Genomic DNA, 97832 nt, shown 5'->3' on the forward strand with positions numbered 1-97832 from the left:
GATGTTTGCGATGGCATCGGGAAATTCTGATCCGAATGCGGAATGGAAAATGCTGGAGCAATGGTGTGCTTCTGAACAAGCATGAGTGTTGACGGGGGAATGATGTCCGGAACTGATGACACCATTGAGGATGTGGAGGCTCTGCGTCAGGCGCTGAATGAAGCGCGGAGCGAGGTTGAGGCGGTCCGTCAGGAAATGACGGATGTTGTGACACGGCAGGAGACGCTTCAGCGCAGTCATGAGGAAGCGCTGGCCCGGGTGCGGCAGGACAGTGACCGGGAGGTTATCGTGGCGGCGCTTCGGGCGGAGGCGATCCGCAATGGTGCGCATAATCCTGATGATGTCGTGCGGCTGATTGATCTGGAAGGGATCAATCGGGGCGAGGATGGTTCTGTGCTCGGTGTGGCCGAGGCTTTGCAGCAGGCCCGTCAGGAGCGGGCCTATCTGTTCGGCGAGGTGCTGCGGCCCGGATATTCGAGCGGGACCACGGTCGGGCAGGCAGCGCCGCGCCCGGGTGGGATCGAACCGTTCAATGCGCGCGCCGTCAGTGAGGCGGATTACGAAGCGCGCAAATGGCAGTTTCTGGCCCAGGGCTGAGGTCCGGGACGATATTTGACCGGGTCTGATGGCAGGCCGGGTTCAGAAAACACATTTACGGAAAAAACACATGAGCATTGATAATTTTCCTGTTCAGCTTCAGGCCGCCATTCAGCAGGGTTTTCTGGCCCGCGAGTTCGAGAATGGTCTGAAATCCCGGCTGGGGTTCCGGCAGGTTGCCGATCGTGAGGTTTTCCCGAATGCCATCGGTGAGACGCTGACGAAAACCCGCAAGAGCCTCAAGGCTCCGGTGACGACGCCGCTGAATCCGACGGGCAATACAAATTTCGACAATGGTCTGAGCCCGTCCGGCTGGTCGATCGAGCAGTATACGCTCTCCATCAACCAGTATGGCGATACGATCGATCTGAACATGGTCACCAGTGGCGTGGGTATTGCGTCGCAGTTCCTGGCCAATGCCAACACCAATGGCGTGCAGGCCATGCAGTCCCTGGACCGTCTGGCGCGCAATACGCTGTTTGGTGGTGCGCAGAATGGTGTGGGTGGTTACCTGGGCGGCAATACGCGTGTGACGGCGACGCTGGGCAGTGATGACAATACCATTGCTGTTGATGATATCCGCGGTTTCCAGTCCGTGATCGTGAACGGTCAGGTGACGCCGATCAGCGCGACGCATGGCATGACCGTGACGGTAGGTGGGGATGTTTACACGCTTGTCAGCGTGACGGCGGACGGGACGAATGTCTCCACGGCGCCGGGCGGTGTTTCGGGTCAGATGACGTTCTCGGCGTCTGTCTCGGTTGCGGATGGGACGGAAGGCCAGGCGGTTGTGGCGTCCACGGCGCCGATGGTGATCCGTCCGAACGGCCGTCTGACCACGGCGGCGTTGCAGACGGCCAGCACGAGCGGTCTGGCGGATACGCTGGGTATCCAGCAGGTTCTGGCCGGTGTGGCGACGCTGCGGCGCAACAACGTGCCGATGATCAATGGTGCGTATCACTGTTATCTTGATGACCTGCAGCTTCTGTCGCTGTTCCGCGATCCGGATTTCAAGCATCTGTATCGTGGCGCTTATGGTTCGGAAGAGTATCGTTCCGGGCAGGTGATCGAGCTTCTGGGTGTGCGGTTCATCCCGACGACGGAAGCGCCGCAGCAGGCGTCTCTGGGGGCTGGTTCCATTCACCGTGCGCTGCTGCTGGGTCAGGGTGCGCTGATTGAGGGGGACTGTGCGCTGACGGGTCATTCCGACATTCCGGATGCGGAGCGGGCGCTGATCGAGATGGTGGACAGCGTGGCGATGGTGACGCGTGAGCCGCTGGATCGTCTGCGCCAGATCATTGCGCAGTCCTGGTACTGGATTGGCGGTTTTGCACTGCCGACCGATGTGACGGCAGACATGACGGTCATTCCGACGGCCACGAACAGCTACCTCAAGCGTGGCGTCGTGATCGAGAGCCTTGGGACGGATGCGCTTGGTCTGACGTTCTGATTTTTCCGGCCCCTGTCTGTTTGGCGGGGGCCTCTCTTGCGGGGAGAATGACATGTCCGGAACGGTTGGTTTATCGACGGATATTCTCTCGGAAGGAGAGAAAATGGATATTCGCCGGTTCTGTGGTTATCCCGCGATCGGGTCGCGGGAAGGCAATCAGGAATCCTGGCGTTTCTTTCAGGTGGAAGGGGCGCTGGAATGGCGGATGAACTGTCTGTCCGGAGCTGAGCTTCAGCAGATCCGGCTTTATCTGGCGCAGCTTTATCCGCTGGAAACTGCGATTACGGCGTCGTCGGACAATCTGGATACGGCGCGGGCGGCGGGCTGGTATCACAATGGTCGGGAAGTGCAGGACCGGGTGATGCTGTTCACGCTGTGGCGGCGGCGTCTGTGTGCATTTCTGGGCGTGACGGGTGGTCTGGAATTGCAGGACGGCCGGGCGATCGTGGTTTGAGGAGAGCAATGTGCAGCAGGCAATGATCGCGGCCAGGCTCTCCCGGGGATATGCAAAAGCCGCGGGAGTGCTTGGGGCCTCGGGGGAGCAGTATCGTCCTGTGGGCGGGCTATTGCCGATGGAGACCCTTCATGCGCAGCCCATGCTGGCTTTTGATGTTGATGCCGGATTTTCGTTTGCGCGGCCGATCGGATGGGGGATTCCGACGGAATATGTTCTTACCGATCGGCGGGATGATACGCAGGTTGCTGATATCCTTGTGGCGAGCGGGCGGACGTATTTTGTGGCGTCCGTGGAGCCTTTGCGGCCGCCTTTGTGTGTTGTGTGCAGCCGGACCGTGTCGGTCAGCGGGGTTACGGGGACAGTGCAGACGCTGGTCTCGGAGTGTCCGGCGGCCATCATCATGCGGGCAAAGGGGGAATCTTCGGGGAGTGGTGTGCCGGGGGCGACCCGGCCGGGCCAGTCCGTGATGTATCTTCCGCTTCTGCCGGGTGTGGTGCTGACGCCTTATATGACGGTCACGTCCGATCTGGGCACGACGTATACGATCAATGCGGTGGAAATTTCCGGGTTCGGTATCCGGTGTACCATGTCGCTTCAGCAGGTCTGAGGAGGAAAGAATGGCGGATGCCTCCAGGGTCGGGCTGGCGCTTGCCTTTAACTGTGCGCAGATCCTGTATCCGGAGGGTCTGTCAGGCGCTTCGGTGACGGGGCGGCAGGCGGTGTTGCGGCGGGGATGGCTGTTACCCAGTGATCTTTTCGCGGCGCAGAACATTCGCAGCAACATCGATTTCGTGACCGTTACCATGGCGCCGCGGAAGATGCCGGAATGGGCGGAACCTCTGGGGCGGCCCTGGCGGGTACAGCAGCAGGTTGTTCCTACGGTCGGGGTCGTTGTGACGGATGGGGTGGTGGAGATCGTCTTTTCCGGTGAGGACGCGCCGGCGGGTGTTGTGGCGGTCTGGCTGGATGACACGCCGCATGGGGGCGCGCCTTCCGCCGCTTATGCAGTGACGGCGCAGGATACGCCTGAGACGGTTGCGGCCGCTCTGGCTGCTGCGCTGTCGGGCGGTGTGTCGAAGGGTGCGAAGGTCAGTGTGTCGGGACGGGTCCTGAACGGTCACGCCGGTGGGTATGGGCAGTCGGTCCGGGTAACGCGGCGGCAGGCGCAGCTTTATCGGGTTTCGATCTGGACTGCGGATGCGACGGCGCGGGAGACGCTGGCGTCCGTTCTGGATACGGCGCTGGCGGAGCAGAGCTGGATCAGCACTCTGGACGGGCGGGAGGCTCAGCTCCGGTTCCAGAGCGTGGAAGACGTCGACACGATGCAGAACGAGGCGTTGTACCGGCGGGATTATTTCTATGAGCTGGTGTTTGACACCCTGCAGGTGCAGTGGGCGTCCGAAATGCTGTGTGGCATCGGGAATCTGTCTGGAGAGGGCGGGCTTGCGGCGTCTTTCGGAGCGCTGGCTCCGGGGGCGGCGAACCAGACGGTGACGGCGGCTCTGGAGGCCATGCAGGCGGTGGTTGCGGCGCAGGCGGCAGCTTCGGCCTATCCGGGCCTGGGTGTTGACAGGTTCGGGACGGTGGTTGCCGCCGCCTGACGCGCGGCTGAGTCAAAGGGCTGAAATTTCATCAGGAAAGCGGGTGGCTTCTGTCTGAGGCGCCCGCTTTCTGCATTTTGGAGAGCGATCCGGGGATGTCTCTGGTCTATCAGGCGGGAACGCTGAATACCACGGCACTGACCGTGCCAAATCTTTATGTGCAGATTGCCCAGCCGCAGACGCTGGCCCTGGCGGGAGCATCGTCTTCGCAGTTGGGCATTGTGGGCACTGCCGGCTGGGGGCCGGTGGGGATGCCGCTGCCGATCGGGGGCATGAGCGACTATGTCGCGGCGTTCGGGGCCAAGCAGAACAGGACGACGGATGCGGGTCTGGCGGTCAATATCGCCGTGATGCAGGGCGCTTCGGCTTTCGTAGTCGTGCGGGTGACGGACGGGACGGATGTGGCGGCTTCCGGAACGCTTGATGGTGTGAACATTCAGGCGGTCTGCACGGGCAGTGCGGGCAACGGGATTGTGGCGGCGGTGACGGCGACGGGTTCCGGATATGCGCTTGCGGTTACGCATGCCGAGCTTGGTTCTGCGACCTATGCGGGGGCGGACTGGTCTGCCATTGCCGCGGCTGTGTCACAGGATCTGGGCGCGCTGGTGAAGGTCGTGTTGCCAGAAACCGTTCCGGCCGTTGAGGCCGCAAGTGTGACGCTTGCGGGGGGCACGGATGGTGGCGTGCCGACGACGGCGCAGTTCCTGGGGCAGGACAGCGCGGTCCGGACCGGCATGTATGCGTTGCGCGGGCAGGGCTGTGCGGTGGCGCTGCTGCATGGTGTGGCGGACAGTACGTCCTATACGGCTCAGGCGGCTTTCGGGACCTCCGAAGGGGTCTATATGATTGCGGTGGGGCCGGCGTCCGATACGGTGACGAATGCGATTGCGGTCAAGGCCGCGAGTGGTCTGGATGCGGCTTCGGTCAAGCTGATGTTCGGTGACTGGCTGTGGTGGAATGATGACAGCAATGGCGTGATGCTGGTCAGTCCGCAGGCGTTTGCAGGCGGGCGGCTGGCGGCGCTTTCGCCGGAGCAGTCCAGTCTGAACAAGGCGCTGTCGGGGATCGTGGGGAGCCAGAAGGCGGGTCTGACGGGTAGCAGTGCGACCTATTCCACGGCTGAACTGTCGGTGCTGTTTACGGCCGGGATTGATGTGATCTGCAATCCGGCGCCGGGTGGAGCCTACTGGGCGGTGCGGTGTGGGCATAATTCGTCCAGCAAGAGCACCATGAACGGTGACAGTTACACGCGCCTGACAAACTACATTGCGTCTTCGCTTGCGGGGGGCATGGGCGGTTATGTCGGTCAGGTCATCAATGACACGCTGTTCAGCGATATCCGTTCGACGCTTCTGGGCTTTCTGTCCTCGCTGCTGTCGCAGGGTATTCTGGGCGTTCAGAATGGTGAGCTGCCTTATAGTGTGGTCTGTGATGCGGGCAACAATCCGCAGGCCCGCACAGCGCTGGGCTATGTGCAGGCGGATGTGGCGGTGCGGTACCAGGGCATCAACGAGAAATTCATCGTCAATCTGCAGGGCGGGGCGTCCGTCACTGTGTCGTCCGCTTCGGGGAGTGTCGGCTAAATGGCAAATCCATACAGCATTGGCCGGGATTGCCGGATTACCGTTCTTTGGAATGGTCAGCGGGTTGATCTGAGGGATGTCACGTCCTTCAGCGCGGCGCAGGAGACGCAGGCTCTGCGCGCCAATCCGTTGAACGGGGTGCCGCTGGAGTTCAATGTGCCGAATGGCTGGCGGGGTGTGTTCCAGATTGCCCGGGCGAATGCGGCGCTGGACAATCTGGTGGCGGCTGTCGAGGCTGCGTACTGGAATGCCGGGACCGTCGGCAGCGGGACGATCTATCAGTACGTGACCGAACCGGATGGGTCGACCAGCACCTGGGAGTTCAGCAATGTGTCCATGCAGCTGAAGAGTGATCCCTGGCAGGCGGATCACATGATCCATCAGACGGTGCAGTTCTTTGCTTCTACGAGGACGAAGATTTCGTGAGTGATTTTCCGCAAGAGATGGTCCTGTCAGACAACCGTCGGCTGACGCTGCGTGAGATTGATCCTGCGGACATGCTGGATCTGATCGAGGCGGCGGGGAGTGCGATCAACGGGGCTTCGGCATCGGCGTGGCTGGGCTATGCCGAAATGATCTGTTCGGTAACGGCTATTGATGGCGTGCCGGTTCAGATGCCGCAGACCAAGGACGATATCCGCGATCTGGCGCGCCGTGTCGGGAAGGCGGGGATTGCGGCCCTGACGCCGCTGTTCGAGCGTGATGCGGATGAAGACCTGAGGGACGTCGCAAAAAACTGAGTCGGCACTCCGGGTTCCAGGAGATGCTTTATCTGCTGGATCACGGGGTGCCGTGGGATGTGTTGCGGGGATGGTCGAGAGCGCGGCGTCTGGCTGCATGTGTCATTACCGGAGAGCGGGAAGGACATTGTTTTGACTGGGGAATGATGCGTTATCGGGGAGAAGGATGATGCGGGAGAGCATCTGGCGGAATATTCTCTCGGTCAGGACGTTTTTTGTCGGATCTTCCAGAGGAATGGCACGAAGGTCTGGTCTGGTTACGGCGGTTCCACGGCTGAAGCGGCCTGCCGGGGTGACGCTGCCCCGGGTACGGGAGCGCTCTGGTTTGGCGATCGGGAACGGGGCTTTCAGGGCAAAGCATAGGGTTGCTGATGCGCCGCAGAGGGGTCGTGTCCGGGAAGCAGGGCATGTGTTTCATTCGCCGTTATGTCCCGGCCGCCGGGCAGGGCGTTCGATGGACGTTATTTCCCGGCCGGTGCGGTCTTCAGTGAGATCTGTTCCTAAGGTGGCGAAAAAAAAAGGTCGGATTGCCGCTATTCCGGGCGTGATGGCTGCCCTGAAGCGGATGTCGCAGACGGGTGAAAAACGGGTTCGGGGTGGGGGGATGCCGCAGCGGACTGCTCCTGCGGTCGGGCGGGGCACGTCATCCGTCAGGTCTCCGGCGCCGGTTGCGGCTGTGGTACGGAAAGCGCGGAGACATGTGCGGGGTGCGGCGTCTTTCGTTGTGCGAAGGGCGGTAACGGCGGAGACTGGAGCGGTGTGTGTGCCGCCGGTTCGGAAGCAGGCTGTCGGCGGCCAATCGTATGCAGGAACCGGGCGGGAGCATGACCGGCGTCAGGTCTTTCTGGAACCGGGCAGTCATCGTGAGCCGGAGGCGCCGCGGGGACGTCTGGATCATGAGGTGAGGAGCGGGGATTTCCCGCTGGACAATCGCCGGTCCCGTCTGGCTGCGCGCCGTTCCGGCGGTGGTGTGGATGAAATCATGCAGCCTCAGTATCCGGGCCGAAGTATCGGATTTTTCTGACAGAGGAGATGTTCCCTGATGGGTATTGGCCTTTCTGACATAGAAAATGCCATTGGCGCGGTAGGACGGCTGGGATCATCGTCACCTGTCATCCTGGGAAGTCTGGTTCTGACGGGAATTGAGGTTCCTGACACGCTTCAGGTTGGCGGCCGGCAGATGCTGGTTGTGCATCGTCTGCCCGGTGGGGGCCGGGTTGTGGATGCGCTGGGGAACGACCCGGGGCGTCTGGAGCTGAAAGGGCGGTTTCTGGGGCCGGATGCGCAGATGCGGGCGCAGGCGGTCGAGCGTATGCGGATGGCAGGGCAGCAGGTCGCTTTTTCGGCGGCGGGTCTGTCCGTGCAGGTCTGGATCGCCCAGTTTGAGTATGTCTATCAGGCCAAGGGGGCTGTCTGTTCCTATACGCTGATCCTTGAGAGGCCGCAGGAGACGACGTTTGCACAGACGTCAGGCAGTCTGTCCGGTTTGCTTGGCGATGATGTGGGGAGCGCGCTGGATGGTTTTTCCAGCGTTGTTTCGGATGTTTCCGAAGGGGTCTTCACGGCGGCGGGGCAGGTGTCCTCGGTTGTGGGACAGGTCATGCCGCTGGCCAGTCTGGTTGGTGCCGGGGGTTTTGCCGCGAAGGTGACGGATGCTCTGGGGACGGTGAATGGTGTGGCGCAGAGTGGCATGAATCTGGCCACCGTTCCTTCCGCACTCTCGTCTGTCGCGGGTGGACTGGAAAATGCGGGCAGTGGTTTGCAGTCCGTGATTACCGGGGCCGGGCAGAATGTTGAAGCCATCCAGCCGGTCAACAGTGTTTCGCTGAATGCTCTGGGTCAGAACGCGGCACTTCTGAGTGCTGCGACGGATGCGGGGAGTCTGGTCAATCGGGCCGCGGCGAATGTTGCCGTGGCGCAGGGGCAGGGGACGTCTGTGCCGCCCGTTTTCGCATGAGGGGATGATGCAGGATATTATTGTCAGTGCTGCGGATATTTCCCTGTTTCATGTGGCGGCGCGTGAACTGGGGAATGCGTCCCAGTGGTGGAGGATTGCGCAGGTCAACGGGATGACGGATCCGGATCTGGGGAGGCTGTCTGAAACGGTCGTGCTGAAGGTTCCGTCGGTTGAGCGCGATCTGGTGTCCGGTCTGCCTGATGGAGTGCAGAAATGAGCGTCAGAAACCTGGAGGTTCAGGTTCTTTTCGACGGGCAGGTCGATCCTGTTCTGGCGCTGGTGCAGTTCGAGGTCGATGCCAGCCGTTATGAAGCGTGTGATGTTGCGTCATTGCGGTTTGCGGTCCGGAATCAGGGGCAGCAGAACCTGTGGTTTGAAGCGGAGCAGCCTGCGCGGAAATGGGTGACGCTCCAGATGCGGGATACGCAGAATGTGGCATCGTCCTGGACGACGCTGTTTGAAGGCCGGCTGGATCATCTCGAATATGCGGCCGAGCATGCCTGTCTGGAAATGGAATGTCGGGATGCGCTCGCGGCTCTGATGGACCTGCGTGTTCAGGATGCGTGGCTCAATCATACCCAGCAGGAGTTGCTGGAAATTATGGCGGAAGCTGCGGGTCTGGAAGCCACGGTCACGCTGCCTCCCGATCAGGCGACGCTTATGGCCGGTCAGTTCTGGCAGATCGAGCATAAGCGGGGTGCCCTGATGGGGCAGCATCGCTTTCAGACGGCGGCGGATCTTGCATTTACGATTTCGCGGGATGCATTTTGCGATCTTTACGCTCATGGAACGTCTCTGGTCTGTCGGCCACTGGGGTCGGCTTCCGATGCAGGTGCGCGGGTTACGGATATGCGTCATGCCGTTCTCGAAACAAGCATTGCGCGCGATCTGCAACTGCTGTCCGGTGTCGTTGTGCATATGGCGTCCTGGGATTCACGGCAGAGAAGTACGACGCAGATCTATTATGATGGCGTTTCGTTTTCCCAGGAGCCTCCGGCAGGGAATGCCAGTCTCCATACATTCCGGGTTCCCGGCCGACGGCTGGACGAGTTGCAGAGGCTGGCTCGGGGGAAACATGCGCGTATTGCGGCGCATGCGTTGTCTGTCCGGGTCAGGATTCCAGGCGTCATCGGGATTGCGCCAAGGGACTTCATGACCGTCGTGGCCGGGAAGGGGGAAAAAACCCTTGGAATTGATCAGGTGATCTCCCGTTTTTCCGTGGAGAAGGGATTTGTGCAGCAGGTTGTCCTGAGGGATCGCGGAGAGAAAACATGAATGATGCCCGTTTTGATGCTGCTGCCCTGCAGGGCAGGATGGCGCATACGATGTTTGGGATCGTTTCGGCCGTTGATCCTGTCAATCATGCCGTAAAGGTCCGGATTCAGCCTGAAAACGTGGAAACGGGCTGGATTCCGGATGCGGGTGGGGTGCATGCGGGCGATCTGCGGATTGCGTGTCCGTCTTCTCCGGGGACGCATGTCGTTCTGCAGCCGGTCGAAGGGGATGGCGAGCATCTGGTTGTGACGGGCTGTGTGTTCGACACGGTGGTGATGGCGCCGGTTTCTCCGTTGACCGGGGCTGTTGCACAGCCGGGAGAACTGCTTGTCAGGGGAGGATGTGGTCTGCCTCCCCTGACCTCGTCCGGAGCTTCTGGGGCGTCCTCTTCAGGGGCTGGCTGGCTGCATGTCGGCCGGTCCGGGATTGCTGTGGGCGCGGGAAATGCGCGGTTTGCCCTGAAAGACGGTGAGATCAGTTTTTCTGTGGGAGGAACCGGGATGACTCTGACGTCGGCCGGACTGAGGGTGTCGGGGGGCGATGTGCGTACGGACCAGCATTCCCTCAATGGACATGTTCATCTGGCAGGAAGTCAGGAAACGGGAGGGCCACTGGGATGATCGCTCTTTCGCATGTTTTCGGGAATGATCTGGTGCTGCAGGCGGGTACGCTCCAGACGGTGTCCGGCACGGAACTGACGCGGCAGGGCGTGTTGAGGCGTCTGCTGACGGTTGCGGGGGATTATGTCTGGCAGCTCGATTATGGCGTGGGACTGCCGCTCATGGTCGGGCAGGTCATTGCGCCTGAAGCGATGGAATCCGTTATCCGGGCGCAGGTCCAGGCGGATGCGGGTGTGGACTCATCGCAGGCGGTGAGTGTCACCGTGACGGATGAGGGGACCGGCGTGTGCAGATGTGACGTGTCCTATGTCGATGCCGGATCCCGCCAGCAGCAGAGCCTGTCTTTTTCCTACTGAAATGATGAGAGCGGCACATGACTGAACCGCTCCAAGAGGATGCGATGTCTCTCTCCTTACGTTCTTTTTCCACGACTGTTTCCGCAGCCGTGACAACGGCGCAGGCCTCGTGTTCCCAGTTGCTGGACGTGTCCGTAGGCTCTCCTGTTCGGGCCCTGATGGAAAGTGTTGGCGGGGTTGGGCTGTGGTTGCAGTACCTGGTGTTGCAGTCGCTGCTGCGGACGCGTCTGGCGACGTCTACGGGCTCCGATTGCGACAGTTTCGTCAATGATTTCGGCATGACCCGGCTGCCGGGCACGCCGGCGACGGGAATTGTGACGTTCACGTCTTTCATGGCCAGCGAGCAGTCAGCGGTTGTTCCACCTGGGGTCATTGTGCGGACGGTGGGAGGGGTCTCTTTTGCCGTGACGCAGGATCAGTCCCTGCCGACATGGTCTGCTTCTGCCGGGGGATATGTGCGGGCCGCCGGGGTTTCGACGCTGTCGGTGCCTGTTTCGTGTCAGTTGGCGGGAGCGGCGGGGAATGTCCCGGTCGGTGCGATCTGTCTGATGGGAACGGCGGTATCGGGTCTGGATACCGTGACGAATACCGCCCCTTTTCTCAATGGTTCCGATCAGGAAACGGACAGTCAGCTGAGGGCGCGTTTTCCCCTCTGGCTGGCGGCCAAGGCCTCTGCCAGCAGGGCGGCGGTGGGGAATGCCATTGCCAATGTCCAGACGGATCTGAGCTACTCCCTGCGGGATGGGATCGATGCGGCGGGAAGGGCACGGAGTGGGTATTTCACGGCCGTGCTCAATGACGGGAGTGGGGTTCCTTCAGATCAGCTCCTGTCGGACGTTTATGACGCCATTGATTCGGTCCGGGCGCTCGGGGTCGGGTTTGGCGTGCAGGCCCCCCAGGTTCTGGGTGTGAATGTTTCCATGGATGTGGTGGTGCCGTCCTCTGTTTTGGTTCAGTCGGCGGTGAGTGCGATTCAGTCCGTCGTATCGAAGGATATTGCCGCCATGTCGGTGGGTGATGGATATCCGTACAGTCGGCTCTCTTACCTGGCCTATGCGGGTGCGGGAATCTCCGTGACGTCGGTTCTCAATGTGCGTCTGAACGGGGGGCAGGCCGATATTCCTGCCAATGGCAATCAGGCTCTCGTGGTCGGAAACATTCAGATCAACGTCACTCAGGGCTGAGGATTCGGAGTCTGAATCTGTCGGTAGGGATGAGGAATTCTCATGGCTGTCTTTAATACATATCCGAAACTCGACTCCCTGACGGGGGAAGAGGTTCTTGTTCTGGCGGATGCCAGTGGAACGCGGACGGTTACGGCCACTGTGGCGCAGGTGATCGAGGCGCCTGTCAGCGTTGAGGCCAGTGGTCAGTTCTATGCGGATAAGGGCGCACAGGTAAAACGGTTTGCGGACCGGCTTCTGGTCGGGGTTGCGGCGGAAAATCCGGCTCTGAGTGACCGGGCCAGTTCTTCGCAGGATGACTGGCTGTCGAAGACCATGGCGGCGACGTCGATCGGTCCATGGGCGTTGCAGGATGCCCAGTGCGCATCGGTTGCGCAGTTTGGCAACAGTGCGTTTGTGGCGGGTTCGCGGACGTCGGATGCGCTGGGCGGCTCTTCGGTGCTGGGCTTTCAGCCGAGTTCCATCGGGGTGGCGTCATGGGGCATCTCCGATGACACCTCCAATCCCACGACCACGACAGCCTATGCCTATTATGGCGAGGCGTGGCGGATGGCCGGGGTGGATTATCAGCCGACTTTCGGAATGGAGCTCGAGGCGGTCAATTTTGGCGGGCTGGCTGTGGGGCAGTCGACGCCTTATGCGCCAAATGTGGGCGGGGGTGTCTACGGGATCCAGCTTGGAGCGGGAGGTGGCCAGACTTCGGGTACTTCGGATGCCGCAGCGGGCATGGTGTTCGTTTCCAACCCGAACTCCTGGCAGACGGGCATTGTCTTTGGGGCCCAGTCTCTGACGGGCACGGACGGGAAGGATTCTGGATACGCCTCGGCTGTTTCCCTGGGACGCAATCAGGCTGTTGAATGGCATACTCCTGAGACCGTTTCCGGTGTGGCGGGTGCCAATGTGGGCGCGTTTGTCCGTTCGACGGTGACGGAGCGGTCCAATGGGACGCGGCAGGAATTTACCGATAACGGAATCCTGTTTGCCAATATCGAGGGAGAAACGCTTTTTTCGATTGCCAGCATGGAGAGCCCGACCAACGCGCTTCAGGTGCAGGCCGGGGCGGGAACGCAGGCGGCGGGTCTGTATGTTCAGGAAGGGTCGGGAGGTTCCGGAAATCTGGGTCTGTTTCCGGCCAGTGGTGGAGAACTGCAGATCACGTCGCCGGTTACGGGGATGGGGGGTACGATGCCGACTGTTGCGGACGGTGGGTTCCTGCATATCAATATCAATGGTGCGGATTATCGTATCCCGCTGATGAGCCCTGCCCAGGCCGGGGGCTGAGGGCATGGGGATTCTCTATGATGAGGACAGGGATATTCTCCGGGCGTCGGATGGCAGCATTCTTTTCGACACGGGGCCGGCTCCGGGGTCGGTGGATGATTTTGCGGGCCGGTTGCGGCGGCTGCTGCCCAAAGGGTGGTTTCCGGCCGAGCCTCAGGGACTGGAGGACGAAGCGGCGCCAGTACTGGCAGCTCTTCTGAAAGGGTTTGGGGCTGTTCTGGCCGGGATCTGGCAGTTGATGCTGGAGTGCTCGCAGCAGATGCGTCTTTCGACGATGAGCGGCGCGTTTCTGGATATGGCCGCTGACGATTATTTTGGTGAAAGTGGTCTGGTGCGGCAGACGTCCGAGCCGGATGTCGTCTATCGGAAACGGATCAGGGCTTCCCTGTTCGCCGAGCGCAATACGCGCCAGGCTGTGACGGATGCAATCGTGGCGGCGACCGGTGTCCAGCCGGTGATTATTGAAACCCTGAATGCTGCGGACTGTCATGCGCTTGCCTGTGCCCCGTCTCCAGCCATGGGCGGTGGATATGGCTATGGGGCAGTCGGTCTGCGTTACGGCAGTCTTCAGGGTGGCCAGTTTTTTGTAGAAACACAGTTGGGAAAAGCTGCGGATCTGGCAGCAGTCTGCCGTGCCGTCGATCAGACGGCGGCCATGGGCGTTACCGGCTGGATCAAGGTGAGAAATTAATGGACCGGGCAATCGTTTATGCGGGATCGATCCCGCTCGATACGGATCTTCTGCGTGCCGGGCGTTATACCAAGGCGGCGTTCGGAAACCTGGCATCAATGCTTTATGGCCCGAATGTCACGGCGGCGTCGGGTCTCGGGTATTCCGCGTCGTCAACCGATCTGAGCCTGACGGTTTATGCAGGCTCGATCGTCGCACCCGGGGTCATGGATGTGTCCACCATTGGTGGAAATGGCGGAGGTCTGGGGGCGGATACGACCGCTCTCACGTGCCAGTACTGCAGCACGGTCTCCCAGACTGTTACCCTTCCCGGGAGCGGAAACACCTATACGGTTTATGCAGTCTGTTCCGAGCAGGATACTGATCCGACCGTGCTGCCGTTTTTCAATGCCAGCAATCCGTCGCAGACACAGGCGGGCATCCAGAACGGTGGTGGCGCGCTGCCGGTGCGGCGGACAGGTAGCATTTCACTTGTGGCGGCGACCTACCCTCCGGCTGCTCCGGCGGGCGGGTGTGTGGTGGCGCTTTATACGATTGCGGTTCCGCAGGGTGCGGGCACTCTGGCGGGTGTGACGGTTCAGCCGGGGCAGGTCTTCTGGCCGACCATTCCCGAGCTGGCAACCCAGGCGCTTCTCAAGGCGTCCACCGAACCCATGACGCTCGTGACCGGGAATGGCTCGGTTCCTGTTCCGGCCTGGGCGTCCAGAGTGGAACTGCGGGTTATCGGCGGCGGCGGCGGGGGTGCGGCATCGCAGGCGACGACCACGGCCAGTTCGTTTTCGGGCGCGGGCGGTGGAGGCGGCGGCGATGCCTGGGGCATCTATGCGGTCAGCCCGACGCAGGGCAATGGTCTGGCCATAACTGTTGGAAACGGTGGTGGGTCCGAGCAGACGGGCGGGACGTCCCTCGTCAGCTACAATGGACAGACGCTTCTGCAGGCGGAAGGCGGTCAGGGGGGAACATTCTATTCCACGACCGGCTCTGCCGGTGGTGTGGGTGGAAATGCTTCCGGCGGGACGGTCTGGAACCAGAGTGGAACCTCCGGCGGTGACGGACAGTGCAACGCCTACACATTTTCCGGCTATGGCGGGGATGGCCCGTGGGGTGGCGCGGGGCGCTGCGGCAATCAGGGAGGCCGCAACGCAACGCGGTATGGTGCCGGGGGTGGTGGCTCCTATTCAGCGACGACTGATGGAGCCCTTTCCAGCGGGGGGGGCGGGTATCAGGGCTGTGTCCTGTACCGTTTTTTGCCCTGAAGAGACTGTCAGTTCAGTGAGAGCGCGTCATCTGCCATATCAGGCGGTGGCATGCTCTGGCTGAGCCGTTTCACGTCTTCTGCCGAAACGGGGGACGCATTGTTGCCCCACGCGTGGCGGATGAAGGTCACGACATCGGCGATCTGCTGATCGGTCAGTTTATGGTTGAAAGCTGGCATCGTGAAGGAGGAGGGCGCCGCTGTCATGGCGGGGAGTGTCGCGCCATCCTGGACGATATGGATGAGTGAAACCGGGTCAGCCTGCATCATGACCGGATTGCCGGCCAGAGGCGGAAAGACGGCAGGGTAGCCTTTTCCGTCCGTCCGGTGGCAGGCCGCACAGCGATCGACATAGATGCGCGCCCCCCGTGATGACAGATCCGCCTTGTGGAGCTGGGCGGTGATCGTGGGATCGTAGGTCCAGGGTGTCTGCGTCCGATCGGCAGGTTGCAAGCTCTTGAGATAATGCGCGATGGCGTGAAGGTCGTCTCTGGTCAGTTTCTGTGTGCCGTGCAGGACGGCAGAGGTCATGGAGCCGAAAACGCTGCCTGTGCTGGCACGTCCGGTCTTCAGGAAGGAAACGATGTCCTCTTCGCTCCAGCGGCCCAGTCCGGTCCGGTCTTCCTGACGGAGCGAAGGGGGTGTCCAGCCATCCACCATGGCCCCGCCAGCCAGATACAGGCTGCCGTCACTGGAAGTGAGGGCTTTTTCCTGCATTGTTACGGCGCGGGGAGAGTGACAGGCGCCGCAATGGGCCGGTCCTTCCACGAGATAGGCGCCACGGGCAAGCCGCGGATCGGTGAACTCCCGGGCGGTCCGGGTGATGGCTTTTTGGGGGGCAGGCGCAAAGACCCACCGCCAGAACGTCAGCGGCCAGCGGATGGAAAGCGGCCAGGGGATTCCATTCTTCGGAGGTGAAACCGGAGCAGCTTGGACGCCTTCCCTGAAATAGACGAACAGGGCGTGGATATCGCTGTCGGTCAGACGGGCATAGGAGGGAAAGGGCATGGCGGGATAGAGTGTCGCACCATCCTGCCGGATACCCTCCCGTAATGCGCGCCCGAACTGGCTTTCCGTATAGCGTCCGATCCCGTGTTCAGGATCCGGAGTGATGTTGGTGGAGTAGATTTTCCCCATGGGAAGGGAAAATGAAACGCCTCCGGAATATTCTGGTTTTCCATGAATGGAATGGCAGGCCGCGCAGTCGGAAGCTGCCGCCAGATAGCGGCCTTTTTCCAGGATGGCTCTGTCAGGGGGCTGTGCTGCGGCAGCCCCTGCAAGACCGGTCCCGAGGATGCATGCTGCGAGCGGAGGCCATTTCATGCCTTCACCATCGGGCCGGGGGATTTCAGGTAGGTCGTGCGGATATGGTGTGCGGCCCAGTAGGCGAGCGCGGCGACCATTCCTGTCGGATTATACCCCATGCCCTGCGGGAACGCGTTTGATCCGATGACAAAGACGTTGGATACATCCCAGCTCTGGAGATAGCGGTTGAGCGCGCTTGTCCGGGGATTGTCGCCCATGACGGCGCCTCCGCCCAGATGGGTGGTCTGGTAATTGCGGGTGTCAAAGGGCTGACCCTGATTGAGATGAACCAGATTCATTTTCGTGGCCCCCATGGCGCGCGCGATGGGCTCGATTCTGCTGACGACATACTGGTTCATGCGGATGTCGTTGTCTTTCCATGTGAAGGTCATGCGGAGCAGAGGCTGTCCGTAAGCGTCTTTCCAGGTGGGATCGAGATCCAGATAGACATCCCGGTACGCCATATTGCTTCCATGGGCGTCAATACCAAGCGAGTGTCTGTAGGTATTGATCAGGGCATCCTTATAGGCGGAGCCCCAGCGGGGTGTTCCCCCCCCTCCGGCGCCAGTAGCCGCGGCGATTGGTTTCAGTCCCGCCTGATTGACCCAGACAGGCGATCCCCCCACAAAACCCAACGGTCCATGGTCGAAATTCATGCTGTTGAAATCATCAATGGCCACTCCGGCCCCACCGGCACCGACGAACTGGTTGGTATAGATTGAGGACGGCAGCCAGACGCGCGAGGACGTAATGGTCTGGTAGACGAAATTACGACCGATCGTCCCGGTATTGCTGACGGGATCGTAAGGTTTGCCGATGCCGGATACCAACATCAGGTGCACGTTGTTAAACTGGAACGCGCCCAGGATGACCAGATCGGCGGAGAGCGAGGTTTCCTTGCGGGTTTTCGTGTCCAGATACGTGACACCGGTCGCCTTTGTTTTCGTGCTGTCGAGATCGACGCGAAGGACATGGGCATTCGGGATGAGAGAAAACCGCGGATCTTGCCTCAGTACGGGCAGGATGTTTACGTTGGGTGACGCCTTGGAATACAGGTAGCAGTCATATCCGCTGCAATAGCCGCAGAAATTGCACGGCCCCATCTGGCAGCCATAAGTGTTGGTGTACGGACGGGATGCGTTGGCGGCGGGCAGAGCATAAGGATGATATCCGGCATTTTTCGCGGCGTCGCGGAAAATCGATGCAGAAAAAGTATCCTTCATCGCTGGAAGAGGAAAATTATCGGAACGATCCGGAGAAAAAACATTTCCGTTTCCGACGATTTTTCCCTGAACCCTGTAGGATTCACCCGATGTGCCGAATACTTTTTCCGCCTTGTCGAAAAAAGGTTCGAGTTCCGCATAAGTGACGCCATAATCCTGAAGGTTCATGCCTTCGGGAATGAATTTTTCCCCATATCGTTCAATCACTGAACTGCGCAGTCTTAGATCTTCGGGCGCCACGCGGAAATGGACACCTGACCAGTGCAGTCCTGCTCCCCCCACCCCTTCGCCGGGGAGGAAAGCCGCGAGTTGCCGGTAAGGCAGGGCTGTCTGGTCCATGGTATTGCGGATCGTCACCGTTGACTGGGACAGGTTCTGGAAAAGGCGTTTGCGCACGGCACCGCGCAGTTCATCAATCGATTTCGGATAGGCGCCTTCGATCTGCGTCGTCCGTTCGGAGCCACGCTCCAGCATGACGACCGACAGCCCGGCTTCTGTCAGCTCCTTGGCCATGATTGAGCCGGCCCATCCTGCGCCCACGATGATCGCATCGACATGTTTTTCGCTCATCTTATGCGGTCTCCCCCGAGATGGAGACCGGCCCGATGGGGTAAGGCGCGCCTTCCTGATTGACCCAGTCCATGAAATCCGCCCTGGCGCCGGGGAAGCCCAGCATGATCCAGCCGCCAAGGCCTCGGTTGCCGCCATAAAGCGGATCGGCGAAGGCCCCTTCGAGCGTATTGGTCCGGAGCTGTTCGAAAAAGACGCGCCCCGATATTTCGCCAAGCTGGACGGATCCTCCTTCCAGCGCGGTCAGGATTTCGTCCTGCTGCAGGGCCGAAAGGGCTGCGAATCCCTTGCCATACTGCTGCTCTGCATAGTGCTCCACGCCGGCAATGCCCTTGCGGTACAGGTCCCGCGGTACGAACGGAAGCTGATAGCCCAGATTGGCGGGCCCCTGTTGGAAGGGGCCGGACATGTACCAGTTTTCCCCGTGGGCATAAGGTGTCTGCATCTGGCGGTCGATGAACTCCGCCACGCCCAGCACCTTTGCGCCCGGCCCGTTATGGTCGGCGGGGAAGAGGCGTTCGCTGGCCGCTTCCAGAAAATGATATTCTGCCGGATTGAAAAAGGTCGGCTGATAGGGCTGAGCTGATTCGGCTGCCAGAGCGTCTGTCCACCGGGTGCTTCCCGAGGTCATCCAGAATGATGTGGTGCCCAGAAGCCCTTTTACGAAACTGCGGCGGAGCGGACGGTTCAGTGTCGGTTCCATGGGTGGCACGGGTCTCTCCGGAAAATAGAACCAGGTCTTACAGAAAATCTGAAAATGGTTGCTTCACAAAATTCGGGTTCCTGTCCCCTAACGAAGACCGGCACAGGCCGCCAGTCATTCGTTCATCACAACATGACCAGAGATGCGAACTCAGTGGGTTGCTGTGGCATCCGTTGAGGGAAGCTTCAGTGTTCCGGGCTGGGGAGAGTGCTGGGTGGTGGGCGCGGCCGTTGTTTCACCCTCTGCGCCCGTCGGGAAAATGGCATCCGGTCCGCTGGGTGCTACAACCGGGGCTACGGTTTTCTCCGGAGTGGCGGAGATCGCAGCAGGCGTAGTCGCAGCCGGTGCCGTGGCTGTCGGGGCAGGTTCGGTTCCGGGTGCCCCGAGGGCCTGCTGCTGGACGCCACCATTGACGAGGGGCGTGCCCGTGGCATCCGTCATCCAGGACAGGAGCTTTTTGCGGATCTGGAACTCCAGCTCCACGTTCATGTCCTGCATCATCTGACTGGTCAGGGCGTAGAGTTCCCTGCGCGAGGTCCGGTCTCCGGTGTCCAGCTTGCGTGTGATGCGGGCATGGACAAAGCCGGTATGCTGGTTTCCGGCGTCCGCGATGTTTAACTGTACATCCATGGCGCCCGTTACCGCATTGTCACCCGCACGGTTCAGATAGGCCTGCTTGATGATGAAGTCGGCCTTGCCTGAACTGCCGCTGGCAATCAGGCGCTGACTGGCCATGGTTTTCAGGGCCTGATCGGGTGCGGTCGGTGCTTTGGCGGAAAGCGAGTCTGGCGTAGCGGGGGCTTCGTCCTGCACGTCGATGGAGGCTACGTTGAGATGGATCTGTGAGAGATAGCTGTAGTCGAGCGGCGGGAACGTCTGATCCGCATTGCCGTCAGAGCATGCGGCCACGCCAAGGAACAGTGCGAGAGCACCCAGACCGGTCCAGTAACGTACACGCATATCCTGTCTCCTGAAGACCTTACAGACGGCTGAAAAGGGATTTGAGCCGGCCTTTCAGCCCCTGTTTAGACGCTTGAGGGGGGGAAGCGGAAGCCGGCTGTTCGTCCGGGGATGGTGAGGGGCTCATCCCGTTCATGCCCGGCGTGAAAGACGACGAGGAGCGCGTGTCCTCTGTCTCGAGCGGGGATGCCTGTCCGGCTTCCTCGGATATTTTCGGGAGGCGGCCCGACGCCTGTCCGACCCCGAAATCCTCTGCCCTGAACGGGCGTGCCTCACGGATCAGGGCTGCATGTTCGGGATGTCGCGCATACCAGCCGAGGATCAGCCCCGGGATCATGGCGGCTCCGGGATCATCGCTGAGCAGGAGCGGAGCATCAGGATAATAGAAAGACGGGCGCAGAGCCGGAAAGTTTTCGTTCCAGATCAGATAGAAAACCGTATCTCCGTCCTGAAAGCGACTGACGTTCAGAGGGCCTGTCTGAAAGGTGATCTGGGCCAGGAGGGGGAGGGCCGTAAAGGGCGAGGAAACGATCAATGGGCCGCTTCCCCGCTGGGTCGCCAGAAGGGCGGTGATCCGGTTTTCGCCGATCTGACGGCCGTTCGGACACGGCAGGGCTTCCCCGCTGTCGGCGTGTCCCGAGGGCAGCAGAAGCGTATGTGGCGCATACCCTTCCAGCCAGGACCCCGACAGTTCATTGACGGCGATTTCGGGCAGGTTCTCGCAAAATGGCCCGGACTGGTCAGGGAGGGGAGACCCCAGAACTCCTGTTGCCAGCGGCCAGAAAACGGGATCCATGGCTGTCAGAAGGCGCCGCCGTACAGGCTGACCGAGCGCCAGAATATGGCTTGCGCTGTAATTTTCGCCCTCGAGCCACCAGCAGGCTTCCCGCCCACTGCTGCTCTCACTGAAAACAACCACGCTGAAGTCGTCCACGACCGGGGTGCGGCTGACAGGAGCCCAGCCGGGGTAGAGATGCTCGACCGGAAAGCCATCGAGCTTCACGTCATCAAGCAGGGGCAGGGTCATTCAGACCGTTCTCCAAGTTCGTCTCGGGTGAAGCTGAAACCCACATTACAGAATTCGCAGTTCATCGTGATGGCGCCGTTCTCGACCATATGGTCGAGATCATCCTCCGGGAATGTCTCAAGAACGGCTGCAAGCCTTGCCCGGTTGCATCGGCAGCCATAGGCCAGCGCACGCGGGGTCCCGAGACGGACATCCAGCGTGCCGAAAAGCCGGTGGATCAGCCTCTCGTTCGACAGGTCCGGATCAAGGACTTCCTGTTCCGTGACCGTTGCGGCCAGCGTACAGGCCGTTTCCCAGTCATCCTCGTCCTGTTCGGAGGCCCCGATCCCGCCTTCGGCTGCAATCCGCTCCAGAACCAGAGCCCCGGCCTTCCAGCCATCCGCCGATTTCGCACAGAACAGCCGGATCCAGCAGTCATGCTGCTCGCTGGTCTGGAAATAGTTCATGGCCATGTCGGCCAGCGTCGTGCCCGTCAGGTCCACGATACCCTGATGCCGGTCCATGTCCGGCCCCTGGTCGATGGTGAAGGCCATATAGCCGTCACCCAGAAGCTCCTTGGCGGTTCCGGGCAGCGCGTTACGGTCGGCATCTTCACGCAGACGCGCGAAAAACCGCAGATCCCCGCTATCCGTTGCATCCGTCACGAGCATGGAGACCGGTCCATCGCCCTTGATCTGAAGGGAAAAGGCCCCCTTGAACTTCAGGGCTGACACCATCCCTGCCACGAGTGCCAGAGCCTCTCCTCCAAGCTGCGAGACCGCATCGGGATTGTCATGGCGCGACAGGATCGCCTCCGCCAGCGGCCCGAGCCGCACCAGACGGCCCCGAACCGGGGAACGTTCCAGATAGAACGGCATGACACCGCCCGAAACGACCATGTTCGGGACGTCAGGACGGTTCGTGTCGAGGAATGGTGGTGTATCCATCACCCGTTTTCTCTCCCCCCGTTTTCTTTTCCAAGGGCCCAGAGCAGCAGGCCCTTCTGCGTATGGAGGCGGTTTTCCGCCTCGTCAAAGACGACGGATGCCGGGCCTTCAAAGACCTCGGACGTCACTTCCTCTCCGATATGGGCAGGCAGGCAGTGCAGGAACAGGGCATCGGGGGCAGCTTTTGCCATCAGCGCCATATCGACCTGATAGGGCTGGAACACCCTGAGCCGTTTCTCGCGGTCCGTATCCCCCATGCTGACCCAGGTATCCGTCAGTATGGCATCGGCTCCCGCAACGGCTTCTGCCGGATCGCGGAAGACCTCGATGGTCGCGCCATGAGCCCGCGCCCACTCCACGGCATCAGGATTGGGCGAAAAGTTTTCCGGCGTGGCCAGACGGACATTGAATCCCAGCAGGGCAGCGCCCTCCATCAGCGAGGTGGCGACGTTGTTGCCATCGCCGATCCAGGCCAGCGTTTTTCCACGGATCGGGCCGCGATGTTCCTCGAATGTCAGGACATCTGCCAGGATCTGGATTGGATGGGAGACGGGCGTCAGACCATTGATGACCGGGACCGAGCTCCATTTCGCCAGTTCGCGCAGATTGGCATCATTCCCGGTCCGCAGAACGATCACGTCCAGAAAACGCGACAGTACCCGGGCAGTATCGGCGACCGTCTCGCCCCGGCCAAGCTGCATGTCTCCGGGCGAAAGAACCGAAACCGATCCGCCAAGCTGTCCCATTCCGACTTCGAATGACACGCGGGTGCGGGTTGAAGGCTGGGCCAGGATCAGACCAAGGCTGCGCCCTTCGAGGGGGCGATCCGGATGCAGCGGCTGACGGCGGCCGTTCTGCATCGCCTTGACCTTCGCGGACAGGTCGATGATCTGCCGGATGACCTCGGGCGTAAAATCGCGCAGGTCGAGAAAATGTCTTGGTGTCTGCGGCGCTTTTGCCGGAGTCCGGGGGGCTGCTGTCGGGCTCACGATGCGTTCTCCTGCAGGGCAGAGGCTTTCAGGGACAGGGCCGCCTTCACGAGCCGTTCGCAGGCTTCGCGGCACTCCGCTTCCGTCACGATCAGGGGCGGGACGAGCCGCAGCACATTGTCGCCGGCACCGACGGTCAGAAGATTCTGGGCCAGAACGGCCTGCATCACGTCCGCAACAGGCGGTATGCAGTGTAGTCCCCGCATCAGCCCAAGCCCGCGGACGTTGTCGAAAACGCCTTCGGACCGTCTGACGACGTCTTCGAGCATCTTTCCGAATGATTCTCCGACGCTGCGGACATGCTCCAGAAAGCCGGGGCTCAGGATTTCCTCCAGAACGGCCAGGCCCGCCGCACAGGCCAGCGGATTGCCACCAAAAGTCGTCCCGTGCGAGCCGGGAGTCAGATGCCGCGCCAGTTCTTCCGTTGCGAGGACGGCACCCAGCGGGAAACCGCCACCGATCCCCTTGGCGACGGAAATCACGTCCGGACGGACATCATACCATTCATGCGCGAACAGTTTGCCCGTCCGGCCGACGCCGGTCTGGACTTCATCGAAGCCCAGATACAGCCCGTATTCATCACAGACGGCACGAAGCCCTGCCATGAACTCACGGGTCGCCGGCTTGATTCCGCTCTCCCCCTGAACGGGTTCGACGACGATGCCTGCCGTCTGCGGGGTAATGGCCTCGCGCAGGGTATTGGTGTTGTTGAACGGCGCATGGTCGAACCCGTCCACCACCGGGCCGAAGCCCTTCTGGTAGGCAGGGTTTCCCGTTGCCGAAATCATGGCCAGCGTCCGGCCGTGGAATGCCCCGTCGAAGCACAGGATATGGGTCCGTTCGGGATGGCCGTTCTCGAACTGGGCACGGCGGATCATCTTGACCATGCCCTCGTTGGCCTCGGCGCCCGAATTGCAGAACAGCACCGAGTCCGCGAATGTATTCTGCACCAGCAGTTCCGCCAGCTTCTCGGCCTGCGGAATCCGGTACAGGTTCGAGACATGCATGACCTTCGCGGCCTGTTCCGCAATGGTCTTCACCAGTTTCGGATGGGCATGTCCCAGCGAGGTCACGGCGATGCCTGCCCCGAAATCCAGATATCGTCGCCCGTTCGTCGCCGTCAGCCAGACGCCTTCGCCCTGCTCGAAAGCAAGGTCGGCACGTTTGTAATTCGGCATCAGCGCGGGGATCATGATGGATCTCTGAATATCTGGTTGAAAACGAAACGGTTTACGCGGAATCGCAAAACCCTGCTCTGGTTGCCCGGAGCAGGGCTTCAAGTTCCGTATGCCCATAGTGAAGGGCAGAAAGGGGTTCCGTCAAACCCCGACGCAACAGAATGTCGCGGTTAACCTGGCAGATCAGACGCGCTGATACACCAGATCCCGCGCCAGCCAGCATCCGACGCGTACGGCCGTCACGCTGCCCCCCTGCCGTTCGAACGCCAGTGTCCAGTCGCCGGGGGCCGTATGATCCAGGGCGCGCGGACAGGGCAGAACCCACACATCCTTTGCCAGACGCTGGAGCATTTCCACCCTGCCGTCTCCGAGAATGCCGGAAAAACCGCCATAAACCACGCCGCCAGCCAGTTCGATGGTTACTTCGGCTTCGTCCAGTTCCTCGCAGCGATAGACGCCTGCCAGTTCGGCAATGTCCTCGCCGGGTGTTTCGTCACAGCGTGTCAGGATGCCGGTCCGGTTTTCTCCTGGCCGTTCCATCCGGACTTCCATGTGCTCCGCTATGTCCTGCCCTGCATCCTGCGCAGCCAGAACCACCGAGGGCGTTTCCGCCCGTTTTGCGGAAACGCCTTCCAGCAGTTCCGGCACCATCAGGTATCGCAGTTTTGCGCCACCGGGTGCGGGTTCGATTCGGGCTGACAGTCCCGTCTCCCGCTCCAGATAGGTGCCATACAGTGCCGTCGGCTGCTGCGTGCTGCGGTCCGGCTCGTAAGGAACGCCAAGGGCCGCCGCCAGAATCTGGGCAGCCGCAACCTGTGCTGCGCTCATGTGATTGAACATCACCACGACTGACAGGCGCTCGGAGGCCACATGCAGACGATGGGAGCGCCAGCCCCGCAGGGCGCCACCATGCATCGTGACATCCCGTCCGAACATCGTGTTCCGCTGCAGGCCGAATCCATAAGGAGCGGCCTGACCGTCACTGAACGTCACCGGGGTGGTCAGGCGCCGGTAAAGACCGTCCGGGTTTTCGCGTGTGGCGTCGATGAAGCGCTCCCAGGCGATCATGTCATCCAGCGAGGCCCCCAGCCCCGCATCCCCCGTCCACCAGATATTGTTGATGGCGGGTCGGAATCCGCTTTCTACGCTGCCTTCATATCCGACCGTCCCATCCGGCATGGCCCGCGTTTCGGCGGCGAGGATTGCCCGTTCCATGCCGACCGGATTGAAGATTGATGTCTGGAGCAGTTCGGCGAAGCTGCGCCCTGTCCGGTCCTGAAGAATGTCGGAAATCAGCCTGAAATTCTGGTTCACATAGGAATAGGATGTGCCGGGCTGGAACTGGAGCGTCCGCGTTCCGTCAATGACGCGCCGGGCCTCGCGATCGCCGAAATATCCCTCGATCGGCGCGCCATGCAGCATGGCTACGGCCCAGTAATCCCGTAGCCCCGACTGGTTGTGCGCCAGATGCAGCATCCCTGGAGCGGGCTCGTCGAGCTGGGGCAGGCGCGCATCGACGTCCGCGTCCAGTTCGGACGGATCATCGTACAGGTCCAGCAGCGTCCCGCAGGTGAACTGCTTGGTGATGGAGCACATGCGAAACAGCGTGGACGGTGTGAACGGAATTCGGCGCTCCACATTCGCATAGCCCCAGCCATGCCGGATCAGAACCTCACCGTCCTTCAGGACGGCCACGGCCCCGCCGGGACCGGGGAAACGGACGGGAAGGGCGGAGACAGCCGCTTCGAGACGGGCAGAGAGGGGTGCGGAAAGTGAGTCGCTCATGGTGGAATGATGGCTCCAGACCGTCTTGCCGTAAATGCCCTTCCCGCCGCATACTCCCTCCATCATGGAGGACAGCCCCGCCACACCCCCTGCGATCCCGGATGCCGCATCCCTGCGGGAAGCTGCACTGGCCCATCTCGCCCGTTTCGCCACAACCGAACAGGGCCTGCGGCAGGTTCTGGACCGCCGCCTGCGCCGCTGGGGCGTGCGCGCCTCCCGGGCCGGCCTGCCGGACGAAGATATCGAATCCGCCATCGCCGTCGTCCGCTCCGCCATCGACGGGATCGTCGCATCCATGACCGATCTCGGAGCGGTGGACGATGCCGGCTTTGCCCGCAACCGCGCCGTCAGCCTGACGCGGACCGGCCGTTCCCGCCGGGCCGTGGAGGCCCATCTTGCCAGCAAGGGTGTCGATCAGGACACGATGCGGGAAGCGCTCGACGACTCGCTGGGGGAACGGTCGGACAGCACCGCGCAGGAGGCGGAACTGGCCGCTGCCCTGGTTCTGGCCCGCAAGCGCCGCCTCGGCCCCTTCCAGCGTCCGGACCGGGAAGAAGAGGACCCGCTCAAGGCTCTGGGCGTCTTCGCGCGCAACGGCTTTTCCCGCGATGTCGCCCAGAGCGTGCTGGATATGGACCCCGATGAGGCGGAAGACCGCATCATCGCCTTCCGGAGTCTCTGAGGCCGTGACGGCGATGAATGTTTTTCCTTTCCGTGGACTGTCCCTTTGCGCCCTGCTGCTCCTTGGCGCCTGTAGTGGCAGCCATGAATACAGCCGCGCCAGCTTCAACGGCCCGCTGCAATGTGCGCCTTACGCCCGGCAGCGCACGGGCCTGAAGCTGAGCGGAGCGGCCGCTTCTTGGTGGAGGCAGTCCGCCGGACGCTATGGCCATACCCACACCCCCCGTCCCGGCGAGGTGCTGGTTTTCCGGGCCACGTCCCGCGTGCCGAGCGGCCATGTTTCCATCGTACGCCGGCAGGTCTCGGACCGGATGATTCTCGTCGATCATGCCAACTGGGAGCCGGGGAGGATCGATCACGCCGTACCCGTCACGGATGTTTCCACCCGTCATGACTGGACGCTCGTGAGGGTCTGGTGGGCCCCGGTTCATGCGCTCGGACGGCGCGCTTACCCGACCTACGGGTTCATTTCATCGCAGGACAGTGACGACGCTTCCTGAGAGGAACGCTTGCACAATCGCCCAAGCCTTGCCACATGATGGGAGCCTTGGCTTTTCGGAGTAATACATTATGGGCAGCATGAGCCCCGTTCACTGGCTGATCCTGGCGGTCGTCCTGCTCGTCGTGTTTGGCGGCGGTGGAAAGATCAGCGGCCTGATGGGAGACTTCGCGAAGGGCATCAAGTCCTTCAAGAAGAACATGGCCGACGATGAATCCATGACCTCGCCGGAAGCCGGTCAGGCTCCGGGTCACATCTCGCCGCCGAACCAGAACCCTGGCTACAGCCAGACGACCAGCAGCGAAACGCACCGCAATCAGGCCTGATGCAGACCCTCAAGGTTGATGAAAGCTGGAGCAATGCCTGCCGTCAGATCGTGCAGGCTGGCCAGCGGATGGACCAGCGCGGCTGGGTTCCGGCTACGGCGGGCAATCTGTCGTGCCGCCTGCCCGATGGCCGGATCGCCATCACGCGCTCGGGTGGTCACAAGGGCTTTCTGACGGACAGTGACGTCATCGGGATCACCCCCGACGGTGTTCCGGTCGACCCCGTCAGCCGTGCCAGCGCGGAAACGCTTCTGCATACGCAGCTTTACGCCCATGATCCCGCGATCGGGGCCGTTCTGCATGGCCATTCCGTCGCCGCGACCATTCTCTCCATGGATGAACCGTCCGACGCGATCACGCTGGCAGGCTACGAGGTCCTCAAGGTGTTCGAGGGCCAGACGACCCACGATACCAGTCTCGAACTGCCCCTGTTTCATAATGATCAGGACATCGCGCGTCTGGCCACGGTCGTCGCACCAAAGCTCGCGGATATGCGCCTCGGCTATCTGATCCGCGGTCATGGCGTGTATGTCTGGGGCAAGGACATGTTCACGGCGCTGGCCCGTCTTGAAGGGCTTGAGTTCCTGCTGGCCTGCGAGCTTGCCCGTCTGCAGAAGAAGGCCTGACCATGAGCCGCCTGACTGTCTATCGTGACGATACCCCCGAGACGATCCTGCTGGACGTGACAACGCCCGGCGAGATCGCGGAAACGCTGCGTCCCCACAACATCCGTTTCGACCGCTGGTCCGCTCCCGTCACACCAGCCCCCGACGCCCCGGCGGAAGAGGTGCTGGACGCCTATCGTCCCTATCTCGATACGCTGATGGGTGAGACGGGGGCCGGCAGCGCGGACGTGGTGCGGATCAATGCCGCCACGCCGAACCTGCCGGAACTGCGCAAGAAGTTCCTGTCCGAGCACACCCACAGTGAAGACGAAGTCCGCTTCTTCGTGCACGGGCAGGGCGCGTTCGTCCTGCATATCCACGGGCGCGTCTATTCCGTCCTGTGCACGGAAGGCGACCTGATCTCCGTCCCCGCAGGCATCCCGCACTGGTTCGACGCCGGGCCGAACCCGGATGTCGTGGCCCTGCGCATCTTCACCGACACGACCGGCTGGATCGCGCAATATACCGGCGATGACATTGCCAGCCGTTTCCCGGCCGAAGTGCCTGCCGAAGCTTTCGGCAACTCCTGAAAGTCCCCCATGATCCGTCTCGTCCTGCTTGATATCGAGGGCACAACCCTGCCGATCTCTTTCGTGCGGGACGTCATGTTCCCCTATGCTGCGAAAGCCCTGCCGGCCCTGATGCAGGACCATACGAACCCGACCGTCGTGGCCGCCCGGGCGGATATCGTCATGGAGCATCCGGGACAGGACCCGCTGAAGGTCTGTCAGGACTGGATGAAGGCGGATGTAAAAGCCGCGCCCCTCAAGACGCTTCAGGGTCTGACCTGGCGTCAGGGTTTCGAGGATGGCACCCTGAGAGCGGATCTTTACGTAGATGTCCCTCCCGCCCTGAAGGCATGGGCGAAAGGCGGTCTGCGTCTGGCTGTCTACTCTTCCGGCTCCATCCCGTCGCAGAAACTGCTCTACGGACACACGGAGCAGGGTGACCTGACGCCTTTGTTCGAGGATTTCTTCGATCTTTCGACCGGCGGGAAAAAAGACGCCGCGTCCTATGAAAAGATCACCGCCGCAGTCGGGCTGCCCCCGGCCGAAATCCTGTTCCTGTCCGATATCGGTGCCGAACTTGATGCGGCCCAGAGGGCGGGCCTGACCGTCTGTCAACTCGTCCGCGAGCAGGACGGCACCGTTCCTCACCCCGGCGTGCCGCAGGCTCCGGACCTGAACGCTGTCTCCACCCAGTTCGGCCTGCCTGTCGCATGATCCTGCATACGGACTGGCGCAATATTCCTGCCTCTGCCCGCAATACGGTGGCCGCGCTGGGCAATTTCGACGGCGTGCATCGCGGGCATGTCCACCTGCTTCAGACGTTGCGGATGGCGCGACCGGACCATCCGCTTTCGGTCATCACGTTCGATCCCCATCCCCGTACACTGTTCCGCCCGCAGGATCCCCCCTTCCGCCTGATGCTGCCGGACGTGCGTGCGGCTGCGCTTGGCGAACAGGGGGTGGAGCATGTGTTCCAGATTCCGTTCGATGCGGAATTTTCCCATCTGGTCGCTGATCAGTTCGTGAACGACGTTCTGGTGAACGGCCTTGGGGTCGCACATGTGGCCTGTGGGGCGGATTTCGCCTTCGGTCACCGCCGCACCGGCAATATCGAACGCCTTGAGGCCCTTCTCGCACCCCACGGAATCGGCCTGACGATTGTGCCGCAGCTTGCCGATGACGGCGGTCCGATCTCCTCCAGCCGGGTCCGTCGCCTGCTGCAGGAAGGCTATCCCGAACGTGCCGCTGCGGAACTCGGACGTCCCTGGTGCATCACCGGACCCGTCATGCACGGAGACCAGCGCGGGCGTCTGCTCGGCTTTCCCACCGCCAATATTCCCCTGACGCAGCATCTCGAACCGGCGCGCGGCGTCTATGCCGCCCGCGTCACGCTGCCCGATGGCCGGGTCATTCCCGGTGTTGCCAATATCGGCCGCCGTCCCACCATCAATGACGGTCAGGAAAGCCGGCTCGAAGTCCATCTCTTCGATTTCAACGAAGACCTGTATGGCCAGATTCTCAGCGTCGCCCTGATCGCCCTGCTGCGCGAAGAGAAGAAGTTCTCCGGCCTGGACGAACTCAAGGCCCAGATCGTCTGCGATGCAGCACAGGCTCGGTCCATTCTGGGGGCCTGAAGCCCGCAAAATCCTTGTGTCTCCGAATCTTTGTACCGTCCGCAGCCCCCTTTTCCGACACCGGGAAAGGGTTTTTTCTTGCATATCGTTCTGTGTCATTTATGCCACGGTTTGACATAGAGAATGAGAATCTTTCGCAATATTGCGAAACAGATATTGAGAATTACTCGCATTAACCCTTTAAGGACAGCATCAGTTTTCGTTTGCAGGATCGTGATCCGATGTCGTCCAGAACGCCCCGTCCTCCGCTAGGCCCTCTTTCCCTTGCCGCTGGCCTGACGCTGGTCTGCTCTGCCGCCCATGCACAGGACGACACCCGGCATCACCACAGGCCCCGTCGCCAGCCTCTGCCCAAAAACGATGCGACCCATCCGCAGACCCCCACACTCACCCCGTCCAGGGCTATCCCGTCGGTGTCCGCTGCTCCGAAAAAAGCGGATGACAGCGTCATCGCAGCACCCGAGGAAGCCGAACATCTGCAGGTTGTCGGTTCGCCCATGAACATCCTGCATGAATCAATGGGGCTGAGCCGGATGCCGCAGGATGCGCTGCATACGCCGCAGACGATCAACATCGTCCCGCAGCTCCTGATGCAGCAGCAGAACGTCAAGTCACTCGACGAGGCCCTGCGCAACGTGCCGGGCATTACCGCCTCGGTCGGGGAAGGGGAGGGCGGCATGGCGGGCGACCAGTTCCTGATCCGCGGCTTCCAGGCCCAGAATGATATCTACGAGAATGGCCTGCGCGATTTCGGCGTCTATACCCGCGACAGCTTCGATTACGACCACGTTTCGGTCATCAAGGGGCCGTCCTCGGAAGTCTTCGGCAACGGCACGACAGGCGGTGCGATCAACATCACCACCAAGGTCGCTCATCTCGGCGACAGCTATAGCGGTGGCTTCTCGGGCGGCTCTGGTGCCTATTATCGTGGTACGCTCGATTTCAACAAACAGATAGGCGAGTCCACGGCTATCCGCATCACGGGCATGGGCAACGAGAACAACGTTGTCGGCCGTGACCAGCTCTATTCCCACCGCTGGGGCATCGCACCATCCATCGCCTTCGGTCTGGGCAAGCGTACCACCTTCACGCTCGAATATTTTCACCAGAGCGACAACCGTATTCCCGATTACGGTGTGCCCGTCGTCAGGAAACCCGGAACTTCATACGGTCTGCCAGTGACGGAGTATGGGGTCAGGCGCACCAACTGGTACGGCACGTCCTACGATCAGGATGCCTCGAACGTGGACATGCTGACCGGCCGCCTGAAATTCACGGTCAACCGGCACATCACACTGTACGATGACCTGCGTGGTGGCATGTACGAGCGGTATTTCTCGTCCTCGCAGGAAGCCTGCGATGCGACCTGTACGAAAAATCTCTTCACCAATCCGTCCGCTGCCATGGTCAGTCGTCGTGGTGGCGTTGGCGGTCCCGAGCCCTACCAGCAGAACGACTGGTCCGTGCAGAACGTCTTCTCCGCTGTGGCGAAGTTCAATACCGGCTCCATCCGGCATGAAATGATCGCCGGCTGGGACGTGTCGCATGTTTATGACCGCCGCACGAACTACGCCTACAATTTCGATGGTCAGAACGGCACGAAGAAAGACACGACCAGTCTGCTCAACCCGAACCCCAACCAGCCGGGCCTGCTTCTGGGTTCCCTGGGCCAGTATGCTCCCAACATCGTCAATATTCCCGGCGTGGGCCATGCCATCTACAAGACGGGTGATGCGACGGATGTCGGCGCATTCTTCTCCGAACAGATGTGGCTGCTGCCGGTCTTTTCCATCAAGGGCGGCTTTCGCTGGGATCACTGGAACAGCCACTATTCGGCCAATGGTGGCGTGGCCGGGTCCGGCATGGCTTTCGGACAGGATCAGGACACGTTCAACCCGACTGTCAGTCTGATGTACACGCCCAATGACAATACGATGGTGTATTTCAACTGGGCCCAGTCCACGACACCGCTTGGCCTGTATGTCACCAACAGTTCCGAGCCGCTGAAATCCAGCACGGAAGGCTTCAAGCCCGAGCGCAGCAGCCTCTATGAACTCGGCGCCAAGTACAATGCCTTCCACGGTCGCATGGGCTTCACGGCCTCCGTCTTCCGGCTTGAGAAGGGCAATTCTCTCCAGACGGACCAGAACGGTGACGTCTCATCCTCAAGCGACCGCCAGCGCAACCAGGGCGTGGAACTGAGCGTGTCGGGCGAGATCCTGAAGAACTGGACCATGATCGGCACCTATGCCTTTTACGATGCCAAGACCGTGGGCGGTGTGGCAGCGGACGTCGGCAAGCGTATCCAGTACGCCCCGAAGAACTCGGCCACGATCTGGTCCACCTACACGATTGCGCCCAACAAGCCGTACAACCTGACCTTCGGTGGTGGCCTGACATGGCGTGAAGGTGTGTGGCTTGATGCTGCCAATACGGCCCGCGTTCCGGCGACGGTGGAATGGGATGCCATGATTTCCCACAACATCACCAAGCGCTGGCGTGTTGCCATGAACGGCTACAACCTCGACAACCGCCTCAACTACGGCAGCCTGTTCAGCAACCGCGCCACGCCCTCGATCGGCCGCTCCTTCCTCTTCAATCTTTCGGCGGCGTACTGACCGCAGCCACCGCGCCTGACGGAGAAATCTTCATCTCCTTCAGGCGCCCGTGTACCCGCTCCAGCAACTCTACATCGCCCTTCGGCCCGAGTGCCGTCAGCTTCTGGTCCATCGCCAGCAGGATGTCGGACGTCGCATCCACGACCGCCTTGCGCCACCAGCCCAGCGCCTCGTCGATCCGCCCGGCATCCACAAGCGCCGTCGCATAATTGTGCTGCCCCCGGTAATCGCCGCCTTCGGCTGATTTGCGATACCAGTCCAGCGCCGCCGCCCGGTCCTGCGGCACGACCCAGCCTTCTTCCAAAAACCGTGCGTAGAGGTTCATGGATTTTGCATGACCCTTGCCTGCGGCCGTCCGGAACAGATCCAGTGCCCGCGCCAGATCCGGCTCCATGCCAATCCCGCGCATGGTGAGAATGCCCAGATTGTACCGGCCCCATTCGTCACCGGCTTCGGCCGCAGCCTCATAACAGCGGGCCGCCTGCTGAAGATCCTTCTCGCAGCCCCAGCCAAACTGGAAACACCGCCCGCGCATGTTGTGCCCCGGTCCGAAGCCGGCATTGCCCGCGATTGTGAACCATTCGAGGGCCGCCACCGGATCGCGCGGGACATAAACACTGTCCAGCAGGACCTGACCCCACTGCACGATCTGAAGATGCTGGCCCTTCAGCGCACCCTGACGGATGTCCTCGATCTGCGGGGGCAGGGCAGGTGTTTCCGACCGGCGCGACACTGGCTTGCGGCCCAGAAACTTATGAACGATCCGTTTCATCAGAGTGCCGGCACGATCTGCTGAACCTCGAACCCGTCCTTGCGGAGCAGGGCAGGGAGTCCCTTCGGCCCGGCCATGTGTAGGGAGCCGACCGCCACGAACAGTGACGTCCCACTCTCATGGATCTGTTCGATCTTCCGCGCCATGCCAACATTCCGCTGATCCAGAAGACGCGACATGAAGCGCCGCTCCTGCGCGGTGTTCAGGCAGTCGCACCAGTCCTGATAATGATCCAGCCGCTTGACGTCACTGGAGCCCCACATCTCCGCGAGCCGCTGGTTTTCGGTCTGCGTCCTGCCGGATGACACGCCCTTGACGATGTCATCAATGAACGCATCCTCATCCCCCTGATCCGGCCCGATCAGCAGTTCCCGCTGCATCTGCACTGTTTCCAGCCCGATCAGCGGCTTTTTCAGACTGCCGGCCATCCCCTGCAGGACGGCATCCACGGCATAATCCGGATAATAGCCGTCCCTGCGCGCCGAAAGCGCCTCGACCCCGGCGGCTTCCACGCCGACCGCCACATGCGCAAATGCCGCGCTGGGCACGCATTGCTGGTCCATGAGCGCATCCACCTGCGCCTTGCGTCCGGACTGCACGAGATGCGCCCAGCGGGCCGCATCTTCCGGCTGACGCAGCGTGGTCGCGGTGTCGGGCGCGTTCAGATCAAGCTCCAGCGCGATCTCGCTGCTCTGCAGGATCGCGGCGCGCGTCAGGGGACCGGGCAGCAGCCAGTCCTGTTTTGCAACATGCAGCGTTCCATACAGCCAGGAGGCGTGTCCGTCTTTCGTCACTTTCCACAGAAAGCCCCGGTCCGGTGCCGTCTGGAACATCTGCGCCATCCGGCTCTTGTCCGGCACGCTCGCTGCTGCGGGGCAACGGGGAGTCTGGGCGTTCGCAGCCATGCTGAACCCTGCGCAGACGCCAAAAACGGCTCCGGCAACAGAGTGAAAGAGACGATGTGACCGCACGGACCTGCCTTCTGAAAAAAGCGCCATATCCCGCATCATCCGCCAGTCCCGCTGTTCCGGCAACCCGCTTTGAGGCGCTCCTGCATTGCTGCCGCCCTCAACCCCGGACTTGACCGGATTGGTTCGCAATCTCCATATGGTCCCCCCTTAGTGTGAATGACCGAAACTGGCCCGTCCCCCATGTCCGACAAGACTCCCGATCCTTCCGTCACCGCCTTCAAGGAACAGCAGGACCGCTACCGCGATACCGTGTTCCTCCCCCGCACCGGTTTTCCGATGCGCGGTGGCCTGCCCAGGCGGGAACCGGACACGCTCGCCCGCTGGGCCGCAACGGGGCTGGACGAAAAGATCCGCGAGGCCGGGAAGGGACGTCCCGTCTTCACGCTGCATGACGGCCCTCCCTATGCCAACGGTCACATTCACATCGGACACGCCCTGAACAAGGTGATGAAGGACGTCATCAACCGCGCCCATCGCATGTCGGGGTATGAGGTCCGCTATCTTCCGGGCTGGGACTGTCATGGCCTGCCGATCGAATGGCGGATCGAGGAACAGTACCGCAAGGCCGGCAAGGACAAGGATCAGGTGCCCCTGCTCCAGTTTCGCGCCGAATGCCGACAGTACGCCGCTGAATGGGTGCAGAAGCAGGCGGACGATTTCAAGCGTATCGGTGTGCAGGCCGAATGGGCCAACCGCTATGTGACGATGGACTTCAGCTCCGAAGCCAAGATCGTCGACGAAATCGGCAAGTTCCTACTCAATGGCAGCCTCTATCGCGGCCTGCGCCCCGTCATGTGGAGCCCGGTCGAGAAGACTGCCCTGGCCGAAGCCGAGATCGAATATCACGACATCGACTCCACCACGATCTTCGTGGCCTTCCCGGTCATCAAGGATCCGACGCCCGCCCACGCCCTGAACGGCGTCTCGGCCGTCATCTGGACGACCACGCCCTGGACCATCCCGGCCAACCGTGCGCTCGCCTACGGTCCGGACATCACTTACGTTGTGCTGCGCGTCGATGAGACGAACGAGAACAGCGTCGTCCCGCAGGGGGCGAAGCTGCTGGTCGCTGAAGATCGCGTGGAAGCGTTCTGCACGGAAACCGGCATCACCGCCCATCACATCCTCTACACCCTGCCGGGCAACGGGCTTGAAGGCGCGGTCTGTGCCCATCCGCTGCGTGGCCGGGGCTATGAGTATGACGTGCCCATGCTGCCGGGTGATTTCGTCACGACCGATGCCGGTACGGGCCTCGTTCACATGGCGCCGTCCCATGGTCAGGACGATTTCATGCTCTGCCGCCAGTACGGCATCGAAGTCCCCGAACTCGTGCAGGACGATGGCCGCTATGCGGCGTGGGTTCCGCATCTGGCAGGCATCCACGTCTTCAAGGCTGCCGATCCGGTCTGTGATCTGCTGACGGAGGCGCGGCAGTCCGCCGAGCATGACGACGCCCCTGCCACCGGCCTGATGGGGCGCGGAACGGTCCGTCATTCCTATCCGCATTCGTGGCGCTCCAAGGCCCCGATCATCTTCCGCGCCACGCCGCAGTGGTTCATCGCGATGGATGGCCAGATGAAGCTGCGCGAAAAATCCCTGAGCGCGCTGGACAACGTCACTTTCGTCCCCGAAGCCGCCCGTCGTCGCCTCACGTCGATGATCGAACAGCGTCCCGACTGGTGCATCTCCCGCCAGCGCGCCTGGGGCGTTCCGATCGCGGTCTTCGTCGAGAAGCGTACGGGCGATGTCCTGCGCGATCCGGCCGTCATGCAGCGCATCGTCGAAGCCTTCCGCGAGAAGGGTGCGGATGTCTGGTACGAAGCCGATCCGGCAATCTTCCTTGGTACAGGCCGTGATCCCTCCGATTACGAACAGGTTTTCGACATCGTGGACGTCTGGTTCGAGAGTGGATCCACGCATCGCTTCGATCTGGGGCAGGAAGGACTGAACTTCCCGGCCGATCTGTATCTCGAAGGTTCTGATCAGCATCGCGGCTGGTTCCAGTCCTCCCTGCTGGAAAGCGTGGGCACGATGGGTGTCGCGCCTTACAAGGCGCTCGTGACCAATGGCTTCGTCATGGACGAGCAGGGCCGCAAGATGTCCAAATCGCTGGGCAATGTCGTGGCCCCGTCGGACGTGACCGACAGCCTCGGCGCAGACATCCTGCGTCTGTGGGTCCTGAACTCCGATACGAATGAAGACCTCCGCATCGGGCAGGAAATTCTCAAGCAGCAGGGCGAGCTCTACCGCCGTCTGCGCAACACGCTGCGCTGGCTCCTCGGGGCGCTCGATGGCTTCACGCCTGAAGAAGCTGTCCCCTACGCCGATCTGCCGCCGCTGGAGCAGTACATCCTGCACCGCCTGTCCGAACTGCGGGGCCTGATCGCCAGCGCGGTCGAGACGCATCAGTGGGTGGGCGTCTATCCGGCGTTGCATGGCTTCTGCACCACCGATCTCTCGGCCTTCTATTTCGACATCCGCAAGGATGCGATCTACTGCGACGCATCTTCCGATCAGACCCGCCGCGCTGCCCGCACGGTGCTGGACGTCCTGCACCGTGCGCTCTGCACCTGGCTCGCGCCCGTTCTGGTCTTCACGGCCGAGGAAGCCTGGCAGGCCCGTTTCGGCGAAGGGGAGAGCGTTCATCTCGCACAGTTCTTCGAGCCGGACGCGGAGTGGAACGATCCGGAACTTGGCAACCGCTGGGAAGACATCCGCGCTTATCGCCGCCTGATCACGACCGAGCTGGAAACGGCCCGTCGTGACGGCACGATTGGCTCCTCTCTCGAAGCCAGCGTCACGCTGCCGCTTTCGCAGGAAGAGGCCGGGATCTTCGGTGGGTTGGACTGGGCCGAGCTGCTCATCACGTCCCATGCCGAAACCGAGCTTCTGCCCGGTGAGACGGCGCATGGTGGCCCGCAGGTCGAGCGTGCGCCGGGCCATAAATGTGCCCGCTGCTGGAAGGTCCTTCCCGAAGTCGGTGACGATGCAGAACATCCGGCCCTGTGCCGTCGCTGCATCAGCGTGGTGAGTGCCTGATGTCCCTGTGGCATGACGGTATGAGCCGCACGGGGCGCATGGTTCTGGGGCTCGCCCTGCTGGTTCTGGTCCTCGTTCTGGATCAGGCCAGCAAGGACTGGATCCTGTACGTCTATCACCTGCCGGATCGCGGATCGGTCGAGATCCTGCCGTTCCTGAATTTCACGATGGTCTGGAACCATGCCGTGACGTTCGGCATGTTCGGCGGTCTCGGCAGCCGGGGGCCGTGGATCTTCTGCGCGGTTTCCCTTATCGCGGTGGGGCTTCTGGTCTGGACCCTGACGCGTACGAAGCGCACCCTCGTGGCGGCATCCTGTGGGGCGATTGCCGGTGGGGCTATCGGCAATGTCATCGACCGGCTGCGCTACGGCGCGGTGGTGGATTTTCTGCACGCCCATGCGTTCGGCTGGTCATGGTATGTCTTCAACGTCGCGGATTCCGGGATTGTCTGCGGCGTCGCCGTCTGGCTGATTGATTCCCTCCTCGCCGACCGTCAGGCCGCTGCAAAGTGATGCGGTCACGGAACTTCTTCCAATGGCTTGCTCCCGCGCCGCGCGGACTGTAGGAGTGTTGCATCATGATCGCGTCCCAGGGGCCCTCCATGCGTCGTAACCGTTATTCCGTTGCCCGTCTCAGTGTCCAGATGGGTGCCATGGCTTCCATCGGCCTGCTGCTTTCGGGCTGCTCGGGTGCGGATGTCTCACGCGCGATCGGTCTCGAACGGGCCATGCCCGACGAGTACACCGTCACCACCCGCGCTCCGCTCTCCATGCCGCCTTCCGAGCAGATGCAGCTCCCCGGCGCGGCGGATGCCCATCGCCCGGACGAAAGCCCGCGGATGCAGGCGCTTGAAACCCTGTCGCCTGACACGGCCCTGCACCCGGATGCCGGACAGGGCAGTTCGGGCCAGAGCGCGCTTGTCGGACAGGTGGACAAGTCTGCCAATGCGCCGAACAATGCCGAACTTGGCACGGCGGATGCAGGGTTCGTGGACAATCTGATGTTCTGGAGGGGGGGCAGCGCCGGTTCCGTCGTTGATGGGGACGCCGAAAACCGCCGCATCCGCGAGAATTCCGCCCTTGGACGCAATCCCGCGACCGGCGCCACGCCGACCGTTCGCAAGAAGAAAGCCTTCCTCGGCGTTCTCTGATCATAACCGTCCCGACCGCCTTCTGACCGGGCGTGTGGGACGGCCCTGTCTGCCGTCCGGACCCGTTCCGGACGATGAGGAGGCATCGTGACCGAGGCCCCGTCCTTTTCCCGCCCCACAATCCGTCGTCTTTCCGGCCACGTCATTGACCTGATCGCGGCTGGCGAGGTCATCGAGCGGCCTGCTGCCGCGCTCAAGGAACTGGTGGAAAACGCCATTGATGCCGGCGCGACCCGCGTCGTGGTCGCCCTGCGCGCTGGCGGAACGGACCGGATCGACGTTACGGACAATGGCTGCGGCATGAGCCCGGGCGAGCTGGAACTCGCGGTCGAACGGCACTGCACCTCCAAGCTTCAGGACGAACGCCTCGTTCAGATCCGCACGCTGGGCTTCCGGGGTGAGGCGCTGCCCTCCATCGGCGCCAGCGCGCGTCTGTCGATCACGTCCCGCACGCCGGAGTCCGACACCGCCTGGTGTATCCGTGTGGATGCGGGCGTCATCACCCCACCGCAGCCTGCTTCCGGCCCGGTTGGTACGCGTATCGTCGTGACCGATCTGTTTTTCGCCACCCCGGCGCGACGCAAGTTTCTCAAGAGCGCCCGCGTCGAAAGCGGCCATGCCGAATCCGTCATGCGGCGGCTCGCCCTGTCCGCGCCGCACTGCGCCATGCGCGTCCTGCTGGACGACAGGGTCCTGTTCGATCTGCCCGAACAGAGCCCCATCGCGCGTACGGCTTCCGTTCTGGACACGACGCCCGACACGCTGATTCCGCTGGATGAACAGCGGGGCTCTGTCCGTCTGTCGGGGTTTGCCTGTGGACCGGCCCGCACCCGCGCTACAGGATCGGGTCAGTTCATTCTGGTCAACAACCGCCCGGTGACGGACCCGATGCTCCGGACCGCCATCCGCGTGGCCTACCGTCCTGTCATTGAGCGTGGCCGCTTCCCGGTTATGGCGCTGCACCTGAAAGTGCCGCTGGAACGGCTGGATGTGAATGTCCATCCTGCCAAGACGGAACTGCGTTTCGCGGATGAAGCCGAAATCCGCTCTCTCGTGATTGGTGGTCTGGGCCGGGCGCTGGGGCATGGTTCGAGTGGCGGCGGCGGTATTCATGCCAGCTTCGGTTCGCGTCCCTCCATCGTCTATCCGCCCCGCCCTCCGGAGCCGCAGGAAAGACCTCTCTCCCTTCCTGTGCAGGGCAGTCTGCCTGCCGTACATGCGGCCCGACTCCCGACTCTTCCCGATGGTCCGGCCTCCGCCCCGCGCCCGGGATTTGCCGAGACGGATCAGGGTTTTGCGCCCGCTGCCAGACCGCCGCGCCAGCCGGACACGCTGGATCCGGCCTTTCCGCTGGGGGCTGCCATCGCGCAGGTTTTCGATACCTACATCCTCGCCCTCGCGCCGGATGGGGATCTCGTCCTCGTGGACCAGCATGCCGCCCATGAGCGCCTGACCCATGAACGCCTGCGCGAACAGTATGCCAGCGGCGGCACGCTGCGCGCGCAGGCCCTGCTTCTGCCGGAAGTGGTGGATCTGCCCCGCCGGGAGGCGGAAGCTCTCATGGCGTGCGCGGAGGATCTCTCGAAACTCGGGATCGACCTCGAATCCTTTGGTCCGGGCAGTGTGCTGCTGCGGTCGGTTCCCGCTCTGCTTGGCGCGCAGGATATCCAGGGTCTCCTGAAGGACATCGCTGATGAACTGGCCAGCGATCCGGATCTGGACGCCGCCAGTACGGGAAGTTTCTCGCATCATCTGGATGCCATTCTGGCGCGCATGGCATGTCATGGCAGCATCCGCGCAGGTCGTCGTCTCAAGCCTGAAGAAATGGATGCCCTGTTGCGTGAGATGGAACAGACACCGCGTGCAAATACTTGCTCTCACGGACGCCCCACATGGCTCAAACTGACCCGTCGTGAACTTGAACGTCTTTTCGGGCGCGTTAAATAACACGCAGGCTTGAAGAGTGGTTTCTTGCAACACCATGTTAGGACCGTCAGCGATCACTTCGTCGCCGGAGAAAGACAGAAAGTATGTCAGCGTCACTTAAAGCCACTTCCGAGGCCAGCAACGCCTCTTTCGTTCATTCTCTCCGCTCGATCGTGGGAGCGCGACATGTTCTGACGAAGCCGAGTGCGACCTTCCGTTTCCGTCGGGGTTTCCGCTTCGGAATGGGGGATGTCGTGGCCGTCGTCCAGCCGGGAAGTCTGGTCGAACTGTGGCGGGCGGCGAAGCTCTGTGCCGAGACGGGCCGGATCATCATCATGCAGGCCGCCAATACCGGCCTGACCGGCGGTTCCACACCCGACGGCAATGATTATGACCGGGACGTCGTCATCATCAGCACGAACCGGCTCGACGGCATTCATCTGATCGGTAGCGGCAGGCAGGTGGTCTGTCTGCCCGGATCGACCCTGCACGATCTGGAAGAGAAACTGGCTGCGATCGGCCGCGAGCCGCATTCCGTGATCGGGTCGTCCTGTATCGGCGCCTCCGTTCTGGGTGGCGTGAGCAACAATTCCGGCGGCGCTCTGGTCCAGCGCGGACCGGCTTTCACCGAGATGGCCCTGTTCGGCCAGATGGGCGAGGACGGCAAACTCCATCTCGTCAATCATCTCGGCATTCGCCTCGAAGGCAATCCCGAACAGATCCTTGCAGCCGTTCAGGCAGGACAGCTCCCGGAGTCCGCCATCGACTGGAAAGCCGGCCGTGGCCATGACGAGAATTACGCAACCCATGTCCGCGATGTGGACGCCGATACCCCGGCCCGTTTCAACGCCGATCCCAACCGCTGGTACGAAGCTGCGGGCTGCGCGGGCAAGCTGGTCGTGTTTGCTGTCCGTCTCGACACGTTCGAAGCCAATAAAAATCCGGGCGTGTTCTATATCGGGACGAACAACACATCCGACCTCGAAGACCTCCGCCGCCATGCCCTGACCCATTTTGACGAACTGCCCATCGCCGGTGAATACCTGCACCGCGATGCGTTCGACATCGCCGAAAAATATGGCAAGGACACGTTCGCCATCATCCGTTATTTCGGCACGAAATACCTGCCGATGTTCTTCGGCATGAAGTCCCGTTTCGATGTTTTCGCACAGCGCCTGCCGTTCCTGTCCAACCATTTCAGCGATCTGGCGATGCAGTTCCTCAGCCGCTTCCTGCCGAAGCAGCTTCCCCAGCGCATGTGCGACTACCGTGACCGTTTCGAGCATCATCTCATGCTCAAGGTCTCTGCCCCGATGACCGCACCTGTCCGGGCCTATCTGGAACAGTGGGCGTCGAGCACGGGTGGCGCTTTCTTTGAATGTACGCCGGACGAGGGCAAGCGTGCCTTTCTGCATCGTTTTGCCGCAGCCGGTGCTGCCGTCCGGTATCGCGCGGTCCATACGAAAACCGCCGAAGACATCGTGGCGCTCGACGTTGCCCTGCGCCGCAACGATCGTGAGTGGTTCGAGGTCCTGCCCAAGGAGATCGAGGACAAGATCATCCTCAAACTCTATTACGGCCATTTCTTCTGCCACGTGATGCACCAGGATTACGTGATCAAGAAGGGCTACAACGCCATGAAGGTGGAGCACGACATGCTCCCCGGACTGGACGCCCGTGGCGCCCGCTACCCGGCCGAACACAATGTCGGGCATCTCTACAAGGCGCCTGAGGAAATGGTTGCCCATTACCGCAGCCTCGATCCCTGCAACTGCTTCAACCCGGGCATTGGTCTGGCGACGAAGAAGCGGAACTGGGTTGCCGAGAGCGTCTGACGCGCTCCCGGTTCTCTTTCAGAATGCGGCGGTCAGGTTCATGTTGAAAGACCGCCCCATTCCCGGCAACGGCCCCAGAATGCCCGTGGCGTCGTAGTCCCCCAGCGAGAGCCCCCCGAGCGGCAGGTAGTATCGCTGGTTCAGCACGTTCGCGAGTTCTGCGTTGAGCGTAAAATATCGCCAGCGATAGCTCCCCCCGAGTCCCAGCAGGGCATAGCCCGGCGTGCGGGGTTCGTTGCGCAGCCAGTCCACGGTGTTCTTGGATTTCACGAGCGTCACCTCGATGCGGCCCGTCCAGTTCTCATAGGTCTCGTGCAGCCCGATCAGGCCGTTCGCGGGCATCTGGTGATACAGCCCCGAATGCGTGACCAGATCCACACCGCGCACCCAGTTGATGTTCCCGACCAGCTCGCCTCGTCCGTAGGCATGCCTGTCCCACAGGCGTACCGAACCTGAGGCGTTGATGCCGTAGCTCTGGGCATTGTGATTGACGAAACCCAGCATCGACAGTCCGTTGGAGAAGCTGCTCAGCCGCCGGACGTTAATGTAGTTGTGCGTGTAGGTATAAAACGGCTGGATCTTCAGGTCCCAGCGCTGGGTCGGGTTCGGATCATGCCAGTCCACCGTCACGCTGGCCGTATTGGCGACTTCAGGTGACAGGTTCAGGTTCCCCACATAGCCGTTGCCGTCACCAAACCAGCCGATCATGCGCGTCGCCATGCTGCCCATCCCCCAGGCATACCGTTCATACAGGTTCGGCGAGCGCGTCTTGCGGGCATAGCCGCCTTCGATGGACAGGCTGTCCAGCGGCTTCCAGCGGCCCGTTGCGGTCACGTCGAAATTGACGTCCGTGCGACCGCGTGACGCCTGATCGAACCGGTCTGCCGCCATCGCATCCGCCATGGACATCATCCCGGTCCAGGAATAGGGCGCGACCTTGCCGGTATTCATCATCACCAGATCATTACGGAATCCGAGCTGTGTGGAAAAGCGGGGCAGCCACTGCGCGTCCCATTCCGCGAAATGACCCAGCCGGTCCCGATGGCCGTTATTGATGTTGTGATAGGTGCCTGGCCCCATCATCATGCTGCCCTGAAGCGGCGGCCACCAGTCGTTCAGCCCGTTATGGTCGAAGGAACTGCCCAGCTTCAGCGTGTGTTTCAGTCCAAGCGGAATCGTCGCCTTGACCGCATAGGCCGCCGTCCGCGCATCCGTGTTCATCGGCATGCCCGTGGTCGCGCTGTGACCGCCCTTGTCCGACAGCATGTCCATGACATGTGTCACCCGCTGCCACGACCCGCGCACATCCAGCGTGCCCCAGTTGAAGTCGCCCTTGTACTTGCCATTCACGAAGGTGGATCGGTTGTTCGTCATGTCCATGTACTGGTTGGGAAAGCCCTCATAGGGAATGTCCTGCTGACCGAAGGTCAGGGCCAGCAGATGGTTGGCCTTCTTCACGCCCAGCGTCACGGCATGGTTGAAGCTCAGATACTCCGTGGACCGCACCCGTTGCCCGCTCCCGCCTGCCTGATAGTCGCTGGCATGGGAATAGGACGCCGTATAGCGCAGGCTGAACATGTCATTGGCGACCGTCAGGGATCCGGAAGCGCCTGAGCCGCCGCCATTGCTGCGATAGTCGCCGCGCACATGTCCCGTTACGAGGATATTGCCCGTTTTGGCAAAGAGCGGGTCTTTGCGCTCGATCTCGACGGTGCCACCGATGCTGTCTCCGCCCAGACTCACGGGCGTAATCCCCGCAATCGCCACGGCGCGCGAGACGCTGTCCGGATCGACATAGGACATGGCCGGGTTCATGTGGTTCGGGCAGGCCGCATCGATCCGCATTCCGTCCACCAGCGTCGCCACCCGGTCATCGGCCATGCCGTTCAGGACGGGCAGGGCAGACACGCCACCCGCGGCATAGGTGCTGTAACCGAGTGCGTGGTCCAGAAGATGCGCCGTATCCGTGTTGGTCGTTTGGGGTTGGTGTACGCCGATGACACGCAACTGTTCGGCCTTGGCGGACTCGACGGATTCCGGCGGGGAGAGGGCATCCTGTGCGGACGCTGCTGAAAAGGTGCTCAGGGTAAAAATCATGGCCGTCAGATAGGGGCGCGCATGATGTGCGCTTCCACCTGTACGGAAGGCGAAAAGGGGGAGCATGATCCGCATCCTCGACTGGTCTGAAATCCAGTCACGGCGGATCACGCCCTGAAGGTCCGCCCCGAAAAAGGCAGACCGCAGAAACCTTTGTCCTCCGCCATGACCACGATGGGGTTCAGACGGCGCAAGGTGGCCCACGCGAGGGGGGAAGCAGACGCCAGACCGCGGGTGGCGCACGTGGCGCGCCGGGCTGCTGCCGGATCTGACGACCTATGCTCCCACAGGCCGGTACGACGGGCAGGCTGGCAAGAATGACCGCCAGAAGCTGCAACAATGGGCAGAGCGGGCAAGTGCCATCATGGGAATGGTGGTGATGGTGATGCCCGGCCATCATGCCCGGCATTGATCCCGCCATTGCCCTCGGAGCTGGCGCAATGTCGATCCCTGTCAGGCGCTCGATCGTCGCCCGCGGGCTTTCCTCGGGATAGGCGCATCCCTGAAGGACAAGCTGCCCCAGAAATCCCAGCAGAATCGCGACGGTGACCGCAAGCGCAGAAGCACGGGACCGTCGGACTGAAGGGAAAGGGCGAACAGACATGACGCTCGCATCTGGCGCGCGTGCCATGGCCCGGTCAAGGGAGCAGAATACGGCCTATCCCTATATTTTTGTCTGTTCTCAGCCGATTACGCTTAGTGCAGCGCTTTCTGCCGGCCTGTCAGCACATTCCCGGCCGACGCGGCTGCAATGCACAGCACACCCATCCAGCGCATGATGGACAGCGCCTCATGCAGGAAAATGAATCCTGAAAGCGCGCCGAGCATCGGCTCCATGCTCAGCAGGATGCCCAGATCGCGCGGGCTCAGGCTCCGCATCGCCATCATGTCCAGAATATACGGCACCGCTGATGACAGGACCGCCACGCTCAGCGCCGCCCCGCCCTGCCAGGGATGGGTCAGGACCGTCGGGATCGTCGGGATCAGACAGGGCAGCAGCAGGATGGCCGCCGTGCTCATGCCCAGAGTGGTGGCGACGGGGGCAGGAAACATCCTGCCCATCCGCGTGCCGGTCAGGATATAGACCACCCAGCCGCATCCGCTCAGAAGGGCTGCCGCCACGCCGAACAGGTTGAGTGACGACAGGCCGGCCGCCACCCCTTCCGGTCTCAGCAGCAGGAAGAGGCCCGCTACGACAAGTCCGGCCCAGCACAGATCCAGCCATCGGCGGGAGCCGACCAGCGCCAGCGTCAGCGGACCCGTGAATTCAAGAGCCACCACCACGCCCAGCGGCAGCCGGACCAGCGCCACATAGAAACAGAAATTCATGACCGCGACAGACGCGCCATAGGGCAGCAGCAGCTTCAGCCGCTCGACCGTCAGCGTGCCGCGTGTCGGGCGCCAGATGCACAGCAGGATCACGGCTGCCAGACACACGCGCAGCCCCACCATGCCGGTTGGGCCGAAGAGCGGAAACAGCCCCTTCGCCAGTGTCGCGCCTACCTGAAAGGAGGAAATCCCCCCGATCAGGCAGCCGACGGCCTTGAGCTGGCTCTGGGACTCCGTGGAACCGGCCGGTGACGACACGCTCAGACGTCGAGCTCGTCAACGGATCGGGCATGTTCCTGAATGAAGCGGAAGCGCAGCTCCGGCTTGCGGCCCATGAGGCTTTCTACCCGCTCGCTGGTCGCAAGACGGTCCTCGGCCGGGGTGATGACCCGTAGCAGCGTGCGCCGGGCCGGATCCATGGTCGTTTCTTTGAGATCCTTCACCGGCATTTCGCCCAGACCCTTGAAGCGGGAGACCTCGACCTTCGCATTGGCCTTGAAATCGGTCTTGATCCGCCGCAGCCGGTCCTGATCGTTCATGGCATAGACCGTCTTTGGTCCATGCGTAATGCGATAGAGCGGAGGCTGGGCCAGATGCAGGTGGCCGTGACGGATCAGGTCCGGCATTTCACGATAGAAGAACGTCATCAGGAGCGAGGCGATATGCGCCCCGTCCACGTCGGCATCCGTCATGATGATGACACGTCCGTAGCGCAGACGGCTGATATCGAACGAGGCCCCGATGCCGCAGCCCAGAGCTTCCGTCAGGTCCCGCAGTTCCTGATTGGCCCGCAGCTTGTCCGTCGTCGCAGACGCCACGTTGAGGATCTTTCCGCGCAGCGGCAGCACGGCCTGCGTCTCGCGGTCCCGTGCCTGACGCGCGGAGCCACCGGCCGATTCGCCCTCCACCAGGAACAGCTCCGTCTCCGCTGCATTCTCGCGCGTGCAGTCCGTCAGCTTGCCGGGAAGGCGCAGCTTGCGCGTGGCGCTCTTGCGGGCCGTGTCCTTGACTTCGCGGCGCCGCAGACGCTCTTCCGCCCGCTCCACCATGAAGGCCAGCAGACTGTCCGCCTGCTGCGGATTGCCGCCCAGCCAGTGATCTACGCGATCACGCAGTGCGCCCTCGACCAGCCGCGATGCTTCCTGCGAGGTCAGTTTGTCCTTGGTCTGGCCCTGGAACTGCGGATCGCGAACGAAGACCGAAAGCTTGGCCGCCACAGAGCCGAGAACGTCCTCGGCGGAGATCGCCGCGGCCCGCTTGACCTTGCGCTGATCGCCCCAGGCCCGGAGTCCCTTGACCAGAGCAGCCCGGAATCCGGCTTCATGCGTGCCACCCTGAGGCGTGGGAATCGTGTTGCAGAACGAGGAGAGCGACGCCGTGCCGCTCTCAAGGAACGCGACCGCCCATTCCACGCGACCGCCCGTACGGCCATCGGCTGCAATCGGCAGTTCGACGTCACCCGCCCAGATCGGCGTCAGCAGGTCTGGCTCAGGGCCGAGTTCCGCCGAAAGCGCATCTTCCAGTCCGTTGGGGAACTGGATAGTGGCCTCGACCGGCGTCTCGTCTCCGGCCTTGATCAGGGACGGTTCGCATTTCCACTGGATCGTGACCCCCCGAAACAGCGCTGCCTTGGAGCAGCACATCCGGTAGAGGCGTGCAGGGGAGAAGTGGTGATTACCGAAGATTTCCGGGTCAGGCGTGAACCGTACCGTCGTGCCGCGACGGTTGGGCGCATTGCCGACTTCCGCCAGCGGTGCCAGCGAAACACCACGTACGAAATCCTGCCGGTACAACGTCCGGTCCCGCGCGACCTCGACTTCCAGCTTCTCGGACAGCGCATTGACGACTGAACTGCCGACACCGTGCAGGCCGCCGGATGTGTCATAGGCCTTGCCCGAGAACTTTCCACCTGCGTGCAGTGTGGTGAAAATCACCTCAAGCGCAGATTTCTCGGGAAATTTCGGGTGGGGATCGGTCGGGATGCCACGGCCGTTGTCGCGCACCATGAGCGTGCGCGGGCCTTCCAGCCGGACGTCGATGGTGGTGGCGTGTCCGGCCACCGCTTCGTCCATCGCATTATCAAGGATCTCGGAGGCCAGATGATGGTACGCGGTATCATCCGTGCCGCCGATATACATGCCCGGACGGCGCCGGACGGGTTCAAGCCCTTCCAGCACCTCGATGTCGTGGGCGCCATATTCCGTGTCGACCGTGCCCTTGCGGGCGCCGCCGGTCCTGGTTTTGCCTGTCTTGCCTGACTCGAACAGATCGCTCATGTCTGCGTTGTCGCCGCCCCGTCACGGAACGTCAAGCAGACGCTTCGGAACGGGGCGACAGACCGGCTCAGGCGCGGTTCGTACGGCGGTTCGTCGTCCGCTTCGTCACGCCCTTGCGGGAGTGGCGGTCCAGGGTGGCCGGGGCCCCGCAGGTTTCGTAGGAGGCGGGCTGCGCCACGTCTTTGGCTTCGGCGTAATGGGCGAGGTCGGAAGACGTTTCCAGCGCGTCGATCTCGTCGAACATCGCTTCGCGCTGCTGGCAGAAGACCGTGCCGGACTTCAGGCCGCCCAGTGACTGGATGTCGGCAAGCTGCGTGATGTAGTCGTCATGCTCGACCTGCGCCCGACGGCCATAGGTCGTGTGGAAATAGCTGTTCAGACGCTCGTCCGCATTCAGCAGGGCCGGGCGGAACTTGCTGACGAAGGCATTGTAACGTTCCTGCGCCTTGCACGACAGGGCCGTCACCATCAGCTCGGATTTCAAGCCAGCCACATCGAAGGCTTCGTGAGCGGGGGAATTGCCGCAGTCCGCAGCGCGGGCAGACAGGGGATGAACGGCAGCGAGCGTAGCGCAGGAAAGCCCGACGGCAAGCAGGCTCTTGAAGGAACGACGGAAGATCGACGGCATTGACAGACTCCACAAGACCGGATCGACCGGCCACAACCACTGGAACAGACTACCCGCGGTCGACCCCCCGCGAAAGCTGATTCTGCGTCTGAGGAACGTGCGGCAAGCCCTTAATCCGAAACATGATTTCGTGGCAGAAAATTGGCGCGGGGAGCTTCAACACCAATTTATCGGTCCTGGGGCATAAAATACCGTCAAAATGGCCGATGCCTTCCCGTGCAGTCTTTCGCCCGGTGCTGTCCTGTTCTACATCCGAACGTCTGTCCGCCGTGAAAACGCGGCATGTCCAGTCACGATGCGTTGGAGTTGACCGTGCGTCTGCGAGGTTCTGCCATTACCGTGGGTTCGGCGCTTGCCGTTTCCCTGCTTCTCTCCGGCTGTGCCCAGCAGCCGATCGTCCAGCGTTCCGTGGCCCCGAATCCCTTCGGCTACCAGCGTACGTCTGCTGTCTGTCACGTCTCTGCCGTCAAAAAGGGCGCCGATGGCGCGATGAGCGTGGACATGACGGTCCGCAGCGATGACGGACTGTGCTCCATCGCCATCCAGAAGCCGATGGGGGGCAACTATGCCTCCTTCGGCGTCAACCCGCCCCCGGCACACGGCAAGGCTTTCCTCTACAACTATGATGGCAAGACCTATGTGGACTACACGCCGGCCACGGCTTACGCCGGAACGGATTCGTTCACGGCCGAGCTGATCCCCGGTGGCGGCCAGAAGCGCGAGCACCTGACAATTCATGCCACAGTGGATGCGACGGGCGTTGTCGTCGCCAAGCCGCCTGCCGCCGTCGCTCCGACGCCGGCCAAGACGACTGCGAAGAAAACGGTCGTCCGTCACACGGTGCGTCGCAAGAAGTAAGCCTTTTCCATCACGTCGATGGGTCTGAAAGGGCGGGGAGGTTTCTCTCCGCCCTTTTTCATGCCTGACCGCCGTGGATACGGCAGGTACGAAAAAGCCGGCAACCTCGTGAGAAGCCGCCGGCTGACCGGGAAGAAGCAGGGCCTGTCAGCAGACCTTACTTGAAGTCGATTTCCACGCGGCGGTTCTGCGGCTCACGCGTGTTGGGTCCCGTCACCACCAGCGGATGGCTTTCGCCAAAGCCCTGCGTCGTGATGAGCCCGGCGGCTACGCCGTCACGGACCAGCTCTTCCTTGACCGTGTTCGCACGACGCTTCGAGAGCGCCATGTTATAGGCCTCGCCGCGACGGCCCGGCTGTGCTGCCGATGTGTCGGTGTAGCCACTGACTTCGATATGCGTGACCTGCACGGAGGTGGAGTTGCGCGCTGCAGCCGCCACGACAGCCTTCGCCCGCGTGCTCAGCTCACCCGAATCCCAGTCGAAGAACACCAGATAGGTGCGGGTGGGAGCCGGCCCCGGGATCGGCATGGGAGCCGCAACGGGCTTTGGCGGCGGGGGCGCCGGATTAAACTCGTAGCGCAGCCCCAGCATCAGCGAGTGGTTGAAGTCCGTGCGGGTATCGCGGTTGCCGCTGGAAACCCCGAACTCCTTGGTTTTGTCCCAGCCGCCATAAATACCGGTCGCCGTGGCATGGTGCCCGTTCGGCCCCATCAGCGTGTAGAAGCGGTATTCTGCCGTGGCCGACAGGCCCACGACCCAGGGAACGGGGAAGGACAGGCCAAAGATGCCCTGATAGGCAAAGTTTCCGCTCGTCCCGCCGACATGCTGGTCAAAGGCGCCGTTCGGGGCATGAACATAGGTGTTCATCGCCTGCCAGCCATAACCGATGCCCGCGCCGAAATACGGGAAGACCCAGGACTTGCCGATATCCATGTCGAACAGGGCGTTGGCCATGACGCCATAACCCTGCTGACGCCCACCGACGGAGGACGGGAAAGTGCTGGAGCGGAACTGCTGCAGACGGTTGTTGCGGTAGTTGCCCTCGACCTCGACTCGGAATCCGTTTCCGAGTCCGTAGCCGAGGCTCCCGATGCCGGTTACGCCGGCCTGATAATGGTCGCGTCCGCTCGGAAAAACAGGAGACAGGCGTGCGGTCTGATCCTGATTGAAGGTCGCTCCGCCTTCACCTGCGATATACAGTCCTTTGACGGGCTGTGCGGCTGCGGTCCCCATGACGAGCATCGAAACGCCTGCAGTGAACCCGGCGCGGGCAAGCCAGGTCCTGACAACGGATCGTTGCGTCATGTGCATTTTTCTCCAACCAGCAAAATCTGCCAACCTTATCTGTCTGTGTTCTTGCCGAAAGCTCGGACGATGGCAACGCATCACACAGCATAATGCCGCATCATGCGGTTTTCTTTATGGCAGGTTCGCCATGTGCTGTGTCTTCACTCCCACAGTTTACGCCTCTTCGTCCAGATCGAGCCTCCGCGAGCCGAGTGTGCGCTCCACGGGCTGAGAGACGTCCAGCATCTCCAGTTCGATGATCCACAGGTCGGGATCGTATTTTTTCTGACGCTCCAGATAGGCGTCCACGCCTGCGGGATCGGTGGCATCCACGCGGGCCCAGCCGGTGCCGTCTTCGCGCAGGACGCCGATTCCTCCCGAGCGGTCCGTCAGGACGATCAGGACCGCACCGGCATCCTCGTCGCCTTTTTTCAGGACCATGGCCGAGGTTCCGTCCGAGGAAATACGGCGCAGGACAGCCCGTACCCACAGTCCCGTTTTCAATCGTGCGCCCATGACAGTTTCCATTCGTCCTGCAAGGTTAGTGGAGGGGCGCGCTGTTCTCGTCAGGAACAGACTCCAGAGCCGCCCTGTAGGCGGCAGGGGAAGAGAGCAGCGCCCTGGCTGCGTCCATGTCGGCATCCGAACCGATGGCGGCCGGACAGTGCTTCCGGATCTCAAGGATTTTCGAAACCGGAACCGGGTAGCGGGCCGCGCGCGCCATCTGCACGGCTTCTCCCTGAAGAGTGCTGCCCTGCTTCAGCGCAGAGATCTGGGCCTGCAGGGAGTCCGCTCCGAGCGACGTACAGACCTGCGGCATGACGCCCAGTCCCTGGATCGGCCAGCCGAGCGGGGCCTGATTGCGACTCCACGTCACGAACAGTTCGCCTCCGTTTGGCATCTGCCCGATCACCTGCACGAGTCCCTTGCCCAGCGTCTCGCTGCCGATCACGACGGCGCGGCGATGATCGGCCAGAGCGGAGGCCAGGATTTCAGCCGCGCTCGCTGTCCGTCCATCCACGAGAATTGCCACCGGCGTTCCATTGGTCATGTCCCCACCCTGAACGGCCCAGATGTGATTGGCCAGAGGGTTGCGGCCGTGCGTAGTTACGGCGACGCCGTGATCCAGCAGCAGGGCCGCCGTCGTGACGGCCTGCTGGAGAACGCCGCCGCGATCTCCGCGCAGATCGATGATGATCCCCGCGGCCTTCTTCCTGTCCGCGGTCTGCGAAGGGGCATCCGGCGTTGGTTCGTCCACGACCTGATCGATGTACTGGCTGATTTCTTCGGCCGTCTGGGTCGAAAAGGACGTAACCCGCAGAACGGTGTACGGTCCGTCCGTCGAGGCAAAGACGGTTTCGGGAGGCACCTGTGCGCGCTCCAGCCTGACCGTCGTCGTCCGATGCCCTCTCGCGGCGATCCCCAGCGTGACGGAGGTATGTTCGTCACCCTCAAGCCAGGCCTGGACCGTGGCAACGTCCTGACCATGCGTCGTCCGTCCGTTGACGGAGACGAGACGCTCGCCCATGTCCACACCGGCTTCCCAGGCGGGGCCGTTGGCATTGACGGCGGTGATCACGATCATCCGTCCGCTCTGTCCAAGACTCAGTCCTACCGTTCCCGTCGTGCTGCCTGTCCGTCGCGTGCGGTCCGAAAGGGCCGGAGACGGGCCGAGATAACGGGAATAGGGGTCGAGATGATTGAAAAGCTCGTCGAAGAACCCCTGCAGAAGCGCGTCTGATCCGGCATCCCGCAGGATAGAGGAATGCTGCCACGCCGCCTGCATGGCGGCGGTGACCAGATCGGCCCAGGCGCCATTGCTGTCTGCGGCAGGCATTACCCGGCTGAATATCACCGTCTGCCCCTGAAGGATGTTCAGCATGGCCGGTGCCTGCGCGGACGTGTCGGGCGTTTTTGCTGCGGCCATGGCCGCGCCGGGAGCATGCGCCGCTGCCGGTCCCGAAGCCGCAGGCTGCGTTTCGGTAACGGACAGCGTCGGGTCGATGGCTGTCAGACCATCCAGTCCCCAGACACAGAAGTCCTGTGCGGAATGGGCTTCAAGGGTACGGGGTTCCAGAAAGCCGAGGGCTGCAACCAGAACCTCTCGTGTGACGGAGGCTGAAAATGTGGGTGGGACAGGCGTGGGCGTGGGAGCGGATGTGGCCTGACCGGAGGCTTCTCCGGCAGCAGGAGCTGGCTGTGCTCTTGGGGATCCTGTTGGGGCCACCAGAAGGAACATGCAGACCACCAGACACAGGGTCGGGCGACATGCCGCCTCGCGGCTGCGCGGCATGAAAAAGGTCATAGGGCGGACGGCATGACGCAAGACGGGGTCCTTGGAGACGGGACGGCAAAAGACGGCTGCTCCCGTAACGCGACCACGCCACAAACTTCAGCCACGGTAAAGACTTGCCAGACCGAATGTGGGGTCGGCAGTGCCATCTGGCAACACTGCCGACCCGATCTGTTCTCAGCCTTCCGACGACGTGTCGGAGACAGTCTTACGCTTCCGCGGCGTTGTGGTTTTCGTCTTTGTGGCGGATTTGGCCGGGCTACGCTTTGTTACCCTCTTCGGAGTCGCCTCATCCCCTTCCGCACTGGCAACGGCTTTTTTCGTCTTTGCAGACTTTGGAGCCGCTTTTTTCGCGGAAGTTTTTTTTGCGGCACCTTTCAGTGGCTTGCCCTTCTCCGCCAGCAACGCCACCGCTTCATCCAGTGTGACCTCGTCCATATCCTGCCCCTTCGGCAGGTTGGCGATCAACTGGCCATGCTGCGCGTACGGGCCAAACCGCCCCTTGCGGATCATGACTGGCTCGCCGTCCTTCGGATGGGGCCCCAGATTGCGGATGGAGGCCAGTTTCTTGGCCAGCGCATCCACGGCCCGGTTCAGCCCGACGGTCAGGACGTCATCGTCCTTGTCGAGCGTCCCATAGATGGCGCCCATCTTCACATAGGGCCCGAAACGCCCCAGCCCAGCTTCGATCTTCTCACCTGTCTCGGGGTGAAGCCCTACCAGACGCGGCAGGGACAGCAGACCCAGCGCCTGTTCCAGCGTCATGGTGTTGCCGTCGAGCCCCTTGGGGATGGTCGTCCGCTTGGGTTTGGCCTTCTTGTCCTCGGGGTTCGGTTCTCCGCGCTGGATATACAGACCGTAGGGACCACGGCGGATCGTGACGTCCTCGCCGGTCTCCGGATCCTGCCCCAGAACCTTCGGGCCGTCGTTTAGCCCCTCGGTATCGCCTTCCTCGGCGACCAGGCGGCGGGTGAACTGGCAGGTCGGGTAGTTCGAACAGCCGATGAAGGCGCCGAACTTGCCAAGCCGCAGGCCCAGTCGTCCGGTTCCGCAGGACGTACAGACGCGCGGGTCGCTGCCATCCGGACGGGGCGGGAAGAAATGCGGTCCGAGATCCTCGTCTAGGGCGTCAATGACGTCCGAGATCTTCAGATCCTTGGTCTGCGCGACCGCCGCCGAGAAATCGTGCCAGAACGCTGCCATGACGTCATGCCAGTCGGCCCGTCCGCCTGAAATATCATCGAGCTGCTCTTCGAGGGAGGCCGTGAAGCCGGTATCGACATAACGCTCGAAAAAGGATGTCAGGAATGCCGTGACCAGCCGCCCGCGATCTTCGGGAACGAAGCGCCGTGCGTCCAGACGCACATAGTTGCGGTCCCGCAGCACACCGAGAATGGAGGCGTATGTCGAAGGGCGGCCAATGCCGATCTCTTCCATTTTCTTGACGAGCGAGGCTTCCGAATAGCGCGGTGGCGGCTGGGTGAAGTGCTGTTCGGCCTCCACCGTTCCCGTCGTCAGGCGGTCGCCTTCCTTCATCGGCGGCAGAAGTTTGCCGTCGTCATCCTCGGCCTTCGTATCGTCCCGGCCCTCGATATAGAGCTTGAGGAAGCCGTCGAATGCGATGGTCGAACCCGTCGCGCGCAGAAGCGTCTGGCCGCTCGCATCCGCCAGCGTCACCGCCACCTGATCCAGTTCGGCTGACTGCATTTGCGAGGCGACGGAACGCTTCCAGATCAGTTCGTAAAGCTTCTTCTGTTCCGGCGTCAGGGCATGGGCGACCTGCTGCGGCGTCAGGAATACATCCGTCGGGCGGATGGCTTCATGGGCTTCCTGCGCGTTTTTGGCCTTTGTCGAATAGGTGCGCGGATAATCCGGCACGTACTCATCGCCAAATGCCTTGCCGATATGCCCGCGGATGGCGCCCACGGCTTCCTTCGCCATCGTCACGCCATCGGTCCGCATATAGGTGATCAGACCGGTGGTCTCACCGCGCAGATCCACACCTTCATAAAGCTGCTGGGCCGTGCGCATCGTGGTTTGCGCGCTCATACCGAGCTTGCGCGAGGCTTCCTGCTGCAGGGTCGAGGTCGTGAACGGCGGCGGCGGGTTGCGCTTGGTGCGCTTGCGTTCGACGGACCGGACCGTGAACTGTCCACCCAGAACGGTATCACGCGCCCCGAAGGCCAGTTGCTCGTTGTTCAGATCGAACTGGTCGAGCTTCTCACCCTTCAGATGCGTCAGACGTGCCTGGAACGCGGCCTTGCCCGGCGTCGTGAAGCCGCCGGTGACGGTCCAGTATTCCTTGGGGCGGAACACCTCGATCTCGGCTTCGCGCTCACAGATCAGACGCAGGGCGACCGACTGCACGCGGCCGGCACTCCGGCTGCCCGGCAGCTTGCGCCACAGGACGGGAGAAAGCGTGAAGCCCACCAGATAGTCCAGCGCGCGGCGGGCCAGATAGGCGTCGATCAGCGGACGGTCCAGCTCACGAGGCGCTGCCATCGCAGCCGTGACGGCCGATTTGGTGATTTCGTTGAAGGTGACGCGATGGACGTCAACGTTCTTCAGAAGCTTTTTTTCTTCCAGAACGCTGCGGACATGCCAGGAAATCGCCTCGCCTTCGCGATCCGGGTCAGTGGCGAGATAAAGGTTCTTCGCCCCCTTCAGCGCTTTGGTGATGGCGGAAATCTGCTTTGCGCCACGCTCGTCCGTCTGCCAGCTCATGGCAAAATTCTCGTCCGGGCGCACGCTGCCGTCCTTGGGCGGCAGATCCCGCACATGGCCGAACGAAGCGAGCACGGTATATCCGCTTCCCAGATACTTGTTGATCGTCTTGGCCTTTGCCGGGCTCTCGACCACCACAACGTCCGTCATCGCCACTCCGGTATTCCGCGTCACTTCAGTTCGGCAGCAACGCCACGCGTCCGCCGGGCACAAACTCCACGACCCCGCCGAGCTCCAGCTCGGCCAGCGTCGCAAGCACTGCCGACACGGAGAACTGGCAGCGGCGCACCACATCGTCAACTGCTACAGGCGTTACCGACAGAAGCGCGCACACCGTTTTCTGGGCCACATCCGGATCGACCCAACCTTCATTTTCAGGAGATCCCCATACGACCGAAGGCTCGGAAAAGCCCGTCAAGGGCGGGTTGTGGCCCGCTGAACGCTGCCAGGGCTCAGCTTCGCGCCGGGGAAGGTCGAGAGGCAGGGCCTGAAGAATATCACCGATATTTTCTGTCAGGGTCGCCTGTCCCGTTTTGAGTAACTGATTCCCGCCGCGTGACCGCGGATCGAGAGGTGAACCGGGGACGACCAGAAGTTCGCGATTGTAGGACTGGGCCAGATCAGCCGTGATCAGCGTGCCGGATCCGAGCGTCGCCTCGATGATGAGGCATCCCAGGGACATCCCCGCAATCAGGCGGTTTCGCCTTGGAAAATGGCGGGCCTGAGGCGCTGTTCCCAGCAGGGCTTCCGTCACCAGACAGCCCCGTTCGGCAATCTGCCGCTGCAGTGTGGCGTTCTCTGGCGGATAGACATGATCCAGCCCGCCCGCGATGGCCGCAACCGTCAGTCCGGGATGAAGAGCCGCGGCATGGGCCGCCGAGTCGATTCCCCGTGCCAGCCCGGAAATCACGCAAAATCCGGCATGTGCCATTTCGGCCGAGAGACTCTCCGCAATCCGGATTCCCGCTGCCGAGGCATTGCGCGCGCCGACAATCCCCACGGACCGCATCGACAGTCTGCGGACGTCGCCGAGCGTGAACAGGACAGGCGGCGCATCATGAATGCAGGACAGGAGCAGCGGATAGTCCGCATCGCCCCGGACGAGCATCCTTCCGCCCAGTTTTTCAAGACGTTCCAACTCTTCCGTCATGCGTGAAACGGACGGGATGGCAGGATCGTCCCGGCGCCCTGCCTTGCGCATCCGGCCGGGCAGAGCGGCAAGAGCCGCTCCCGCACTGCCATACTGTGTCATCAGTCGCGTAAAATTGATCGGACCAACGCCCGGCGTCCGCGTCAGACGCAGTGTATCGATTCGGTCTGTTGCGGACATGACGGGGAAAGCGTGTTCGGGAACTGTCATAAGATCTTTTCCCTTAGGACAGATTCCTTAACAGGAACTTAAAAACTAGCGTCGGGAGGCCTGATCCACGTTCACGCGCGGCTCCCGTCCCGTCAGAAGCCGGGCGATGTTGCCGGAATGTCGGGCCCAGATCAGAAGCGACACGAGAAGGGTCGCAACGGGAAGGGGAGAGTGCAGTGGCCGCCCGGAAAGCAGAACCATCAGCACGGGAGCCAGCAGGAACGCCGCCAGCGCCCCGGCCGAGGAAATCCGGCTCAGACGCGCGACCAGAAGCCAGACCACACAGCAGGCGAGCCCCACCGGCCAGCACAGGACCCAGATTGTCCCCAGTCCCGTCGCAACGCCCTTGCCGCCGCGGAATCCGAGCCAGACCGGAAAACAGTGCCCGATGACGACAGCCACTGCGGCCACGGCCATGGTTGTCTCGCTTGCGCCAGGGAAGAAGAATCTGGCGATCAGGACCGCCACGGCCCCCTTGAGGGCATCGAGCAGCAGCGTCGCTGCCGCCAGCCCCCGGCGTCCCGTGCGCAGGACATTGGTCGCACCGATATTGCCCGACCCGATCTTGCGGATGTCGCCGCCTCCGGCCAGTGCCGTCAGAAGCAGTCCGAACGGAATGCTCCCGATGACATAGGACACGAGAGACAGCAGGATAAGCTGTGCCTGAAAGCCGCTCATGCAGCTGCTCCCGGTTGGTCGTCGGCCGTAAAGACCTCTATGCCGCGTTTGAATGTCCGCAGGACACGGCCTTTCAGGTCCCGTCCATCAAAAGGCGTATTCTGCGCCCGTCCCGGAAGCTCTCCGGCCACCACGGTCCACGACCCTTCCGGATCGAACAGGCAGAGATCGGCATCGCTTCCGACTGCCAGCGTTCCGGCCTCCAGCCCAAGCAGCGTCGCCGGAGCGGATGTGACCAGTCGCAGCGCATCAAGCAGCGGCAGTCCGGCGCCCAGTGTCACGCCCAGCAGCGTGACGAGCCCTGTCCCACCAGCCCGGGCCTGCGCGAAGGGCAGACGTTTGTCATCCGCGTCGGCGGGCGCATGATCCGATGCCACGGCGTCGATCGTGCCATCCGCCAGCGCCGTGCAGACCGCTTTGCGGTCAGTGTCGCTCCGCAGTGGCGGCGACAGCTTCGCATATGTGCGGAAATCGCCGATATCGTCTTCCGTCATCGCGAAATAGGGCGGCGCCGTGTCGCAGGTCACGCGGATGCCGCGGCTTTTGGCATCGCGGATCAGGTCCAGACCTTCCGCCGTTGAGACATGCGCGAAATGCAGCCGCGCGCCCGTCATCTCCGCCAGACGCAGATCCCGTGCGATCATGATGGCTTCCGCCGCCGCCGGAACCTGGGGCAGCCCCATCCGTACGGCCCGCGCTCCGGCCGTGGCGCAGGCGCCTTTGGCCAGCGATGGCTCTTCCGGATGCTGAACCACGATGGCGTCGAGAAAGCGCGAATAGGACAGCAGATTGCGCATCTGCTTGGCGTCCGCGATGGCGCGCGTCCCATCGGTGAAAGCAACTGCTCCGGCTTCCTGAAGCAGGCCCAGCTCGGCCATCTCGCCACCTTCACAGCCGCGCGTCAGGGCGCCGTAAGGATGGATCGAGACCATTCCCGTTTCTTCACCCCGGACCCGCAGAAGATGCACGAGGGCCGGATTGTCGATCGGTGGCGACGTATTGGGCAGGACCGCCATCGTCGTGATGCCGCCCGCTACGGCCGCCCGCGCACCGGAGGAGACGCTCTCACGGTATTCCGAGCCCGGCTCTCCAAGCGCCACGCGCATGTCCACCAGACCGGGACACAGCACGGTTCCCGCGCCATCAATGACCCGCGCTCCTTCGGGAACCGATCCGTCTTCGCAGGCGACGATCTTGCCCTGACGCACCACAAGTCGTCCGGTCTCATCGCGACCCGAGGCCGGGTCGATCAGGCGGACATTTTCAAAAACGATATCGCTCATACTGGCATCCGTGCCCGGGACAGCCGGTCCAGAACCGCCATCCGCACAGCCACGCCCATTTCAACCTGTTCGGAAATCACGCTCTGGTCCGAATCCGCCACATCCGAGGCGATTTCCACCCCGCGGTTCATCGGTCCCGGATGCATGACGAGTGCGCCGGGTTTCGCCAGCGCCAGACGCCGGCGGTCCAGCCCGAAGAAGCGGAAATATTCCCGCGCACTCGGCACCAGACCCGCCCCCATGCGCTCTTTCTGAAGCCGCAGGGACATGACGACATCTGCGCCTTCCAGCGCCTTGTCCATGTCGGAATACAGTTCGACATTGCCGAGTTCGGCCATGGCGCCGGGCAGGAGCGTCGGCGGTCCTGCCAGACGGACCCGGTTTCCGAACGCCGTCAGCAGATGGATGTTGGAGCGCGCCACCCGGCTGTGTCCAACATCACCGCAGATCGCGACCGTGAGGCCCTCAAGTCGACCAAAATGACGGCGGATCGTCAGCGCATCGAGCAGCGCCTGTGTTGGATGTTCATGCGTGCCATCGCCGGCATTGACAACGCTGGCCTCCACCTTCTGCGAGAGCAGGGCAGGGGCGCCTGACTGCGCGTGCCGCACGACCAGAAGGTCGCAGCGCATGGCATTCAGCGTCGCCGCCGTGTCCAGAAGGGTCTCGCCCTTGTTCACCGAACTTGTGGCGACGGACATGTTGATCACGTCCGCACCAAGCCGCTTGCCTGCGAGTTCGAAACTCGTGCGGGTACGGGTGCTGTCTTCGTAGAACAGGTTGATGACCGTCCGTCCCCGCAGCGCATCACGCGGCGCGGAACGCGAACGGCTCAGAAGCGCATAGCTTTCCGCCAGATCGAGGAACGGTACGAGCTGTTCAGCCGACAGCCCCTCGATTCCCAGCAGATGCCGGGGGACGGAAGGCCGCTCAGGCATCGACGGACCCGGAAGCGAGAACGGCCGCGATACGGGCCAGAACCTCGTCCTGTCCCAGCGCCGACAGCGTCAGGTCAATGCCCGGAGACGTCGTGGAGCCCGTCATGGCGGCCCGCAGCGGCTGGGCCACGGAGCCGAGCTTGATTTCATGCTTTTCAGCATAGGCGCGCAGGGTTCCGTCGATCGCTTCGGGCGTGAAATCCTTGAGAGCCGCCAGATCCTTGCCCACGCCTTCGAGAACCCTGCGTCCGTCTTCTCCCAGCAGCTTTTCGGCCTTGGGCGTGAAGGTCAGCGGCAGGGTGAAGCCTGCGAAGGCCGCATTGTCCGCCAGTTCCACCAGCGTCTTGGCGCGTTCCTTGAGGCCCGGCATCATCGCAAGGATGCGTGCGCGGGTCCTGTCATCCGTCACCACGCCCTCGCGGTCCTGAAGCCGCTGCATGACGTCATTCGTCAGGCGCTCGTCATCGGCCTGACGCATCCAGATTCCGTTCAGATGCGCCAGCTTGACGTAATCCATGCGCGACGGGGAGCGGCCCACGCCATCAAGATCGAACAGCTTGATCTGCTCCTCGCGGGAGAGGACCTCGGCATCGCCATGACCCCAGCCCAGACGCAGCAGGTAGTTGCACAGGGCTTCCGGCAGATAGCCTTCCTCGCGGAAATCCACCACGGACTGCGCGCCATGGCGCTTGGACAGCTTGGCGCCATCCGGCCCATGGATCAGCGGCAGATGTGCGAAATGCGGCAGGTCCCAGCCCATGGCGCGATAGATCATGGCCTGACGGAAGGTATTCGTCAGATGATCGTCACCGCGCATGACATGGGTGATCTCCATGTCATGATCGTCAACAACCACGGCATGCAGATAGGTCGGCGTCCCATCGGAGCGCAGCAGGATCAGATCGTCCATCTCCGCATTCGCCACGCGGACTTCGCCCTGCACCAGATCCCTGATGACGGTCTCGCCTTCGCGCGGTGCCTTCAGACGCACCACATAAGGCGCACCCTCTGGCGCTTCGGACGGATCGCGGTCGCGCCAGGTGCCGTCGTAACGGGGCGGCCGCTTTTCGGCCATGGCCTTCTCGCGCATGGCGGTCAGCTCTTCCGGCGTGCAGAAACATTTGTAGGCCTGACCCTTGGCTAGAAGCTCAAGGGCAACTTCCGTGTGCCGGTCCTGACGTGCGGACTGGAAAACCGGCTCCGCATCCGCTTCGATCCCCATCCAGGCCAGACCGTCAAAGATTACGTCCACGGCCTTCTGGGTGGAACGTTCCTTGTCGGTGTCCTCGATCCTCAGAAGGAATTCGCCGCCGTGATGGCGTGCAAAGAGGAAATTGAACAGGGCGGCGCGGGCATTGCCGACATGCAGCAGACCCGTCGGGGAGGGGGCAAATCGCGTACGGATGGTCATGCGGCCGTCATATCACGCTCTGCCGCTCGCTTCCATCCGCGCCGTTCTTCAGAACATCGAGGAACCACCCGTGACGGGGATGACGGCTCCGGTCATGAAACTTCCCTCATCAGACGCCAGAAGCACATAGGCCCCCGCCACTTCCGCCGGCTGTCCCGGTCGGCCAAGCGGGAGGTCCTTTCCCAGGGCTTCGATTTCGTCATCCAGCATCGTGGAGGTGATGAGCGGCGTCCAGACCGGTCCCGGGGCCACGGCATTCACGCGGATGTTCCGCTCGCCCAGCATCTTCGCCAGACCGATCGTGAAATCCGCAATGCCTGCCTTGCTCGCCGCATAGGCCAGCCGGTGTGGACTGCCGGATTTGGCCGCGATGGAAGACGTATTGATGATCGATCCCCCCGACTTCATGTGCGGGAGGGCTGCCTTGGCGAAGTAGAACTGCGAAAACAGGTTGGTCTGGAAGATCATCTGCAGTTCGTCCTCCGTGATCTCGTCGATGCTCCGGTGGGAACGCTGGGTCGCAGCATTGTTGACGAGGATGTCCAGCTTTCCGAAGGTTTCCATCGCCCGGGCCACCACGGCCTGACAGTGGCTTTCGCTGCGGATGTCGCCGGGCATCAGGACAGCCTTCCGGCCGGCCTGCTCGACCAGATGGGCTGTTTCGCGGGCGTCGTCATGTTCGTCCAGATACGAAATCACCAGATCCGCGCCCTCGCGCGCAAAGGCAATCGCCACTGCGCGCCCTATGCCGGAATCCCCGCCGGTGAGGATCGCAACCCGATCCGTCAGCTTTCCGCTGCCCCGGTAGCTGTGCTCTCCGTGATCCGGAGCCGGATCCAGGTCCGCAACCCGCCCCGGAGGAGACTGGTGCTGATGTGGCATGGGGGGAACGGGATAATCCTGGGGCATGATGCTGCTTCCCTGTCGTGGAGGTCAGCAGACACAACAGTCCGGCCCCTGTTTGCGATCCATGAATGATTCCCTACAACCGTCAAAACACCGTGTCTTACAAAAAGCTAAGCCTCTTCAAGCGCGTGTGATTTCCAGCCCTTTCCCGAACCTGCCTATCCTGTACTCCAATAGTCTGGATGGTGCCTTTCGATGAACCGACGCGATTTCAACGCCCTGCTGGCAGGGCTGGGACTGACCTTCGGAGAGGGCAGGATCCATCATGCAAGCGCCACGACGTCGCGCGTGGATGTTTTCAGGCTGCGCGCCAATGACTGGGTGCCGAACAACCCGGATCTTCCCGTCATCGTCTATCGTAATGCGCTGGAAGCGGGACCGGACCGTGAATCGGTCTACGAGGATCTGTTCAGCCAGAACGGCTGGCCACCACAGTGGCGGAACGGTGTCTATCCGTTTCACCACTATCACAGTCTGGGGCACGAGGTTCTGGGCTTTTCAAACGGTTCTGCCCGCCTCATGCTTGGCGGTCCGAACGCCCGGACAGTTGAGGTGCGCGGTGGTGACATTGCCCTGCTTCCGGCCGGAACGGGGCACTGCAACCTCGGCTCGGATACGGATTTCACCGTGATCGGCGCCTATCCGCCCAACCAGTCCTTCGACATCCTCCGTGCAGCACCAACCGCTGAACAGAGTGCCCGAATCCACAATCTGCCGTTCCCGAAAACCGATCCGGTTCAGGGCGGAGCAGGTGTTCTGGCACGGGAGTGGCACCCGTCATGACGGCTTTTCCGCTCAGGCGACGCCCCTTCCTCGCAGCGCTCGCGGGTCTGGCAACGGTCAGCAGTGCCAGTGCAGTCGAGGTCACGGACCAGAAAACCCGGATCGGCATCATCGGCACAGGTCATGTCGGCACGACGCTGTGCGAACTCTGGGTTCATGCGGGCTATCACGTCATGGTCTCGTCCCGTTCCCTGACGGAAGCGCAGTCGCTGGCCACCTCGCTGGGACCACTCGCCACAGCCGGCACCCCGGCCCAGGCGGCGGCCTATGGGGACGTCGTGGTCCTCGCCGTGCCCTATGGCGCCATTCCGACACTCGGCCCCCAACTGAGCCGGACGCTGCTGGACAAGGTTGTGCTCGATCCGTCCAATCCCTATCCGTGGCGGGACGGGGCGATTGCGGAGACGGCGCAGAAGGCTGGGGCGGGGGTGACGACCCAGCAGTACTTCCCTTCGGCTCATGTGGTCCGGGCGTTCAATTCCATCGACATGACCACGCTCCGCTCGGAGTCCCATCGGGCGCCCCCTCTTCTGGCCGTGCCGGTTGCGGGAGATGATGCGGGGGCGGTGTCGCAAGTGGTAGCGCTGGTGAGGGCAGCCGGATTCGATCCTGTCGTGACCGGAAACCTCGCCACGGCAAAACTCTTCCAGCCGGGCAGTTCCGGCTTTGAACTGGAGCAGGATGCTGCCGGGCTGAAAAAGACGCTTCACCTTCCGTAATTCGTAAGGCCGTCGTTCGGGAGGCGCGTACCGCCGGAAAATCCGTTACGGTCCTGTCCGTGAAGACAGAGACCCTTTCCGTCCCGGACCTCGACCCCACCGAACTTCTGGCCGGTGCGGAACCCTGTGATCCGGTTCTGACGCTGCCTCCGGCCCTCATCCGGTCTTTTCTGGATCAGGGACGGCAGATGATCTGCTGGCTGCCGGTGGGCGTCGGGCTCGGGGCCGTGACGTATCTTGTCCTTCCGTTCGAGCCTTCCGTTGCGTTCGTGATCCTCGTCACGCTCCTGCCTGTCCTGACGGGAGTTGGATGTCTTTGGCGGGGCTGGCAGCGGCTGTTTCCGCGGCTGCTCGGGTTTGCGCTTCTGGCCGCGGCGACCGGTTTTGGTGATCTGGCGTTTCAGGCCCGGATGCAGCCGCCCATGCCGGCTTTGCCGACGCATGCCACCGTTCTGAGTGGGCGCGTCCAGTCGCTGGAAATCCTGCCGGCCCGCAATGATGACGAGGATGACGGCCATCGCGTGACTCTCACGGGTGCCGTGTTTGAGACGCCTGTCGATGCCGGAATGGCGCCATTACGCCGGACGCTGCATATCCGTTTGCGCGATGATGATGACCTGCTTCCCGAGCCTGGAAGCACAATCCGCCTGCGCACCATGCTGCGCGCACCGCCGCCGCCCTCCTGGCCCGGCGGGCGGGATCTTCAGCGGGAGGCCTGGTTCTCGGGGCTGGCTGGAAGCGGCTATGCGCTCGGTCCGGCCAGTCTTTCAGGCGCCCCATCCCGCCAGTCGTGGCTTGAATCCCTGCGTGAAACCGTGGCTCTGCGTGCCAGTGCTGCGCTGTCCGACCAGACTGCCGCCATTGCCGCCACGCTTCTGGCTGGCGAAGCGGGGAGCATCGATCAGCATACGCGCGAGACGTTTTCCGCTTCGGGGCTGGCGCATCTCCTTGCTGTTGCCGGGCTGCATCTGGGTCTCGTGATGGCGGCTGTCATCGTGACGCTGCGCTGTGGTCTGGCGGCCATCGAATATATCGCCCTGCGCTGGCCCTGCCGGCAGATTGCCGCTGTTTCCGGACTGCTGGCCGGGGTGGGTTATGTGATGCTGACAGGCGCGCATCTTCCCAGCCTTCGGGCGTTGGGCATGGCCAGTATCGTGACGCTGGCCATCGTGACCGGGCGGCGGGTGCTGTCCATGCGTTCGCTCTCCATCGTGGCGCTCCTGATCCTGCTTGTCTCGCCGGTTTCGGTGGTCGATGTGTCGTTCCAGATGTCCTTTGCTGCTGTGATGGGGCTGATCGCGGGCTATGGCGCCCTGCGCGAACCGCTCATGCGCCTGCGGGGTGAGGGGGAGTGGTATCGTGTTGTCGCGTCTCATTGTGCTGCGCTTGTTCTGACGAGCCTTCTGGCCGGGCTGGCGACGCTGCCGGTCAGCATGGCGCATTTCGGCGCGCTTCAGCCCTGGTTCGTGCTGGCCAATCTCGTGGCTGTGCCTCTGGCCGCCGTGTGGATCATGCCGGTCGGACTTCTGGCGCTCGTGGCCATGCCGTTCCATGCCGAAGCGCCCTTTTTAAAGCTCATGGGGATGGGAATCCGCATCGTGCAGATTCTGGCGGAGCGTGTTGCGGCGTTTCCGATGGCGCATCAGCCCGTTCCTGCCATGCCGGGCTGGGGTCTGCTTCTGGTCATGCTCGGACTGTGTTTCCTGTGCCTGTGGAAGGGCAGGGTGTGTCTTGCCGGTCTGCTCCCCATCGCGGTCGGGGTGGCCGCGATCTGGCTGGCGCCGAAGCCGGATATTCTCGTGTCTCCGGATGCGGGGCTGATAGCCGTGCGCAGTCAGGGCGCGCTTCTGGTCGGCCCACATTCCAGCCTGCAACGCCGTACACTGGAAGACTGGCAGCAGGCTCTTGCACTTCCCACGGCGCCTCTGCCGTCAGGCTGCCTGTCCGGCCCGTGCCGGATCACGCTTGGCGCGCGGACTGTTCTGCTGCGTGTCCGTGATGCGTCGGATGGCACTATCCTTCCGACTGCGGAGCAATGCGAGGGCGTGAGCCTGTTCATCAGTGCGTCTCCCGCACGCAAAGGCTGCCCGGACGTTCCCTCCATTGACCGGTTTTCCGTCTGGCGGGATGGGGCCTACAGCGTGTTTGCAGGTCGTAATCTTGCGGTCGTCTCGGACCGGAGCTGGCGGGGAAACCGCCTGTGGGTTCCACCCGTGGGCTGGCATGGCATGCCCAACCTGCCTCTGGCCCAGTCGGAATGAATGCCCGGGGTGAGGGTCTCTCAACCTTTTGGAAAGCAATCGCCCGGTAGGATCGCCGCACAAGGAGGTCCGCTATCGTGGCTCACAAATCCGCAACGGGCGTTCTGCTCGCGCTTTCACTGACGGCCGCTGTCCCGGCGCAGGCCGCTCCAGTCGTGATCTGGGAAGGGCTGAGTCTGGGCATGAGCGTGCCGGACGCAAAGCTCAGTCACCCGGAAATGATGGCGCTCCCCACGCCGGTGCCGCGTGCCGGTTTTGCGCGTTACGTCATGCAGGGGCCGTCGATCGGGTCCTGTCTGTCGAATGTGGATGTGAACTTTCTCGGCGGCCGTCTGGCTTCGGTGGAGGTGCATGCCCTGACGGATACGGATTCAGGTGATGTCCGGATCTGTGCCGAGGAATGGGGCCGTGCCGTCCGCCAGAAATACGGTCAGCCCCTGTTCGACGTGCGTGCGCCCATGACGGAAAAGATTACCTGGAACGCCAATGGGTTTTCCGTGACGACGCATATGCGCGTCGTCAATACGGTCGTGGTCTATTCCGTCTCCTATCAGGCTCCGCGCCGGACGGCGGCCCAGATCCTGTGAGGCGGATCCTTCAGGTTGCAGCGGCTTTTCGTACAGGCGGGGCCTGCATCCGCTTGTCGGGATAGAGACACCATTTCGTTGCCGGGCAGCGCCAGCATTCGGGCGCGCGGGCTTTGCAGACATAGCGTCCGTGCAGGATCAGCCAGTGATGCGCCGGGCGCAGCATGTCTTTCGGGATCCGCGCGACCAGCCCGTCCTCGACCTGTCGCACGGTTTTTCCGGGCGCCAGTCCGGTCCGGTTGCCGATGCGAAAGATATGCGTATCGACCGCCATCGTATCCGCCCCGAAGGCAACATTCATCACGACATTCGCCGTCTTGCGCCCTACACCGGCCAGCGCTTCGAGCGAGGCGCGGTCGGACGGCACCTGTCCGCCATGACGCTCCAGCAACTGTTCGCATAACAGCGCCACGTTATGCGCCTTTGCCCGCCACAGCCCGATGGTGCGGATATGCCGCGCAATGCCATCCTCGCCGAGGGCTGCCATCGATGCCGGATCGGGCGCTTCCTCGAACAGGCCCTTCGTCGCCTTGTTGACGGATTTGTCCGTGGCCTGCGCCGAGAGCACGACGCTCACCAGAAGTTCGAACGGATTGCGGAACACCAGTTCGCTCTCCGCGTTGGGGTTAGCCTCGGCCAGTGCGGTGATGAAGGCTTTCGCGGCCGCCCTGCTCATGATTTTCGGGGCATCGGTCATGGCAGGTACTCCACTGGGCCGTCTGGCAGGGCTGGACCGTCCGCTGTTGCGTCCGGTCCGGACAGACAGCAAGATACGGCAAAGTTCTGAAAATTCCATGCCATCACACCGTGGCCTGTCCTGCATCACAGCGCAGGCAGACAGACGGCGGAGCGTTCTGTGTCCGATACCACTCTTCCCATGACCACCCAGCAGCAGGAGGGCCGCAAGCAGGACGTCTCCTTTACCGAGGTCCTCTCCTTCGTCTCCAGCCGCTGGCGGGATCATCCCCTTCTGCTGTCAAAGACGCTGGGTGGCGTTGGGCTCGCCACGCTGGCCGATGTCTGCACGCCTATTCTCGCCGGTCGTCTGGTGGACGATATTTCCCGCCATGCCGCTGGCCCCGCCGTTGAGCAGACAGCCGAACTGCTGCATCTGCGGGACGATGCGTTTCTCATGGTCGCGGGACTGATCGTTCTGGGGCTGGTGGGACTGTTCGGACGTCGTTCGTCCTTTATCGGGATCTCACACCTCACGCTTGCCATCATGCACCGCATCGCCAATCAGGCGTTCGATCGCGTGCAGCGCTTCTCGACGGACTGGCACGCCAACAATTTTGCCGGATCCACCGTCCGCAAGCTGACACGTGGCATCTGGGCGATTGACACGCTTGATGACACGCTTCTGCTCCTGATCGCGCCTGAAGTGCTGGTTCTGGGGGGCACGACGGCCGTTCTCATGTTCCGCTCTCCGCTCATGGGTTCGGTTCTGGCAGTCTCGGTCGTGCTGTTCGCATGGCTCTCCATCACCCTGACCCTGCGCTACGTCGCGCCCACGGCCCGTGCCTCCAATGAATGGGACACGAAGATGGGGGCGGCGATGGCCGATGCGGTGACCTGTAACCCTGTCGTCAAGGCATTCGGTGCGGAAGATCGTGAAGACGAGCGGCTCGACAGCATCATTCACGGCTGGCGTCAGCGCACCCTGAAAACCTGGATCCGGGGCACCAACAGCGCCAATCTTCAGGCCCTGTCATCGCTCGCCATGCGAATGCTGCTGATCGGCCTCGCCGTCTGGCTGTGGTGGGATGGCAAGGCAGGACCGGGTGACGTGGCGTATGTCCTGACCATGATGTTCCTCGTGCAGGGCTATCTGCGCGATCTGGGGCAGCAGGTCAGTCAGGTGCAGCGCTCCGTTAATGAAATGGAGGAACTGGTGGCGATTTTCCGCCGTGAGCCCGCCATCCGGGATGCTCCCGATGCCCGGAAGGCCCATTTCGTACACGGTGCCATCCGTTTCGAGCATGTGGATTTTCAGTATCCGGGGCAGGACAAGCCGCTCTATCACGACCTGACGATCGACATCGCGCCGGGCTCCCGCGTGGCCCTCGTCGGGCCGAGCGGATCGGGCAAGACGACCCTGACCAAGCTGCTTCAGCGCCTTTATGACGTGAATGGCGGCCGGATCGTGGTGGACGGGCAGGATATTGCCCATGTCACGCAGGACTCCCTGCGCTCGCACATTGCCATCGTTCCGCAGGAACCGGTCCTGTTCCATCGCACGCTTGCGGAAAATATCGCCTATGCGCGCCCTGACGCCAGTCGTGCCGAGATCGAGGAAGCCGCCGGTTTCGCAAATGCGGCGCCTTTCATCGAGCGTCTGCCGGAAGGCTACGAAACCATGGTTGGGGAGCGTGGCGTGAAGCTCTCGGGCGGGGAGCGTCAGCGTGTCGCCATCGCCCGCGCCTTTCTGGCCGATGCACCGATCCTGATCTTTGATGAAGCCACGTCCAGCCTTGATTCCGAATCAGAATCCCTTGTGCAGGACGCCATGCGCCGGCTGATGCAGAACCGGACCGTCATCGTCGTGGCGCATCGTCTTTCCACCGTCATGGAACTGGACCGCATTCTCGTTTTCAACCGGGGCGAACTGAAGGAAGACGGAACCCATGCAGAGCTGATCGGCCGGGAGGGTGGTATCTATCGCCGCCTGTTCGAGCTTCAGTCGCTGGAGGTCTGAACGGAAGCGGAAAGGGAAGGGTGTTTTTGCATCCTTTTATGTCTGGCTGCGTTTCCCTGTTAATGGATCTCTCCGCCCGGACCACAGGATGCCCGACGGGAGCACACAGGAGACTGCCGTATGACCATCCGTTCCGCCTTTGCCGCCCTGCTGCTCGCCACGCCTGCCGTTTTGTCCGTTGGGAGTGCGCTGGCCGAGCCGGTTGCGTTTGACCATGCGCGGCTGATCGACGGAACGGGTGCCTCGGCACAGCCGGATACAACGGTGGTCATTGAGGACGGAATCATCATGTCGGTCGGGACGCCGGCTCCGATGGAGGCCCGTCATATGGACCTGACGGGCAGGACGCTCATGCCTGCCCTCATCAGCGATCACAGCCATGTCGGCCTTGTGAAGGGCACGGGGGCCAGTCGCGACAACTATACCCGGGCCAACATTCTTGCCGCCATGAAACAGTATTCGGATTATGGTGTCCTGACCGTCACGGCGCTGGGTCTGAACCGCTCTCCGCTTTTCGATACGCTGCGTCAGGAACAGCATGACGGCCGCAATCCTGGTGCGGATCTGTACGGTGTGGATCAGGGCATCGGTGCGCCTGATGGTGTTCCGCCCGCGGCCATGGTCAAGGGGATCGGCCCTGATCAGGTCTTCCGTCCCACCACGCCCGAAGAGGCCCGCAGGGATGTGGACCAGATGATTGCGGAACATACGGATCTGGTGAAGCTCTGGGTGGATGATTTCCGCAATGACGTTCCTGACGGCAAGACCTATCCGATGCTGCCGCCTGCGATCTATCAGGCCGTCATCGACGAGGCGCATCAGCACGGTACGCGGGTTGCGGTCCATATTCATGATCTCGCGGTCGCCAAGGCCATCGTTGCTTCAAAGGCGGACATTCTCGCCCATGGTGTGCGGGATCAGCCCGTCGATCATGACCTGATCGCTGCAATGCTCCGTCAGGGGACGTGGTACATTGCGACGCTGGATCTGGACGAAGCGAACTATCTCTATGCCGAACAGCCCGAGCTGCTTTCCAATCCCTTCGTGCTGGCAGGTATGGGTCCGGCCCTGCGCCGCCAGTTTACGGACCCGAAATGGCGCGCCGAGACGCTTGCCAAGCCTCTGACCAAGGCCTCGCATTACGCACTGTCCGTCAATCAGAAGAATCTCGCCGTACTGTATCGGGCGGGTGTGAAAGTCGGTTTCGGAACGGATTCCGGGGCCGCGCCGACCCGTATTCCCGGCTTTGCCGAGCATCGTGAACTCTACCTGACCGTACAGGCCGGGCTGTCCCCCGTGCAGGCCATCAGTCTGGCGACGGGCAATGCCGCGGCCCTGCTGAACCTCTCCGATCGTGGCGTGATTGCGCCGGGTCGCCGGGCCGATCTGCTGATCGTGAAGGGTAATGCCGATGAAGATATCGGGGCCGTGGACCAGATCGATCAGGTCTGGCAGCGTGGCACGCTCGTCAGCCACGGCCCTGTACGCTCGAAGAACTGAGGCTCGGCTTTACGCGGCCGTTTCGGGGCGCGCCCGCCCCGAGACCAGCCGGAACATCGGGCCTGTCAGTGTGGTGGAAATCACTGCCAGCACCATCAGGGACGCAAAGGCGAATTCCGAAATCATGCCATGCGCATGCAGGATGGTGGCCGCTACGATTTCCATCAGTCCCTTGCACTGCAACAGCGAGCCGATCCCCAAGGCCTGCCGATGTGTCAGGCCGGGAGCGGGCGGGAAAATCCAGACGGCCAGGATTTTCGTGACGATCGCAATGACGACCAGCAGCAGGGAGGCCACGACAGAGGGCCAGGTCAGCGCATCTCCGTCGATCCTCAGCCCGCTATGGCCGAAGAACATCGGGGCCAGCCAGATCAGTGAGAAGGTGCCAATGGTCTCGACTGGCAGACGGCGCACCCAGCGTGGCGGCATGAGCGCGCCTGCGAAATAGGCGCCGATCAGTTCATGCAGCCCCAGTTCATGGCTCGCCCAGGACCCTGCGGCCAGATAGGCCGGAACAGCAGCCCAGATCACCCAGATGGGCGGGTTTTTCAGGTTCCGCGTGGCCCAACTGCTCAGTAGCGCCATTCCCGCCAGAAGAAGAACGGCCAGTCCTTCAAAGCCGGTCCAGCCATGCAGGGCATCCGGACCACGGGCGGCGAACTGCAGGATGGCCAGCCCGATCCAGAGGGCGGCATCGTCCACGACAGCGAGCTTGAGCGCGAGTTGCCCGACGGGGCGGTATACAGGCTCGAGTTCACGCACGATTCCGATCAGGACGGGCAGCGCGCTGACGGAAATGCACAGCCCGATCGACATCGCGCCGATCCAGCCATTGCCCTGCGGCGCCTGCCAGCCATGCAGCGGCAGGAAGAACAGCTTGACCAGAATGGTGCCGACTACAAACGGAATCCCAAGCGCCACCAGGGCCCCGCCCAGCAGACGGCCCAGCGTCGGGGAAGGCAGATTTGCTGCTTCGGGAGAATGGGTCGGGTTCTGCCACATCTCCAGCCCGGCGGTGAACGCCAGAACCAGAACGGCCAGCCAGCCGATGTAATCGCCATAAAGCGAGGGAATGCCGATGGTTGAGGCAGGAAAGTGCAGGACCGCCAGAAGAATGCCGACCAGAATGGGCAGGATGGCAATCGGAATGGAGCGTCTGAGCAGTTGCCATAGTCCCCACGGAATAAGGACAAATATAAATGCATCCGCAAACAGTGCTGTCACATTCCCCATGACGATCCCTTTTTTGTTTCAGGTGCGTTCATGGTAGCATGAAACATGGCTTCAACGAAAATTAATAACAAAACCTCGATAATTATAAAAATACTTCGAAATTAAAACATATTGTTAAAATAATGCTCGTGATCCTGACGGATAGGGCTGTCTGGGTAAATTCCGGCAACCCTATCCTTTCATCATGCTTCGTTAAGCTTCTCGGCTGCGTCGATATAGGACCGCATCGCCAGATGTTTCTCTGCGGTATTCCAGAAATGGATGAATCCACGCGGATGAGCGGGATCCGTGGGATGATCGTAACCGCCTATCTGTGTATGCGCGCTGACGGGCTCGCCATCGAAGTCGCTGAGTTTGTACAGCGTATAGTTCAGTACGCTCTGGTCGTAGAATGGAATTGAGGTGCGGCCATGCCGGGATGTGTATCGGACCAGAGTCTGATAGGCGGCCCTTATGTACTGTCCGTGATCTGCCATGTTCGGCACTAGAAGAAGGCCGCCATTGAAGCCGTGGAGTCCATCGCATGAGAACGGATCAGCCTGCACCAGGCTCGAGCCTGTATGTTCTGACGTTGCGATCTGGTGGAAGGGCTCGATCTGTGCGCTGCACTGGCGGGCTTTGACCGCTGCGACAAGAAAGGGTTCGATCGCACGGTCAAAAACGATATCGACATCCGAGTACAGGATAGGCTGGTACTCATCGAGTAATGACGTGTTGAAAATCGTAAGACGGGCCCCGACGTAGTCGAGCTGGTCCGAACCCTGCATCGGAATGACCTGGATCTGATTGCGTAGGCATTCAGGTGCCAGGCCTTTCAGATGATCTGCGTCAATATTGCTGACGATCAGGATCGTACCGTCATATTTCGCTAGTGATCCAATGCTGCGGATGCATTCAGAATACTGCTGGAGGGCCGCACCATAGCCGAAAACAACGAGCACGACGGCGGGGTTGAGCAAAAACGCTTCGTAGACTTTCCAGTCATCGAAGAACATGAAGCGGGGCAGGTGTTTCGCGGTTGCGGCGCTCTTGAAGAATGCCTCCATCGGAAGCTGTTTTTCGCCGAAAGTGACCTGATCGAAATTCGACTCCCGGAGGTTCAGTTGCACGATGTCATCGCTGCCTCCCAGGACCCAGCGATGGTTCGCAACCCGCACGGCCGCATGGAAGGTCTCGATGTCGAGAAGCTTGAATGTTTCCCAGAGATTCCGGTGCTCGGCTACAAAATCAAGGCCGCCAAGATGGTTGGCCCGGCCAAATCTGCCCTGATACTGAAAACTGTAATGACCGTTGCCATGATATTCGGGTGTGACTGCAACCGTCGGGATGGCGCGCGTGATCGTCAGTGTCTCGAGATCCAGCCATCGGTCTGCGTCTCCCAGCGTACAAAAGCCGCTGAGACCGTTTTTGTCATGAAAACACAGAACATCTTCGAGACGCGTAATATTTGAAAGATCGCGCTGAACAACGCGCTCTCCTTCCACATGGAAGACTTTCAAATTATGGCTGACCAGAATTTTCAGCATTGGTTCGCGCACGCTTTCCCAGTGAATGGCGGTTCTCAACATCGCATGAATCATGTTGAGAAACAAACCGTCATGACTGCCGGTCGTGACCTTCGTGACAGGCAGTCCGTCCGCCAGTCCTGGCCGCATTCTTCAGGGCCGACTCAAACAGCGGGGCGGCCCAGAATTTCAATCTGACGCAAGTTCAGGACACCGTTCTCCAGAAGCCGGATGCGCAGATGACGGGTGGCAAAAGCCTGCTTCGGCTGCCACACGATCTCGTCTGCGGGGGCCGCAGAGGGGCTCTGCCCATCCAGGACCAGGCGCATGACATTCCAGTGCTCGCCATCCGCCGAAGTCTCGAATGCAAAGCGGATAAAGCGGTTACGCCATCCGGGACGAGTCAAGATCCGGATCTGATCGATGACCACCAGCCGATCGAAATCTGCTTTCCACCACGGGCAGGGCTCATTTTCGGAGTGGATGCTGTAGTCGTCCGAGCCAAGGAAGAGTAACGCGGCTTCAGAGCACTTGTCCTGCCCGCGTGAATAAGCGGAAATGGAACTCATTTCTGCTGAAGCATAAATGGCAAGATTCTGTAGGGGCCCCAGCTCAAGGGGTTCCGCCCTGAGAGAGCGCAGATGCAGACATCCCTTTGACAGGCTGGTGATACGGAGAAAACGTCCAAGAGAAGGTACTTTGAAAGTGACGAAATTCACTTTTTTATCGGAGTCGATGGAAAGATCGAAAACCTCGGTTCGCCATGACTCACTGTCGAGGCTTGTCTCGATGGTGAAATGTTCAAAACGCTCGGAATAGGTTTCCCGGTTCCTGATCGTGAGCGATCTGAGAAAGGTCTCTTCAAGAAGATCGATCACGACCCATGGGTGGCTTTCGTAACCCGTATGGAAAGCGAATTCCCCCTCCCAGCGTGGATTGGTGAGGTTGTCCGCTTCCGCCGGAATGTCGGAGCGGGAATAATCACTGAGGGAACTCGTTGCCACGGGTTTGTGTGCAGCAGGGTCCTGCGTGGAATAGATGTCGATTTCGTAAATGCGGGACAGGATGGCGGAGGCCGTATGGTCTGGTTCGCGAAGGGATTTGTCCAGAATGGCTTTCTGTACATCCCGCCTGTTTTCGTAACGGAATGCCGCCTCGTCATCCAGGGGGTTATCGATGAAGGTGCGTGTCGGTCTGGAAGCCAATGCCAGACTGATGATTTTCTTCCCTGACACGACGGAATGGACGAAGGAACCCGGCACATTGACGACCGGATTGTGTTCCGAATACTTTCTTTCGAAATGGAAGTTGTGCAGATCTGCGAAATCCTGAAGATCGGCGATCTTCAGGCCTGCATCTCGTATTGTTGCGGGCACGACGGTTTCGCAAAATGGCCAGTTGGTACGAATGCCGGCAGCATGCTCTGCCGCTAGTTCCAGGCGTCGTTCCGTTATGAGTTCGAGGGCTCTGTGCGAGAAAATAGAGACGCAGAGCAGACATCCCAACGGATCGTCACTGACCGATACGGCATCATTGTACCACATCCATTCGGGTGTCGGCTTGTGGATGAAATCGACGATGAGATCGATGCCCTCTTCCGCCATCTTTTCGCAAAGACGGGAAAACTCCATGTTGGCGGAGACATCTGATTCAGTAACGACATAGTAATCGTACTTCTGTTTTTCCCATGACAAAATAACGGGGCAGATATAATCCCAGTTGTGCCAGAGCGCCCGGTCCCTGGGTATGATCGGAAAACCTAACTCTGCAATTTCAGTCTGTGTATGTCCGATACATTCAAAACCGGGCGTGGGGAAGGCGCCTCCCGTAAAATCGGCAGCAATGACAAAGTCTCCGCCATAGCTGTTTTCCTTCGCCTTGTGGGCCATTCTACCGATACATTCATCCCACGAATAAGTTCTGAATACGGTAAGAAAGCGCATTTTCCACACAGCCTGGTATGATCAGTTGTTCATGATTAACAACGGATACGCCGACCCAGTCAATATTTCAGCGGGTTTCGGTCGCTTGACTTGAAATGTCGTTCAGACAGTCCTTCAGAAATGCCGTCAAAGCCCGTCCGCGGTGGCTCACGGCGTTCTTTTCGGCTTCCGTCATTTCCGCGAAGGTCCGGGTTTCGCCTTCGGGTACGAACATGGGATCGTAGCCGTGGCCATGATCGCCCCGGGGCGGCCAGACGACCGTGCCGTGACATTCGCCCTGCACGGTCCGGGTCTCGCCGTCCGGCCAGGCCAGACACAGGGCCGCCACGAAAAAGGCCCGGTGATCCGGAGTGTCGCCCATCTCCTGATGCACGCGCTCCATCGCAACCTGCATGTCTTTCGTCGGGCCGCCCCAGCGCGCGGAATAGACGCCCGGCCGGTTGTCCAGCGCCGAGACGCAGAACCCGGAATCATCTGCAAGCGCTGGCAGTCCGGACGCCTGAGCCGCTGCCAGCGCCTTGATGGCGGCATTGCCGGCGAAAGTTTCTTCCGTCTCTTCCGGCTCCGGCAGGTCCAGTTCAGCCGCCGAGACAACGGTGATTCCGCTGGCGGCCAGCAGGGTCGAGAACTCGCGCAGCTTACCCGCATTGTGGCTGGCAAGAACGATCTTTGAACCGGGAGAAAGTTTACGCATCATGCAGTCTCCAGCGCCTTGTTCTGGACTTCGAACAGTCGGGCCGTGCCGAGTTTTGCCAGCCGCAGGAGTTCGAAGAATTCGCTTTCCTGAAACGGCTTGTCCTCGGCTGTTCCCTGGATTTCGATGATGCCACCATCTGCCGTCAGGACGAAATTCGTATCGGCCTGCGCGCTGCTATCCTCAATGTAATCCAGATCCAGCACGGCGCCGGCATCCGTCAGTCCGCAGGAGACAGCTGCGACCTGCGCCGTCAGGGCCTGCGAACGCTTCGCCTTTTTCAGCGCCAGAGAGAGCGCCACCCAGGCCCCGGTAATGGAGGCGCAGCGCGTGCCGCCATCCGCATTCAGCACGTCGCAGTCGAGCGTGATGGTTCGCTCGCCGATTTTTTTCAGATCCACGCAGGCGCGCAGCGAACGTGCGATCAGGCGCTGGATTTCCTGCGTGCGGCCGGACTGTTTGCCCTTGGCCGCCTCGCGCTGGCCCCGGCTATGTGTTGCGCGTGGCAGCATTCCATATTCCGCTGTGATCCAGCCCTGTCCCTTGTTGCGCAGGAACGGCGGAACGCGGTCTTCGATCGTCGCCGTGCACAGGACTTCCGTCCCGCCGACGCGGATGAGGGCCGAGCCCTCGGCATGGCGGGCAAAGCCGGTCTCGATGGAAACAGTGCGGATTTCGTCCGGCGCACGCCCTGAAGGACGCTTGCCTGCGGTGTCAGTCATGTAAAAAGATCCTGTGGCAGAATATGTTCCGCCTCTACCGCGTTTGACGTAAAGGCATCCAGCCCCGACAGTTGGTTTACCATGATGCGACCACAGCCTCCCCTGTTCCGCCCCTCCATCCCGATGCCCCATGGACTGGGAGATCGGGAAGCTGCGATCCTGCGGGAAATCGTCGAGGAATATGTCGAAACCGGCGAGCCCATTGGCAGCCAGACCCTGGCCCAGCGTCTGCAACCCAGCCTGTCCCCGGCCACCATCCGCAATGTCATGGCGGAACTGGCCCGCGCTGGTCTGCTGTTCAGCCCGCATGTCTCGGCGGGACGTCTTCCGACCGAGAAGGGCGTGCGCCTGTTCGTGGACGGGCTGCTCCAGTTCGGCAGCGTGACCGAGGAAGACCGTGCCAGCATCGACAGCCGCCTCGATATCCACGGCCGCTCCTATCAGGACATTCTCTCCGAAGCGTCCTCCCTCCTGTCCGGGCTGTCTTCCGCGGCCGGGCTGGTGCTTGCACCGAAATCGGACGCGACGCTCAAGCATATCGAATTCGTGGCCCTCGGCCCGGGGCGTGTGCTGGTCATTCTGGTTGGTTCGGACGGGCAGGTGGAAAACCGCATCATCGAAACGCCACCCGGTGTTCCGCCCTCGGCCCTCGTCGAGGCGGGAAACTACCTGAACTCCCGGCTGGGCGACCTGACGCTGGGCAATCTGCGCGAGCGGGTCCGGACCGAAATGGATGCCAGCCGGCACGAACTGGATGCCCTGACTGCCAGCGTCATTGAAAGCGGGCTGGCGACATGGGACGCCGATGGGGGGACGCTGTTTGTGAAAGGGCAGGGGAAGCTGCTGGCCGACATTACCGAGATCGAGCGCCTGACGACCATCCGCATGCTGTTCGACCATCTGGAGACGCAGGAGACCATGCTCCAGCTCCTGCAACTGGCGGACGCGTCCGAAGGTGTGCGGATCTATATCGGGCGCGAAAGCGGCATGTTCGGCATGTCGGGCGTCTCCATGATCGTCGCTCCGGCCCGCAACGAGGCCCAGAAGATCGTGGGGGCCATCGGTGTGATCGGCCCGACGCGCCTGAATTACGGACGGATCGTCCCGGTCGTGGACTACACCGCGCGGATGGTCGGCAAGCTGCTCGGATAGGGTCGTTCCGGCAACTCTGTGCTTCCAGGGATGTTGAACAGGAACCCAAGACACAGAGGAGCCTGTCCATGCCTGGTCCCGACGCCCGAAAATCCGGCACGTTCCTGATCGGTGGAGACCTGAAGATCCATCGTCTCGGCTTCGGTTCCATGCGCCTGACAGGCAAGGGGATCTGGGGGCCTCCGCCCGACCGTGCCAAGGCCATCCGTACCCTGCAGAGCCTGCGCCAGTACGGGATCGATTTCGTCGATACCGCTGATTCCTATGGCCCTTTTGTCGCGGAAGACCTGATCCATGAAGTCCTGTCTCCCTACAGGGACATGGTCATTGCCACCAAGGGTGGGCTGACGCGCCATGGCCCCGACATCTGGAAACCCGTCGGCAATCCCGACTATCTGCGCCAGTGTGTTCTGATGTCCATGCGGCGTCTGGGCGTGGAGCGGATCGACCTGTGGCAGCTTCATCGCATCGGTCCGGACTGTCCGCCCGAAACGCAGTTCGAGGCCATCGCGAAGTTCCGCGAAGAAGGCCTGATCCGCCATGTCGGCCTGTCGCAGGTCACGGTGGCCGAGATCGAGAAGGCACGGAAATACTTTCCGGTCTCCACCGTGCAGAACCGTTTCAACCTCGTGGACCGCTCCTCCGAGGACGTTCTGGACTATTGCGCGAAGGAAAATATCGGCTTCATCCCCTGGGCGCCCCTTGCGGCTGGCGATCTTGCCCGACCCGGCACCTCGATGGACCGGATCGCAAACCATCATCAGGCCGATGCCGGACAGATCGCGCTGGCATGGCTGCTGAAACGTTCTCCCGTCATGCTGCCCATCCCCGGCACCGGAAGCCCCGAACATCTGGCGTCCAACGTCCGGGCCGCTTCCCTGCATCTCAGTGACGAGGAGTTCGCGGAACTTGATCGTCAGGGCCATGACACATGGAAAGCCTCACAGCGCTGAACATGGCGTTTCGGAGCGGCACTTTGCCACGAAATGACCCTTTCAGACGGGGGCGACGGCGGATACGGAACAATGCTATGCAGGCCTCATGACGCGACGTTCCTTCCGCTCCCGTAATCCCCGGGGCTCTGGCAATCCACAGGGTCCTGGCGCCACGCCGCCCCGTCCTCCACGTTTCCGCCGCTACCGGCAGTCCCTGGCGATCATCGCCGGCGTCGGACTGGTGGGGATCGCCGGGGCAGGGGTTCTGGGCTGGACGACCTATGCCAAGCTGGTGGCGGATCTGCCCAGCGTGGACAGTCTGCGCGCCTATCAGCCGCCGACCGTTAGCCGCATCTATGCCGCCGATGATCGTCTGATGGCGGAACTGGCCAATGAGCGCCGGATCTTCGTGCCGATCAACGCCATTCCCGAGCGCGTGAAGAATGCCTTCATCGCCACGGAAGATCATAATTTCTACACGCATGGCGGCGTGGATTTCATGGCGATCGGCCGTGCCGGCCTGACGGATATTTTCGCGCGTCACGGTCGCCGACCGCTGGGGGCTTCGACCATCACCCAGCAGGTCGCAAAGGTCATGCTGCTCAACAGCAACGTCCTGAGCTTCGACCGCAAGATCAAGGAAGCCCTGCTCGCCATGAAAATGGAGCAGGTGCTGTCCAAGGACAAGATCCTCGAAATCTACCTGAACGGCATCTATCTCGGGAACGGTGCCTATGGTGTTGCCGCTGCCGCCCAGAGCTATTTCAACAAGCCGCTCGATCAGCTTGATGACGCCGAGGCGGCCTCGCTGGCCGCTCTTCCCAAATCACCGACGAACTACAATCCGTTCCTGCATCCGCAGGCTGCGATGGGACGTCGCAACCTCGTGCTGGACCTGATGGTCGAGGCCGGGGTGCTGACCCGTCAGCAGGCCGATCAGGAAAAGCAGGAACCACTGGTTCCGCAGCAGAAGCAGCGTTTCGGGCCACTACCGGACTCCGAATGGTTCGGCGAGGAAGTCCGCCGTCAGCTCATCGCCCAGTACGGGCAGGAGCGTGCGGCTCAGGGCGGTCTGGAAGTCCATACGAGCCTCGACCAGAGCCTTCAGGTCACCGAGACGCGCCTTCTGCATGAAGGTCTGATGAACTATGACCGCGTCCACAGCGGCTGGCGGGGGCCTTTGCGCAACCTGTCGGACATTCAGGATGACGGCTGGGAAAGCGCCCTCGATCACGTCACGCCGCCCGGTGGCATGCTGCGCGAATGGCGTCTGGCCGTGGTGCTGCCCGGCGGTACGCATGTCGGCTGGATCGAGGAAGGCACGGCCCGCAAAGGTACCCTGCTTGCGACCGACATTGCCTGGGCGCGCCGGATGCATCCGCTCCGGGCCGGTGACGTCATCATGATCGAACCGCAGGAAAGCGGTTCCGCTGCCCTGCGCCAGATTCCGCAGGTCGAAGGCGCGGCTGTCACGCTGGACGTTCATACGGGCCGTGTTCTGGCGATGGTCGGCGGCTGGTCGTTCCATGAGAGCCAGTTCAACCGTGTTACGCAGGCGCTGCGTCAACCGGGATCGTCCTTCAAGCCGTTCGTCTATCTGGCGGCCATGGAGAAGGGGATTTCCCCTTCCGAGCGTTTCGATGATTCGCCCATCTCCTATGGCGACTGGCATCCCCAGAATTACGAACACGACAACTGGGGCCCGACGACCCTGCATGATGCGCTGCGCGAAAGCCGCAATCTCGTCACGATCCGTGTGGCCGCCCATCTGGGCATGAAAGCCGTGGCTGATACGGCCATTCGCGCCGGGCTGGTGGCCCAGATGCCGCATGTGCTGCCCGCGGCTCTCGGTGCCGTTGAAACGACCGTCATGCGCGAAGCGGCAGCCTATGCCACGATCGCCAATGGCGGGCATATCGTCACACCGACCCTCGTGGACGATATTCAGGATCGCGCCGGGAGCGTGCTCTGGCAGGCTGGCGGTTTCCGGCTGGGGACGGCCATGCAGGCTCCCCCCAGCGAACAGCCCGCTTCTACGGATGGCGCGACGCCTCCGGTTCCCGCAGCGCCGCCTGTGGCACCGGCTGCTCCCCCGCTGGGCAGTGTGTCTGTTCCCGCCCTGACCGATACGCGCCCGACCCTTGCCAGCGAGCAGAGCACGTTCCAGATCGTCAAGATGATGCAGGACGTGATCGCTCATGGCACCGGCCGGATGGCCGGTGTGGGGATCGACCGTCCCGTCGCGGGCAAGACCGGCACCAGTCAGGATTTTCATGATGCCTGGTTCGCCGGGTTCTCGCCCGATATCGTCACGGTGGTCTGGGTCGGGTTCGACACGCCCCAGACGCTGGGACGGAACTCGGATGGTGGCCGCGTTGCCGGACCGATCTGGAACAGGATCATGAAGGTGGCGCTCGCCAGCCGTCCGAAACTGGATTTCCGGGTGCCGGAGGGCATCACGCTGGCCAGCTATGACACGGGCCGCATCACGGCGGTGGACGGCTTCAAGACCGATCAGGTCCCCGGCGCTTCCGTCGAACTGCATGGCTTCGGCGCGGGAACGGAAGCCCTGACCGCCGCCGATACGGGGGCCGATACGGTGATTTCGGATTCCGAAAGCGACATGGCCCAGACGCCGGGTCAGGCCGGGGGAGCGGTGGGAACCACTCCCGGAACGGCAACGCCCGGGCAGGTCCAGAAACCCGCTCCTTCCGATGGTGACATCGGCGTGGGCGGCCTATACTAAGACCTACCAGAACAGACCAAACGGGACGGCGCAAAACCGTCCCGCCAGTGGAGGACATTATGTCGGCCGAAACCGAGGCCCTTTCAGAGCAGATCAAGCAGTCGGTGGCACTGCTGAGGAGGCATCTTTGACTGGGATGTCGCAACAACACGCCTCGCGGAACTGAATCACCGCGTTGAAGATCCCGACCTGTGGAACGACGCGGATGCTGCCCAGAAGCTGATGCGCGAGCGGACGACGCTGGCGAACCAGATCGAAGGCGTGCAGCAGATCGAAGCCGAGGTCGAAGGCACGCTCGAACTGGTCGAACTGGCAGAAATGGAGGGGGACGACAGTCTTGTTCAGGATGCCGTCCAGACCCTGCGTACCATTGCTGAGGATGTTCGCAAGCGTGAGATCGAAAGCCTGCTCTCGGGCGAGGCGGACAGCAATGACTGCTATGTCGAGGTGAACGCCGGCGCGGGTGGTACGGAAGCTCAGGACTGGGCCGAGATGCTCCTGCGCATGTATACGCGCTGGGCCGAGCAGCATGGCTACAAGGTCACCTTCATCGAAGGAAGCGAAGGCGAGCAGGCCGGCATCAAGTCCGCCACCATTCAGGTGAGTGGTCCCAATGCCTATGGCTGGCTCAAGACCGAGGCTGGCGTGCACCGTCTGGTCCGGATCTCGCCTTTCGATGCCGCGGCCCGTCGGCAGACGTCCTTTGCATCCGTCTGGGTCTATCCGGTCGTCGATGATTCGATCGAGATCGACATCAACGATTCGGATCTGCGCGTTGATACGTTCCGGGCCTCCGGTGCGGGTGGACAGCACGTCAACAAGACGGATTCGGCCATCCGGATCACCCATATCCCCACAGGGATCGTGGTGGCCTGTCAGACGGACCGCTCCCAGCACCGTAACCGCGCCAAGGCGATGGAAATGCTGCGTGCCCGGATGTACGAGGCCGAACTACAGAAGCGCGAAGCGGCGGCGGCACAGACCGAGGCTTCCAAGACCGATATCGGCTGGGGGCATCAGATCCGCTCGTACGTCCTTGCGCCTTACCAGTTGGTCAAGGATCTGCGGACCGGGGTGGAGAAGGGAAATCCGGGCGCCGTGCTCGATGGGGCCCTGGACGACTTCATGTCGGCTTCCCTGGCGCAGAGCGTGGGAGCCACCCGTTCGGAGGCCAGCGCCTCGGCCCAGTAAGTTTCATGCGCCTCCGCCGGGGGGCATGAAGTCATGTACACACGGCGGATTCGCTCAGGCGACGGAACAGGGATCCCTGTTCCGTCGCCTTATTTTTTGAATCTCTCACGCTGTCTGATCGTGAAATTGCGTTACGGTGATTTTGGGCGACATATTCATCTTCGCGGATGCGGAAAAACCGCAGAATCTTTCGTCCATATGAAAAAATCGTTTCGATTAAGGCAATAACTGGCTTGACAGCATGCGGGTTAGACTGCCCAATCAGCATATCGGGTATGTTCTTACGGCATATGACGCATTTCACGTGTCTGCAGTGGGAAAAACCCGATGGAAACACAGAAATCGGGGGCACTGCACCCGGCATATGTGGATCAACGCCGGTGTCAGTGAGGGGTAAGAAGGTTTCGACATGAAGAGCTACGCCGCACAGCAGCGCAAGCCGACAGACTATATTGTCGCGATCGTCGTGGCCGTGCTGGCTATGGGCGCTGTGATTTATGCGCTCATGAGTGGTGCTGTGAGCAAGCTGGTCCAGGAAAAGCCGCCTATCAAGACGGAAGTCATCAAGGAACAGCCCAAGCCGCCGCCGCCACCGCCACCGCCGCCACCGCCGCAGATGGAACAGCCGCCGCCGCCGTACATTCCGCCGCCGAAGATCAGCGTTCCGCCGCCGCCGAAGGCGGTCCAGCGGGTGACGCACGTCAAGCCGCCGCATCCGGTGCCGCCAAGCCCGACCCCGTCGCCAGAGCCCGTTCCGGCTCCGCCGCAGGGTCCGCCAGCTGACGCGGTTCCAGATCATCAGGCTGGTGCGCGGCCTATCAATGGCGCACAGGCAGTCTATCCGGACGAGGCCATGGAAGAAAACCGCGAGGGTCATGTGACCGCATCGTGTGACATTCTTCCGACAGGCAAGACGGCAAACTGTACCATCGTAAGTTCGAACGGCGGTCACGAGTTCGTGGAAAGTGCGCTCGACTTCCTTCGTCGGGCCCGTTATCAGCCCGCCGTCGTCAATGGTGTGCCGGTAACAGAGCATCACCACGTCCTGCACATCGACTTCACGATGGGTGACGACTGATCTCTCGACTACCGTCAAAAAGAATTGCCCTGTCAGGATCCCAGGATCTGACAGGGCTCAGAAAAGGGCCGGTCTCCATATGGCCGACAACCCAGAAAGCTCCGAAAACGGGCATCTCTAACGAGGATATGGAGTTCATGACCAGACTGTTCCGCCTTCCTGCCCTTGCCGTTCCGACGAAGGCGCGTGCCGTCCGGGCCAGCGCACTGGCTCTGACGCTGGCCCTGGCTTCCGGTGCCGTTGCACCGGCCGTCGCTTTCGCCCAGCCGGCTCCGGCCGACCAGAGCGCTCCCGCAGCGGCTCCGGTGGATCCCTCTTCCAACCCGGCTTCCCCGACGACGTCCGCTGATCCGGCTGGCGCACCGGGTGTCGCTGCTCCCAACGATGCCGGAGCTCCCGCAGCCGCTCCGACCGACGGTGCTGCTCCCGCTGACAGCGCTGCGCCGGCTACCGCTCCGGCAGACCAGTCTCCTGCCGCGGCCGCAGCGCCGGGCGAGAGCGCAACTGCAACGCCGGAAGCTCCTGCTCCGCAGGGCAACCCGTATGGCCTTGGCGCCCTTTGGGCCAATGGTGACGCGATTGCCCGTGGCGTTCTGATCATCATGGTCATCATGTCTGCTGGCACCTGGATCATCATGGTCATGAAGTTCCTGGAGCAGGGCCGTCTGTTCGCAGCGTCCAAGGAAGCTGCCCGCGAGTTCTGGACCAAGCCGTCCGTTCACGATGGTGCCGCTGCCCTGAAGCCGTCTTCCCCGTTCCGTTACATCGCCGAGACGGGCATCGTGGCTGCCGAGCATCACGAAGGCTCCATGCGTGACTCGATCGACCTACCGTCCTGGACCGAAATGTCCATCTCGCGCTCGGTCGATACCATCAACACCCGTATGCAGGGCGGCCTCGCCTTCCTCGGTACGGTGGGTTCCACGTCGCCGTTCGTCGGTCTGTTCGGTACGGTCTGGGGTATCTATCACGCCCTGACGGCCATCGGTATCTCCGGTCAGGCCTCCATCGACAAGGTCGCTGGTCCGGTTGGTGAGTCCCTCATCATGACGGCCATCGGTCTCGCCACCGCTGTTCCGGCCGTGCTGGGTTACAACCTGCTCGTCCGCCGTAACAAGGGTGCCATGGATCGTGTCCGCAACTTCGCTGCTGACATCCAGTCCGTCCTGATCGGCGGCTTCCGTCACGGTGTTGCTCCGACTGAAGGCGGCATGGCCGTTCCGACCACCATCACCACCAGCGAGCGGGTCTGATACCATGGGAATGAACGTCGGAGGAGGCGGCGGTGACGACGAGGTGGTGTCGGCAATCAACACCACCCCCCTCGTCGACGTCATGCTGGTGCTGCTGATCATCTTTCTGATCACCATCCCGGTTGCCACACACTCGGTGAAGGTCAAGCTGCCGGTCGATGCGAATACGCCGACGCAGACCAGAAAAGGCAACATTGTCCTGGCAGTGAATTCGAACGGTCAGGTGTTCTGGAATACGACACCGGTCACGAACCACACGGACCTCCTGAACCGCCTCGTCGAGGCGGCAAAGGAAAAGCCTCAGCCGCAGATCCAGATCCGCGGTGACCAGGCTGCCAAGTATCTGGCAGTTGGCCAGGTGGTCGCAACCTGCCAGGAGGCAGGGATCGCCCATGTGGACTTCATTACCGAGCAGCCTCACTCGAACTGAGGTCGTGTCGGGCCGTTTTGAACGAAACGGCCCGTTCCAGCTTTCACGTCACCTTTTTGGAGAACCGCCGTCATGGGCATGAGCGTCGGATCTGACAGCACGCACGAAGACGAAGGCATTGTCGATATCAACACCACGCCGTTGATCGACGTGATGCTGGTGCTGCTGATCATGCTGATCATCACCATCCCGCTTCAGACACACTCGGTGGCGATCGATCTGCCTCAGGGCAATCCTCCCCCATCGACCGAACAACCCAAGCTCGTGACCGTCAGCATCGGCTACGACAACAGCATTTCCTGGAACAACGAGCCGATCACGTCCGAGGCCGCTCTTCAGGCCCATTTCGAAGCTGCCGCAGCAATGCCGGACCAGCCTGAGATGCATATCCACCCCGATCGTCTTGCCGACTACAAGACGGTGGCCCATGTTATGGCAGATGCACAGCGTCTCGGCATGACCAAGCTGGGGATTGTCGGTCTGGATCAGTTCATGGAAGGACAGTAATTCGTGTCTTTGTCCCTTTACCGCCGTCTGAGCGCCCGTAATCTCCTGCTGGCCGGTGTCTTTGGTATCGCCGCTTTTGCCGGTTCGGCCCATGCTGACGATGTCCTCGGACAGGCCGTTGGCAAGGATCTGCAGCAGGCCCAGAGTGCCCTGGCCTCCAAGAACTATGCCAAGGCGATGGAAGCCGTCGACGCCGCAGATGCGGTCAAGGGCAAGACCGATTACGAAGCCTACACCACGGCCCAGATGCGCGCGGCCATCGCCGCGCAGTCCGGTAATACGGATGCTGCCATCAAGGCTTATGATGTCCTGATCAACAGCTCCCGCACGCCGAAGGCGGCCAAGGGCCAGATGCTGATGGCGCAGGCCACGATGGCCTACAGCGCCAAGCAGTACGCCCGCGCCATTCCGGCCACCGAGCGTTACCTGCATGAATATGGCGCCGATCCGCGCATGCAGACGATGCTGATCCAGTGCTACTATCTGCAGCAGGACTGGAAAGGCACCGCCAAGGCTGCGCAGGAACAGGTGGATGCCACGATCAAGGCTGGCAAGGTTCCGGCCGAGAACCAGCTCCAGATGCTGGCAACGGCCTATACGAACCTGAAGGACGCGGATGCGAAGACGCATGCCTATGTCCTTCTGGCGAAATATTATTCCAAGCCTGATTACTGGTCGATGCTGATCCACGATCTGGTTGCGAACCCGAACCTCTCGCCGCCGCTCATCTTCTATGTTGAGCGTCTGCGTCTGGCGACGGGTGTGCTGAAGGATCCGTCCGACTATCAGGACATGGCTGAACGCGCCGTTCAGATGGGTCTGCCCCAGTTGGCACTCAACCTGCTCAACCAGGGCTATGCCAATCATTCCCTTGGAAACGGCGCGACCGCAGCAGCGGATGCGAAATTCCACGCTTTTGTGGCCCAGCAGGCTGCAACGAGCCGAGGACAGCTTGCCTCGGCTGTCACGCAGGCGGCTTCCGCACCGAATGCCGGCCCGGCTCTGACCGCTGGTTACAATCAGGTTCTGAATGGGCAGGTTGATGCCGGTCTGGCGCTGATGAAGACGGGTCTGGGCAAGAATCCGCGCTATCCGGATCTGGCGCAGATTGAATATGGTATGGCCCAGATGGATGGTGGCCAGAAAGCCGAAGCCATCAAGACATTCTCCTCGGTTTCGGGGAACGGGCCGGCCCGCGATGTTGCTGAACTCTGGTCGCTTCTGCTGTCGCGTCCTGCGAAGTAAGGCGTCCGTTTCGGATGCTTGAGAAAAAGCCGGGGTCTTTCCCCGGCTTTTTTGTGTTCAGAACGGCAGGACCGCATCCATGACCTGCTGGCCATAGCGAGGTGTCTGAAGCTGGGTGAGAGTTCCACGACCTCCGTAGGAAATCCGGGCTTCGGCCATGCGGTCATGCGTTACCGTGTTGTCAGCGGTAATATCCTGCGGGCGCACAATTCCGCTCACTCCCAGTTCCCGCAACTCGCTGTTCACCCGTACTTCCTGTTTGCCCATCACGACAAAATTGCCGTTCGGCAGCACCTGCGTGATTGTTCCGGCCAGACGGAGGGTCACGGTTTCGTTGCGCGTAATCTTGCCTGTAGCGCCGGAATCGCTGCTGCTGGACGTATTCAGGCTGTTCGCACCGGTAATGGAACTGATGATCTTGCCCTTGATGCCGAACAGGTTGGGGATGCCGAATTTCTCGTCGGCGGTCCGGTCCGCGGTCGTCCCGTTGTTGAAGGCGGCATTGTCGGTGATGTCCACGATGATCGTGACCAGATCTCCCACCTGCGAGGCTCGCTGATCCTTGAAGAACGCCTTGCTTCCCGAGCGCCACAGACTTGCAGCTTCGTCGGGAGGGGCCTGCAGGGGCGGCATGGGCATCGTGACGGGACGGTAGGAATTGGCCCGCGTCGGATCGGAAATGGACGTCATGCGGGGCGGTCGTCCGATCTCGGACATCTGCGCAAGGGAATTGCAGGCCGACAGGACCGGCAGGAGGCTGAGCAGCCCCAGAGTGCGAACAGAATGTCGAAAAGCGTGCCGCATGGGAAAGTTGAGATCCGTCAGTTCCGTATGACCCCAAGCAAACACGAGAACGGTAAAAAACCTGTTAAGACGCTGCTGGTATGGCGCACTGACAAGACTCGGGTGGCACCTGCCAGCGGACAGGACGTTGGCCTGAAGGGGTGTTTCTTCCCTGTTGTCTTGCCCTCTCGCGGGATGTGGCCGAAAACGGCATGGCGTGGGCTGACATTTCGGGCAGCCCGGGCCCATCCTGCCGGGAGAATGCCCCATGCCGATCGTTTCTGCCTCCTCCATCGCGGACAGTTCTTCCGCTCCGGGGTCCTGAAATGGGCCTCCGGATTCTGCTGACCGGTGGACAGGGATTCGTCGGACAGCACCTCAAGGCCCGGCTGCGGGATCGTCTCCCGGGCCACGTCCTGCTGGAAGATCCGATGGATATCCGGGACCGGGCAGCCGTCGAGCGGTTTGTCCGGAGTGAAAAGCCGGATGCCTGTCTGCATCTGGCCGCCGTGTCTTCGGTTGCGCGGGCAAAGGCTGAAAGTGCCAATGCGTGGACGGTCAATCTGGATGGGACGCTCATCCTCGCTGAAACTTTCGAGACCTACGCGCCTCAAGCCAGTTTCGTGTTCGTCTCGACGGCTGAAATCTATGGGGCCAGTTTCTCTTCCGGTCAGCCTCTCGACGAGTCAGCCGTGATTGCCCCGGTTAATTCCTATGCGTCCAGTAAGGCAGCGGCGGATCTGGCGATTGGCAATCTGAGTCGGGAAGGGCTGCACGGCCTGCGTCTGCGCGCCTTCACCCAGGCAGGAACGGGACAGGATGAAGAGGCCGTCCTGCCGTTTCTCGCCGCACAGGTCGCCCGGATCGAGGCAGGCCAGCAGCCCCCGACCATCACCGTCGGTCATCCCGGTGCGGGCTTTGACGTTACCGATGTCCGCGACGCCTGTGACGCCTATATCAATGCGCTCGCTCTCCCGCAGTCCCTGCCGAACGGAACGGTCCTCAACATCTGTTCCGGCGTCACCCGGACCATTCGTTCCATGGCCCGCGATCTTCTGGACGTGGCAGGCATTTCCGCAGCCATTGAGGTGGATCCTGCTATCCCCTGCCCATCTGGACTGTCGTCCATGCAGGGCAATTCCGCTGCCGCCAAGGAGGCACTGGACTGGTCCCCGCGCATTCCCTGGCACGAGACGCTGGTTACGGTCCTCAATGACTGGCGCTGCCGGATCAGACCCTGAGACCCGGTGGATGGCATGAAATTGCCGATATGAAATCGCCCGACTCTGGACAGCCCTCGAACGGGTTGTCATTCTTTTCGCGGCCTCACATGACTGTCCTTCCTGTGCCGGACGCGACAGGAACAGGGCCGGCACGCAGAACCGGAAAGCGGAGTTTGTATGACGACAGATCCTCATGACACCGAAATCACGGTGCTCGCCGCTGCGAACGGCCTGACCATTCCCTCCGCGTTTCATGTCGGGGTGCGGACCAATCTTGATCTCCTGCGCAGCTATGGCGCGCTGATCGAAGGGCTTGAAATGCCCGAGCGCCTTGAGCCCGCTTTCAGGTACGAACCATGAGCGGTCTTCAGCAGCGTACCGTCGCGCTCGCGGCCAGTGTGCGCAAAGGCGAACTCTCCGCCCGCGAACTGGCCGTAAAGGTTCTGGCCGATATCGAAAGCCGGGACGGGAGCTATAACTGCGTCACGCGTCTGCTGATGCATCGGGCTCTGGAAGCCGCCGAGCGTGTGGACCGTCTGGTCCTTCAGGGCCAGGACCCCGGGCCGCTCGCCGGTGTGCCGTTCGGCATCAAGGATCTGTTCGATGTTCGTGGCGAAGTCACGACGGCCGGATCGAAGGTTCTCGCGAACGATCCACCGGCCACGCAGGATGCCACGCTTGTCGCCCATATGATCGCCGCCGGGGCCATTCCCGTGGCCCTGACGAATATGGACGAATTCGCTTATGGATTCGCCACGATCAACGCCCATTACGGCAACACCCGCAACCCCCATGCGCCGGACCATCTGGCCGGTGGATCCTCAGGTGGTTCGGCGGCGGGTGTGGCGGCACGCCTGTTTTCCATCGGCCTCGGCTCTGACACGAACGGCTCCATCCGTGTTCCGGCGTCTCTCTGCGGCGTCTGGGGCCTGCGGGCCACGCAGGGACGCCTGTCGGTTGAGGGCAGCTATCCGTTCGTCCCGAGCCTCGATACGGTCGGTCCCTTTGCGGACAGTGCGGGCGGCCTCAAAGCCTCTTTCGAAGCCCTTTGCGCAAGACCGCTGCCGCAGGTGGATGTCGGCAGCCTGCGTATTGCCCGGCTGGGTGGGTGGTTCGGCGAAAACATGTCTGCGCCGATGCAGAAGGCCGTCGATACCCTGTCCATGGCGCTGGGAGCCACGGATCGTGTCGAACTTCCCGAAGTGGCACGGGCACGGGCCGCGGCCTTCGTCATCAGTGCTTCCGAAGGGGCGGGGCAGCACCTTAAACGTCTGCGCACACAGGCCGCCGATTATGATCCCGCTGTCCGGGACCGGCTGCTGGCCGGTGCCCTTCTGCCCTCCACACTGATCTTTCAGGCACACCGTCTGCGGCACTGGTTCCGGGACCGCATGCACGAGGCTTTTGCGAAGACTGATATCCTGCTGGCCCCGGCCCTTGTCGGCGAGGCCCCCCGTTTCGATCAGCCGGAAATCGAGATCGGCGGAAAGATGGTTTCTGCCCGCGCCAATCTGGGGCTCTACACGCAGCCGTTGACACTGGCGGGCTTTCCGGTCCTGACGGTTCCGATGAAAGTTCCGGGTCTGCCGCTGGGGGCGCAGTTGATCGCGCGGCCGGGTCGTGAGGACCAGCTTTTCGCTCTCGCTGAAAAGCTGGAAGCGGATGGTCTGGCGGAAGCGCGTCTGATCTGAATCAGGGGCGCCCCAGTGCCTCGGCCATTTTCGTACGGTCGAGGCGCTTTTCCCAGGCTGCGATCAGGACGGGGGCCACGCAGTTGCCCGCGAAGTTGCCTACCGCTCGCGCGATCCCCGCGAACCAGTCCACCGCCAGCAGCATCACCAGACTGGCCGGCGGAATGGAGGGCACGCTCGCCAGCGTCGCGGCGAGAATGACGATTGCAAAGCCCGGGATCCCGTGCGCACCCTTGGACGTAACCAGCGCTGTGACCAGCAGGGTCGCAATCTGCCAGATCGTCAGATGGGTGCTGGTGGCATTGGCCAGAAAGATGACAGCCAGTCCCAGATAGATCGACAGTGCATCTAGGTTGAGCGAATACCCGGCCGGCACCACGATCCCCACGACCTGACGCTCAACCCCGAGCTTTTCGAGCTTGGTCATCAGACTGGGCAGAACCGCATCCGACGCGGTGGTCGTGGCGACGATCAGCAGTTCTTCGCGGAAATACCGTGCAAACCGCAGCGGACTGACACCTGCGAGGCGTAGTCCACCGCCCAGAGCGCCAACGATAAAGAGGCCGACCAGAAGGAAATACAGCGCCGTAAACCCGGCCAGATGCCCGATCGTCTCCAGCCCGTAACGCGCGGTCGTCGTCACCATCGCGCCGAACACACCCAGCGGCGCCACGCGGATGATGACGCCCATCATGCGCGAAAACAGCTCGGAGACGCTCTCGATCAGCCGGACCAGAGGCGCCCCCCGTTCTCCCATACCGCTGAGGCAGCACCCGGCAAAAATCGCGAAGACCAGGATCTGGAGGACGTTCCCCTGTGTGAAGGCTTCCGCAGGGGTGCGCGGGACGAGCGAGAGCAGAAATCTGCTGATGCCGCCCGCCCGCAGGCTCTGCGCATGCCCGCCATAGGACGCGATCATTCGCGCATCCTCGGCGGTGGGCACAAACCCGACACCGCGGCCGATTCCGAGCCCCATCGCCACCAGGACCGCCATGCCGAGCGCCACCGTCGTCATGACCTCGAAATAGAGCAGGGCCCGCCCCCCGAGCCGCCCGACCGTTTTCAGCGATCCGGCGCCCAGAATCCCGAGCGTTACGATACAGAACAGCAGCGGGCCGACCGCCATGATGATGAGGCGCATGAACAGCGCTGTCATCCATCCCACATCATCGGCGAGAGCCGGGAAGAAGAGTCCGGCGCCAAGCCCCAGAACCGTCGCCAGCACCACCTGCGCGAACAGGTTTCCCGCCAGATATTTCACCACGCGGCAACGGCTCCGTCGCTGCGTGGATCGGTCGCGCCCTCAAGCCGCCCGTTTTCATGGCGGATCAGGGCGCCCGCATGACCCATGATGATGGATTGTTCGGGGAGTGCCTCGACCGTATGCCCCGCCGCTTCAAGCCGCGACATGACGTCGGGCCCGAATCCCGGCTCCACCTTGAGAGACAGGCTCTCGTCTCCCCAGGTCCGCCCAAGCAGCCATCGGGGACGGCGGACGGCCTCCTGAAGCGGTACGCCGTACCGGACATGACGGCTGAAGATCGCGGCCTGCGTCTGGGGCTGCCCTTCGCCGCCCATGGTGCCGTAGACCATGGTCCGGCCGTCCCGAAGGCGTGCTGCGGCCGGGTTGAGCGTATGGAACGGTTTGGCGCCCGGACGCAGGATGTTCCAGCCGGAATGCGCCAGACGGAAGGACGATCCCCGGTTCTGCCAGAACAGCCCGCTCTGCGGCAGCATCACGCCGGAGCCGAACTCGAAATACAGGCTCTGGATCATGCTGACCGCCACACCATTGCGGTCGATCGCCCCCATCCATGTCGTGTCCCCCCATTGGGTCTGCTCCGTCCAGGGCAGGGCATGGGTCATGGAAATGCGGGCCGCCATTGCTTCCAGCCGCGCCGGGTCGGCCAGCAGGGCGCGGGCCCGGGCCTCCGAATGTTCGCTGCCATCCGTATAACGGTTGCGGTAGAGGAATGCCTGCTTGGTGGCTTCGACCAGACCATGCACATGTTCAAAGCTCTCCGGCCCTTCCGAACGGTCCAGATGGTCCGACAGGGCCAGGATCAGAAGAGAGGCCACGCCCTGCGTGGGGGGAGCGGTATTGTACAGGAAACCATCGCTGGTCTGGACATGCAGCGGCTCCTTGACCTCTGCCCGATGTGCCAGAAGATCCAGTGACCGGACCGGGCTGCCCGCCGCCGCGAGATCGGCTGCCAGACTGCGCGCCAGCGGTCCGTTGTAGAAGCTCCGCAGCCCGTCCCGGTTCAGCATTCTCAGGGTCTGGGCCAGTTCGGGCGACTTGCGGATGCTGCCCGTCATCCAGGGTTTGCCTTCGGGGAAACAGATCCGCGCCAGTGTCGGATCCGACATCAGTTCCGGCTGCTTCTGCGCCAGAAGGGCTGCCTCGCTCTCCGAGACCACACGTCCATGCTCCGCATAAAAGATGGCGTCACGCAGCAGCCGGTCGAGCGGAAGGGGATCGCGGATTTCGCTGCTCAGTTCCAGCGCCGTCTCCCAGCCCGAGACCGTTCCTGCCACCGTATTGGCCGCCAGGCCGCCACGCCAGGGAATGGTGCTGTGTCCGGCTTCCGCGTAGACTGCATGGTCCGCTCCCATCGCCAGCGCGCCGCATGCATCGATGGCCACGGTGCGCCCGTCGGGATGGCAGATCAGCCAGAACGCATCCCCGCCCAGACCCGTCATGTGCGGATATACCACCGCCAGCGTGGAGGCTGTGGCGACGACCGCCTCGATGGCCGTTCCCCCATCGCGCAGGACATCCAGCCCCGCCTGACTGGCCAGATGATGCGGAGACGTCACCATTCCGCCAAGAGCATTGGGTGTCAGCATGGCTGTGTCCTCAAAAGGGGTAAGAGATCAGGCTGAAGGCGCGGGATATGCGCACACAGGGTCCGGATCAGCAGGTTTTCCGGCCCCTGCGCCATCTGGTGACGGGTCGAGGCAATGAACTCGACCTGCGGCATTTCCGGCAGTACGCCCGGCGCACAATGCGACAGATGCTCCACGCTGCGCAGAAAGGCCGGCTGCGGCGTTACGCCATATCCCGCCCGCACCGCCGCCAGAAGTGCCCCGAGACTGCCGCTGGTAAAGGCCAGATGCCAGGCCCGTCCGGCCCGGTTGAGCGTCTCGATCGCGAGTCGCCGGGTAACGCTGCCATCGGGAAACGTCACGAGCGGGACGGATTTTTCTGCGGGAAACTCCGCCCCCGCAGGCGCATACCAGCGCATGTCCTCCGTCCACAGCTTCTGTCCGCGCGTCTCGCTGGTGCGCCGCATCCCGCACCACACATCCAGTTCCCCCTGCTCCAGCAGATGCGCCAGATGTGCCGAAAGTCCGACCGTCATCGTGATCTGAAGGGAGGGATGGGAGGCGCGGAACGTCCCCAGGATCTCGGGAAAGCGCGTCAGAAGCAGATCTTCCGTCACGCCCAGATGGATCGTGCCCCGGGGGGCCTCCTGCCGGAAACGGGACAGGATGCTGTCCTCGCACTGCAGAAGGTGACGCGCCAGACCGATCAGTGCCGCACCGTCCTCGGTCAGCCGTACGCTCTTGGTGCTCCGGGCCAGAAGGCGCGTGCCAAGCTGTTCCTCCAGCCGGCTGACATGCTGGCTGATGGTGGACTGGCTTACCCCCTGGCTCTGCGCGGCAGACGTGAAATGCAGCGTTTCCGCGACCGCGAGAAAGGATTGCAGATGGAACGGATCGAGATGCACCTGATCTTTCATGCCAATATGTGGGACCATATTTATTGGCAGGTCAACTTGATCTGATTCCGTTATGAGCGCACAGTTCCCCTCCCTTGCACCATCACCGCAGACAGGAGCCTTCATGACAGCCCACGGAGCCCGCGCCGTCGAGCGGTGCCGTATTCTCGCGGATGTTCCTTTCAGCGAGACACCGGGCAGTCTATTCCGCTTCTGGCTCGGTCCTGCCTATCAGCGCACCCTCGCACAGGTTGCGCAATGGATGGCGGAAGCCGGTCTGACCACCCGTCTGGATGCCGCCGGCAGCCTTGTCGGACGCTACGAGGGCCTTACGCCCGGCGCCCCGGCGCTGATGATCGGCTCCCATCTCGATACCGTCCGCAATGGCGGTCCCTTCGACGGCAATCTGGGCGTCATGCTGGGAATCGAGCTTGTCTCCGCCCTGAATGAAGATGGCATACGACTGCCGTTCGCCATTGAGATCATGGGCTTCGGGGACGAAGAGGGCTCCCGCTTTGCCGCCCCCATGATCTGCTCCCGCGCCATGGCCGGACTGATCGACTCCATTCCCGAAGGCATGACGGATGCGTCCGGCGTGACCATGGCCGACGCCATGATAGGCTATGGCCTCGACCCTGCGTCTCTTTCTGAAGCCACCCGTCGTCCGGAGGAACTGATCGCCTATATCGAGCCCCACATCGAACAGGGCCCGGCGATCGAAAGCGCGGATGGCGAAATCGGTGTCGTTACCGCCATCGCGGCCCAGACCCGCCAGCGCGTCACCGTTAGCGGCCAGTCCGACCATGCCGGAACAACCCCCATGGCCATGCGTCAGGACGCCCTGACGGCCGCCGCGGAAATGATCCTGGCCGTCGAGCGCAATGGTGCCGCCGGAGGTGCCACGCAGGTGGCCACGGTGGGCCATGTGGAGGTCACGCCCAACACGTCGAACGTCATCCCGGGCGAGGTCCGTTTTTCGCTGGACATGCGTGCAGAGACGAACGAGGCCCGCGATGCCATGGCCGATGCGATCCGTACCGACCTGCGTGTCATCGCCGCCCGGCGCGGCCTCGGCATCACGTTCGACACCCCGCAATACCTGCCCGCCGCTGCCTGCGCGCCAGAACTGGTGGAGCGCCTGGCCCGGGCCGTTACGGCCGTCACGGGCCGCCCCGCCCAGCGCGTCCTGAGCGGGGCAGGTCATGATGCGATGGCCATGGTCGATCTGTGCCCGATGGGGATGCTCTTCATCCGCAGTCCCGGTGGCCTCAGCCACCATCCCGATGAAACCGTCCGCGTGGGAGACGTTGATCTCGCCCACCGCGCCCTGCTTGCCTTCGTGAAGGAGTTCCAGTCATGACCCATCCCGCAACCTTCGCACAGCTCGATCCGCCGTCCCGCCTGCTGATGGGCGCCGGGCCGACCAACGTCCATCCGCGTATCCTGCGCGCCATGTCCTATGACGTGATCGGCCAGATGGACCCGGAAATGACTGCCTACATGGATGAGGTCATGGCGCTGTACCGGGAGGTCTTCCGCACGAAGAACCACTGGACGCTGCTGGTGAACGGTTCTGCCCGCTCGGCGATCGAGGCGGCGCTGGTGTCGCTGGTGTCGCCCGGCATGAAGGTCGTCATTCCGCGCTTTGGCCGCTTCGGCCTGCTACTGACGGAAATCGTCCATCGCTGTGGCGGCATTCCGTGCACGGTGGACGTGGGCTGGGGGCAGGTCGTCGATCCGGCGCTCATTGAAGCCGCCATCATCGAGCACAAGCCCGGTCTGGTCGCCTGTGTGCACGGTGACACGTCCACCACGACGGCCCAGCCGCTCGAAGAGATCGGCCGGATCTGCCGCAAGCATGACGTGCTGTTCTATGTGGATGCCACTGCCACGCTCGGCGGCATGACGTTCGAGACCGACGCCTGGAACATCGACGTCGCCACGGCCGGTCTTCAGAAGTGCCTGAACGGCCCCCCGGGTTCCGCGCCCATTACGCTTTCCGAGCGTGCCGTTGCCGCCATTCTCAAACGCCGTCATGACGAAGCCGGAATTGCGACCGGTCAGGCACAGGGTGACGGGCCGGTGATCCAGTCGAATTATTTCGATCTGGCGATGCTGATGAACTACTGGTCTCCGGCGCGGATGAACCATCACACCGAAGCCACATCCATGCTCTACGCCGCTCGCGAAACGGCGCGTCTGGTTGTGGAAGAGGGCGTGGAGGCCCGCGTTGCGCGTCATGTGAGGGCAGGGCGCGCCATGGTTGCCGGTCTGCGGGCCATGGGTCTGAAGGTCTATGGTGATGATGCCACCCGCATGAATAACGTCACGGGCGTCTGGGTGCCGGACGGGGTGGACAATGCCCGCGTCCGCCAACTCATGCGTGACGATTTCGGGATCGAGATCGTTTCGTCCTTCGGTCCACTGACGGGAAAAATCTGGCGTATCGGGGCAATGGGCATCAACGCCCGCAAGGACAAGGTCCTGCTGACGCTCGCCGCCCTTGATTCCGTGCTGGCCAGCGAAGGCGTGGCTCTCAACCGTGGCGCCGGCGTGGATGCCGCACGCGCCGCCTGGGACGCTGCCTGATCACGCCTGCCGGGCCGGAAGCCTCATTTTTTCGGATGGTTCTTCCGGCCCGATCCGCTCTTTTTCCCGCCACCGTCTTCCTTGTTGACGGTGGCCCAGGCCCGGCGTTCGGCTTCCTTTTCGGACACGCCCCGCTTTTCGTAGCCTTCCTCGATATGCTCGGCCTGACGCTTCTGCTTATCCGTATAGGCTGACTTGTCTCCACGAGGCATGATCCTGCCCTCCTGCATGAGAT

91 protein-coding genes (1 of these 91 cut by a window edge) are annotated in these 97832 nt (G+C 62.2%); 53 read left to right on the forward strand and 38 right to left on the reverse strand.

Annotated features, from left to right (window positions below; translation table 11 throughout):
- The 19 genes from ABF859_RS09435 to ABF859_RS09525 form a co-directional block, all read left to right on the forward strand.
- Positions 1-85 carry the 3' portion of a portal protein gene (locus ABF859_RS09435; protein WP_415527522.1) on the forward strand. 1334 nt of this gene lie to the left of the window's left edge, so 85 of the gene's 1419 nt are visible here — the last part of the coding sequence; its start codon lies off the left edge, out of view; the stop codon is at positions 83-85.
- Positions 82-597 (forward strand): phage scaffolding protein, encoded by a 516-nt coding sequence (locus tag ABF859_RS09440; protein ID WP_415527523.1) that lies wholly within the window; start codon positions 82-84, stop codon positions 595-597. Before ABF859_RS09435 ends, ABF859_RS09440 begins: the two co-directional genes overlap by 4 nt.
- Before the next feature lie 70 nt (positions 598-667).
- Positions 668-2047, forward strand: coding sequence for a DUF4043 domain-containing protein (locus ABF859_RS09445; protein WP_415527524.1), 1380 nt, complete (start codon positions 668-670; stop codon positions 2045-2047).
- Positions 2048-2099: 52 nt separating this feature from the next.
- On the forward strand, positions 2100-2501 hold the full coding sequence (locus ABF859_RS09450; RefSeq protein ID WP_415527525.1) for a hypothetical protein: 402 nt from the start codon (positions 2100-2102) through the stop codon (positions 2499-2501).
- Positions 2502-2511: 10 nt separating this feature from the next.
- A complete protein-coding gene (locus tag ABF859_RS09455) occupies positions 2512-3111 on the forward strand; it encodes a hypothetical protein (protein WP_415527526.1) in 600 nt (199 codons plus the stop codon).
- A 10-nt stretch (positions 3112-3121) separates the two neighbouring features.
- Entirely contained in the window at positions 3122-4105 is a 984-nt protein-coding gene (locus ABF859_RS09460) for a hypothetical protein (RefSeq protein ID WP_415527527.1), read from the forward strand.
- Positions 4106-4200: 95 nt separating this feature from the next.
- Entirely contained in the window at positions 4201-5688 is a 1488-nt protein-coding gene (locus ABF859_RS09465) for a phage tail protein (RefSeq protein WP_415527528.1), read from the forward strand.
- Positions 5689-6114 (forward strand): hypothetical protein, encoded by a 426-nt coding sequence (locus tag ABF859_RS09470; protein ID WP_415527529.1) that lies wholly within the window; start codon positions 5689-5691, stop codon positions 6112-6114.
- Positions 6111-6428: a hypothetical protein gene (locus ABF859_RS09475; protein ID WP_415527530.1), complete on the forward strand. Its 318-nt coding sequence runs from the start codon at positions 6111-6113 to the stop codon at positions 6426-6428. Before ABF859_RS09470 ends, ABF859_RS09475 begins: the two co-directional genes overlap by 4 nt.
- A gap of 505 nt (positions 6429-6933) precedes the next feature.
- Positions 6934-7452, forward strand: a complete 519-nt coding sequence (locus ABF859_RS09480) for a hypothetical protein (protein ID WP_415527531.1) — start codon at positions 6934-6936, stop codon at positions 7450-7452.
- Positions 7453-7470: 18 nt separating this feature from the next.
- The gene (locus ABF859_RS09485; RefSeq protein ID WP_415527532.1) at positions 7471-8385 is read left to right on the forward strand and encodes a hypothetical protein; all 915 of its coding nucleotides are present in this window, start codon (positions 7471-7473) and stop codon (positions 8383-8385) included.
- Between the two features lie 4 nt (positions 8386-8389).
- Complete coding sequence (locus ABF859_RS09490; RefSeq protein ID WP_415527533.1) at positions 8390-8602, forward strand: hypothetical protein; 213 nt, start codon at positions 8390-8392, stop codon at positions 8600-8602.
- Positions 8599-9660: a hypothetical protein gene (locus ABF859_RS09495; protein WP_415527534.1), complete on the forward strand. Its 1062-nt coding sequence runs from the start codon at positions 8599-8601 to the stop codon at positions 9658-9660. The genes ABF859_RS09490 and ABF859_RS09495 overlap by 4 nt, the downstream gene beginning before the upstream one ends.
- A complete protein-coding gene (locus ABF859_RS09500) occupies positions 9657-10280 on the forward strand; it encodes a baseplate assembly protein (protein ID WP_415527535.1) in 624 nt (207 codons plus the stop codon). Before ABF859_RS09495 ends, ABF859_RS09500 begins: the two co-directional genes overlap by 4 nt.
- The gene (locus ABF859_RS09505) at positions 10277-10636 is read left to right on the forward strand and encodes a phage tail protein (RefSeq protein ID WP_415527536.1); all 360 of its coding nucleotides are present in this window, start codon (positions 10277-10279) and stop codon (positions 10634-10636) included. Before ABF859_RS09500 ends, ABF859_RS09505 begins: the two co-directional genes overlap by 4 nt.
- 17 nt (positions 10637-10653) lie before the next feature.
- A complete protein-coding gene (locus ABF859_RS09510) occupies positions 10654-11820 on the forward strand; it encodes a baseplate J/gp47 family protein (RefSeq protein ID WP_415527537.1) in 1167 nt (388 codons plus the stop codon).
- A 42-nt stretch (positions 11821-11862) separates the two neighbouring features.
- Entirely contained in the window at positions 11863-13101 is a 1239-nt protein-coding gene (locus ABF859_RS09515; RefSeq protein WP_415527538.1) for a hypothetical protein, read from the forward strand.
- Between the two features lie 4 nt (positions 13102-13105).
- On the forward strand, positions 13106-13792 hold the full coding sequence (locus ABF859_RS09520) for a hypothetical protein (protein WP_415527539.1): 687 nt from the start codon (positions 13106-13108) through the stop codon (positions 13790-13792).
- Complete coding sequence (locus ABF859_RS09525) at positions 13792-15048, forward strand: hypothetical protein (protein ID WP_415527540.1); 1257 nt, start codon at positions 13792-13794, stop codon at positions 15046-15048. The genes ABF859_RS09520 and ABF859_RS09525 overlap by 1 nt, the downstream gene beginning before the upstream one ends.
- 8 nt (positions 15049-15056) lie before the next feature.
- Here ABF859_RS09525 and ABF859_RS09530 read toward each other — a convergent pair whose 3' ends face one another.
- The 9 genes from ABF859_RS09530 to ABF859_RS09570 form a co-directional block, all read right to left on the reverse strand.
- Positions 15057-16370, reverse strand: coding sequence for a c-type cytochrome (locus ABF859_RS09530; RefSeq protein WP_415527541.1), 1314 nt, complete (start codon positions 16368-16370; stop codon positions 15057-15059).
- Positions 16367-18145 (reverse strand): GMC family oxidoreductase, encoded by a 1779-nt coding sequence (locus ABF859_RS09535; RefSeq protein ID WP_415527542.1) that lies wholly within the window; start codon positions 18143-18145, stop codon positions 16367-16369. The genes ABF859_RS09530 and ABF859_RS09535 overlap by 4 nt, the downstream gene beginning before the upstream one ends.
- Position 18146: 1 nt before the next feature.
- On the reverse strand, positions 18147-18857 hold the full coding sequence (locus tag ABF859_RS09540; protein ID WP_415527543.1) for a gluconate 2-dehydrogenase subunit 3 family protein: 711 nt from the start codon (positions 18855-18857) through the stop codon (positions 18147-18149).
- A 141-nt stretch (positions 18858-18998) separates the two neighbouring features.
- The gene (locus ABF859_RS09545) at positions 18999-19808 is read right to left on the reverse strand and encodes a hypothetical protein (protein WP_415527544.1); all 810 of its coding nucleotides are present in this window, start codon (positions 19806-19808) and stop codon (positions 18999-19001) included.
- 19 nt (positions 19809-19827) lie between these two features.
- Positions 19828-20835: a hypothetical protein gene (locus ABF859_RS09550; protein WP_415527545.1), complete on the reverse strand. Its 1008-nt coding sequence runs from the start codon at positions 20833-20835 to the stop codon at positions 19828-19830.
- Positions 20832-21761, reverse strand: a complete 930-nt coding sequence (locus ABF859_RS09555; RefSeq protein WP_415527546.1) for an Hsp33 family molecular chaperone HslO — start codon at positions 21759-21761, stop codon at positions 20832-20834. Before ABF859_RS09555 ends, ABF859_RS09550 begins: the two co-directional genes overlap by 4 nt.
- Positions 21761-22825: an ornithine carbamoyltransferase gene (gene argF, locus ABF859_RS09560; protein WP_415527547.1), complete on the reverse strand. Its 1065-nt coding sequence runs from the start codon at positions 22823-22825 to the stop codon at positions 21761-21763. The genes ABF859_RS09555 and argF overlap by 1 nt, the downstream gene beginning before the upstream one ends.
- The gene (locus ABF859_RS09565; RefSeq protein ID WP_415527548.1) at positions 22747-23943 is read right to left on the reverse strand and encodes an aspartate aminotransferase family protein; all 1197 of its coding nucleotides are present in this window, start codon (positions 23941-23943) and stop codon (positions 22747-22749) included. Before ABF859_RS09565 ends, argF begins: the two co-directional genes overlap by 79 nt.
- A 168-nt stretch (positions 23944-24111) precedes the next feature.
- On the reverse strand, positions 24112-25713 hold the full coding sequence (locus ABF859_RS09570; protein ID WP_415527549.1) for a D-aminopeptidase: 1602 nt from the start codon (positions 25711-25713) through the stop codon (positions 24112-24114).
- 64 nt (positions 25714-25777) lie between these two features.
- On the opposite strand from ABF859_RS09570, the gene ABF859_RS09575 reads away from it, so the two are divergent.
- The 8 genes from ABF859_RS09575 to ABF859_RS09610 all read left to right on the forward strand — a co-directional run bounded on the left by ABF859_RS09575 (position 25778) and on the right by ABF859_RS09610 (position 32645).
- On the forward strand, positions 25778-26395 hold the full coding sequence (locus ABF859_RS09575; RefSeq protein WP_415527550.1) for a regulatory protein RecX: 618 nt from the start codon (positions 25778-25780) through the stop codon (positions 26393-26395).
- 13 nt (positions 26396-26408) lie between these two features.
- Positions 26409-26894 (forward strand): CHAP domain-containing protein, encoded by a 486-nt coding sequence (locus ABF859_RS09580; protein ID WP_415527609.1) that lies wholly within the window; start codon positions 26409-26411, stop codon positions 26892-26894.
- 70 nt (positions 26895-26964) lie between these two features.
- Positions 26965-27219 (forward strand): twin-arginine translocase TatA/TatE family subunit, encoded by a 255-nt coding sequence (locus tag ABF859_RS09585; RefSeq protein ID WP_415527551.1) that lies wholly within the window; start codon positions 26965-26967, stop codon positions 27217-27219.
- Positions 27219-27845: a methylthioribulose 1-phosphate dehydratase gene (locus ABF859_RS09590; protein WP_415527552.1), complete on the forward strand. Its 627-nt coding sequence runs from the start codon at positions 27219-27221 to the stop codon at positions 27843-27845. The genes ABF859_RS09585 and ABF859_RS09590 overlap by 1 nt, the downstream gene beginning before the upstream one ends.
- Before the next feature lie 2 nt (positions 27846-27847).
- Positions 27848-28414 (forward strand): 1,2-dihydroxy-3-keto-5-methylthiopentene dioxygenase, encoded by a 567-nt coding sequence (locus ABF859_RS09595; RefSeq protein WP_415527553.1) that lies wholly within the window; start codon positions 27848-27850, stop codon positions 28412-28414.
- A 9-nt stretch (positions 28415-28423) separates the two neighbouring features.
- Entirely contained in the window at positions 28424-29107 is a 684-nt protein-coding gene (gene mtnC, locus ABF859_RS09600; RefSeq protein ID WP_415527554.1) for an acireductone synthase, read from the forward strand.
- Positions 29104-30027, forward strand: a complete 924-nt coding sequence (locus ABF859_RS09605; RefSeq protein ID WP_415527555.1) for a bifunctional riboflavin kinase/FAD synthetase — start codon at positions 29104-29106, stop codon at positions 30025-30027. The genes mtnC and ABF859_RS09605 overlap by 4 nt, the downstream gene beginning before the upstream one ends.
- 221 nt (positions 30028-30248) lie before the next feature.
- Complete coding sequence (locus ABF859_RS09610) at positions 30249-32645, forward strand: TonB-dependent receptor (RefSeq protein ID WP_415527556.1); 2397 nt, start codon at positions 30249-30251, stop codon at positions 32643-32645.
- Here the strand turns inward: ABF859_RS09610 and ABF859_RS09615 are convergent.
- Together ABF859_RS09615 and ABF859_RS09620 are read right to left on the reverse strand one after the other, a co-directional pair.
- On the reverse strand, positions 32623-33417 hold the full coding sequence (locus ABF859_RS09615; protein WP_415527557.1) for a tetratricopeptide repeat protein: 795 nt from the start codon (positions 33415-33417) through the stop codon (positions 32623-32625). The genes ABF859_RS09610 and ABF859_RS09615 overlap by 23 nt on opposite strands.
- Complete coding sequence (locus ABF859_RS09620; protein ID WP_415527558.1) at positions 33417-34322, reverse strand: TraB/GumN family protein; 906 nt, start codon at positions 34320-34322, stop codon at positions 33417-33419. Before ABF859_RS09620 ends, ABF859_RS09615 begins: the two co-directional genes overlap by 1 nt.
- Positions 34323-34568: 246 nt before the next feature.
- Between ABF859_RS09620 and ileS the strand changes: the two genes are divergently transcribed.
- From ileS to dld, 5 genes are all read left to right on the forward strand, one after another.
- Positions 34569-37427, forward strand: a complete 2859-nt coding sequence (gene ileS, locus ABF859_RS09625) for an isoleucine--tRNA ligase (protein WP_415527559.1) — start codon at positions 34569-34571, stop codon at positions 37425-37427.
- A complete protein-coding gene (gene lspA / locus ABF859_RS09630) occupies positions 37427-37939 on the forward strand; it encodes a signal peptidase II (protein WP_415527560.1) in 513 nt (170 codons plus the stop codon). The genes ileS and lspA overlap by 1 nt, the downstream gene beginning before the upstream one ends.
- A 65-nt stretch (positions 37940-38004) precedes the next feature.
- Complete coding sequence (locus tag ABF859_RS09635; RefSeq protein WP_415527561.1) at positions 38005-38577, forward strand: DUF3035 domain-containing protein; 573 nt, start codon at positions 38005-38007, stop codon at positions 38575-38577.
- 87 nt (positions 38578-38664) lie between these two features.
- Positions 38665-40524 carry a DNA mismatch repair endonuclease MutL gene (gene mutL, locus ABF859_RS09640; protein WP_415527562.1) on the forward strand — a complete coding sequence of 620 codons (1860 nt, stop codon included), beginning with the start codon at positions 38665-38667 and terminating at the stop codon, positions 40522-40524.
- Positions 40525-40607: 83 nt separating this feature from the next.
- A complete protein-coding gene (gene dld, locus ABF859_RS09645) occupies positions 40608-42338 on the forward strand; it encodes a D-lactate dehydrogenase (protein WP_415527563.1) in 1731 nt (576 codons plus the stop codon).
- An 18-nt stretch (positions 42339-42356) separates the two neighbouring features.
- Here dld and ABF859_RS09650 read toward each other — a convergent pair whose 3' ends face one another.
- The 5 genes from ABF859_RS09650 to ABF859_RS09670 form a co-directional block, all read right to left on the reverse strand.
- The gene (locus ABF859_RS09650) at positions 42357-44501 is read right to left on the reverse strand and encodes a TonB-dependent receptor (protein WP_415527564.1); all 2145 of its coding nucleotides are present in this window, start codon (positions 44499-44501) and stop codon (positions 42357-42359) included.
- A 115-nt stretch (positions 44502-44616) separates the two neighbouring features.
- On the reverse strand, positions 44617-45039 hold the full coding sequence (locus tag ABF859_RS09655; protein ID WP_415527565.1) for a DUF2946 family protein: 423 nt from the start codon (positions 45037-45039) through the stop codon (positions 44617-44619).
- A 92-nt stretch (positions 45040-45131) separates the two neighbouring features.
- Positions 45132-46022 carry an EamA family transporter gene (locus ABF859_RS09660; RefSeq protein ID WP_415527566.1) on the reverse strand — a complete coding sequence of 297 codons (891 nt, stop codon included), beginning with the start codon at positions 46020-46022 and terminating at the stop codon, positions 45132-45134.
- Positions 46023-46024: 2 nt separating this feature from the next.
- Positions 46025-48040, reverse strand: coding sequence for a DNA topoisomerase IV subunit B (gene parE / locus ABF859_RS09665; protein ID WP_415527567.1), 2016 nt, complete (start codon positions 48038-48040; stop codon positions 46025-46027).
- Between the two features lie 67 nt (positions 48041-48107).
- Positions 48108-48668, reverse strand: a complete 561-nt coding sequence (locus ABF859_RS09670) for a hypothetical protein (protein WP_415527568.1) — start codon at positions 48666-48668, stop codon at positions 48108-48110.
- Positions 48669-48980: 312 nt separating this feature from the next.
- Between ABF859_RS09670 and ABF859_RS09675 the strand changes: the two genes are divergently transcribed.
- Positions 48981-49526: a hypothetical protein gene (locus tag ABF859_RS09675; RefSeq protein ID WP_415527610.1), complete on the forward strand. Its 546-nt coding sequence runs from the start codon at positions 48981-48983 to the stop codon at positions 49524-49526.
- A 157-nt stretch (positions 49527-49683) separates the two neighbouring features.
- On the opposite strand, the gene ABF859_RS09680 is transcribed toward ABF859_RS09675, so the two are convergent.
- The 10 genes from ABF859_RS09680 to ABF859_RS09725 form a co-directional block, all read right to left on the reverse strand.
- Positions 49684-50832 carry an OmpA family protein gene (locus ABF859_RS09680; RefSeq protein ID WP_415527569.1) on the reverse strand — a complete coding sequence of 383 codons (1149 nt, stop codon included), beginning with the start codon at positions 50830-50832 and terminating at the stop codon, positions 49684-49686.
- 156 nt (positions 50833-50988) lie between these two features.
- Positions 50989-51330 carry a DUF1491 family protein gene (locus ABF859_RS09685; protein ID WP_415527570.1) on the reverse strand — a complete coding sequence of 114 codons (342 nt, stop codon included), beginning with the start codon at positions 51328-51330 and terminating at the stop codon, positions 50989-50991.
- A 25-nt stretch (positions 51331-51355) separates the two neighbouring features.
- A complete protein-coding gene (locus ABF859_RS09690; protein WP_415527571.1) occupies positions 51356-53107 on the reverse strand; it encodes a S41 family peptidase in 1752 nt (583 codons plus the stop codon).
- A 177-nt stretch (positions 53108-53284) separates the two neighbouring features.
- The gene (gene topA / locus ABF859_RS09695; RefSeq protein ID WP_415527572.1) at positions 53285-55981 is read right to left on the reverse strand and encodes a type I DNA topoisomerase; all 2697 of its coding nucleotides are present in this window, start codon (positions 55979-55981) and stop codon (positions 53285-53287) included.
- A 25-nt stretch (positions 55982-56006) separates the two neighbouring features.
- Positions 56007-57191 carry a DNA-processing protein DprA gene (gene dprA, locus ABF859_RS09700; RefSeq protein ID WP_415527573.1) on the reverse strand — a complete coding sequence of 395 codons (1185 nt, stop codon included), beginning with the start codon at positions 57189-57191 and terminating at the stop codon, positions 56007-56009.
- 45 nt (positions 57192-57236) lie between these two features.
- On the reverse strand, positions 57237-57869 hold the full coding sequence (gene plsY / locus ABF859_RS09705) for a glycerol-3-phosphate 1-O-acyltransferase PlsY (protein ID WP_415527574.1): 633 nt from the start codon (positions 57867-57869) through the stop codon (positions 57237-57239).
- Positions 57866-59152, reverse strand: coding sequence for a dihydroorotase (locus tag ABF859_RS09710; protein WP_415527575.1), 1287 nt, complete (start codon positions 59150-59152; stop codon positions 57866-57868). Before ABF859_RS09710 ends, plsY begins: the two co-directional genes overlap by 4 nt.
- Positions 59149-60090: an aspartate carbamoyltransferase catalytic subunit gene (locus ABF859_RS09715; RefSeq protein WP_415527576.1), complete on the reverse strand. Its 942-nt coding sequence runs from the start codon at positions 60088-60090 to the stop codon at positions 59149-59151. The genes ABF859_RS09710 and ABF859_RS09715 overlap by 4 nt, the downstream gene beginning before the upstream one ends.
- Positions 60083-61501 carry a glutamate--tRNA ligase gene (gene gltX / locus ABF859_RS09720; RefSeq protein ID WP_415527577.1) on the reverse strand — a complete coding sequence of 473 codons (1419 nt, stop codon included), beginning with the start codon at positions 61499-61501 and terminating at the stop codon, positions 60083-60085. The genes ABF859_RS09715 and gltX overlap by 8 nt, the downstream gene beginning before the upstream one ends.
- 48 nt (positions 61502-61549) lie before the next feature.
- Positions 61550-62410 (reverse strand): SDR family oxidoreductase, encoded by an 861-nt coding sequence (locus ABF859_RS09725; RefSeq protein WP_415527578.1) that lies wholly within the window; start codon positions 62408-62410, stop codon positions 61550-61552.
- 192 nt (positions 62411-62602) lie between these two features.
- Here ABF859_RS09725 and ABF859_RS09730 point away from each other — a divergent pair, with 192 nt between their 5' ends.
- The 4 genes from ABF859_RS09730 to ABF859_RS09745 all read left to right on the forward strand — a co-directional run bounded on the left by ABF859_RS09730 (position 62603) and on the right by ABF859_RS09745 (position 66757).
- Entirely contained in the window at positions 62603-63190 is a 588-nt protein-coding gene (locus ABF859_RS09730; protein WP_415527579.1) for a cupin, read from the forward strand.
- Complete coding sequence (locus ABF859_RS09735) at positions 63187-63909, forward strand: NADPH-dependent F420 reductase (RefSeq protein WP_415527580.1); 723 nt, start codon at positions 63187-63189, stop codon at positions 63907-63909. Before ABF859_RS09730 ends, ABF859_RS09735 begins: the two co-directional genes overlap by 4 nt.
- Before the next feature lie 59 nt (positions 63910-63968).
- Complete coding sequence (locus ABF859_RS09740) at positions 63969-66170, forward strand: ComEC/Rec2 family competence protein (protein WP_415527581.1); 2202 nt, start codon at positions 63969-63971, stop codon at positions 66168-66170.
- Between the two features lie 77 nt (positions 66171-66247).
- Positions 66248-66757: a hypothetical protein gene (locus ABF859_RS09745; RefSeq protein ID WP_415527582.1), complete on the forward strand. Its 510-nt coding sequence runs from the start codon at positions 66248-66250 to the stop codon at positions 66755-66757.
- Positions 66758-66767: 10 nt separating this feature from the next.
- Here the strand turns inward: ABF859_RS09745 and nth are convergent, their stop codons facing one another.
- Positions 66768-67454, reverse strand: coding sequence for an endonuclease III (gene nth, locus ABF859_RS09750; protein ID WP_415527583.1), 687 nt, complete (start codon positions 67452-67454; stop codon positions 66768-66770).
- 180 nt (positions 67455-67634) lie between these two features.
- On the opposite strand from nth, the gene ABF859_RS09755 reads away from it, so the two are divergent.
- Together ABF859_RS09755 and ABF859_RS09760 are read left to right on the forward strand one after the other, a co-directional pair.
- A complete protein-coding gene (locus tag ABF859_RS09755) occupies positions 67635-69452 on the forward strand; it encodes an ABC transporter ATP-binding protein (protein ID WP_415527611.1) in 1818 nt (605 codons plus the stop codon).
- A gap of 120 nt (positions 69453-69572) precedes the next feature.
- Positions 69573-70952 (forward strand): amidohydrolase family protein, encoded by a 1380-nt coding sequence (locus tag ABF859_RS09760; protein WP_415527584.1) that lies wholly within the window; start codon positions 69573-69575, stop codon positions 70950-70952.
- Between the two features lie 9 nt (positions 70953-70961).
- Here the strand turns inward: ABF859_RS09760 and ABF859_RS09765 are convergent, their stop codons facing one another.
- The 5 genes from ABF859_RS09765 to rph form a co-directional block, all read right to left on the reverse strand.
- Positions 70962-72185 (reverse strand): cation:proton antiporter, encoded by a 1224-nt coding sequence (locus tag ABF859_RS09765; protein ID WP_415527585.1) that lies wholly within the window; start codon positions 72183-72185, stop codon positions 70962-70964.
- Between the two features lie 182 nt (positions 72186-72367).
- Complete coding sequence (locus ABF859_RS09770; RefSeq protein WP_415527586.1) at positions 72368-73840, reverse strand: glycosyltransferase; 1473 nt, start codon at positions 73838-73840, stop codon at positions 72368-72370.
- A gap of 14 nt (positions 73841-73854) precedes the next feature.
- On the reverse strand, positions 73855-75579 hold the full coding sequence (locus ABF859_RS09775) for a discoidin domain-containing protein (RefSeq protein WP_415527587.1): 1725 nt from the start codon (positions 75577-75579) through the stop codon (positions 73855-73857).
- Positions 75580-75700: 121 nt separating this feature from the next.
- Positions 75701-76327: an RdgB/HAM1 family non-canonical purine NTP pyrophosphatase gene (rdgB, locus tag ABF859_RS09780; protein WP_415527613.1), complete on the reverse strand. Its 627-nt coding sequence runs from the start codon at positions 76325-76327 to the stop codon at positions 75701-75703.
- Positions 76327-77049 carry a ribonuclease PH gene (gene rph, locus ABF859_RS09785; protein ID WP_415527588.1) on the reverse strand — a complete coding sequence of 241 codons (723 nt, stop codon included), beginning with the start codon at positions 77047-77049 and terminating at the stop codon, positions 76327-76329. Before rph ends, rdgB begins: the two co-directional genes overlap by 1 nt.
- 81 nt (positions 77050-77130) lie before the next feature.
- On the opposite strand from rph, the gene hrcA reads away from it, so the two are divergent.
- The 4 genes from hrcA (at position 77131) to prfB (ending at position 83073) form a co-directional block, all read left to right on the forward strand.
- On the forward strand, positions 77131-78201 hold the full coding sequence (hrcA, locus tag ABF859_RS09790) for a heat-inducible transcriptional repressor HrcA (protein WP_415527589.1): 1071 nt from the start codon (positions 77131-77133) through the stop codon (positions 78199-78201).
- Positions 78202-78269: 68 nt separating this feature from the next.
- Positions 78270-79154, forward strand: coding sequence for an aldo/keto reductase (locus ABF859_RS09795; protein ID WP_415527590.1), 885 nt, complete (start codon positions 78270-78272; stop codon positions 79152-79154).
- 88 nt (positions 79155-79242) lie between these two features.
- A complete protein-coding gene (locus ABF859_RS09800) occupies positions 79243-81882 on the forward strand; it encodes a penicillin-binding protein 1A (protein WP_415527591.1) in 2640 nt (879 codons plus the stop codon).
- Between the two features lie 59 nt (positions 81883-81941).
- Positions 81942-83073 (forward strand): peptide chain release factor 2 gene (gene prfB / locus ABF859_RS09805; RefSeq protein ID WP_415527592.1). Its coding sequence is split into 2 segments (ribosomal slippage): positions 81942-82010 and positions 82012-83073, totalling 1131 coding nucleotides; the frame shifts between segments, so codons are not numbered across the junction.
- A gap of 31 nt (positions 83074-83104) precedes the next feature.
- On the opposite strand, the gene ABF859_RS09810 is transcribed toward prfB, so the two are convergent.
- Positions 83105-83341 (reverse strand): hypothetical protein, encoded by a 237-nt coding sequence (locus ABF859_RS09810; RefSeq protein ID WP_415527593.1) that lies wholly within the window; start codon positions 83339-83341, stop codon positions 83105-83107.
- Positions 83342-83482: 141 nt separating this feature from the next.
- Between ABF859_RS09810 and ABF859_RS09815 the strand changes: the two genes are divergently transcribed.
- The 5 genes from ABF859_RS09815 (at position 83483) to ABF859_RS09835 (ending at position 87586) form a co-directional block, all read left to right on the forward strand.
- Positions 83483-84151, forward strand: coding sequence for an energy transducer TonB (locus ABF859_RS09815; protein WP_146861014.1), 669 nt, complete (start codon positions 83483-83485; stop codon positions 84149-84151).
- Positions 84152-84288: 137 nt separating this feature from the next.
- Positions 84289-85404 (forward strand): MotA/TolQ/ExbB proton channel family protein, encoded by a 1116-nt coding sequence (locus ABF859_RS09820; RefSeq protein ID WP_415527594.1) that lies wholly within the window; start codon positions 84289-84291, stop codon positions 85402-85404.
- A 4-nt stretch (positions 85405-85408) separates the two neighbouring features.
- Positions 85409-85834 (forward strand): ExbD/TolR family protein, encoded by a 426-nt coding sequence (locus ABF859_RS09825; protein ID WP_211560859.1) that lies wholly within the window; start codon positions 85409-85411, stop codon positions 85832-85834.
- Positions 85835-85906: 72 nt separating this feature from the next.
- On the forward strand, positions 85907-86341 hold the full coding sequence (locus tag ABF859_RS09830; RefSeq protein ID WP_011252842.1) for an ExbD/TolR family protein: 435 nt from the start codon (positions 85907-85909) through the stop codon (positions 86339-86341).
- A 3-nt stretch (positions 86342-86344) separates the two neighbouring features.
- On the forward strand, positions 86345-87586 hold the full coding sequence (locus tag ABF859_RS09835) for a hypothetical protein (protein ID WP_415527595.1): 1242 nt from the start codon (positions 86345-86347) through the stop codon (positions 87584-87586).
- A 57-nt stretch (positions 87587-87643) separates the two neighbouring features.
- On the opposite strand, the gene flgH is transcribed toward ABF859_RS09835, so the two are convergent.
- Positions 87644-88390: a flagellar basal body L-ring protein FlgH gene (flgH, locus tag ABF859_RS09840; protein WP_415527596.1), complete on the reverse strand. Its 747-nt coding sequence runs from the start codon at positions 88388-88390 to the stop codon at positions 87644-87646.
- 305 nt (positions 88391-88695) lie between these two features.
- On the opposite strand from flgH, the gene ABF859_RS09845 reads away from it, so the two are divergent.
- From ABF859_RS09845 to ABF859_RS09855, 3 genes are all read left to right on the forward strand, one after another.
- The gene (locus ABF859_RS09845; protein ID WP_415527597.1) at positions 88696-89610 is read left to right on the forward strand and encodes an NAD-dependent epimerase/dehydratase family protein; all 915 of its coding nucleotides are present in this window, start codon (positions 88696-88698) and stop codon (positions 89608-89610) included.
- 159 nt (positions 89611-89769) lie between these two features.
- Positions 89770-89952 carry a DUF4089 domain-containing protein gene (locus ABF859_RS09850; protein WP_415527598.1) on the forward strand — a complete coding sequence of 61 codons (183 nt, stop codon included), beginning with the start codon at positions 89770-89772 and terminating at the stop codon, positions 89950-89952.
- Entirely contained in the window at positions 89949-91283 is a 1335-nt protein-coding gene (locus tag ABF859_RS09855; RefSeq protein ID WP_415527599.1) for an AtzE family amidohydrolase, read from the forward strand. The genes ABF859_RS09850 and ABF859_RS09855 overlap by 4 nt, the downstream gene beginning before the upstream one ends.
- A gap of 1 nt (position 91284) precedes the next feature.
- On the opposite strand, the gene ABF859_RS09860 is transcribed toward ABF859_RS09855, so the two are convergent.
- From ABF859_RS09860 to ABF859_RS09870, 3 genes are read right to left on the reverse strand one after another with little or no spacing between them, the layout of a single operon-like run.
- Positions 91285-92547: a cation:dicarboxylate symporter family transporter gene (locus tag ABF859_RS09860; RefSeq protein ID WP_415527600.1), complete on the reverse strand. Its 1263-nt coding sequence runs from the start codon at positions 92545-92547 to the stop codon at positions 91285-91287.
- Positions 92541-94133 (reverse strand): gamma-glutamyltransferase family protein, encoded by a 1593-nt coding sequence (locus ABF859_RS09865; RefSeq protein WP_415527601.1) that lies wholly within the window; start codon positions 94131-94133, stop codon positions 92541-92543. Before ABF859_RS09865 ends, ABF859_RS09860 begins: the two co-directional genes overlap by 7 nt.
- Entirely contained in the window at positions 94127-95029 is a 903-nt protein-coding gene (locus ABF859_RS09870) for a LysR family transcriptional regulator (protein WP_415527602.1), read from the reverse strand. The genes ABF859_RS09865 and ABF859_RS09870 overlap by 7 nt, the downstream gene beginning before the upstream one ends.
- Before the next feature lie 103 nt (positions 95030-95132).
- Here ABF859_RS09870 and ABF859_RS09875 point away from each other — a divergent pair, with 103 nt between their 5' ends.
- A complete protein-coding gene (locus ABF859_RS09875) occupies positions 95133-96368 on the forward strand; it encodes an allantoate amidohydrolase (protein ID WP_415527603.1) in 1236 nt (411 codons plus the stop codon).
- Positions 96365-97597, forward strand: a complete 1233-nt coding sequence (locus ABF859_RS09880; protein ID WP_415527604.1) for a pyridoxal-phosphate-dependent aminotransferase family protein — start codon at positions 96365-96367, stop codon at positions 97595-97597. The genes ABF859_RS09875 and ABF859_RS09880 overlap by 4 nt, the downstream gene beginning before the upstream one ends.
- 23 nt (positions 97598-97620) lie before the next feature.
- Here the strand turns inward: ABF859_RS09880 and ABF859_RS09885 are convergent.
- A partial coding sequence (locus ABF859_RS09885; protein WP_415527614.1) for a hypothetical protein occupies positions 97621-97832 on the reverse strand: 212 nt, incomplete at its 5' end.

Origin of the sequence: Gluconobacter sp. (genome assembly GCF_047722525.1) — a bacterium.
In the GTDB taxonomy this organism is placed as follows: Bacteria; Pseudomonadota; Alphaproteobacteria; order Acetobacterales; family Acetobacteraceae; genus Gluconobacter.

Bases quoted from the DNA above. Each gene is read 5' to 3' on its own strand.
- ABF859_RS09440 (WP_415527523.1), top strand. From the start codon at position 82: ATGAGTGTTGACGGGGGAATGATGTCCGGAACTGATGACACCATTGAG.
- ABF859_RS09445 (WP_415527524.1), top strand. From the start codon at position 668: ATGAGCATTGATAATTTTCCTGTTCAGCTTCAGGCCGCCATTCAGCAG.
- ABF859_RS09450 (WP_415527525.1), top strand. From the start codon at position 2,100: ATGTCCGGAACGGTTGGTTTATCGACGGATATTCTCTCGGAAGGAGAG.
- ABF859_RS09460 (WP_415527527.1), top strand. From the start codon at position 3,122: ATGGCGGATGCCTCCAGGGTCGGGCTGGCGCTTGCCTTTAACTGTGCG.
- ABF859_RS09465 (WP_415527528.1), top strand. From the start codon at position 4,201: ATGTCTCTGGTCTATCAGGCGGGAACGCTGAATACCACGGCACTGACC.
- ABF859_RS09470 (WP_415527529.1), top strand. From the start codon at position 5,689: ATGGCAAATCCATACAGCATTGGCCGGGATTGCCGGATTACCGTTCTT.
- ABF859_RS09485 (WP_415527532.1), top strand. From the start codon at position 7,471: ATGGGTATTGGCCTTTCTGACATAGAAAATGCCATTGGCGCGGTAGGA.
- ABF859_RS09490 (WP_415527533.1), top strand. From the start codon at position 8,390: ATGATGCAGGATATTATTGTCAGTGCTGCGGATATTTCCCTGTTTCAT.
- ABF859_RS09495 (WP_415527534.1), top strand. From the start codon at position 8,599: ATGAGCGTCAGAAACCTGGAGGTTCAGGTTCTTTTCGACGGGCAGGTC.
- ABF859_RS09500 (WP_415527535.1), top strand. From the start codon at position 9,657: ATGAATGATGCCCGTTTTGATGCTGCTGCCCTGCAGGGCAGGATGGCG.
- ABF859_RS09505 (WP_415527536.1), top strand. From the start codon at position 10,277: ATGATCGCTCTTTCGCATGTTTTCGGGAATGATCTGGTGCTGCAGGCG.
- ABF859_RS09510 (WP_415527537.1), top strand. From the start codon at position 10,654: ATGACTGAACCGCTCCAAGAGGATGCGATGTCTCTCTCCTTACGTTCT.
- ABF859_RS09515 (WP_415527538.1), top strand. From the start codon at position 11,863: ATGGCTGTCTTTAATACATATCCGAAACTCGACTCCCTGACGGGGGAA.
- ABF859_RS09520 (WP_415527539.1), top strand. From the start codon at position 13,106: ATGGGGATTCTCTATGATGAGGACAGGGATATTCTCCGGGCGTCGGAT.
- ABF859_RS09525 (WP_415527540.1), top strand. From the start codon at position 13,792: ATGGACCGGGCAATCGTTTATGCGGGATCGATCCCGCTCGATACGGAT.
- ABF859_RS09530 (WP_415527541.1), bottom strand. From the start codon at position 16,370: ATGAAATGGCCTCCGCTCGCAGCATGCATCCTCGGGACCGGTCTTGCA.
- ABF859_RS09535 (WP_415527542.1), bottom strand. From the start codon at position 18,145: ATGAGCGAAAAACATGTCGATGCGATCATCGTGGGCGCAGGATGGGCC.
- ABF859_RS09545 (WP_415527544.1), bottom strand. From the start codon at position 19,808: ATGCGTGTACGTTACTGGACCGGTCTGGGTGCTCTCGCACTGTTCCTT.
- ABF859_RS09550 (WP_415527545.1), bottom strand. From the start codon at position 20,835: ATGACCCTGCCCCTGCTTGATGACGTGAAGCTCGATGGCTTTCCGGTC.
- ABF859_RS09555 (WP_415527546.1), bottom strand. From the start codon at position 21,761: ATGGATACACCACCATTCCTCGACACGAACCGTCCTGACGTCCCGAAC.
- ABF859_RS09565 (WP_415527548.1), bottom strand. From the start codon at position 23,943: ATGATCCCCGCGCTGATGCCGAATTACAAACGTGCCGACCTTGCTTTC.
- ABF859_RS09570 (WP_415527549.1), bottom strand. From the start codon at position 25,713: ATGAGCGACTCACTTTCCGCACCCCTCTCTGCCCGTCTCGAAGCGGCT.
- ABF859_RS09575 (WP_415527550.1), top strand. From the start codon at position 25,778: ATGGAGGACAGCCCCGCCACACCCCCTGCGATCCCGGATGCCGCATCC.
- ABF859_RS09580 (WP_415527609.1), top strand. From the start codon at position 26,409: ATGAATGTTTTTCCTTTCCGTGGACTGTCCCTTTGCGCCCTGCTGCTC.
- ABF859_RS09585 (WP_415527551.1), top strand. From the start codon at position 26,965: ATGGGCAGCATGAGCCCCGTTCACTGGCTGATCCTGGCGGTCGTCCTG.
- ABF859_RS09590 (WP_415527552.1), top strand. From the start codon at position 27,219: ATGCAGACCCTCAAGGTTGATGAAAGCTGGAGCAATGCCTGCCGTCAG.
- ABF859_RS09595 (WP_415527553.1), top strand. From the start codon at position 27,848: ATGAGCCGCCTGACTGTCTATCGTGACGATACCCCCGAGACGATCCTG.
- mtnC (WP_415527554.1), top strand. From the start codon at position 28,424: ATGATCCGTCTCGTCCTGCTTGATATCGAGGGCACAACCCTGCCGATC.
- ABF859_RS09605 (WP_415527555.1), top strand. From the start codon at position 29,104: ATGATCCTGCATACGGACTGGCGCAATATTCCTGCCTCTGCCCGCAAT.
- ABF859_RS09610 (WP_415527556.1), top strand. From the start codon at position 30,249: ATGTCGTCCAGAACGCCCCGTCCTCCGCTAGGCCCTCTTTCCCTTGCC.
- ABF859_RS09615 (WP_415527557.1), bottom strand. From the start codon at position 33,417: ATGAAACGGATCGTTCATAAGTTTCTGGGCCGCAAGCCAGTGTCGCGC.
- ABF859_RS09620 (WP_415527558.1), bottom strand. From the start codon at position 34,322: ATGGCTGCGAACGCCCAGACTCCCCGTTGCCCCGCAGCAGCGAGCGTG.
- ileS (WP_415527559.1), top strand. From the start codon at position 34,569: ATGTCCGACAAGACTCCCGATCCTTCCGTCACCGCCTTCAAGGAACAG.
- lspA (WP_415527560.1), top strand. From the start codon at position 37,427: ATGTCCCTGTGGCATGACGGTATGAGCCGCACGGGGCGCATGGTTCTG.
- ABF859_RS09635 (WP_415527561.1), top strand. From the start codon at position 38,005: ATGATCGCGTCCCAGGGGCCCTCCATGCGTCGTAACCGTTATTCCGTT.
- dld (WP_415527563.1), top strand. From the start codon at position 40,608: ATGTCAGCGTCACTTAAAGCCACTTCCGAGGCCAGCAACGCCTCTTTC.
- ABF859_RS09650 (WP_415527564.1), bottom strand. From the start codon at position 44,501: ATGCTCCCCCTTTTCGCCTTCCGTACAGGTGGAAGCGCACATCATGCG.
- ABF859_RS09655 (WP_415527565.1), bottom strand. From the start codon at position 45,039: ATGTCTGTTCGCCCTTTCCCTTCAGTCCGACGGTCCCGTGCTTCTGCG.
- parE (WP_415527567.1), bottom strand. From the start codon at position 48,040: ATGAGCGATCTGTTCGAGTCAGGCAAGACAGGCAAAACCAGGACCGGC.
- ABF859_RS09670 (WP_415527568.1), bottom strand. From the start codon at position 48,668: ATGCCGTCGATCTTCCGTCGTTCCTTCAAGAGCCTGCTTGCCGTCGGG.
- ABF859_RS09680 (WP_415527569.1), bottom strand. From the start codon at position 50,832: ATGACGCAACGATCCGTTGTCAGGACCTGGCTTGCCCGCGCCGGGTTC.
- ABF859_RS09685 (WP_415527570.1), bottom strand. From the start codon at position 51,330: ATGGGCGCACGATTGAAAACGGGACTGTGGGTACGGGCTGTCCTGCGC.
- ABF859_RS09690 (WP_415527571.1), bottom strand. From the start codon at position 53,107: ATGCCGCGCAGCCGCGAGGCGGCATGTCGCCCGACCCTGTGTCTGGTG.
- topA (WP_415527572.1), bottom strand. From the start codon at position 55,981: ATGACGGACGTTGTGGTGGTCGAGAGCCCGGCAAAGGCCAAGACGATC.
- dprA (WP_415527573.1), bottom strand. From the start codon at position 57,191: ATGACAGTTCCCGAACACGCTTTCCCCGTCATGTCCGCAACAGACCGA.
- plsY (WP_415527574.1), bottom strand. From the start codon at position 57,869: ATGAGCGGCTTTCAGGCACAGCTTATCCTGCTGTCTCTCGTGTCCTAT.
- ABF859_RS09710 (WP_415527575.1), bottom strand. From the start codon at position 59,152: ATGAGCGATATCGTTTTTGAAAATGTCCGCCTGATCGACCCGGCCTCG.
- ABF859_RS09715 (WP_415527576.1), bottom strand. From the start codon at position 60,090: ATGCCTGAGCGGCCTTCCGTCCCCCGGCATCTGCTGGGAATCGAGGGG.
- gltX (WP_415527577.1), bottom strand. From the start codon at position 61,501: ATGACCATCCGTACGCGATTTGCCCCCTCCCCGACGGGTCTGCTGCAT.
- ABF859_RS09725 (WP_415527578.1), bottom strand. From the start codon at position 62,410: ATGCCCCAGGATTATCCCGTTCCCCCCATGCCACATCAGCACCAGTCT.
- ABF859_RS09730 (WP_415527579.1), top strand. From the start codon at position 62,603: ATGAACCGACGCGATTTCAACGCCCTGCTGGCAGGGCTGGGACTGACC.
- ABF859_RS09735 (WP_415527580.1), top strand. From the start codon at position 63,187: ATGACGGCTTTTCCGCTCAGGCGACGCCCCTTCCTCGCAGCGCTCGCG.
- nth (WP_415527583.1), bottom strand. From the start codon at position 67,454: ATGACCGATGCCCCGAAAATCATGAGCAGGGCGGCCGCGAAAGCCTTC.
- ABF859_RS09755 (WP_415527611.1), top strand. From the start codon at position 67,635: ATGACCACCCAGCAGCAGGAGGGCCGCAAGCAGGACGTCTCCTTTACC.
- ABF859_RS09760 (WP_415527584.1), top strand. From the start codon at position 69,573: ATGACCATCCGTTCCGCCTTTGCCGCCCTGCTGCTCGCCACGCCTGCC.
- ABF859_RS09765 (WP_415527585.1), bottom strand. From the start codon at position 72,185: ATGGGGAATGTGACAGCACTGTTTGCGGATGCATTTATATTTGTCCTT.
- ABF859_RS09770 (WP_415527586.1), bottom strand. From the start codon at position 73,840: ATGCGGCCAGGACTGGCGGACGGACTGCCTGTCACGAAGGTCACGACC.
- ABF859_RS09775 (WP_415527587.1), bottom strand. From the start codon at position 75,579: ATGGCCCACAAGGCGAAGGAAAACAGCTATGGCGGAGACTTTGTCATT.
- rdgB (WP_415527613.1), bottom strand. From the start codon at position 76,327: ATGCGTAAACTTTCTCCCGGTTCAAAGATCGTTCTTGCCAGCCACAAT.
- rph (WP_415527588.1), bottom strand. From the start codon at position 77,049: ATGACTGACACCGCAGGCAAGCGTCCTTCAGGGCGTGCGCCGGACGAA.
- hrcA (WP_415527589.1), top strand. From the start codon at position 77,131: ATGATGCGACCACAGCCTCCCCTGTTCCGCCCCTCCATCCCGATGCCC.
- ABF859_RS09795 (WP_415527590.1), top strand. From the start codon at position 78,270: ATGCCTGGTCCCGACGCCCGAAAATCCGGCACGTTCCTGATCGGTGGA.
- ABF859_RS09800 (WP_415527591.1), top strand. From the start codon at position 79,243: ATGACGCGACGTTCCTTCCGCTCCCGTAATCCCCGGGGCTCTGGCAAT.
- ABF859_RS09810 (WP_415527593.1), bottom strand. From the start codon at position 83,341: ATGCTGATTGGGCAGTCTAACCCGCATGCTGTCAAGCCAGTTATTGCC.
- ABF859_RS09815 (WP_146861014.1), top strand. From the start codon at position 83,483: ATGAAGAGCTACGCCGCACAGCAGCGCAAGCCGACAGACTATATTGTC.
- ABF859_RS09820 (WP_415527594.1), top strand. From the start codon at position 84,289: ATGACCAGACTGTTCCGCCTTCCTGCCCTTGCCGTTCCGACGAAGGCG.
- ABF859_RS09825 (WP_211560859.1), top strand. From the start codon at position 85,409: ATGGGAATGAACGTCGGAGGAGGCGGCGGTGACGACGAGGTGGTGTCG.
- ABF859_RS09830 (WP_011252842.1), top strand. From the start codon at position 85,907: ATGGGCATGAGCGTCGGATCTGACAGCACGCACGAAGACGAAGGCATT.
- flgH (WP_415527596.1), bottom strand. From the start codon at position 88,390: ATGCGGCACGCTTTTCGACATTCTGTTCGCACTCTGGGGCTGCTCAGC.
- ABF859_RS09845 (WP_415527597.1), top strand. From the start codon at position 88,696: ATGGGCCTCCGGATTCTGCTGACCGGTGGACAGGGATTCGTCGGACAG.
- ABF859_RS09850 (WP_415527598.1), top strand. From the start codon at position 89,770: ATGACGACAGATCCTCATGACACCGAAATCACGGTGCTCGCCGCTGCG.
- ABF859_RS09855 (WP_415527599.1), top strand. From the start codon at position 89,949: ATGAGCGGTCTTCAGCAGCGTACCGTCGCGCTCGCGGCCAGTGTGCGC.
- ABF859_RS09865 (WP_415527601.1), bottom strand. From the start codon at position 94,133: ATGCTGACACCCAATGCTCTTGGCGGAATGGTGACGTCTCCGCATCAT.
- ABF859_RS09870 (WP_415527602.1), bottom strand. From the start codon at position 95,029: ATGAAAGATCAGGTGCATCTCGATCCGTTCCATCTGCAATCCTTTCTC.
- ABF859_RS09875 (WP_415527603.1), top strand. From the start codon at position 95,133: ATGACAGCCCACGGAGCCCGCGCCGTCGAGCGGTGCCGTATTCTCGCG.
- ABF859_RS09880 (WP_415527604.1), top strand. From the start codon at position 96,365: ATGACCCATCCCGCAACCTTCGCACAGCTCGATCCGCCGTCCCGCCTG.